This window comes from Bradyrhizobium sp. Ghvi (genome assembly GCF_900115265.1).
Lineage (GTDB): Bacteria > Pseudomonadota > Alphaproteobacteria > Rhizobiales > Xanthobacteraceae > Bradyrhizobium.
In genome coordinates this window covers 184,987-296,439 of record NZ_FOVU01000004.1, presented here as the reverse complement: position 1 = coordinate 296,439, position 111,453 = coordinate 184,987, and the positions used below count along the sequence as shown (strand labels likewise).

Genomic DNA, 111,453 nt, shown 5'->3' with positions numbered 1-111,453 from the left:
GAAGGCTGGTGGGGGAGGAAGGACTCGAACCTTCGAAGCCATGAGGCGGCTGATTTACAGTCAGCTCCCTTTGCCACTCGGGACACTCCCCCGCTCGACGGCAGCACAATCGGGCCGGACCTTGCCGGCGGACCGAAGACGGCCATGGAACGTGAAGGCCGCGACAGCCCGGATGGGGGCGCGACCGGGCGCGTTTATGGGCGAAGCGGTGGGGCAAAGTCAACCGAGGCGAACAGCTAAAATCACCCTCGAAGCCACCCAAATTGCCATATTCCGGGACCCGTGACACAAGCGAGCCCATGAAGGATCGAAAATTCGTCGCCAAGGGCCCTCGCAGCGGGTCTAAGCCCTTTAAGAAGCCCGGGAAATCGGCCGGCCGGCCGGCTTGGCGCGAGCGCGATTCGCACCCCGACGGCCCCGTCATCCTTTATGGCTGGCACACCGTCACCATGGCGCTCGCCAACCCGCAGCGCCGGATCCGCAAGTTGACGCTGACCGAGAACGCCGCACGGCGGCTGGCGGACGAGAACATCGCAACCCGGATTGCGCCGGAAATCGTCCGGCCACAGGAGATCGACCGGCTGCTGTCGCCCGATGCCGTGCATCAGGGCCTGTTGGCCGAGGCCGATCCCCTGCCCTCGCCCGACATCGAGACCTTGAAGCAGGAAGGCATGGTGCTGGTGCTCGACCAGATCACCGACCCGCACAATGTCGGCGCAATCCTCCGCTCGGCTGCGGCCTTCGCGGTGAAGGCGATCGTCACCACCGCGCGTCACAGCCCCGAAGCAACAGGCGTGCTCGCGAAAGCCGCCTCCGGCGCGCTGGAGCTGGTGCCTGTCGTGACGGTGCAGAACCTCGCGCGTGCCCTGACCGCCCTGAATGAGCGCGGCTTCCAGACGGTGGGCCTCGACAGCGAAGGCAGCGAGGACCTCTCGGACGTCGCGCTGCGCGAGCCGCTCGCGCTGGTGCTGGGCGCCGAAGGCAAGGGCCTCAGGCAATTGACGCGCGAGACTTGCAGCGTGGTGGCGCGGCTCGACATGCCCGGCGAGATCAAGAGCCTCAACGTCTCGAATGCCGCCGTACTCTCACTCTATGTCGGTGCGAGCCGGCTGGGGCTGATGAAGCGCTAAGCGTCACCGCGCATTTTCGACGATGCCATCATGCGCCTGTTTTGCCCGACGGGTCAAGTGTTACTGCTATTTTTCCGAAGGGCCGGGCTCGAACCATGAGCCGGGGCGCGACGATCCCACATCTTGGGCTCATTGCGCTTCAAGTCCTTGATTTCGCTGTCCCCGGCTACTGTGCATGGGGTTGTTTTGAAAAAAGTGAAGCGCCCGTCCGCAGCAAGCGGACCGGCGCTTCGTCAGCTCAACGGATCAGAGATCAGTAATAGCGGCGCAGCACGCGATGGCCGCCGTAATACGGCGCGTAGCGGTGGCTGTAGCCATAGCGCGGGCCATAGCCGTAATGCGTCCGCGGCAGATAGCCGTAGCGCGGGCCGTAGCCGTAGCGATAGGGACGGTAGTACGGGCGGTGATGATAGGCGTACGGCGCGACAGCCGCGCGATAACCGTAGCCGTAGCTATAATTCGCCGGCGCGACGACTGCGTCCTCCTGGTAGGTCGGATACGGCGCGAAAGCGCCGGGACCGGTGTAGGTCGGACCCTGGTTGACGTAGTAGTACTGCGTCGTCGGCTCGGCGAGGCGCTCATAGCCATACCCGTAGCCGACTCCGTAGCCATAACCGCCGCAGCCGGTGTTGCAGCCGGAATAGACCGGCGCGACCGGCTGGCACGGATTGAAGCCGCAGGCCATGGCCGGCGCGCTGCCCACGAACATCACGGCAGCGGCCGCGACCAGTCCCGAAATCATCTGACGCATTACTCTCTCCTGTTGATTTCCGTCTTGTTGGGTTTCGACGTTTCTTAACCCGGCGGCCTGCCGGGTATTTCTGTATGCGGTCGTGGCTGCCGCAGATGCTCGTTGATCTCAGGCGCGAGGATCACCGACGGCGGATTGACCGGCACATCCATTTGCGGCGGCAACGGCGCGGACGATGCGCCCCAGCTTCTCTGATAGCTCTCGGCCGGCTGCGGCAATTTGCGGTGAGCAGGCGGCTCGACCTCAAGGCGGCCATAGCCGGGCCGCAGGCCCATGCTGGGGTAATAGTGGCCGACGTCGCTGGGCTGCCGTTCCGCCACGTAGCGTCCGCCATAGATCGTCGGCTGCACCTGGACGTTCTTGCCCAGGCCCCAGACGCCTTCGACGACGCTGTAGGACGCATCGATGTTGTTGATGATGATGGGCACGCCAGGACGGCCGGGCACGACGATATCGAAACCGCCGCCGGCAAAGGCCGTCGCGGGGAGTCCGATCAGAAGGGCGGCAAGCGCGGCTGCGCGCATGGAAGTATCCCGGTTATCCGGAACACACCTACCGGATCGCAGCTCGGAGAGGGTTAAGGACACATCACCAAATTCCGGTAAGCCTAACGCGTAAGGATTGCGTCCCGCTCAAATGCCGCGCAAGGCGCTAGCGAGGCGTTAACGGCCGCCGCTGGCACCTGGAACTCCCTCGCTCACATCCGTTTGACTGAACAAGTCGGCAAAATGGTCCGTTTCATGGGAACGGCAGCCGCCTTCGGCATTTAGCCCCCGATCAACAACATGGGAGAGAACAATGACGAAGCTGACACTTCTCGGTGCAACCGCCATCGCCGCAACCATGTTGGCGGGCTCCGCCATGGCGCAAACGATGGCCGCTCCGGGGCGCTGCACGGGACAATTCCCCAACGCCAACTGCGCGAATGCCGGACCTCAGTATTCCGACCATGGCTACCGTCATCGCCGGGTGAGCTATCGCCACAGCAATGTCGACCGGAATGACGACTGGAACAGGACCCATACAGGCTTCTGGCCCACCGACGTTGCCGGCGATGTCGCGGGCGCTGCGATCGGGACTGCAGGTGCGATCGCAACCGCTCCGTTCCGCGCCCTGGACAACAGCTACGCCTATGACAACCGCGGCTGGGACAATCGCGGTTGGGACAATCGCAGCTACGCCCAGCGCAACGGCTTCGTCTGCACGCCCGGCTCGTGGTTCAAGGGCGAAGACGGCCGACGGCACATCTGCCAGTAAGGCGTTTAAGTGGCGTTCGCGCCAACAGGCGGCCGCAGGGCCGCCTGTTTCATGCGCACGCGGGTTCTGGCACTTTCCAACCAAGTCTGATATTGCGACGCGCGGGCGGGCAGCCCTGCGCGTGCCGGCCCCTGCCCGTTTCCTTGGGGCATCGCCGGCTTAGCTCAGCGGTAGAGCAGCGGTTTTGTAAACCGAAGGTCGGGGGTTCAATCCCCTCAGCCGGCACCAGCGCTTGATGCCCCAGCCCGGAGCGTTCTGCATACTCCCTATCGAAGATGCTCGATGGCGTGCCCTCCGCCTCGCGGCAAGTGCGCTGTGTTGGCCGCACTGTCCATGATACATGCGAGCTATCGCATCCGAAACGTCCCTCCAGCGAGCCCACTCATGATCAGCCGACGCACGGCTCTGGCCGCCATCACCGCGCTGGTGTCGCCCGTCACCGCACGCGGTGCGCCGGGCGAACAGTTCAACGTCACTTCCGGCCAAGACAGCCTACTCGTGTCGCGTTATGCGGCAGCGGCCCACGGGAAACGTGCTGCCGTAATCGCGCTGCACGGCGCCCGCGCCATCGAACTCAAGCCCCGTGCTTACGAACGCTATGCCGAAGCACTGGCGGCGCGTGGCATCGACACTTATTTCCCCCGCTACATGACGCCGGCCGACACGGCGGTGTTGGCGTCCGCCGCACATGAAGACCGTGTGGCCTATGAGAAGTCGCGGTACGAGGCCTGGGCCGATACGGTCGCTGCCACAGTGACGGCCGTGCTTGGCCGCTCCGAGAGTTCAGGTCGCCTCGGCCTGCTCGGCTTCTCGTTGGGCAGCTACATCGCCGCTGAGGCCGCTGCGCGCGACACTCGCATCGCAGCTCTCGCGGTGCTCTATGGCGGCATGCCCACGGCCATGGCCACGAAGGTCAAGCACCTGCCTCCGCTGATCGCATTGCATGGCGAGGCCGACAAGAACGTCTCGATCTCGGAAGGACGAGAGCTGGTTGCGCTCGGCAAGTCGGTCGGCGCCGAGACCGAATTCGTAGCCTATCCAGGCAAGGGCCATGGCTTTGACTTCTCCGACACCGACCCGATGACATCGGACGCGATCAATCGGGTCACACGGTTCTTTCAAGCGAAACTCGCGGCTTGACCCCAAGCGGCTCAATCCGGCTTCTGCCACTCCATGATGTGGAAGTACGGGACGCGGCGATGAATGGCGATCCTCGCGGGATCGCCTCCGCTAGGCTCCGGCTCGACGAACATGCGCAACAGGAGGCCCTGATCCAGTAACAGCGTCATGTATTTGCTGAGGGGGCGATGCCAGTTCTGGATCCGGATGCCGCGCCAGCTCAGCCATATCGGCCGCTCGTCCATGTAGTGGTCGATCGTAAAACGCGCGGAGCCCTCGCCGTCGCGCGTCCAGCCCGTCGGCTGGCCGGCGGTGTTGAAGCTGGTGAGATTGGCAATCAGCAGCGTACCGCCCGGCCGCAGCGCTCCCGCCATCTTCCGCAGCCTTCGACCCGCGCCCGCATCGGCGTATCGAGCACGAAGCGACGGACGTAATCTCCGTGCTCGCCCTGCTCGGCGATCCATGCAGACGCAGACGTGGCCCAGCCGTCACTGGCTTGATCGCTCATGGCGTCGCCTTCGGGAAGGATTGACCGCTTGCGGTGCGGGGACGGCTACTGACCACAGATTGGATCAGAGTTCAACATCAGGTAGCATGCCCATCGCATGTCCTCTTACACGGACCGCGAAAACGCCAACATCATCGCTGGAGCCGTCACGGCCGTCGTCGCGACGCTTTTTTCGTTGCGATCGCGATGGCGTTCTTGCTGCAATAGAATCTGCGAGATTCCGGCGGCACGAGGCCGCCGAACCTGGCAGGTCGCGCGGGCTCAGGCCGCGCGCACGGTCCGCAGGAATTTTCCGACTTCGTCCTTCAGGCGGGTGCTATCGGTCGCCAGCATCTTCGCGGTCGAGAGCACCTGGGAGGAGGCCGAACCGGTCTCGGCCGCACCGCGCTGCACGTCGGTGATGTTGGTGGAGACCTGCTGGGTGCCATGGGCGGCCTGCTGCACGTTGCGCGAGATCTCCTGGGTCGCGGCGCCCTGCTCCTCGACGGCTGCGGCAATGGTCGAGGACACTTCCGACAGCCGCTCGATGGTCGCGGAGATGTCGCGGATCGCCGTCACCGACTCCTGGGTGGCGTTCTGGATACCTGATATCTGCTGGCTGATCTCGCCGGTCGCCTTCGCGGTCTGCTCGGCCAGCGTCTTGACCTCCGAGGCGACGACGGCAAAGCCGCGGCCGGCCTCGCCTGCCCGTGCCGCCTCGATGGTGGCATTCAGCGCCAGGAGATTGGTCTGCCCGGCAATGGTGTTGATCAGCTCAACGACGTCGCCGATGCGCGTCGCCGCGACAGAGAGCTCGCTCACGCGTTCGGTGGTGGCGCGGGCCTGGCTGACGGCTTCGCTCGCCATCCGTGCGGATTCCTGCACCTGGCGGCTGATCTCGTTGACCGAGGACGACAATTCCTCCGTTGCGGTCGCAACCGACTGGACATTGCCGGTGGCCTCGCCCGAGGCGATCACGACCACAGAGGTCAGCTCCTGCGCACGCTGCGCAGTGGTGGCCAGCGTCGACGACGAGGCTTCGAGCTCGGTGGAGGCGGATCCGACAGTCTCAATGATCTCGCCGACCGCGCGCTCAAAGCCGTCGGCGAGATTGACCATGTCGCGGCGGCGCTGCTCGGCAGCTTGCTTCTCGGCTTCCGCCTGCGCGGCCTTGAGGCGTTCGACCTCGATCGCGTTGGTCTTGAACACTTCGACAGTCTTGGCCATCTCGCCGATTTCGTCGCGGCGGTCCTTCTCGGGCACTTCCGTCTTGAGGTCGTTGCGCGCCAGGCCCTCCATGGCGGCCTTGAGACGGGCGATCGGCTTCGACATCGCCACGAGGCCGATGAAGAGCGCAATCGCGATGCCGACGACCAGGCCGCCGGCGCTGACGCTCATCACGGTCCAGGTCGCGGATTTTGCCTCGCCCTCGATAGCTTCCTTGCGCGTGTTCACGGCCTGGGTCGTGTACGTTAATTTGGCAATGCGCTCGAGGGCCGCATCGATCAGCGGGTCACATTCCTTGTGAGCACGATCAGCAGCCTTGGCATTGTCCTCAGTGGTGCTTGCCGCCGCGCCGGCCTGGAGCACCGGATCGCAGCCCGCGAAGGCGGCCTTCAGCTGCTCGCCGAGGCTCCGTATATCGGCCGCACGTGCCAGGTCATCCCGTTCCGCAGCAGTCAGATATTGGCCGATTTCATCGCGGGTCTGGTTCGCGATTCTGAGGCGATTGGCGTTGCCCGCCTCGGTCGTCTCGGTGAATACCGCATAGAGCGCGGCGTGATAGGTCTCGACGCGGCGCTGGGCGCGTATGAGGTTGAGCGCGGCCGACTGCATCGCTGTGACTTGGCTATAACCGTCGACCGTCGCCGAGAGTTCGCGAATAGCAAAGGCGGCGACTGCGACCAGGGAAATACCCATCACGGTCACGATCAGCGCAACCTTCAACACGATCTTCAAATTATTCAAAAAGCTCATCATTAGCCGCCTTCAAAACACCCGGTTCCAATGTCGGAACTTCCCAGCGACCCATTGGAACCGAAGGAAATTAACATTTGATAATAAACGGCTTGGAAGAGGTTACGGAAAAATACCCAATCAACCCACGGTCGTAAGCCTCGCGTAAGCTTGAGCTTGCTTTGGAGGCATTGGGGCGAATTGCAAACGTCGATCAGGGCACCGGGCTTCAGGCCGGCGAGGACTCCTACCCATCGTCGGGCCGGGTATTGGCGCGCACCAGATCCTCGACGAAGGCGATCACCTCCGCCCGCTTGTCGGGCGGCAGGGAGAGAAAGGCCCGCACGAGCCGCAGGCCCTGTGCTTCGTCTGACGGTTCGACCTTGGAATCCATCCCTCTAATGTCGGGCGTCCGGGAAAAATATGCAATCCCTTGCGGACGGTCTGCTTGATTCGGCCGCCGGTGTTTGGTGGAATAGCCCAACAGGGTGGTGGACGATGAAATGGATCAGGGAGCGCGACGCACTGATCGCGCAGACACTAGCCTTCGTGCAATCGGTCTCCGGCAGGAAGGACGATTTTCGTCAATTGGATACCGCCGCGGCGGAAGTCGTCTCGGTCCAAGCCGTGACAGTCGCGTTCGAACCGCCGCAGGCCGATCCACCGCGGCAGGTTGTCCCGACGCCCCCACCCTCGGCTGTCTCCGCGCCATCGGCGAGCGATTTCCGCAGCGAGATGCAGGCCCGCATCGCCAGTTTCAGAAAACATCAGGAACGCTTTGAGCGCGAGCGCGAGGACTATTGTGCGGCAACTCTGACTAAGCTACGCGCCGCTATTCGCGACGCGGCCCCGACGTCGGCCCAGAAGTAGGGCCTGGCCGCCTACAGCCACGACCAGACCAGCCAGAGGTTGGCGGCGCAGGCACTAATCAGTGCCAGCGTCAATGGCAGGAGCATGTGCCCGCAACAGGTTTTCAGATCGGTCGTCATGGCCGGAAACATCCGCTGATTCCGCCAAACGAGTCCCAAAGTTTCTTTTTTTGGCGATTCAGGACTCGTTAAGGACTCAGGACCTGGATGTGCGTATGCCATCGATCACGGCCCCGTGATCAATCCGGAACCCCTTGCCCCATGAAATCGTTAATGCGCTTTCCGGGAGCGGGAAGCATGCCCTACGCCCTGTTCTGCAACGACAGCCAGATCAGCAAGGCATATCCGAGCGAAGCCGATGTCTGGAAGCTCGCGCAACGGAGCGGCTTGGTCGTTGATGTCGGCACCGATGAGGAGCGGCACGGCCCACGCCGGATGCTCGACAACGACTATGAGATCAGATCCTGCCGGGCAGCCCGAGGCGAGGATCCCGCCAAGAACAAGGCGGACGCCGAGCGCGACTCCACGATGGAGCTTCAGCTCAACTCGTGAGACGCGGCCAAAAGCCGGCAGCCCGGTCGCATGATGAGGCCTCAGGGCGTGGCGGTCGCCAGCGAGGCCTGCTCACCGGCCAGCGCCACGCAGGCCTTGCGACGGTGCAGTCCGCGGATCGCCCCCGTCACCTTGAGTACCTTCCCTGACGGACAGGAGGCGTCCTTCACGAAGGCGACCTCGTAAGGTGCCAACATCAGAGGCTCGGATTTGAGGATTGTTTGGGCAGAGCACGGCAGGGCGAGGAAGCACGAGACCACCACCACCGACGCCAACATACGCATGTTCATTATCCCACAGCCCGGCAATTCACCAATAATGCGCTCCGAGGCGCGAGTTCCGTAAATCGCAAAAATTATTTTTGCTTTACCCGATACCCGTGACACGCGTGAGAAGGACACGCCTCTGACTGTTGGCTTGCAAATGACGCGCCAGATGGTTCACGCGATGCAAACAGGGAAATCGGCAAACGAAAGGCCGGCGGGACGCCGGCCTTTGTTAGACGTTGATCGTGCTCTCGGTAGGCAGGTCAGTAGCGCGAAGCCGCCGGCCCGCCCCAGCCAAAGCGGTAGTTCACACCGACCTTGACGGTATGCTCGTCATCCCGGCCGCGAACGCCGACGATGTCGGTCGGACCGGATGTAAAGGTCGTGCTGCCGAAATTATAGTACTGGTACTCGGCCTTGGCCGACCAGTTCGGCGCGAACATGTATTCCAGGCCGGCACCGACCGTGTAGCCGTCCTTGCTGTTACCGGTCGCGGTAAAGGCCTGCGGGACGCCTGCGATGTTGACGCCGAGACCACCATTACGCCAAGCGTAGCCGCCCTTGGCATAGAGCAGCGTCGGGCCCCACGTGTAGCCGATGCGGCCCGTGACCGACCCGAGCTGGTCCGTGTTGGACGTCACCTGCGTGCCCAGCGGGAACGTGACACCGTTGTTGTTGGTCGGCAACCAGGAATACTGAGCCTCGATACCCAGTACCCAATTGGGCGCGAACTGGTAGTCGAAACCGCCCTGCACGCCACCCAGGAAGCGGGCGTCGCTCGACTGGAAGCTGCTGTCGCCGGCGAAGGCGCCGCCAACATGGCCGCCGATGTAGAAGCCGGTCCAGTTGTAGATCGCCTGCGGCGGTGTGTAGGCCGGAGCCTTGGTGTAGGTGCGCGGCTGGATGTCGGCCGCGGCCGCCGGTGCGGCCAGCGCAAGCAGAGCTGCTGCACCGAGCAAAATCGTCCTCATGATCATCCCCGTTCTTTCAAAATTGACCCTCGGGAAACAACGTGGCGTGAATTTGGTTGCTTCGCGGCGATGCCGGAACGTTGATCGTTCGTTACTGTGACGGCGCGGCAACAACGCGATTTTGTTCCGTCACGTCCGCCTGCCGCGAGCGATTTTCGTCCACGCAAGCCCTGCCGTAACGATTTGTCGCAAGCCAAACCACTCCGTTCAAAGCTCGCCAAAATGTGATCCAGCGGCTCCGGCAGTACCCGTCCTAGCACAGCGCGATGAAGGCGGGCTTTGCGCTAACGCGTCATCTTTTCCAGTTCTGGAAAGGGTGCATAAACCGCGCCGGCGCACAGCTCGCTGGCGCGATCGATGATGCGGTCACCCCGGCCGTTGACGAAGACGACGGCGCGCTCGCGCATCGTCTTGTAGCTGCCGTCGCTCTCCCGCGGCGTGTAGCGCAGGCAGCTGACATAGAACTGCCGCCCGCCGAGCTCTCGCAACACCGGATCGGCCATGCCGGCATCGCGCACGCCGACCGGATTATTCAAATAGGTGTGCATCAGGGCCAGGCTGTCGCCGCGAAAATTGTCGGGAAACGGCTGCGGGCCTCCGGCCTGGGTCCCTTCCATCAGGGATGGACGGTCACCATCGCTGCCGAAGCAGGCCGCCAGTATCAGCGGCAGAACCAGGATCGCCGCACGTTTCGCCAATTGCCCCAAGGACTGAATTCTCCGACCAGCCAGATTCGGAGAGTTCTAGCTCCACGGTTGTACAAAGGGAATTCGCAATGACGTGCCGGCCCGCCGCCAGCACCTTGCGCTCTCGCACACGGTACGACGGAACGGGCCGACCTGAACTCCGCACGGGGGCGGCGGGCAATGGGTGCCGCCCCGTGGGATCAGTCGTTAGCTACGCTTCTCGGTCGTCATCGGCTTGCTGAGGTCCGGCTGCGCTTTGAGCGACTTCTTGGCCGACAGGTGCTTGTGGTGATGGCGATGCGTCCGCACCGTCTTGTGCTCGTCGGGCGTGACCGCCGCATTGGCGTTCATCGCCTTGGTCTTGGTGTCGACCTTGGCGCCCGATTTGATGTCGGCCGTCTTGGCATCGGCCTTGACACCGGCGTCGGGTTTGGCGGCGGTGGTCGAGACCTTGTTTTGGGTCTGATCCGCCTTGATCACTGGCGCAGTCGTCGTGGTCTTGCCGGCTTCAGCGGCAAAGGCCGGGGCTGCGATGACGGAAGCTGCGAGCAAGGCTGCGGAAATGGTCTTCAACATGGTGGTCTCCTCTTGAAGGATCTTGAGGCGGCGCCCTCTCGCCAACTCTTCGATCATGGGGGAGAGCCTAGATGGCGTGCGCTGAACCCGTTCTGAAGCGCGCAGCCAGCTTCCGTTCATCTGGATGACAAGTTTGTCATCTTGCCGAGGGAGCGACGGCCGGGACCAACGGGAATGTTTGTGCCGGCCGGGTGTTCCGGTCTTTGGGCAATCGTGTAGGATCGCCACGTTCCATACGGGAGAACTTAGATGCGCAGACTATCCATGCTTCTGGTACCGGGCCTTGTCTCGGTGGCGCTGGCGGCCGGACCGGTGCTGACGAGCGCCTATGCCGCCGGCAGTGACGAGCCATCACCGCCGAAGTCGGACTCCTCCGCCAAGAAAGGGAAGAAGAAGAGCTCGTCCGTCAGCGATCCCAAATTCCTCGCGGCCTATCGCACGGCGTACACCACGATCTACGACAAGCACGATTATACGGACGCGATCGGCCAGCTGAAGCAGCTCAAGCGTGACGACGTCGCCGACGTTGCGAACCTGATCGGCTACTCCTATCGCAAGCTCGGCGACTACCAATCCTCGAAGATCTATTACGAGATCGCGCTGAAGGACGACCCGAACCACGTCCGCACCTGGCAGTATTATGGCCTCTGGCAGCTCGAGCAGGGCAACCGCGAACAGGCGCAATATCACCTCAACAAGATCGCCTCGCTCGCCGGTACCGACAGCTCCGAGTATCGCTCGCTGGCTGCCGCGCTCGATAAGCCGACCGGCGCTACGCTCGTCTACTGAAGACAGCGCATCTTTGCATGAAATGACGGGCGTGACCCTGGGGTTGTGCCCGTTCTGCTATCTCGGTTAGCCTTTGCGCATCCATCTCCTGGCAAACTGGTAGCGCAATGGACAATTGGCTGCGATCCGCGATCGACTACATCAGCTCCTGGATCGAATTCCAGCAGACAACCTTCCAACAGCCGGGCGTCTTGCTCGCCTTCGTCCATCGCGGCGAGGTCGTCGCCGAGCATGCATTTGGTCTCGCCAATCTCGACACCGGCGAGAAGCTGACGCCGCGCCACCGCTTCCGCATCGCCTCGCACTCGAAGAGTTTTACATCGGCCGGCGTCATGAAGCTGCGCGAGCAGCGCAAGCTCCGGCTCGACGATCCGATCGGCGAATATATCGGCGGCCTGCATCCGCGCGTCGCCGAGACGACGATTTCGCAGGTGCTCTCGCACAGCGCCGGCCTGACGCGAGACGGCGCCGATTCCGGTCAGTTCATCGACAGCCGTCCCTATCTCAATGCGAAAGAGCTGCTTGCGGAATTGAAGCTGCCGACTGCGATCGAACCCGGCACGCGCTTCAAATATTCCAACCACGGTTTTGCCCTGATGGGCCTCGTCATCGAAGCGGTGACCAAGGAGCCCTATTCCGCATGGATCAAGCGCGAGATCGTCGAACCGGCCGGCTTGCGCGAAACCGAGCCGAATGCGCCGCTTCCCAAAGGCGCGCTGTTCGCACGCGGCCACACGCGTAACCTGCCGCTCGGCAAGCGCTGCGTGATTCCTGGCGATAATCCCGCCCATGCGATGGCTTCCGCTGCCGGCTTTGTCGCAACCGCCGCTGACACCGCGCGCTTCTTCGCCCAGCTTGCACCCAACGCCAGGAAGAGCGTGCTGTCGGTCGCGAGCCGCCGCGAGATGACGCGGCATCAATGGCGCGTCCCGCAAAGCTTCGAGGCCTATTACGGCCTCGGCGTCAACGCCGGCAAGACGGACGGCTGGGACTGGTTGGGCCACGGCGGTGGCTTCCAAGGCTATATCTCGCGGACCTGCTCAATCCCCGCATGCGAGCTCGCGATCAGCATTCTCAGCAACTCCATCGACGGCGCCGCGCCGTTCTGGATGGACGGCGCGATGCAGATCCTGCGCGTCTTCAAGAGCCGCGGCGGACCAGACCGGCGCGTGCGCGACTGGACGGGCCGCTGGTGGACGATCTGGGGCGCGACTGACCTCGTGCCAGCGGGCAACCGCGTGCTCGTCGCCAACCCACAGTTCAACAATCCCTTCATGGACGCTGGCGAGATCGAGGTCACCGGCCGCGATACCGGCAAGCTCGCCTGCGCGGCCGGCTATTCCAGCCACGGCGAGCCGGTGCGGCGCGTCCGCGACAAGGGCGGCAAGATCAGCGACATCTGGATCGCCGGTGCCAACGTCAAGCCAGCGGCGGTCGTCGCGCGCGAGATCGCGCGGCGCTATCCGCCGCGGAAGCGCCGGCCTACTCCCGAATAAGCGCCTCCACCTCACTCCGCAGCGCCTGCCGCGAGCCATCGCGCGAATAGAACATGTGGCCGCCGGGATAGACGACGAATTTTACCCGCGACGTCGCAAACGCCGGCAGCTGGTCGAGCGCCCGCCTCGTTCCGAAATAAGGCGTCGCGAGATCAAATAGACCATGCGCGACCAGCACGTTCAGCTTCGCATCCGTGGCGAGGATCTGGCGCAGCTCCGACAACGATTGCGGCGGGTTGATGCCGCCGCCAAAGTCCCAATTGTGCTCGACGGAGCCGTTGAGGACCTCATAGGAGCCGTCGGGTCGCCAGTTGAGCTTTCGCGTGAGCACATCGACCGCGGCGCTCGTCAGCGGCGCCTGAAGCGCATCGCCTGAGGGATCGCCGAAGCGTGAGCTGCTCGAATCCGGATAGGGATCGAGACCACGCACCGAGCCGTCGTAGCGTCCGGTCACCATGCCGTTCTTGCGATCGAGTTCGCGGCGGAATTCGCCGACATCGAAGCGCCCGGCAAGCCTGCGGCTCACCACCGGATCGATACCGGTCAGCTCCGCGACCTTGTCGGCGAGGCGATTGGTCGCCTCCTTGTCCGCCTCGCCCTTGACGAGATCGGCCAGGAATTCGCCGCGTGCATAGGCCTCCACATCCGCGAGATCGGCGCGCTTGACCGGCCCCTTGGCTTCGCGCGCGACCGCGACATAGCTCGGCAGGGTCGCGACATATTGCAGGAGGCTGGTGCCCGTGAACTCGCGGAAATCCAGCAGCGGCGATACCAGGATCAATCCCCTGACGCCCACACCGTGCTGAAGCTGCAACTGGCGCACCACCTTCGGCCCACGAATGCCGCCATAGCTTTCGCCTGCGACGAATTTCGGCGACGTCAGGCGGTTGTGCTTCTCCAGCCAGCGGCGGACGACGAGCGCAATCGAATTGACATCGCCGTCGACCGAATAGAACCGTTTTCGCGCATCCTCGCCGCTCGCGATGACACGGCTGTAGCCGGTGCCGACGGGATCGATGAAGACGAGATCGGTGAAATCGAGCCAGGTCTCCGCGTTGGGCTTCACCTCGGGCGAAGCCGATGGCGACAGCCTCTCACCGTCGAGCGGCAGCCGCCACGGCCCGACCGCGCCAAACTGGAGCCACGCCGAAGAGGCGCCAGGTCCGCCGTTAAACAGGAACGTCACGGGGCGCGTGGCGCGATCGGCGTCCTCGAGCTCGTAGGACGTATAGGCGACATCGGCGAGCGGCTCGCCCTTGCCGTCGAACACCCGAATGGAGCCGGCGGTCGCGGCAAAGTTGAGCGTGCGGCCAGGCAGATCGAGAGTCTGCTTCGTGGTCGAGGCCGACGGCAGACCGTGCTGCTCGCCCGCCGAAGGCGAAGCCTGCGGACCGTTTTGCGCGCCCCCACCGCGCCCACCCTTTTGCCCGGCTGCAGCCGGGGTCTCTGAGCGCGACTGCGGCGGATCATCCGCGCGCGCAAATCCTGCGACCGCGAAAGCCAACACCGCAAGCGCCAGGGCCGTGCAACGCAGCGCCGGCAAGGTCGTGACCATGATCGTCCTCCCTGCCCGGCTATGAGAGCCGGTGAGGCCGAAAGACTAGCGCGGAATTGCGACGCTTTGGGGAATCATGGTGCCCGCAGGCGCTCCACGCGGCCAATCAGTCTCGAAATGAGCTGGTTTCGTCCCGAAGCCGGCGATTGTCCATTTGCCTTGTGGAGCTGTCATCCTCGACAATGCAGGCCCAGGTCGTATAGACGACCTCGGCGGAACTTTCTCGAGCCAGCGGCACCTGCCTGGAAGCCATGACCAAGCCATCGCGATATGACCGGATCGCCTTCGTCGCCAGCCCGAGCAACGAAGCGCAGACCGCCTTCCACCAGCTCACGTCGCAATATGGCAATTGCGACCCTGACGAGGCCGACGTCGTGGTCGCACTTGGCGGCGACGGGCTGATGCTTCAGACGCTTCACCACCACATGCGCTCGGGCAAGCCGATCTACGGCATGCACCGCGGCACGGTCGGCTTCCTCATGAACGAGTACTCGGCACATGATCTGCGCGCGCGGCTCGCTGCGGCACATGAATCCGAGATCAACCCGCTCTTGATGCGCGCGACCGACGTCAACGACCGCGTTCACCTGCACCACGCCATCAACGAGGTGTACCTGTTCCGGCAGACCTCTCAGGCGGCGCGTCTGCGGATCCTGATCGATGAGCGCGAGCGCATGCCCGAGCTGATCGCCGACGGGATCATTGTGGCGACGCCGGCGGGCTCGACGGCCTACAATCTGTCGGCGCAGGGCCCCATCCTGCCCATCAACGCGGCGCTACTGGCACTGACACCGATCAGCGCCTTCCGGCCACGACGCTGGCGCGGCGCCCTGCTGCCCAACACCGCCTATGTGGTGATCGAGGTGCTGGAAGACGACAAGCGCCCGGTCGCGGCCGTCGCCGACCACGAGGAGGTCCGCAGGGTCCGGCGCGTCGAGATCCTGTCCGACAAGAGCATCTCGATGCGCATGCTGTTCGACCCCGGCCACAGCCTGGAAGAGCGCATCCTTCGCGAGCAGTTCGGGTACTGAGCCATCCCACCGGGCCCCCGTCGCAACGCTTCATTAACCTCCGGCACGATATGGTTAACGACGGTTGACCGCTTTTGGCCCGGACGTCATGTTCCGTATCGACTTCAACAAGCTCCGCTTTCTCGTCTGCGACGATAATCCGCATATGCGCCGCATCCTGCGGACGCTGCTGCATTCGTTCGGCGCGCGTGAGGTCTATGAGGCCGAGGACGGCGCGACGGCGCTCGAAATGTACAGCCATTACGTGCCGGACATCGTCATCACCGACTGGGCGATGCCGATCTTCGACGGGCTCGAGCTTGCACAGATGATCCGGCAGCCGGAATCCAAGGGCAACCCTTACGCGCCGATCATCATGCTGACGGGGCATTCCGAGAAGCGCCGCGTCACCGTCGCACGCGATGCCGGCGTTACCGAATTCCTGGCCAAACCGATCTCGGCCAAGGGCCTCTACCAGCGGATTCTCAACGTGGTCGCCAGTCCCCGGCCCTTCATCAAGACGAAGACCTATTTCGGCCCCGACCGGCGCCGCAACACCAACTCCGCCTATATGGGTCCGGAGCGCCGCGTCGGCGAAAAGCACGAGGTGCTCCAGCAACCCTCGCTGCTCGACAAGGCGCGCTCCTCCATCTAGCGCAGGCGTCTCAAACGACGAGGCAGGCATCATGGCGAAGAACAGCGCAAAGGACATCGAGGTCAAGACCTTTGCCACGCACCACGTCATTACGCAGCCCAATCCGCTGCGCAAGGTGCTGCGCCGTGTCGAAAAAAAGGATATGGACGATCCGATCGGCCGCGCCGAGCAGGCACTGGCCGGTCTCTCCAGCGAGTTCAAGGACTGGATGACGACCGAGGTCAACCGGCTGTCGGCTGCCTATGCCGCCATCCGCAACGCCGGCTTCACCAAGCAACGGCGCGGCGAGCTGTTCCACGCCGCCCACGACATCAAGGGCGACGCTGCCACGTTTGGCTTTCCGGCCGCCGCGATCGTCGCCGAGAGCCTCTGCCGCATCATCGAGCATGCGCCGGACCTCGAGAAAGTCCCGGCCGAGCTATTCACGCACCACATCAACGCGATCATTGCCATCGTGCACGAAAACACCAGGCTCGACAGCATCAGCGTCTCCGCCGAGCTCAGCCGCCGTCTGCGCAAAGTCGCCGACGACTATCTCGCGGACGTCAACCGCGACCGCCCCGAACATCTCGAAGTGATCCTGGCACCGAGCATCGTGCCGGCGGAGTAGCACTCTCGCCATTACGAAGATTGTAGGGTGGATTTAGCGCAGCGTAACCCGCCGCTTCATCAGAGTTGATAGTAAAGAGGTGGGTTACGCCCACCGGCTAACCCAGCCTTCGGCATCTCGCTACGCCGCGATCAGATCGTCATATGCCGGGTCGATCGTGTCCTCCGCGACCAGTTCGTCGCAGAACAGCCTCGCCTCTTCGCGCGCGGATTCGGTGGCGAAGCGGCGGAGCAGAACCATCAGCGGCTCGGTGGCGCCCCGGTCGGTCTCGCAATGGGTGAGCACGCGCTCGACCATTCGCCGGCGCAAGCGCGCTGCGGTGTCGTCGGTATCGACAAAGCCCTGCTCGTGGCAGGCATCGAGCGCGACCTGAAACGCGGCAAACGTCGCCTCGGGCAACCCGGCGCGGCGAAGCAGCGCATGCAGGCTGTTGCCGCCGCGATCGTGCAGCAGTGCGGAGACGCGCGCCAGCGGCAGGTCGGCGAGTTCGGCGAGGGCCGCATCGAACAGGTCGAGATTGCTCGACAACAACGCGCGCAAGATCAGGCCCGCGGTGAGCTGGCCGGTGATACGCAGATGCTTCACCAGGCCCAGCATGTCGTCACCGCGCGAGCGCGCTGCGATGTTCATGGTGGAGCGATCGCGCGCCTCGATCGTCATGCGCTCGGCACGGTCGGCGCTGAGCCAGTTCCGGGTCACGACGAATTGCGCCAGCGTCTCCGAGAGCTTTGCAACCAGCGCGGCACGCGTTGCGGCTGGAATGTCATCCAGCACCAGCATCGCCTCGCGGATCGCAGCGAGATGGCCGTGACGCTCGACAATGCGATTCCAGGAGAACGGCGCGAGCTCTGCGTGGGGGTTTTCGATCAGCTCGAGTGAGGCGGCCGCGCAGCCGACTTCGGCGATGGCGGCACAGACCGAGACCGGCAACGCGATGCGTCGGGCGACCGCGCATTGCACCTCCTCGTTGCCGGTCGCGACGATGTCGACGAGATCGGCATCGATCAGCAGCGGTGAATGTTCGAGCACGGGCAGCGCCACGGTCGGCTGGTCCGCCGACAGCGCCCGCACGATCGACGCCGGCGCATCAAGGCTGCGTGCAAAGGCCTCGGCCATCGCCTGCCGCACCAGCGGCGAGGGATCGTCGAGCAGCATCAGCAGCGCGCCTTCGGCCGCGACACGGTCATCATGGGAAAGATCCGAGATCAGCCAGGCCCGGGCCAACGCCCGCGTTGCCTCCGCCCGCTCACCGGCGGGCGCCGTCCTGATCCAATTGATAAACTGCCGAACAATCATGCTGCTTCCGGCTTACACAACAAACGAAAATGGTGACGGCCCGTCACCTGCAACACAAAATAAACCACGACGCTTAACAAAGCGTTCACCATAACTGGCTGGTTTTATTGATGATTTGTTAAGGGCTGAGGGCCGCTGCAGCGGCGCTGACAGTGCGCTAGCTGGAGAAGGTGCCGCTGCGATCGCTGAAAAGATCGAGCGGCTGCGGCGGACGCACGTCGGGCGTCGCCGATGCAACTGACGTGAGCGAGGCGTTGTTGCCCCACAATTTCTGCACCGTCGTCGAGACCGGCTGAGTGGCGTCGCCTGGCTGATAGATCGAACGAAACGCGGGTGCAGTCGGCGGGTTGTCGACCCCTGTCCTCGACGATGTCGCGTTCACCGGCGCTACCGAACGCTGATCCGGGAAGGTCTGGAGATAGGCAGCGCCATTGACCATCGGCGCGACGGGCTGCACGCCGTTGGCCGCGGCCACCTGCGTGGTCGAGGGCGTGTCGCCATACATCGCCATCGCACTGCGCGTCGACCTTGCATTCGAGGCACTGGCGTAGCGGGCATTCAGCACCGAATAGACTTCGGAGACGCTGCGCGCACGACCATCCCTGGCATAGAAGATCGAGCGGTTGGCGGAGGCCGCGTTGGGAAACAGCCGCGCACCAACTGCTTGCGGGTTGTCCTCGGCGTTGGCGATCAGTTTCGCCGCGCCGCCGACGCCCATGAAATGGGCCATATAGAGTTCGCTGTCGGACGGCCTGCGGCCGAGCAAACCGGTGAGCTTGAAACTGTTGGACTGCGTCAGCGCCGCCGCCATACTGGAGGCGGCCTCGGGATCGTCGCGCAACTTCATGATCGACCGCTTCATGAAGGGATCATCGACGGCGTAACCGCCCGACGAGGTCCTGGTGATGGCATCGGCGTAGCTGCCGTATCCGAGCTGGGCCCCTGCCTCCTTCACCGTCCCGAGCCAGGTCTGGTCGATGAACTGATAGAGGCCGTGGGCCGACGAGGTGGTGGCGCCGGCTGACGGATCGAAATCCGATTCCATCTTGGCAGTGGTCAGCAAGTATTCGAAGCTGACGCCGGTCTGGCTCGAGGCCTGCTTGATCGCGCCTGCGACGCGGCGCGCGCCGTCCGTTGCGGCCATCTGCGAGGCACTGGAATTGTCGACCGACATGATGGCGTGACCGGCCCGCGCGGCGTTGGAGGCGCCGGCAATTCGGACGCCTGATCGTCCCACCGTGGGGCAATTATGGTTAACGCCGAGTTAATTCGGCGACTTCCGCCGTTCCGGGCGCGTGAAGCGCGAACCCGGAATCCATCGCAACGCATCACGCGCGGCTCAATGGATTCCGGGCTCGCTCCTACGGTGCGCCCCGAAATGACCGCGAGCTACTTCTTGTAAACCGCGTTCGGATCGAACAGCCTGTCGGCATCGACGAAGACCAGTTTCGCCCCTCCGCCATCGGCTTCGATCTTGCGATAGAAGCACGAACGGCGGCCGGTGTGGCAGGCAGCGCCGATCTGCTCGACGCGGATCCAGACGGCGTCCTGGTCGCAATCGGTACGGATCTCGACGACGCGCTGGGTCTGACCTGAGGTCTCACCTTTTCGCCACAAGGCATTGCGCGAGCGGCTGAAGTACCAGGCCTCGCCCGTGACAATGGTCTTGCGCAGCGCCTCCTCGTTCATGTGCGCGACCATGAGGACGTCGCCGGTCGCGACGTCGGTCGCGACGACCGTCACGAGGCCGGCGGGATCGAACTTGGGGAGGAAGACCAGGCCTTCCTCGATCTCATGGGAGTGAGCGGACACAGCAACTCTCGCCATTCATTCGCGAGGTCAGCGCTGCAGGCCTCGCACCAGGGACAGGAAACGGGCCTGCTCCGCCGGATTATCGCGGAACATGCCGGTGAATCGGCTGGTGAAGGTGGAGGCGCCATGCTTGGCGACGCCGCGCACCGACATGCAGGTGTGCTCGGCCTCGATCAGGACGGCGACGCCGCGCGGCTTCAGGATTTCGTCGATCGCAGCGGCGATCTGCGCCGTCAAATGCTCCTGAGTCTGGAGCCGGCGGGCGAAGATGTCGGTCAGGCGCGCAAGCTTGGACAGGCCGACGACGCGATCCACCGGCGTATAGGCGATGTGCGCCTTGCCATAGAACGGCATCATGTGATGCTCGCATTGCGAGGTGAACTCGATGTCCCGCACCAGCACGAAGTCGTCATAGCCGGCCGTCTCGCCAAAAGTGCGGTCGAGCACCTCGGCCGGACACTGGTGGTACCCCTGATAGAGTTCGTCGAAGGCCTCGACCACGCGGCGCGGCGTGTCGAGCAGCCCCTCGCGCTGGGGGTTCTCGCCGATATAGGCAAGCAACGTCCTCACCGCCGCCTCCGCCTCGGCACGCGCGGGGCGCGGCTGGTCGGCGCGGACGGCGGCGGCGAGGAATTCAGACGGGTCAAGCTCCGCCGGGCGGCTCTCAGGCTGCCGGTCGGAAGGCTTGTTCGGGCGGATGGATTTGATCGTCGCGTCCATGTCTACTCCGTTCGACGGCCATGCGGCCGGAGTGTCACCGGCAGACGGGGCGGACAAGCCGCCGGACGCCTGAAGAGAATAGTTTTGGCGAAAAAGGTCCTTGGGTCATGACGCCGGACGGCGCAGATCTGGATCGCCGCCGCCGCATCGCTGGACTGTTTTTCCGCCAGTTCCGATCCTATATAGGACCGTGAACGGCGCCCGCCAAGGCCGATTGGGCAGGTAAGTGTTGGACTCCATCACATGCTGAACGACATCTACAACAAGCGCATCATCGAGCTGGCTGGAAATATTCCGCGGCTCGGGCGGTTGCCGGACCCCGACGCCAGTGCCACCGCCCATTCCAAGCTGTGCGGTTCGACCGTGAAGATCGACCTCAAGATGGAGGGCGACACCGTCACCGACTTCGCCCATGACGTGAAGGCCTGCGCACTGGGACAGGCCTCTTCATCCATCATGGCAAGCCACGTGGTCGGCTCGACTGCGAGCGAACTCCGTGAGTTACGCGAAACCGTTCGCAAGATGCTCAAGGAGAATGGCGCGCCTCCTGAAGGCAAATGGGAAGAGATCAAATTCCTCGAGCCCGTCCGCGATTACAAGGCGCGCCACGCCTCGACGCTTTTGACCTTCGATGCCGTGGTCGATGCGATCGGCCAGATCGAGGCCAAGGCGAAGCAGCCGGCCGCCGCGCAGGGCTGAAGCTGCAGCAAGCTCTTACTTCTGCGGTGCCGCAGGTGGCGCCACCACGCCCCCGGTGGGAACCACGGCTTCCGCCGTCTTGGTCGACTTGGCAGGCTGAGCTGCCGGCTCCTCGGCGAACCTGGCCTGCGTCTTCGGTGCGAGTTCCGCCATTGCAGGCGCCGTGACGTCCACATGCGGCAGCACGTCGGCCACGAGGTCTGTCGTCACGAGATTGGTCAGTTTCAACTCGGCTGTGTCGAGTTCGTGCAGATCTTCCCAGGGCGGCACATTGAGCGCGAGCGACAGCAGGTCACCCGCACCGCCCATATCGAAGGTGTATTTGGCGAGCCGGCCGATGTCGCGTTCGACGATCATCAGATCCTGCGCAGTGTAGCTCGCTGCTTTGGCGTCGTCTGCCCGATCGCCCATCCAGATCTGATGGACGCGAACATGAGCCGCGTCCGGTACGTAGCGCTTCTTGCCAGCCAGCAGCAGGAACACGCACATGGATTCGCAATAGGCTTCCGAGGCGACCGCCGGACGGGCGCCCTGCCCGCTCTTCTGCGTGATGCCGACCGTGGTGAGAAGACCGAGGGTCCGGAAGCGCCGGCCAAGCGTGATCGCGTCATTGACGGAACCGCCGCTGGAGTCCAGGACGACGGTGGCGCCGCCAAGCTGGCGTCCCCGGGCAAAGTCGTCAAAATCCTTCGGAGTGTCGGCAGTGATGATGCCCACCGCGCTGACCCAGCCGCGGCAATTAGGTTCGCAGGCAACCCAGCTAAATTTCATCGGCAGCTTGCGCTCTTCAAGCGAGGCGCCAGCTTTGGCCGACGAGCCGAATGTCGCGACGGCGCCAGCCAACACGACCCCGCAAGCGGCGGTTCCCACCAGCAACCAGCCGCGAAGATTGAGCGACTTCAGAAGTTTCAAGCTGATCCCTTCCCCAAGCCCATTGGCGCGATTATCCCCACTTCGCGCTCGATGAGTCGATCATACAGTCGTATGTTTTCACGAGTGTCATAAAAATGGTATCCGGGGGAATACAGCCCGTCCATAGGGACTTGCTGCACTGCTCCCAAAAAGCACGGAAAATATGGCGCGAAAACAACAGCTGCTGTTCCCTGCGCCGGAACCGGGCAAGATCTGGCTCACGATCGCGGCACAGCGCACATGAAGCATTCAACCTGCGAGCATTGTTCCGCTTCCCTCAGTGAAGCGTTGCGACTGCCGCGCAGATTCGGCCGCGCGCTGATCTGGCTATACCGGCATTCGCTGTCGCCGCTGGTCGGATATAACTGCCGCCATCTGCCAACCTGCTCTGTCTATGGCGATGAGGCGATCGAGCGGTTTGGTCTTTGGGCCGGTGGCTGGATGACGCTCGCGCGCCTGTTGCGCTGCAATCCTTTCGGCACATCAGGGATCGACAATGTGCCTCTCTCCCCGCCGCAGGGTGCGCGTTGGTATTTGCCATGGCGCTATGCCCGCTGGCGCGGCGTCAATCCATCCTGAGTTTGCTGCGGTGCTTTGCGCATCGGTGCCCTGAGCGGAACCGGAACTCTGCCCTCGCATTATTGTGACACTCCCACGGGAGGAAACAACAATGCGCTGGAAAATCAGCCCTCACTTTCATTTCAGACTTGGTTCACATCTTAGCTTTAATCCGAGGGATCACGATCCCAGAACCGTCGACATGCTCGCGATCATCGCTCTGCTCGTGCTGGTCCTCGGCTCCGGCTGGTATCTGACAACAAGTCTTGCGACTCCGCCGAGCACGACGGCGTTCATCGTGCCCAGCCAGAGCGTGCACTGGTAGTCAGCGGAACCAGAAGAAACGTCCGGGCGGCGGCGGAATCGGCTCGGGCGGACGTGGTCGCTTCGGCCGCGCCGGCTTCGGCGGCGGCTCGGAGGACGACGTTGTCTCTGCAGCCGGGGCGGTCTCGCTTCCCGGGATTTTCACGGCCAGCAGCAGATTCGACTCATGGATCCGCCAGCGATAGCCGACGCCGAAATCGATCGGCTGGGCACGGGTGAATAATTCAGCGTAACGCTCCTGATAACGGCCCGGGAATTCGCCGATCGGTCCGAGATAGCGACCGAAGGGGAAGAGCCGCCATTGCCGCGGGTTGTAATTGGCGAGCGGAATGCCGGAATCGTCCTGGATGATGGTCGCGCTGTTGGCGAGCAGCCAGTCGCGGGCGACGCTGAAGTTGCCGGAATGCAGCAGGTAGGATGCGCTCTTGATCAGGCTGTTGCCGGGACCGAGCGTTTCGCAGAACTTCAGGAAGCCCGCCGCACGTGCGCCAGGATTCGAGAGGTCGGTCGAGAAATAATACAGCGTACGCGCCTCGCCGTCGCTGCCTGCAAAGGTGATGCGGACGCCGCGCGTGGCGTTCGGCCCCGGAATGTCGTTGCCCGTATGCATCCCGCCCTTGTCGTCGAGCGCGACCATCTCGACGTTGCGGATGGTTTTGCCGGAGCGCGCCAGGAAGACGTAGAGGATCGGTAAGGTGCCGCTGACCTGGTTGGCGTGCAGGTCGACCTTCATCTGCTTGGTGATGAAGAAGGAAAAGCTCAGGATCGAGCCGAGCGAGCGCTCGACATTGTAGAGCGCGACGTTGACCGAGCCGCGCGGCAGCCTGGTCAGATCGGGCACCGCACCGACAGGCTCCAGCGCTCCCAGCACGTAAGTGCTGGCCTTGGAATAAAAAGCGTTGGCGTAGAGGAAATCCGGGCCGCTGAAGAAGTAGAACATCGTCGGCCTGGGCGCGGCGAGATTGACGTCGGACCAGTCCCGAATCTTCGATATCTGCCGCTGCTCGAGCTGGGCGAAAGCGCCGTCGAAGAATTTAGCGTGATGCTGCCAGGATGGATCCTTGGTGAACGGCACCAGCGGTGAATCCACCGACGGCTGCATCCCTGCCAGGAAGCGCGCGGTGTCGTCAAACGTGACCTCGGCCGCACGTGCGGACGAGATGGCCGCAGCCAAAAGGGCAAGTGCGACGACCGCAAGTCTCTTGGGGCGAAACATGTCTATTCGCGATTATGTGAAGCGGCAGCGGCGATCGGCCGCCTACGGAAAACAGCATAAATCAACAAGCCCGAGAGCATGACGAGCATCCCCGACAGCGACTGCACGGGCCGCTCGGTCAAGAGGTAGTACATCATCGATGCGGTCACGAGCAGGAAAATGAGCGGCGTGAACGGATATCCCCAGGCGCGATACGGCCGCGGCAGATCGGGATCGGTGATGCGCAGCTTGATCACCCCGGCAACCGTGAAGAACGAGCAGAACAGCAGCGCGAACTGAATGAAGTCAAGCACCGCCTCGAAACTGCGCGTGAACAGCAAGAGATTGGCGACCGCGAGCTGAAACAGGATGGCGTAGGCCGGCGCGCCGCTCGCCGATTTCTTCGAGAACACGCGCAGCGCCGGAATGTCCTCCCCCATCGTCATCATCACGCGCGGCCCGATCCACATCATCGCGCTGATCGAGGAGACCAGGCCGACGCAGATCATCGCGCCGACGATCCGACCACCGAGATTGCCGAAGATGCTGCTGCCGGCCACGCTTGCGACATCGAGCTGGCCCGCCAGCGCGCTGATTGGCGTCGAGTGAAGAAATACCGCATTGAGCGCGACATACAGCACCAGCACGATCAGCGTGCCCGCAAGCAGCGCACGCGGCAGGCTCTGCTGCGGCGTGTTCATCTCGCCGATGATGTAGGTTGCGGCATTCCAGCCCGAGAACGAATACATCACGAAGACCAGTCCGATTGCGAAAGGCGCACTGACGATGTGGGCGAGATCGCCCGCCTGCGGCGCAAAGGAGATCGGCTGCGGGGTGCCGATGACGAATCCGGCGACGAGGAAAGCGACGATCAGCACGACCTTGAGGATGGTCGAGAACAGCTGGAACGTCGAGGAATGCCTGACGCCGGTCAATTGCACGATCGAGACCAGCCACACCACGCCGATCGCGAGCGGGATCGGCGGGAGATCGGGCATGACGGATTTGGCGTATTCGCCGAAAGCCATGGCCGCGAGTGCCACCGGTGCCGCGAAGCCGACCGTCGCCGAGACCCAGCCGGCGAGAAAACCGAACGCCGGATGATAGGCGCGGCCGAGGAAATTGTACTCTCCGCTCGAGCGCGGAAACATCGCGCCGAGCTCGCTGTAGGAGAACACGCCACACAGCGCGACGATGCCACCGATTGTCCACAGCGCAAGAATCGAGAAGCCGGAGGGAATGTCCTTGACCTGAAAGCCGAGGCTGGTGAAGACGCCGACCCCGATCATGTCGGCAACGACGATGGCGGTTGCGACCAGAACGGAAACCCCGGAGCCGCCCCCAGTCAGCCGCCCGGTCCAAGGCGCCGTTCCCGCATCTGATGCCGTCATCTGGGTCCTAAGCCTCAGGCGTCGCGCCTCGTGGGAGGCATCGTGCAGATTGCTGCAGTCAATTCAAGCAGGGTTAACAAGGGTTAAATGAGGCGGCCAAAATAGGTAATTAGCCACCCTAAACGCCCACGCTTGGGCGATAAATCCGTATTCGGCCGCCGAAATACGCGCATCCCTCCCACAATCGCGACACGATTGCGTGGTCTTTTTAATCGTTCCGGATGTGGGGGTTAGTTTCTCCGGACGCTTAACGTCGCCTAAACACCAGTCGGCTCAATTGTCTCAAAATTGCCGATGGTTCGTGACTTGGGGTCATGGGTGGATGGTCGGGGCCGTTCCGAAATTGAAAGCAGACATGCGTGCTGACCGGGCTGAGACGTCCCGGATGCGCGGCCGTGCGCTTCGGATCGCCCTGATCTCAGGCTTGGTGCCACTCTCGCTCACATTGGTTCAATGCGGCCAGTCGCCGAATCCGACAGCGCTTGCCGCGGGCTCTCAGGCCAATGTCCACGTCGTTGCCAAGACCAATCCCCAAACCTCCAATCCTCAAGCCAATAGACAAGTCGCAAGCGGCGACACTTTCGAAGATCGCTTTCCTGCCCCGCAATTCAAGGAGCGCTTCCCCTCGGCGGGCGAGAGTTTCCTGCAACGGCAGATGTCGGACTTCTCGCCCAAGCGCGCCGTGGAGCAACCGCCCCAACCGGAGCAGGCGTCCTACAAGGTCGCCTCCCTTGAGCCGCAGATCCCTTACAAGCGTCCACCGCGTGAGGACCTGACGACGCTCGTCAGCATGAAGTCCTCGGCCTTCCCCTATTTCGGCAACAACCCCGCCTCCGACGCGCCCTTCCTCAACATCTCCAAGGGCGACCGCCGCGGCCATCGCAGCTTCTCGGGGCGCGTGTTCTGGCAGGACGAGACTTACAATGACAGCCGCGTGCTGGTCCACGTCCCCGAGCATTTCGACGTGCGCAAGCCTGGCGTGATCGTGGTGTTCTTCCATGGCAATGGCGCGACGCTCGAGCGCGACGTGCGCGACCGCCAGCTCGTGCCGCAGCAGATCACTGCGTCCGGCGCCAATGCCGTGCTGCTTGCCCCCCAGATGGCCGTCGACGCGGCCGATTCCAGCGCCGGAAAATTCTGGCAGCCCGGTGGCCTCAAGCGCTTCATGGAGGAATCGGCGAACCATCTCGCCCGTCTCACCGGCGATCCCGACAGCGCGCGCGCCTTCGCCAGCATGCCGATCGTGATCGTCGGCTATAGCGGCGGCTTCCTGCCCACCGCCTGGAGTCTTGAGGTCGGCGGCATCAGCGATCGCGTCCGCGGCGTCGTGTTGCTCGATGCGGTCTATGGCGAGATGGACAAGTTCGCGTCCTGGATCGAAAGCCACCGCTCCGGCTTCTTCGTCAGCTCCTATACGCACTACACAGCAAGGCGCGACCGCGAACTGATGAGTATGCTCAGGCAAAAGGGCATCAGCGTCTCCGAGGAGATGGATGGCCCCTTGCGTCCCGGTAGCGTCGTGTTCGTCGAAACCGGCGATGGCATCACCCATCGCGATTACGTCAATCGCGCGTGGACGCAGTATCCGCTCAAGGACGTGCTGGTGAAGATGTCGGCAACGCCGGCGCTGGCACTCGCACGCGTCGCCAGTACCGCTTCGTCGGCATCGAGCCGATAATTTCAGCCCTCGTTCAGCTCTTCTTCAGCTCTTCTTCAGCTCTTGGGCAGCTTCGGAATGCTTTCGGCAAAGCCGTTGAAGCAGGCCAGACGCTCGTCCTCTTCCTTGAGGAAGCGGCAGTCGGCGACCCCCTTGGCCTTGGGCGCCTTGGGCTTCGGCGCCGGCGGAATGACCGCGTCGTAGCAGTTCAGACGGTCCTTGGTGCCGTCATCGATGTCGAGGCACGCCTGGAGCCGCACGGCAATCGATTGCGGCTTGCCTTTCGGTGCCGCCGCGGCCGGCTTGGCAGCGGCCTCCTTGGTCCCAGCCTTGGTCCCCTTGGGCTTCACCTGCACCAGCGGCTTGTCCCCCACCATCGGAGGCTTGTCGGTTTGCGCAAACGCGGAGGCTGAATAGAGCACCGCGGCAACCGCCAGAATCATCCTCATCTCAATCAACTCTCTTTGGTCCCCACAGCTGGCGTTCTAACGCTCTGACTCGCGGTTTGCCAAGCGCCTTGCGCGGACGAAAGGCGGGATTCAGGCCTTGGCGGCAGCCAGCGGACGGGGCCGGGTCACGATCACCAGGATCACCGCCAACACGACGAAACCGACCGCCACGAAGCCGAGCATATGCAGCTGCTCGCGGGCGAACAGGATCCCGCCAACGGCGGAGCCGACGGCCTGTCCGATATAGAGGACGGACGTATTGAGCGCGACGGTCGCCGATGCCAGGGACGGCGCGGCGGCGACCAATCGGACCTGCTGCATCGAATTGGTCGATGCAAAGCCAAGCCCCCAGACCGCGACCGCGACCGCCATCAGCACGAGCGTGCCGGCAACGAGCGCCCAGCCCGTCATCCCCGCAAGCAGGAGGCAAGTGAACAGCACGGAGGTTCGGTAAGGCCCCGCGGTGTCGACGATACGGGTCGCGATGACGAGGCCGAGAAAGCCGCAGACGCCGTAGAGCGCGAACACCAGGCCGATCGCATCGGGGCCGGCGCCGGTGAGCTTGTTGAGCAGCGGGCCCATATAGGTGAACACCACGAACTGCCCCGACATTTGCAGCATGGTGATCGCAAGCAGGAGCAGGATGATCCTGCTGCGGCCGACCTCGGCCCAGGTCTTCAGATCCACCGGGGCGCCCTTCAAACCTCCCGGCAGCCGCATCAGCAAGAACAGGAAGCTGACACAGCCGAGCGCACCGATCTCGACATAGGCGGCGCGCCAGCCATAGCGGCTGGCGATCAAGGTGATGAGCGGGAGCCCTGCGGCGGCCGCGAGCGACCAGCCCAGGAAAATGTAGGCAATCGTGCTGCCGCGCCGCTCGGCCGGCACGATCAGCGCCGCCGTGCCCGCGGCCTGCGGCGTGTATAGCGCGCCAACGGCGAGCATAACGAGGCGGATGGCGAGGAGGCTCGCATAGTCGGGCGCAAAGGCCGAAGCGAGATTGCCAAGGGCCAGCGCGGCGAGCGTCGTGGTGAGCAAAATCCGCCGTTCAATGCGGCTGGTCAGCCACGCCGTCAGCGGCGAACCGATGCACAACACGATCGCGCCAAAGGTGATGAGGAGCCCGGCAGCATGGATGCTGACATCGAGCCCGCTCGCCAATTCCGGCAGCATGCCCGCCGGCGCCAGCACCGAGCAGCCGGTGACAAGATTGCCGAGCATCAGGGCGGTAGGAGCGAAACGGCGGGCGGCGGGGGCATTTTCCATGCAAACGCATGTAGCGGCGGCTCGTGACAAGTTAAAGGGTACGGCGTCAAATAGTTGGCGCGCCGCCTCCGCTTTTGCGCGCCACTTTCTTGGAATTGCCGGATTGCGCAGGCCGAATCGCCTGATATATCGCTCGTTCCCGCTTACCTGCGCTCGTTCGCAGGAGTGAGCCTCAGGAGAAAAGCAATGTCCGACCAGCCCAAATCCGAATCCGGCTTTCAATATTCCCTCAGTAACCTGAAGCCCGTGAACCCCGCCGCCAAGATCACCCTCACCTTCCCCGACGGCGCCCAGCGCCAATATGACAAGGGCATCACAGGCCTCGAGATCGCCAAGGGCATCTCGCCGTCGCTGGCCAAGCGCACCGTTGCGATGGCGCTCGATGGCGTGCTCACTGATCTGAACGATCCGATCGAAGCCGACGCCAAGCTCAGGTTGGTCGCGCGCGACGAGCCGGAGGCACTCGAGCTGATCCGCCACGACTGCGCCCACGTGCTGGCGGAAGCCGTGCAGACGCTTTGGCCGGGCACGCAAGTGACCATCGGCCCGGTGATCGAGAACGGCTTCTATTACGACTTCTTCCGCAACGAGCCGTTCACGCCGGAAGACTTCGCCGCCATCGAAAAGAAGATGCGCGAGATCATCGCGCGCGACAAACCTTTCACGAAAGAGGTCTGGGATCGCGAGAAGACAAAACAGGTGTTCCGCGACAAAGGCGAGGCCTTCAAGGTCGAGCTGGTCGACGCCATCCCCGGCAACGAGCCGATCAAGATCTACTACCAGGGCGACTGGTTCGATCTCTGCCGCGGCCCGCACATGACATCGACGGGCAAGGTGGGCAACGCCTTCAAGCTGATGAAGGTGGCCGGCGCCTATTGGCGCGGCGATTCCAACAACCCAATGCTGACCCGCATCTACGGCACGGCCTTCGCCAAGCAGGAGGACCTCGATCTCTATCTGAAGCAGATCGAGGAAGCCGAGAAGCGCGACCATCGCAAGCTCGGGCGCGAGCTCGACCTCTTCCATTTCCAGGAGGAAGGTCCTGGTGTCGTGTTCTGGCATCCGAAGGGCTGGACCATCTTCCAGCAGCTGATCGCCTATATGCGCCGCCGCCTCACCGGCGATTACAGCGAAGTCAACGCGCCGCAAATCCTCGACAAGGTGCTGTGGGAGACCTCGGGCCACTGGGGGTGGTACCGTGAAAACATGTTCGCGGCCCAGTCCGCCGGCGACGAGGCCGAGGACAAGCGCTGGTTTGCGCTGAAGCCGATGAACTGCCCCGGTCACGTCCAGATCTTCAAGCACGGCCTGAAAAGCTACCGCGACCTGCCCTTGCGCCTCGCCGAGTTCGGGGTGGTGCATCGTTATGAGCCGTCGGGCGCCATGCACGGCCTGATGCGCGTGCGCGGCTTCACCCAGGACGATGCGCATATCTTCTGCACCGAGGACCAGCTGGCCGAGGAATGCCTGAAGATCAATGATCTGATCCTGTCGACCTATGCCGATTTCGGCTTCACCGGTGATCTCACCGTGAAGCTGTCGACGCGGCCGGAGAAACGCGTCGGCACGGATGCGATGTGGGATCACGCGGAGCGCGTAATGGCCACAGTGCTGCGCGAGATCCAGGCGCAGAACAATCACATCAAGACCGAGATCAACCCGGGCGAAGGCGCGTTCTACGGGCCGAAGTTCGAATATGTGCTCCGTGACGCCATCGGCCGCGACTGGCAGTGCGGCACCACGCAGGTCGACTTCAACCTGCCGGAGCGGTTCGGCGCCTTCTACATCGACCATGACGGCGGCAAGAAACCGCCCGTCATGGTGCACCGGGCAATTTGCGGCTCGATGGAGCGCTATATCGGCATCCTGATCGAGCACTATGCCGGCAACTTCCCGCTCTGGCTCTCGCCGGTGCAGGCGGTGGTCACAACCATCACCTCCGAAGGCGACGAATACGCCAAGGTGGTGCTGGAGCAGGCGCGGCGCGCGGGGCTTCGGGTCGAGATCGACCTGCGCAACGAGAAGATCAACTACAAGGTCCGCGAACACTCGCTGGCCAAGATCCCGGCGCTGCTCGTGGTCGGCAAGAAAGAGGCCGAGACGCATTCGGTCTCCGTCCGCCGGCTCGGCAGCGACGGCCAGAAGGTGATGACGACCGCGGAGGCCATCGCGGCGCTGGTCGACGAGGCGACCCCGCCGGATGTGCGGCGGGCACGCGGCGCGGTCTGATCCCCTGAAATCGATCTAAACTCGCTTCCGGTTGCGGGCGTGCATGCCTATCTGGGCATGGCACGCCCGACGACCAGCCGAAGAGACCATCACAATGCTTGACGCCATCGAACTCCTGAAGACCCGCCGCTCGGTCAAGCCGCGCGAGATGACCGGCCCCGGCCCCTCGCCGGCCGAGCTCGAAACCATTCTCACCATCGGCGCACGCGTACCCGATCACGGCAAGCTCGCGCCCTGGCGCTTCATCATTTTCGAGGGTGACGCCCGCCAGCGCGCCGGCGAGGTGATCGCCAAGGTCTTTGCCCGCAAGAATCCCGGCGCGCCCGCCGCCGATATCGAGACCGAGCGCAAGCGCCTCACCGATGCGCCGCTGGTGATCGGCATCGTCAGCTTCACCAAGCCACATCCGAAGGTGCCGGCGTGGGAGCAGGAATTGTCGGCAGGCGCCAGCGCCATGAACATCGTCACGGCTGCGACGGCTCTCGGTTATGGCGCGGCCTGGCTGACGGGCTGGTTCGCCTTCGACCGCGAAGTGCTTGATGGCCTCGGCCTCAAGGCGGACGAGAAACTCGCCGGCCTCGTCCACATCGGCAAGCCGACCAGGCCGAGCGAGGATCGTCCGCGGCCGGTCCTGTCTGACATCGTGACGCGTTTTTAATCGAAGACTTGTTGACGCTCCTGACGTCTTGCGGCTTTGTTCCCAGCGAGGGAGGAAGTCCGGATGAAGCGTCGTGAATTTCTGGTCGGGGCCGCGATGCTGGCCGGCACGATGGCACGGAGCCGCGCCGGCAACATCCCCGCCCCTTCCGCCGACGGGCTGAGACGCATCACCTCATTCTTCGAGAACGAGGTCACCACCGGTCGATTGCCGGGAGCGATCGTGCTGGTCCAGCAGCACGGCAAGCCTGTTTATTTCAAGATGTTCGGCGTACGCGACGTGAGGACGCGGCTGTCGATGACGCCGGACACGATCTTCGCGATCCACTCCATGACCAAGCCGATCACCAGCCTCGCTGCGATGATGCTGATCGACGAAGGCAAGCTCGCGCTCACCGATCCCGTCTCGAAATACGTCCCCCTCTTCGCCGGCACCAAGGTGGGACTCGAGGTCACCAAGCCCGACGGTTCGCTGGCGCTCGATCTGGTGCCGCCGATTCGTCCCGTGACGATCAGGGACCTGATGCGGCACACCTCCGGCATCAGCTACGACTATATCGGCGGCAAATGGGTCGAGCTCGCCTACAAGGAAGCCGACATCTTCGCCGGCCAGTTCGACAACCGCGAATTTGCCGACCGCATCGCCAAGCTGCCGTTGGCGCGGCAGCCAGGCACGTTGTGGCGTTACGGTCATTCCACCGATGTGCTCGGCAGTGTCATCGAGATCATCACCGGGCAGCCCCTGTATGAGGCGCTGAAGCAACGCATTCTCGATCCACTCGGCATGACTAGCACGAAATTCGTGCTGTCGACACCGGACGAGATCGAGCGCATGGCTCGGCCGCTGCCGAGCGACCAGATCCTGCTCGATGCCGAGCGCGAACGGCTCGCCCATCGGGAATGGCAATCCGGCGGCGGCGGCCTGCTCTCGACCATCACCGACTATCAGCGCTTTTCGCAGATGCTGCTCAACGGCGGCGAGTTCGAGGGCAAACGCTATCTCAGCCCGGCGGCCTTCAAGGACATGACGACCGATCAGATCGGACCGGGCTCCGGCGTCGGGCGCGACTATTTCTATTTCCCGGGCGATGGCTTTGGCTATGGCTATGGTCTCGCGGTACGCACCGATCCGGGCGACGCGAAACCGCCGCCGCCGGGATCGCTCGGCGAATTGAAATGGGACAGCGGCAGCGGCACGTATTTCGGCATCGATCCCAAGCTCGACATGGTCTACCTCCTGATGCAGCAGACCCAGAACGAGCGCGGCCGCATCACCCCGGCGTTCAAAGCGCTGGTCTACGATTGCTATCCCGAGGAGCTACGCCGCCCGTGAGGCCCGCTGGCCGAAATCGGCGAGCAGCTTTGCAATCTCCGCGGCAGGCCGCGCTGCGCTGAACAGGAATCCCTGCACCTCGTTGCAGCCTTCAGCGCGGAGCCAATCGAGCTGATCCTCGGTCTCCACGCCTTCCGCGGTCGTGGTGATATTGAGGCTGCGGCCGAGGCCGGAGATCGCGCGCACGATCGCGCCGCAATCGGGCCGCTCCGCCAGATCCTTGACGAAGGAGCGATCGATCTTGATCTTGTCGAACGGAAAGCTGCGCAGGTAGCTGAGGCTGGAATAGCCGGTGCCAAAGTCGTCCATCGAGATGCCGACGCCGAGCTCGCGTAGCTGATGCAGGATCGCGAGGTTCGCATCGGTCTCGGCGAGGAAGATCGACTCGGTAATCTCGAGCTCGAGCCGCCGCGCCGACAGCCCGGATTGCCCCAGCGCCGAGATCACGACCTGAACCAGATTGCGGCTGCGGAACTGCGCCGGCGACAGGTTGACCGCAACTTTCACGTCGGACGGCCACTTCACCGCTTCAGCGCAGGCCTCGCGCAGCACCCACTCGCCGAGCTGCGTGATCAGGCCGATGTCTTCGGCAACCGGGATGAACTCCGCCGGCGAGATCATGCCCTTGTCGGGATGACGCCAGCGCAACAGCGACTCGAAGCCGGAGATGCGATCGGAGGCGATCGATACCAGCGGCTGGTAGTGCAGCTCGAACTCGCCATTGGCAAAGGCGCGGCGCAGGTCGAGCTCCATGTCGCGGCGCTTCTGCGCCTGGAGGTCCATCTCGCGCTCGAAGAAATGATGCATGCCGCCGCCGTCGGATTTCGCCCGGTACAACGCCATGTCGGCGTTGCGCATCAACTCCTCTGATGTCACGCCGTCGCCCGGCGACAGCGCGATGCCGATGCTGGCGCCGATCACCATCTCCTGGCCCTCGATCTCATAAGGCGACTTCAGCATGTCGATGAGCAGGTTCGCGCAAGCGCTGGCCTCGTTCGGCGAGACGTCGGCCGCCAGAATGACAGCGAATTCGTCGCCGCCAAGCCGTGCCGCAAGATTGGCGCCGCGGACCGCAGTGGACAGGCGTTCTGCGACCTGCTTGAGCAGGCGATCGCCTGTGGGATGCCCGAAGGAATCGTTGATGTTCTTGAACAGGTCGAGGTCGATATAGAGCACGCCGACGCGCTTGCCGTCGGCCTGGTCGAGCGCCTGCTTCAAGCGCTCCCGGAAATATTCGCGGTTCGGCAGATCAGTGAGCCCGTCATGATGGGCCATGTGGGCGATCCGCGCCTCGGCCTTGCGGCGCTCGGTGATGTCGACCACCGCGACCAGATAGCCATCGCGATCGCCGAACGCGACGCGACGGCCGAATGTCAGCACCTCGATCTCGCTGCCGTCGGCGCGCAGGTGCCGCCAGTTACGCGAGGAATGATAGGCATCGCCGATGCGTTCGAGCGCCTCGGCGTGGCTGTCCCATTCGTCCTCGGGCCAGATCTCGTGCAACTTCATGCGCAGAAATACCGCGCGGCTATAGCCGTAATGCTGGACCGCGGCGTCGTTGACGCCAAGGAACTGCTTGGTCTCGGCGTCGAACACCCACATCGGCATCGGGTTGCTGTCGAACAGCAGGCGAAACGAGGCATCGCGCCGCTTCAGTGCGGTGACATCGGAGATTGTCAACGAGACCACGTCGGCGAATGCGGTGGCGCTGAGCCGGAGGCAGCGGCTGTCGTGCTCGATCTCGAGCTGCTCGCCGCGGCCGCCCGAGACCGCCTTGAGCAAGAACTCCACGATTTCGGGAGCGGCCAGCAACGTGCTGCCTTCGCCGATCCGCCGCCACAACAGGCCCGAGCTCTCGGCCTTCAGCAGCAGCGCCGCGCTCTTGTTATGATGCACAATCTGCAGATCGAACGGCTGGCCGGTAGCGTCGCGCAGCGTCGCCAGCGAGACCACCGCATCGTTAGTGGTAGCGAAAATCGCATCCAGCAGATTGTACTGCGCGCCGCGCTCGTTGACATAGACCCCCACGAGCCTGGCGCCCCAGCGGGAGGCCGTCGGCATTGCCAGCAGATCGTAAGTCCTGACCATGCCGTCGCGCACGCAATGTGCGCTGGCCTGGTACGGCTGTCCGTTGCGGAGCGCGCTCGCCACGGCTTCCGTCAGTGCAGTGGCGCAATCCGGCGACAGCTCCGCGACCGGAATGTCCCAACGCTCCTCGCCCAGCCATTTCTGCACGTAGCGTCCGCTGCGCGACAGCTCGAGCGTGCCCTCGCTCCTAAGCAGCGCGATGTGATCGGCCAGCCGTCCGAGACTGCCGAGCATGACGTCCTCATAGCGCGGCAGCAGGTCACCCGGCTTCAACGCCGCACGCCATTTGCGCTGAAGCACCGGGATGTCGTCAAACATTTCGGCGGCCGGTTTACCCAGCATCTTCTTCGCGGCACTCATTGCAGTCCCCAACGCACTTTCGCGCCGCATCCAAGGCAACCACACTTAATGCCTTGTAAAGAGCACACCGCCGCGGGTTCCGTTCGGCAATTATGACAGTTTTAAGTCGGGCGATGGTTAGCGCGTCTTAGAGACTATGACACTGCCTTGAAATGCGGTTTTGTCCCGGACGCGCTGCAGCGTTCTTAAGCTGCTACGCAAAGCCGGGTCCCAGGAAGCCACACGATACGCTGATGCATGGGCCCCGCTCTGCAGCGCACCGTCGAAGAGACGCTGCGCTGCGTCGGGGGCACGGACCTCTGTTTACGGTAGACATAACTGATCATCCTCGCGGCGCATCTCGCCCGAGCTTTGCTTCATCTCTTCGCCCTCTGATGAAAGAGGGCGCAGGGAAGACCGGGTGCTGGCTGGCACCCGCGGTCCACTGTGCGAAGGTTGCGCTACAAGAGGCTGCACAGCGGCATACAGGTGAAGCCGAAACATCCGGCCTTCCCTGCGCAGTGGTTTGACGGCTTATATCGTGATCTCCCCGGGGAGCGATGCACTATTGCCCCCGTCGCCTTGCAGATGGCTGATGCGTGCATCCGGTTGGATATCGCACATCACCACAAGACTTGGCGCACAGGCTCCGGGCGCCAGGACCACACGATTTTGCCGTACGCAGGAAACACACCGGTCGTGTGCGCGAGGCCCTCGCTCGCGGTTGCCCGCCCTGCGATTGCTCTTCGCGCCGATGTGACCTGCGCCCACCGCCGCCCGGCCCGCGTTCGTGACGATCGCGATACGTCCCTCTTCCATGGGCCGGGTTGCGCGACATATACGTCATTTCCGAATTTCGGTAAAGCGGAATATTTTGTCGAGACCGATTGACCGACCGCTCGTGTGTTTTGCCCGTCAGGCAGCGCAACGGCTTGATGCGCAGGGGTCGTTAGTCCCGACTAATCCTCGCTCGACGCCGCGAAGCGGTTGCTCAAGTAAGCCTGCGACAGCAGGAAGAACAGCGCGCGCTCGCCATGGTATTTGGCTGAGGGCCGCGAGCGCTCGAAGCCGTCGGCAAAAATCTTGCCGGACTGGTCGCAGACCTGCCACCGCCAACCGAACCGTTTGCGCCTGGTGAGGATCACTTCGAACATGCCGACGCGCTTGGTCCTCTTGCTCCTTCCGATCGCGAGCCTACCCAAGGCTGCGCCGGCGTCCCCCATTGGACGGACGCTCGACATATAACGCGTCAGGACGGAAAGCGAACGAAATTGATTGTCGGAAATATGTATCTTGCACCGGTTATTGCGTAGTCGCGACGCCCCACAATAGGCCGATGCCGCCGGTGATTTGCTGATTTTGCAAGCGCCGTTCGGCGGCGCTGACCGGGAGCCCTTGCAGCTCATTCATCAGGTGAGCGCCTACTTACCTCTCGTATTCCATTAGAGGTAACGGGAGGTGGCGTCTTCGTGCGCTGAACGAGAGTTGAGGCGAAGTCCCCAATGGGAACGAGCCGCGCTGCACTGGCGAGCCCAAGCAGCGCTAGCGCGCCACGACTTCGACTTCGCCGTCGACGCCGTTCACGACATTGAAACCGCGCTCGTAGACCTTGCCCTCGTTCTTGGCGATGGCGCGGTATTCGCCTTCGGAGAGCACGACGCGTGGAAAGGCGCCGATCGATTCCTTGATGACGTCGCCGCCCGGCGTCAGAACCGACCAGGCGGTGTTGGCGAGCGCCTCGCCGCCCTTGTCGCTGACGAGCTTGAGCGTGATCACGGCGGCACGGTGGGTGATGGTGACGTCGGTGAGCTTGCCGGCCTGGACACGGATGTCCGAGCGAACCACCGAATTGGCATCGCCGTAATTGGAGATGATGTAGTAGGTCCCCTCCGGGATCAGCACGACGTCGCCGGCGGCGACGTTCGGCACCAGCGCGGCGCGCTCACCCGATTCGAACTGGCTGCCCTTGTAGATCGCGAACGAGATCTGGTTCTGCGGGATGCGGCTGGTGCCGACGCGCCCCTCGATGCGCAGGCCCCCGGCCGGCAGCACGAAGGACTCGCGGTCGGTCTCGGCTTTCAGGCTGACGGTGCGCACCGCGCTGACAAGACCGAAGGCGACGTGCACGACGTAATTGCCGGGCGGCAGCACGATATTGGGCGTGGCGTTACGGTCCTCACGGATCAGCTTGAAGGTGCCGTTCTCATCGGGACGGTCGGCAAAAACCCGCCAGACCAGGCCACTGGTGATTGCAGGCGTGTCCTTGCCGTATTTGGCCGACAGCGACAGCACGGCCTGCCCGGGCGCGGCCGCGTTCAGGGGGGCCGCCGGCGGCACGGACGTCACCGCGGGCGGCATGCTGGGCGAATTCGGCTGGGTCAGGGTCGGCGGCAGGCTCGGACCGGCGCCGAGACCTGAGGGCGGCGCCAGGCTGACGGCGCCGCCGGGGTCAGGCACGGAAGCGGGCGGCACCGGCGGCGGACGATCCGAGAAAAGCTGCGCCTGAGCGGCATTTTGGCCCAAAGCAACGAGGCACATAGCCAAGACAAGCGCCGGCAGCAGCCTGCCGCTGCGCCGCCATCCGATGATGCCGTCACCCCCTGGAGTCATGCCCCCTGCTTTTCACCGAAAACGCGGCAAATTCAAGCCTCTAAAACCCTGGGAAATACGGCTTCGCGGCCGACCTTTGGAACCCGGTTGACGCTTGCGTGATTACATCAGAGGCAACCAGCCCTCGCCACACTCCTGCCCCCTGCGTCTCGAACGCTTGTAAACCAAGCTTGGCCATCGTTCTGGCGAAGCGGGAGCGCGGTGCCTACTCTGGAATGAGGGCTGGCCCGGAGTAGGAGAGTTTCGGTGCTGGATATCTTGAAAGGTCGTGGCGTGAACGGTGCGAATGGCGAGAAGGTCGGCCTCGGCAGCATCCGACGTCCCGTCCTCGGCCTTGCGCTGGGAGGCGGCGCGGCGCGCGGCTTTGCCCATATCGGCATCATGAGAACACTGCTGGCCAACGGCATCGTGCCCGATGTGGTGGTCGGCACCTCGATCGGCGCGGCAGTCGGGGGCGCCTATGCGGCCGACCGGCTCGACGCGCTGGAAGACTGGGCGCGCAGCCTACAAGGCGTGCGCAACATCCTCGGCTATCTCGATATCCGCCTCAACGGTTCGGGCCTGATCGGAGGCGAGAAGCTCGCAAACCGACTGGAGGAATCGATCGGTCAGACCCTGATCGAGGACCTCCCGATGAAATACGCCTCGGTCGCGACCGAGGTCCGCACCGGCCATGAGATCTGGCTGACGCGCGGCCGTCTGGTGGAGGCGATGCGCGCGTCCTACGCGCTGCCCGGCATCTTCTCGCCTGTGATGATCGGCGACCGCTGGCTGGTCGACGGCGCACTGGTGAACCCGGTGCCGGTTTCGGCGGCGCGGGCGCTCGGCGCCGAGATCGTCATCGCCGTCAACCTGTCCACCGACGTGTTCACGCATTCAACGACGATCCATGCGCACGGCGCGATGCCCGCGCCTGATGTACCCATCACCGAGGAGCCACCGGCCAAGCGGCGCTTTCCGCGCATCTTCTCGCCGGAGAAAACCGTCAAACGCGAATTCTTCGGCAGCGCCGGACGTCCCGGCATTTCGTCGGTGATGGTGGATGCCTTCAATATCATGCAGGACCGCATCACCCGCGCACGGCTCGCCGGTGATCCGCCGGACCTGCTGATCACACCGCGGGTCGGCCAGTTCGGCTGGTTCGATTTCCACCGCGCCGAGGACCTGATCGGGCACGGCGCGCGTGCCGCCGAACGTGCCCTGGAGTCGATCCAGGAAACAATCGACGTGCTGGCGCCGGCGCCGAAAGGCGCCGCGCCAAAGGCCGCGGAGTAGAGGCGGTCGGATAAAGGCGACGCTGAAGGCGGCTCAGGCCGTCTTGATGTAATCGCGCAGGGCTTCCTGCTCGGACTCGTATTCCTGGACGCGGCGCTTGACGATGTCGCCGATCGAGATCAGGCCGACGACCTTGTTGTTCTCGAGCACCGGAAGGTGGCGGAACTTGCCTGTGGTCATCATCTCCATGAGCTCGGCGACCGTATCGGTCTCCTTGCAGGTGACGACCTTGCGGGTCATGACCTGGCTTACCGGCTCTTCCAGCACGCCGGCACCGCGCTCGCCGAGCACGCGAACGATGTCGCGCTCCGACAGGATGCCCTCGAGCCGGCTCTGATTCATCACCAGCACCGCGCCGATCTTCTTCTCACCAAGCAGTTTGACCGCGGCGGCCAGCGTCGCGTCGGGCTCGACGCTCATGATCTGGTGGCCCTTGGTGTTGAGAATGGAACGTACCGTCATTGTCGCCTCCCTGAATCGGATCCGTCCGCTTTGCGCGGTCCGGACTTGTTCGCGAGTCTTCAACTAACAGTTTTGGCGCCGGTTTCACGCTCGTGCGCTTTGCGAAGCAAAGCCTCTACAGGCTTGTCGCTTCAAAACATTCTTCCCGGGAATGATGAATGAATTTGGGCTGCGCTGCAAGCGCCGCTTCAAATACCGTTTGAAATGTCCTGTGATGACGCATCCGCAGCATCATCGTTTCGCACGCGCGGCACGGGATCGAACAGCGCGAACAGCAACAGCCCTGCGAAGAAGCCGCCGATATGCGCCTGCCAGGCAACGCCTGCGCTATCGCCGTCGACGCCGATCCCGCTGGCACCGAAGATGAAGTTGACTGCGAACCACACGCCGAGGAAGCCGATGACCCGGCCGTCGCGCAGGGCATGTAACAGCGGCAGCGCCGGAACCTTCGCGGCGGTATCGGCATCCGAACGGCTGAACGACAGGAAGCTGCCGTGCACGAAGGCGAACCGGATGGCCGCCGCCATCGCGCCCGAGACCGAGGCGGAAGCGCCGATCATCGGCACCACCGCGTGCTCGTGGGTGACGAGATGGGCGAGCGCGCCGGCCGCCGCCGTCACCGCCAGGAATACGAAGAAGCGCAAGCCGCCAAATCGTCTCGCCAACGCGCTGCCGAACGGCAGCAGCCACAGCACATTGAAGGCGAGATGGGTGAGATTGGCATGCAGCAGCGAATAGGTGACGAAGGTCCAGACCTTGGCCCCGGTGCCGCCCTCGAATTGCAGATTAACCAGCGAGGAATCGTACCGCTTCGGGATGAATCCGAAGGCGTCGATGGTCCAGTTATCCAGCTCCGGCGGCAGCAGCACCCGCAGATGGATCAGCGCCAGGAGGACGACATAAGCCGTCAGTGGCCACGGCAGCGTCAGGATCGGCTCGCGGGGCGCCTCGTCGACGACGACCGGCTGATCCGATGGGGGTTGTGGCGGGGAATCCAAGGCGGTTTTGGCTTTCAGGCGATCGAAGCGACAAGCTTGCAGATAGTCGCCTTTGCCGGCCTTGCGCAAGTGCACAAAAAGAAAAGGCAGGGGGATGCGCGATTGCCCCGTGGTCATCTCGTGTCCCGGACGCGGTGCGGCACGAAGTGACGCGCCGCAGAGCCGGCCCAGCTTGGCTACAACCACCAATTGTGCAATCTTAGGAGTCTCGGATAAATCTCACGTCCTATGCAAACCGCCTTCTTCGTCTACATCCTCGCGAGCAAACGAAACGATACGTTGTATGTCGGCGTCACCAATGACCTTGCGCGCGCGCGAGCATTCGATGAAGCGATGGCGTCGTGCCTGGAAACTTAAGCTGATCGAAGATTCCAATCCCGATTGGCGCGACCTGACCGACGAATTGAATGCCTTAGCTGTCCCGGCTCTGCGCAGCAGCGTCAAGACGCTGCAGCGCGCCCGGGACACGAGGGAGGGTGTCTGAAAAAGGAAAAGGCAGGGCCCTGGGAAAGCCCTGCCTTTTCGTGTCAGCCTTTCCGGCACTGCGGAAGAACAAGGTGTATCCCCCTCCCCGCGGCCAGTGACCAAACTGTTTGACGCCCGTGTACAGGCCTCGCCGAGAACCTGGGAAAAGAGGCGAGGCTTGCGATCGCGATCACTCTAACAGGCGCGATGCGGAGCGAAAGCGCATAGTTAATTTAACGTTAACGACGCAAAGGCAGCGCGCGCGGTGCCGAAAACAGCCCTGCGGCATGGACGCTGCAATTCCCCTCCTGCACAACATCAATGGGATCTCGGGTGCGCTGAAGCGGGACAGGTCTGTCCCACGACGTTGCGCCGAGAATGAGCGTCAGTCATGAAACATCCATCGAGCCGCGCGTTCTTCGCGTATTGGGACAAGAAGCGCGGCAGCGCGCGGGCCCCCGATCGGGCCGATATCGACCCGGCCGCCGTGCGCGAGTTGCTGGGCGACATCTTCGTCCTGTCCTGCGACCCGAACACAGGCTTTCCGTTCCGCGTCGCCGGCACCCGCGTCTGCGCCCTCGCCGGATGCGATCTCAAGGACCAGGGCTTTGCCGCGTTGTTCACCGATGCTAGCCGCAGCGAGATCGAGGAAATCGCAACCGTCGTCGCCGACGAGACACTGGGTGCCATCGCCGGCATCACGGCGCGACGCGAGGACGGCAGCAAGGCCTATCTCGAGCTGCTGCTGCTGCCCTTCAACGCGCGCCCGCACACGCCGGTGAGCTTGACCGGCGTGCTCGCGCCGTTCGACGACGAATGCGGCGCGCTTTCAGCCTTCGCCGTCACCTCCTGGCGCTATCTGCACCAGCCGGAGAAATTGCTGCCGCGCGCGATCCGCAAACTGCAGATCGCACGCGGGCTGATGGTGTATGAGGGGCTGCGCTAGTCAGCCTCCCATTCAGCTCACGGCATCGCCAGATGCCAGGCGCCGTTCAGGAAACCGTCCCCGGTGATGTCCCCGGGCTTGGTGTCCTTGGCAAACGTGTAGAGCGGCTTGCCCTTGTGGGCCCATTGCTTGGAGCCGTCGTCACGGGTGATGATGGTGTAGCCTTCGCCGGCGGCATCGCTCGCCTCGGCCTTCAGCGCCGGCCAGTTTGTCGCACACGGGCCGTTGCAGGCCGACTTGCCATCCATGTCCTTGTCGAAAGTGTAGAGCGACATGCCCTTGGCATCGGTGAGCACGCTGCCCTTGTCGGTCTTGCCGGTCTTGGTAGGCGGCGCTGCGACCGCAGCAGTGGTGATCGCCAGCGAGGCTGCGAGCGTGAACGCGAGGCAGATCGAGGATGTCGTCATGGTGTCTCCTGTCATGCAATTGGCTTGCACGAGGTAGGACGCCGTATCACGCGCACTATTCCTCGAAGCCGGGCAAAGATATTTTCGGCTGCGCGCACGAACGCGACGGAATAAATTGGGGTGGTTGATACGGAACAGGAAAGATGAGCAAGCCGCATTGGCGCCATGCGCACGCCACCGACCTCGAGGCCGTCAGCGCGATCGCGACGCGGATTCACCCGGATCTCTCCGAACGCCCCGAAGTGCTCGCTGAAAAGATGCGGCTTTACCCGGACGGTTGCCGCGTGCTCGCCGCAGACAACGAGATCGCGGGCTACGGCCTTGCGCATCCCTGGATTCAATACCGCATCCCGCCGCTCGACGGTTTCCTCGAACGGCTGCCCGATGGTGCCGACTGCCTCTACGTGCACGACGTCGCCGTGCTGCCTGACTTCCGCGGCGGCGTGGCGCGCGCCTATCTCACGGAGATCGAACAGCTCGCACGATCATCGGGCATCACGACGCTTGCGCTGGTCTCAGTCTATGGCACGCGCGTGCTGTGGGAGCGTTTCGGCTTCCAGCCCGTCGCAGCTGACGGCGCACTGCGCGACAAGCTCTCGTCCTACGGCGCGAGCGCGACCTATATGCTGCGCGATCTCACTGCATAAGCCACTCGCCCACCGCCGCTCAACCGCGGTGCTTCTTCCTGCCCTTCTTTCCGGAGGCACCCGGCCATTCGGTGACCGACGGGGCATACTTGGCGTCACCGGATCTGTTTCCGAATGTCTTGTTCTTCTTTCCGAACGCCGGTTTGCCCGATTTCCCGCCCTCGTGGGATTTAACGTGCGGCTTGGCGTGCGGCTTGCCCTGATGCTTGGCGTCAGGCTTTCGCCGCGGCCTGTCGTGATGCTTCGGCTCACCGGCATTCCAGGGATCGTCGCTGCGGCGGACGACATGATCGCCGTCCCTTTCATCGCGCCGCGGAGCGTGTGAGCCCTTCTCCGCCGACGCCTTCGCTTGCAGCGTCCCCGTCATCGGCTCGATGCGGATACTATCTTCCTTGTCCGGACGCTTGACCTTGACGGCGAAGGACTCGGCGACGCGCTCGGAGATCTCGAACTCGGTGGTGGTGTCCATGATCTTGATCGCGCCGATGTCGCGCTTGTCGATGCCGCCGCGGCGGCAGATCATCGGCAGCAACCAGCGCGCCTCCGCATTCTTGCGGCGGCCGATGGCGGCGCGGAACCAGACGGTGGGCTCCGCCATGACATGCTTCGACGATGCCTTCCCCGGTTTGGCGCGGGTCTTATCGGACCGGTCGTCGCCACGCGGTGCGCGATCCTCGCGGTGACGGTTCTCCCGCCGTCCGCGATCCTCGCCGGGATCGACGATGTCTTCGGGCGACGGCAGCCGGGCGCGATAAAGTCGCGCAAGGGCCGCGGCGATCTCCTCGGCCGAACGCTCTGCCAGCAGGGCCTGCGCCAGCGACAGATCCTCTGATGTCGTCTCCTCGGTGAAAACAGGATCCTTCAACATGCGATCGTGATCGAGCTTGCGGATCTCATCGGCCTGCGGCGCCGAACCCCAGATGGCTTCAGTACCGGACAAATTCAGCAGCAGCTCAGCACGCCGCCGCCGGGCCGGCGGCACCAAGAGGACGCTGACACCCTTGCGGCCTGCACGTCCGGTACGGCCCGAACGATGCTGCATCACTTCGGGATCGTTCGGCAGATCGGCGTGAATGACGAGATCGAGGCTCGGCAGGTCGATGCCGCGCGCGGCCACGTCGGTCGCCACGCAGACGCGGGACCGCCCGTCGCGCAAAGCCTGGAGCGCATGGGTGCGCTCGTTCTGCGTCAACTCGCCCGACAGCGCGACGACGGAGAAACCACGTTCCAGCAGCGCCGCCTGCAAATGCCTGACGGCATCGCGCGTGTTGCAGAACACCAGCGTGCTCGGCGATTCATGGAATCGCAGGATGTTGACGACGGCATGCTCGACATCACCAGCCGCGATCCTGATGGCGCGGTACTCGATATCGGCGTGACCGCCTTCGTCGCCCGCGACCTCGATCCGGAACGCATCCTGCTGATACTGCTTGGCGAGCGCCACGATGCCGCGCGGGAACGTCGCCGAGAACAGCAGCGTGCGGCGCGTCTCCGGCGTGGTCTCGAGGATGAACTCCATGTCCTCGCGAAAGCCGAGATTGAGCATTTCGTCGGCCTCATCAAGGACGACAACCTTCAATTCCGAGATGTCGAGGCGGCCCCGCCGCAGATGATCGCAAAGGCGGCCGGGTGTGCCGACGACGATATGGGCGCCTGCCGCAAGCTCGCGCTGCTCGCGGCGCGGGTCCATGCCGCCGACGCAGGAGACGACGCGCGCCGCAGCATGCTCATAGAGCCAGGTGAGCTCGCGCTGGACCTGCAAGGCGAGTTCGCGGGTCGGAGCGACGATCAGCGCGAGCGGTGCGGCGGCCTGCCCGAACCGCTCGGCATCACCGAGCAGATCCTTGGCCATGGCCAAGCCGTAAGCAACGGTCTTGCCCGAGCCGGTCTGAGCCGACACCAGGAGGTCGCGGTCGATCGCCTCCGCGCCGAGCACGGCGAGCTGAACCGGGGTCGGAGAATCGTAATTGCGCTCAGCCAGGGCACGGGCGAGCGGCGGGGTCAGGGCCGGAAAAGACACGAGATGGGAAACCTTGGTTGGTCGGGGCGCGGAACGGAAAGCCGAGGCCCGACGCTGCACTCACAGCAATAGGCCCGGTCACACCCACGATGATCTTGATTTGGACGCTCTTTACGCCAGCAGCGGCCAAATCACCATGCCTTTGATGCATGGCATTGGTGACAGGGTGAACAGGCCCGGGAGGCTCGGCCAGCCGTTTTGGCGCGCTTTTGATCGGAAACGGCAGATTTTTGCAGTCATCTTACCTAGATTGCGCGAGATTGGACGTTATCGAGACGGATGTATGAGCACATCGGGCGAACGGCACTGCGGCGACTGCACGCTTTGCTGCAAGGTGATGGCCATCGAGGCGCTTACCAAGCCGCCGGGCACCTGGTGCGCGCATTGCAAGCCCGGCCGCGGCTGCGCGATCTATGCCGACCGGCCTGTCGAATGCCAAAGCTTCAGCTGCCTCTGGCTCGTCAATGATCTCCTGGAGGAACGCTGGAAGCCGAACCGCTCAAAGCTCGTTCTGACCACATCGGAGGACGGCATCGAAGTCCGCTGCGACCCGGGCTCGCCCAATGCTTGGCGCAAGGAGCCCTACGCCACCGACATCCGCGCCTGGGCCGCCGAGGGCGAGCGCAACGACATGACGGTCGTCGTCATCGTTGGCCAGCGCATGATCCTGATTACGGCGGAGCATGAATTCGATCTCGGCATCGTCGGGCCGGACGAACGCATCTTACGCGAGCTGGAGGGCACCAAGGTCGTCGGCGCGAGCGTGAAGAAGGCTGCCAAGGTGCGATTCTAGTCCCTTGACGTCACCAACAATCTGCTGACGCTGCCCGTAAGTCTCGTTCTGAGCCGCGCGACATAGTCTTTCGCTGCGCGGCTCAAGGCGCGGATGGCACGCCAGGCCTCGGTTGCCTGCAGCCACGCCCTCATCTCCGTGAACTTACCATACACCCAGGCGAACGCAGGAATCCGCATCAGCTTGTCACGCGTGAGATGAAACAGGCGCTCGACAAGCACCAGCTTCAGCAGCTCGCAGCCGATGAACGCCGCCACACCGCTCAGGAACTGGCCGGTCGCGACCAGGTACGCGGCCAGGGGCTTGATCGGCTCCAGAATGATCACCGGCACGGAAAACAGCGCGAGCGAGGGATAAGGCGGCAGCGATTTGATCCAGGCGCGCAGCCGCTTGAACTCGAAATGCCGCGCCAGCCACCGCGAGATCGGCAGCGCCACGGCCATGAACACCGCATCTATCAGGAAGTAGACGGCCGCCAGGACGTAGGTGATGGGTTCCAGGATTCGCTTCACGATACCTCTCCCGTGAACTGAAAGCCGGAACCTGGGCCTAAGTTTCACCATTGCGTGGATCAATCGCGGATTCCCTGTGGAACTTTCGGGACATTCGGTTCGGCCGCCCTCATATCTCGGCATAAACCTCCAGAAGATTGCCGTCGGGATCCCTGAAGAACAAAGTCCGATGCCCGAACGGCTGGTTTGTCGGCGGCGACAACAGCGCCACGCCCTGCCGTATCAGTTCGTCGGCGCAGGCATCGACCTCGGCTGCGGAGACCCTGAAGGCAAGTTGCAGCGTTGCGCTGCCCACCGGTATCGGCGCATCGGCCGCTGTCCGGCTTGGTCGCGCCAGCGCAAGCGTGTTGCTGCCTATCCCGTATTCGATCCAGTTCGGCGACAGTTCGCGCAGCAGCGGAAACGCCAGCACGTCCTCGTAGAAGCGCCGCATCGAGCCCATGTCGCGGACGAAGACGACGGTGTAGTCGATCGCGCGGATCGCGCTGAAGGGGGAGCCGGTGCGCGGGCTGGCTTCTGCTCTTTGTTCGTTTGTCATTTCACCTTCATTCCAGATGCCGGACTTAATGCAACAAGCCGCCGCTATAGCGCAGCTCATAAAGCGGTGTGCCATCATGCTGCGCGATCGTCTCAACACCATGAAAACGATCGAGTGCACCCTCACTCTCATTGCGATAGATCATGGCCGCCTGCTCGAACAGGCGCGGTCCCCGAAAGGGCTTATCGATGGGGATTGCCAGCAGCGCCTGCCGCAGGAATTTGTAAGTTGCGAGAAGAGTGTCCCGATCCGCGATGTCCGCGCGAACACCGCCGCTGTAGCTCATCGACCAGATGACTCGGTCATCCCGCGACACGCTCTCCTGGCCGACGAAGAAGCCCATCCCGAAATAGATATCGCGATAGGCGTAAGGCGGCGCGCGATGCTCGAGCTGCTTGGAGCCGGCGAGCAACGGCGTGGCCACGGTCGCACCGTCGTCGAGGCCCGCATAGGTGCGCCGCTTGGCCTCGACCAGAAATGCCGCGAGATCGTGAGTAATGGACGGCATCGCCTAGTTCACCAATTCCGGCCACGGCACGATCGTCGATTTCACCGTCTTCATCGCCATCGCGTCCTTCACCGCCTGCGCAACGCCCGCTTCCGTGAACGGATAGATCGTCTGCATCTTCAGCCAGGGATATTTGTTCGCCGTGCGGTAGAGCATGTCAACGCCGAGCGGCAGATCGTTGCCGGTGAAGCCCCAGGATCCCAGCACGTTGAGATCCTTGGTGCAGATGCGATGCCAGGAGGTGTCGATCGAACCGGCGTCGGTGAACTGCCCCATCTCGACATAGGTGCCGCCATCGCGCAGCATCTCGATGCCTTCGGGGCCGGCGGTCGGATGGCCTGAGCAGTCCATCACGAGATCGGCCCCGAAACCGCCGACGATCGCACGGACCCGCGCGATACGCTCCTGCGGCGATTTCAGCTCTTCGATGTTCACGGACGCCTCCGCACCGAACTCGCGCGCAAGCTTGAGGCGCGGCTCCTCCGGCGCACCGACGCAGATCACGCGCCCTGCCCCCATCTCTCTCGCCGCCGCGACCGCCAAAATGCCGATCGGGCCAGAGCCCTGGATCACGACCGTATCGCCCCAGCTGAAACCACCGGCCCGCGCGGCGCGGTTGAAGGCGCGGATGCACGAGGTCAGCGGCTCCGACAGCGCACCCAGCCGCAGCGACATGTCATCGGGCAATTTGTAGATCTTGGTGCCCGGCAGCATGTCGAGATCGACATAGACATATTCGGCCCAGCCGCCCCACATGTGCGGCGCCATGTCGAAGCCGAGATAGCGGCCGTAATAAACAGGCGTCAGGCATTTGTTGGCCACTAGCGGATAATGGACGCAGTAATAGCAGCGGCCGCAGGGCATCAGCGGCGGGATCATCACTTTCGATCCGACCTCGAGCGGCTTGCTCATGAAGTCTTCGGTGAATTCGTCGCCGCATTCGACGATGACGCCGCCGAGCTCATGCCCGAGCGTGAACGGCCAGGGCAGCGGCTTCGGCCAGTGACCTTTCAGGATATGCAAATCGGTCCCGCAGACGCCGCACGCGCCGATCTTGATCAGCGCACCTTTGCGACCGACCTTCGGCCAGGGCACGGTGCGGATGACGGGCTCCGAGCCTGGTCCTGCGTGGGTGCAGACGCGGATCTGGTCCATGGCTGTTTCCTCGGGGCTCGTTTGTTTTGAGGTGTTCTGCGAACCGGAGCAAAGCGTATGTGAGATGCGAGGCCGTGCCAAGATGCGATCGTTGGAGGCGGTTCGTGCTCCGCATGACGAGCCGGTCTATGACGGCAAGCAGCGTCACACCGCGGCGGAGCTTTGGCGTTCACAGGATGGGTCGGACCGTCACAAGAGCTGATTGGACACGAGTCGTGGTGCGCTTCATAGTGGTTGTGCTCACCTGCCATGATACCGGAACGAGAAATGGTCAATCGCCTCTTCACCCCGTCCGCAGACGACATCGCATTCACGACCGCCAGAGTGATCGCGACACAGATGCGGTCCTCTTCTGCGTTAGACGCTCGGATCGGGCGAACGATCTACGTCAAAGATGAAACCGTTCAACACGGAGGATCGTTCAAGTTTCGGGGCGCGATCCTTGGCGTGAGAAATGCAGCGCGGGGTGTGGTGGCAGCGGGAGCTGGCAACTTTCCTATTGCAGTCGGCCTGGCTGCTCGCGCGCTCAGGAAACCAGCATGCCTGATCATCCCCCACGATGTGCCGGACTTCAAGAGAGCGCAGGTGGAAGAGACCGGAGCCGAGATAAGAGTGATTGCGCGCTCGGATCTAGCGGCACACGCTCGATTGGAAGCTCAGAATCGAGGCTGGAGCAATTTGCACGCTTTCGAGAATACGGAGATGATCGCGGGGAGTTACACGTTGGGCCTGGAGATCGTGGCCGCCATCCAGGAAAAAAGCGCGGGCTCCGATGCGGTCGTCGTGGCCTGCGGCGGCGGCGGGTTGGCGGCAGGCGTCACGCTTGCCCTGCGATCTCGAACGATCGATGTCGCCATCTACATCGTCGAGCCGCAAACGCACCGGCGCTATGCAAAGGCCCGTGAAAGCGGGATGCCCGTCAGGATCAGTCCTTCTGGAGAAACAATCTGCGATGCGCTGCAATCGCGGCAGATCGGAACATTCGCATTCCAGGTGCTCGAAACGTCAAACGTCCAGGTTTGCGCCGTCGACGACGGTTGGGTGAGGAAGGCAAGCGGACTTCTGCGAGAGATGTATGGCATTCGGGCCGAGCCCAGCGGCGCCCTCGCGATGGCAGCAGTCCTGGCAGGAGCAGTTGGCCAAGCCAGCGATCGGATATGGGTCATTGCCTGCGGGGGCAACGTGCAGTTCCCCGATGATGAAGGCTGACAAGTTTGCATAAACGAGGCGATATGCGAGGAAACGTGCCTCGGGATGCTGCTTCCGCTCCATCCGGGCTAAGGCGCCGACCACAAACTCCAACGTCATCCTGAGGTGCTCCCCTTGCGATGCATCAGCATCGCAAGGGGAGCCTCGAAGGATGGGCCACAGGCGCGCTTGCAGTTCATCCTTCGAGGCGCGCAAGAGCGCGCACCTCAGGATGACGGCGGAGTATGTTGCGACATTGCATGGCTGCTGTTCAGGCACGCCCAAATATCTTGAGCCGCCCGCAGCGAACGTGTAAGGCCGCAAACGTCCCATCTCTGGTGCCCGCTTGAATCCCCTCCCCCAAAATCCCGCCGTCGCGTCCGGATCGTTCGCGGCGATGAAGTCCGTGCCCTATCGGCTTCAGTTCATCGCCTATGTGCTGGCGATGATGGCCGACAATATCGAGCATGTGATCAGCTATTGGGTGGTGTTTCAGAAATTCCACTCGCCGACGCTGGGCGGCTTTGCCGTACTGTCGCACTGGCTGCCGTTCCTGCTGTTCTCGGTCGCGGCCGGCGGCCTCGCCGACCGGTTCGATCCGCGTCGCATCATCCAATGTGGCATGCTGCTGTTCATCACGGCCTCGGCGGGATGGGGCTTCTTCTTCATCACCGACAGCATCCAGATGTGGCACGCGATGCTGCTGCTGGTGATCCACGGCTGCGCCGGCGTGCTGTGGCAGACGCCGAACCAGCTGCTGCTCTACGACCTCGTCGGTCCTGCCGATCTTCCAAGCGCCGTCCGCCTGAACGCGATGGCGCGCTATCTCGGCATTCTGGTCGGACCTGCGGTCGGCGGCCTGATCATGCTGACGCTCGGCACCTCGCACGGCATCATCTTCAACACGCTGTTCTATCTGCCGATGCTGCTCTGGCTGTTCTGGGCGCCCGTCCGCGACAAGAGTCTCGCCGTGCGACGCTTCGCGGTGCGCGGCTTTGCCGACATCCTGCTGACCATTGGCGCCATCGGCACCCAGCCGGTGCTGACGGCCATGACCTGGCTCGCCGGCCTCACCTCCTTGATGATCGGCAATGCCTATCACGCGCAGATGCCGGGCTTTGCCGGCGATCTCGGCCATGGCGATCCCGGTGTGTCCTACAGCGTTCTGCTTGCGGCCGACGCCGCCGGCGCGCTGCTTGCCGGTATCGCGCTGGAATCCTGGGGACGTCTCAAAGGCACGCCGCGCACCGCGATCACGCTCGCGATGCTCTGGAGCGTCGCGCTGCTGGGCTTCGCATCCGTGCGGATCTATCCGGTCGCGATCGTGCTGCTGTTCTGTGCCGGCTTCTTCGAATTGTCGTTCAACACCATGGCGCAGGCGCTGGTGCAGCTTAACGCGCCGTCCGACATCCGCGGCCGCGTCGTCGGCCTCTATAATATGGCCGGCCTCGGCATGCGGGCGTTCAGCGGCATCACCGTCGGCGTCCTCGGGGCGGCCATCGGCATCCACTGGTCGCTGGGGCTGTCGGCTGTAGTGCTGCTGGCACTGCTTTGCCTACTTTATGGGCGCGCAACCAGGAAAGCTTAGGGGCGGCCCGGCCGCCGATGTGGCTTTTTGAACGCATTGTGCCGGTACGTATTTGCTGCGCCAAATCATAACGCAACATTAACCCTATACACCTTAGGGTCGTGTCGGACTCCGCCCGGGCGGGGGGTCGGGTACTGAAAATGGCGTTGGCGAACAAAAAATTTCTTCCGGCCACCGAGGAACGTCGGCGTTTCCAGCGGGTGAAGGTGCACCTGCTCGGCCGCTACATGCTGCCGGACCGCCGTGAATTCCCCTGCCAGGTGATCAACATGTCGCCGGGCGGGCTCGCGCTGCTGGCGCCCGGCATCGGCAATGTCGGCGACCGCGTGGTCGCCTATCTCGACCATATCGGCCGGGTCGAGGGCAAGATCACCCGGATCATCGACAACGGCTTCGCGATGACGGTCGGGGCAACGCCGCGCAAGCGCGACAAGCTCGCGGCCCAGCTGACCTGGCTCGCCAACCGCGACATCCTCAATCTGCCGGAGGACCGCCGCCACGACCGTATCGTGCCGCGCAACCCGATCGCGGTGCTGACGCTCGAGGACGGCACCAAGATGACTTGCCGCATCATCGACCTCTCGCTATCGGGCGCCGCCATCGCCGCCGAGAACCGTCCGCCGTTGAAATCGATCGTTTTGCTCGGCCGGATCCAGGGCCGCGTGGTCCGAAACCTCGAAGACGGCTTCGCGCTCGAGTTCATGCACGAGCAGCCGATCGAGACACTCGAAGAGAGCGTTACCGCGCGGTAAAGCGAAAGCGCGCCAGAACCCCTGATATTCCAGCCTCAAAGGCGGCCTCCGCGACGCGGATGCCGCCTTTTTCGCGTCCGGCTGCGGCCTGGAAGCGGGTTAACGCAGGACCTTTCCAGCGCGCAAATGTCAGTTCCGCCAGCGTTCCCGCGTTAATCCCTACAATTTGAATCAATTGCAGTAGTCTCGAATTTTATTCGTATTTTGTTCAAGTATAGATCGAATTTGCCTCGCCTTTTACTTGCATTCGTCTTGAGTTGACTTGGTTGACTTAGCGGCAACTCAAAAGCTCCGTGCGACATGTGGTCCAACAAAAAAACGGGGGCCGCAATGTTGGACTTCAGGGGACAGGGGAAGGCACTGGCACTTGTTGCCATGCTCTTCGGGATCAGCGCAGCAGCGCAGGCCGGTGAAAGCCGTCTGCTCTACGCGAGCCTCGGCGATACCACGCGTGCGCCGATCGGCTGGGTCGAGTTTTGCGCGGAGAATGCCGCTCAGTGTCAGGGCGGACCGTCGCAGCCGCGCGACATCGTGATGTCGCAGACGGCGTGGCGCGACCTCGTCAAGGTCAATCGCTGGGTCAACGAGACGATCAAGCCTTTGACCGACCAGGAGCACTGGGGCGTGATCGAGAAATGGTCGCTGCCGACCGACGGCTATGGTGACTGTGAAGACTACGTGCTGTTGAAGCGCAAGATGCTGATGGATGCCGGTTGGCCGCGCGAGGCCCTGCTCATCACCGTGGTGCGCGACAAGAAGGGCGAAGGCCACGCGGTGCTCACGGTGAAGACCGACAAGGGCGAGTTCGTTCTCGACAATCAAAACGAGAGCGTCGTTGCCTGGACGGAGACCGGCTACCGCTTCGTCAAGCGCCAGTCGCAGAGCGATCCCAACGTCTGGGTCTCGCTCGGCGACACCAAGCCGGCGGTCTCCACCGCCAGCGCCAGAGATCAGTAGTTACGAGAGGACGAGTTACGCGACCCGGTCACATCCCCACCCCTCCCCGTCCCAGACCGGTTCGCGCGCGCCCAGCCATCCCCCAATGGCTGGGCGCAACCATTTTGAAGTATCGCGTCTCGGGCGCCGTGCAGGAAATGCCACAAGGTTGATTAGGAACCTTCATCGCGCTCGCGATTGATCCGGCATGAGACAACCATCACCCGGGATGCGCAGGGCATTACGTCAAGCCCAACTGTACGGCCACTTGCTCGTCCGAAATGACAGGCTGTATTACCCGGGAGGCAATCATCCCATCTGCTCGGTACAGCTTGCGCGGGAGATGGTCAGATCAGGATGGATGACGCAGCGAGACGGCGACTACGCCATTACCCCGGACGGGCAGCTCGCCGCTGAAGGCGAAATCAGTCACTGAGGCGAGACCGAGTCTCCGACTGCGATGTCCGGGCGCTTGCGATCCAGACGATCACGCGCCCAGCACATCCGCGAGCCGCAGCTCGTCGGCGGCCGGATCCTTCAGAAAGAGCTCGGCTTCGATCTCGTTCAGATGCGACAGCATCTGCGCGCGCGCGGCTTCTCTGTCGCGCTTGCGGATTGCGGTCACGATCTCGGCGTGATGATCGGTGCCGCAGGCGGGCGTGTCGTGACGGCGATAGAGCAGGATGATCAGAGAGGAGCGCGCGATCAGCTCCTTGAGGAATCCGAGATAGATGCTGTGCCCGCTCATCTCGGCCACGAGCCGGTGAAACTCGCCGGAAAGCCGGACCGAAGCGCGCGCATCGCCACGTAGCTCGGCCTCGCGCTCTTCCGTGAGATGCTGCTGCAGTCGCTCGATCCAGGCCGGCGAGACAGCATCGACAGCGTGATCGACGATGGTGGGCTCGATCAGCCGCCGAGCCTCGAACACCTCGCGGGCGTCGGCCGGTGTCGGGCGGGCGACGAAGGCGCCGCGATTCTTCTCGATGTTGACGATGCCCTCATGCGCGAGCTGTTGCAGGGCGGTCCGGACCAGCGTGCGGCTGGCGCCATAGATCTCCCCGATCTCATCCTCGCCGAGCTTGATGCCTGGCAGCAGGCGATGCTCGAGGATCGCCGCGGTCACGCCCTCCCTGATCCGGCTGACACGATCGCTCACATCGGGCGCATCGGATTTCGGGCGGGACCTGGCGGCCATAAGTTCGAAGGGCTGGTTTGAGGGCGCGATCGGCGTCGGTCTCGAATGTTAATCGACGACCTGTATCCAATCACAGGCGAAACTTTATACAATCTACGCCCATTTCGTGTGCACACGCCGGTCGGCCCGTGCGCCGCACAAGCGGCTGGATTCGATCTAACGATCTGACTCCGCTGCATAGTTTGTGGAATCTTGCTGTCAAAAGGTCGATTGGCACGGACCTTGCGGAGAGAGGCACAGCATCGCCTTCCTCGGACACGCCATGGCCTATCCTGCTGCCCTCGAACTGGTCGCCGTCACCAAGCGCTATGACACGACGCTGGCGGTCGACAACGTCAACCTGAAGATCCCCGCCGGCACCTATTGCTGTCTGCTCGGCCCGTCCGGCTGCGGCAAAACCTCGACCTTGCGCATGATCGCCGGCCATGAGGCGGTCAGCGAGGGCGACATCATCCTCGGCGCGCAGAACGTCACAGATCTCGAGCCAGCCAAGCGCGGCACGGCGATGATGTTCCAGTCCTACGCGCTGTTTCCGCACCTCTCCGTGCTCGACAATGTTGCGTTTGCCCTGAAAATGCGCGGCGTCGACCGCGCTGTCAGGCACAAGCGCGCCGGCGAGCTGCTGGAGCTGGTCGCAATGACCCCCTACGCCGCACGGCTTCCGGCGCAGCTCTCCGGCGGCCAGCAGCAGCGTGTCGCCCTCGCGCGCGCACTGATAACCGAGCCGCAGATCCTTCTGCTCGACGAACCGCTGTCGGCGCTCGATCCGTTCCTGCGGGTGAAGATGCGGGGCGAATTGAAGCGGCTGCAGCGCGAGCTGGGCATCAGCTTCATCCAGGTCACACACGGCCAGGAAGAGGCGATGGCGCTCGCCGACCACATCGTGGTGATGAACCAGGGCAGGATCGAGCAACAGGGTACAGCCCGCGACATCTTTCATCATCCCCGCACCGAATTCGTGGCGCGCTTCATCGGCGGCCACAACGTGCTCAGCGACGCCGGCAATCTCATCGCCGTGCGCGCCGATCAGCTCGGCATCGTGCCGTTCACTGACGGCGCGTTCGGCGCGCCGGCGCTGCTGACCCAGACCGAGTACCAGGGCTCCTATGTCGCCGTCTCGCTCACGCTCGAGGACGGCACCGCCTTGTTCTCCCACGTTCCCGAAGCCACGTTCGACGTTCACCCGTTCCGTGCGGGCGATCGCGTGCTGGCAACCTGGGATCCCGCCAAGGCGCAACGCCTGCAATAGCGCCGTCATCACAGAAAATGCGCAACACAGAGGAGTGACTGGAATGACCAAGACGACCAAGACTTCAGGCGTCAGCCGCCGCACGCTATTGAAGGGCACCGCGGGTCTGGCGGGCCTCGCCGCCGGCTCCGGCGCCATCACCGGCTTTCCTTATGTGATGTCGGCCGAACCGAAGGTGCTGCGCTATCTCGGCACTGCCGTGAACGAGGGCGACGACATCTCCAAGCAGTGCCTGAAGGACACCGGCATCAAGATCGAATACATCACCGCGACCACCGACGACGTCACCAAGCGCGTGATGACCCAGCCGAACTCGTTCGACGTGCTGGATACCGAATATTTCTCGCTGAAGAAGCTGGTGCCGTCGGGCAACATCCTCGCCCTCGACGCCAAGAAGATCAAAGAGTTCGACAACATCACGCCCGTCTTCACCAAGGGCCAGACGCCCGGGGGCAAGAAGATCGGCGGCCAGGGCACCGCGCCGTGGAAAGTGCTCTATCTCGAGGGCAAGGATTCCAAGAAGTTCGCGACGTCGGCGACCGAGTTCGTCACGCTGATCCCGACCGTCTACAACGCCGACACGCTCGGCATCCGCCCCGACCTGATCAAGCGCCCGATCAATTCGTGGTCCGAGTTGCTCAACCCCGAATTCAAGGGCAAGGCCTCGATCCTCAACATCCCCTCGATCGGCATCATGGACGCCGCGATGGTCGTGGAAGCCACCGGCAAGTACAAATATGCCGACAAGGGCAACATGACCAAGGAAGAGATCGATCTCACCATGAAGGTGATGACGGAGGCAAAGAAAGCCGGCCAGTTCCGCGCATTCTGGAAGGACTTCAACGAGAGCGTCAACCTGATGGCCTCGGGCGAGACCGTGATCCAGTCGATGTGGTCGCCGGCAGTGACGAAGGTGCGCTCGATGGGCATCGCCTGCACCTTCCAGCCGCTGAAGGAAGGCTATCGTTCCTGGGCCTCGGGCTTCTGCGTTTCCAAAGGCGTGTCGGGTCCGAAGCTCGACTGGGCCTATGAGTTCGTCAACTGGTTCCTGTCCGGTTATGCCGGCGCTTACCTCAACCGCCAGGGCTACTACTCGGCCGTGCTGTCGACCGCGAAGGCCAATATGGAGCCCTACGAGTGGGCCTATTGGATGGAAGGCAAGCCAGCCGAAAAGGACATCAAGGCGCCCGACGGCTCGCTGCTGGAGAAGGCCGGCGCCGTGCGTGACGGCGGCTCCTACGAAGACCGCATGGGCGCGGTCGCGTGCTGGAACGCCGTGATGGACGAGAACGACTACATGGTCCGCAAGTGGAACGAGTTCATCGCCGCGTGATGGATACCTCGGAAGACATCTTGCAACAGGCATCCCCGGACCTCGTCCGGGGATCGGACACGGCGCGCCCTGCGAAAGCGGCGCGCCTGTCGCCCTCCTTCGTCTCCTGGCTACAGGCCGGGCCGATGATGCTGGTCTTTCTCGCCTTCTTTCTCATTCCGCTCGTCTTCGTCGTCATCGTTTCGTTCTGGGACTACAACGAATACCAGTTGCTACCGGCCTTCTCCGGCCGCGGCTACACCGACACGTTCGAAGGCTGCATCGCGCAGCTTCCCGATCTCTGTACCATTGCCAAGACTTATCTGAAGACGCTCAAGCTGTGCTTCCTGGTCTGGGCCATCACGCTCTTCATCGGCTTCTGGGTCGCCTATTTCCTTGCCTTCCACGTCAAGTCCAAGACCTGGCAGATGGGACTGTCGCTGCTCTGCACGATTCCGTTCTGGACTTCCAACGTCATCCGCATGATCGCCTGGATCCCGCTACTCGGACGCAATGGTCTGGTGAACTCCGGCCTGATGAAGACGGGCCTGATCAGCCAGCCGTTGGAATGGCTGCTGTTCTCCGAATTCTCGGTGGTGCTGGCGCTGGTCCACCTCTTCACCTTCTTCATGGTCGTGCCGATCTTCAATTCGATGATCCGCATCGACAAGTCGCTGATCGAGGCGGCCTACGACGCCGGCGCCACCGGCCTCCAGACTCTGGTCAACGTCATCGTTCCGCTGGCAAAACCCGGCATCGTGATCGGCTCGATCTTCGTCATCACCATCGTGATGGGCGACTTCATCACCATCGGCGTGATGGGCGGCCAGCAGATCGCCGCCGCCGGCAAGATCATCGAGACGCGGGTGAACGCGCTGCAATTCCCGGCCGCGGCCGCGAATGCGGTGATCCTGCTCGTCATCACATTCCTGATCATCACCATGATGTCGCGCATCGTCGACATCAAGAAGGAGCTGTAGGCGATGAAGGAAGGACGCCCGCGCAGCTTTTATGTGCTCGCGATCTTCTTCGCGGCCTATGTGCTGTTTCTCTATGGCCCGATGATCGCGATCTACGTGCTGTCGTTCCAGGGGCCGCAGGGCGGCCTCACCTTCCCGATGAACGGCGTCTCGACCTACTGGCTGGCAAAACTGTTCCAGGGCACCGGCATCATCGATCTCGGCGCATCCTTCCGCCGCTCGCTGCTACTCGGCGTCATAGTCATGGCCGTCACCGTCGTGCTGTCGGTCGCCGCCGGCATGGCCTTCCGCAGGAAGTTCAGGGCGCAGAGCATCCTGTTCTACTCGGCAATCGCCAGCCTCATCGTCCCCTCGATCATCACCTCGCTCGGGATCTCGCTTGAATTCCGCATCATCGACGACCTGATCAAGGCGCACTGGAACGAGAATTTCGAAACCTCGATGGGGCTGCTCACGTCAGGTCTCGGCGCACATCTGACCTGGACGCTGCCGTTCGGCCTGCTGATCATGTTCGCGATCTTCAATCGCTTTGACCCCAGGCTGGAGGAAGCCGCCCGCGATCTCGGTGCGACGCCGTGGCAGGCCTTTCGCCATGTCGTGCTGCCGATCATCCTGCCCTCGGTGATCGGCATCGGCCTGTTCGGCTTCACCCTATCCTGGGACGAGCTCGCGCGCTCCAGCCAGGCGATCGGCGCGGTGAACACATTACCGCTCGATCTCCAGGGCCTCACCACGACCGTGACGAACCCTGACATCTATGCGCTCGGGACCATCATCTCCGCTGTCTCATTCGCGGTGATCACGCTTGCGCTCGGTACCATCCACATGCTCAACAAGCGGCAGGCGGCCAAGGGCTCGGACGCCGGCAAGGGACTCGTCTGATCACGATGCGACTTCACGTCGTCAATCCCAACACGACGGCCTCGATGACGGCGAAGATCGCCACGGCGGCGCGCGCCATCGCGCGGCCCGACACGGTGATCGATGCGCGCCAGCCCACGATGGGACCGGTCTCGATCGAAGGATTCTACGACGAGGCGTTCGCGGTCCCCGGCATGCTCGGCTGCATTCGTGAAGCCGACCGCGACGGCGCGGATGCCCACGTCATCGCCTGTTTCGACGATACCGGCCTCGACGCTGCACGTGCCGTGGCGAAGGTGCCGGTGATCGGCATCGGCGAAGCGGGCTTTCACATGGCGAGCCTGGTCGCAGCGCGGTTTGCGGTGGTGACGACGCTCGGTGTCTCCATCGTACCGATCGAGCATAACCTGCGGAAGTATGGCCTCGTCGACCGCTGCGCCCGCGTCCGCGCCGCCGAGGTCCCCGTGCTCGCGCTCGAGGAGCGCAACGCAGAGGCCCTTGGAAAGATCTCCACGGAAATCGCGGCCGCGATCCGCGACGACCGCGCCGAGGCCATCGTGCTCGGCTGCGCCGGCATGGCCGATCTTGCCGCCGAGCTCGCGGACAAGCATTGTCTGCCCGTCGTCGACGGCGTCGCGGCTGCGGTGACGCTCGCGGAAGGTCTGGTGCGGCTGGGCTTAACGACATCCCGGCTCGGCCCCTACGCGGTGCCGCGGACCAAGACCTATTCCGGTCCGTTTGCACCGTTTCAGCCGTAGGCCTGCGATCCGCGCTGGGCGGATCTCGAGCGTACCGCGATACTCTCCGCTCAAGCCGAGTTCGGCGCGGCTGTGGGAACTGTCGCCTTGGTTCAGCTCAGCTTTTCTCCCCGGCGGCCACCTTTTTGTCCCATTTGTTGCTGAACTGTAACGCTTTCGGGACGCCCCGGCCGCCTTGTTCCTTCGTTCTTGTGCTGCCGCTCTTCGCCACGCACCAAGTTTCAATTTGGGTCTTGTCAGCGATGATCGATCTCGCAGAGGACACACCGTCCAATCCCCTCCTCCGCCTCGGTGCCCAGCCGATCGCGCTGACGGCTGCGGCGCTGCTCCTGCTGATCGCGGGCGTCACCTCGATCGCGATCTGGCGCGCTTATACCGGCGCTATGCCGGAAACCGATCGGGTGGTGGCCTCACGGCAGCTTCAGGCCCGCGCCGCGCAGGCCTCCGAGCAGCTCGTGGAGAAGACGAAGGGGCTGGAGGCGACCCAGCAGGAATCGATCGATCAGCTTCAGGTCGTGCAGGACCAGCTTTTGACCATGAAACGGCTGCTCGCCTCGCAGCAGGCCGACACCAAGCGCCTGTCGGAGCAGGTCGCCAATCTGAACGAATCCATCGATGGGTTGCGGCAATCCTTTGCCTCCGCCCGCGCCACAGAGGCCGAGACACCCGCGGTTACCTCTAGGAAACCGGCGCGTCACCGCGTCCATGCCAGCGCCCGCAAACGCTCTCGCGGCTGATTGGATCCAGGGCCACCGGCTTTTATTTTCGCCAGATGTGAAATGGATCACATTCGCCCGTGTGATTCCGCGCGATGTTCGCCCATACCGGATGGCGTGAGCCGATTTCAATATCCGGGGCTGGCAAGGTCGTTGACGGTATACTGCGTCAACGGCCTTGTTTTTTAATGCCTCGGTATTTGGATGCCGCGCGCCGGGCACCCTATTGTCCGCAGCCGCTATTCACAGACCTGAGCGCGGCGGACACGCCAGCCCCATCGAGTCACCACGCGCTGGCGCACGGGATAGCACTGCGCACCATAGTCCTCGTAGCCGAGGCCGTAATAATAGGGGTCGCCGTAGTAAGGATAGCCGTAGCCATACGCGCCGTAATAGCCAGCGCCTGCAATGCCGACACCAATTGCGACGCCTGGCCAGAAACCGCCGCCGTGCCAGCCATGGCCCCAGCCGCCATGACCCCAGCCATGGAAGCCGCCGCCATGGAAGCCGCCGCCATGTCCGAAACCGCCTCGCGCCTGCGCCGCCTGGGGCGCTGCGAGACCGACCGCTGCAACGGTCAGTGCGGCCATCATCATCTTGCGTAACATCAACTCACCCCCGGCGTGGAAACGTCCACGATTCAAACAGGACCAAGCTAATGTCGTGCGCGCATTGAAGATAGGCGGGCAGACTCACTTCCGCGCGAGCGTCAGCAGCCGCGGCAGATGCTCTTCATCTTCTTGTCGAGCAGCCGGTTCTCGGCGTTCACCGTGGCGTCGGCGCCGGGGTTGGTACCGGCAGCGCCGGTGGTGACACCCGGCGCCCTATTGGCGCCGGAGGATTGCGCCGTGCCCAGGCTGTTGGTGCCAGGCGGCGGCGCCGGCGCATTGGCCACACCCGCAGCTGATCCAGTCGACCCGGCACCGCCTTGCGCGAAGGACATCGCCGGCATCGCGGCAAGACTGAAGACGACGATCAACGTCTTGATTGAAGTGCTTGCGGAAAACTTGCTCATCGGAATTCTCCTCGACCCATCAACGGCCGCGGCAAAGACGGGTTCCGGAACAAATCCCTTTCCATCAGCTTGAGATTCTATGGCGCGCCAGAAGCAGAAGGGCGAGAGCACGATGATGGATCGCGATCCGTTTGCAGAGGGCGAACGCGCAGCGCGCGAAAACATTCCAGCCGAAGCCAACCCGTATCCGAGCGGCAGCGACGAGCACGCGCTTTGGGCAGCCGGCCACGAGAAAGTCGCGGGCACAAGCGAGGCGCGGGAATCGGAAGGAAGCTGATGCTCCCCCAAGGTGGCGCGAGCCGGCCGTTACGCGGCGGCACCCATCTCCTTGTCGAGATCCTCGACCATGGTCACGAATATGTGCGAATCCTCTCGGGCTCCGCCGATCTGGAGGCGCCGCCACGATACCCGGCGCCGACCGCGGATGGGATTGTTGATCGTATCGGTGACGGGCTCGAGTTGCTGCTGCTGGGCTAGCAGCTGCCTGTCGCGCTGTTCGATCAGATCGGCGGTTTCCTTGGGAAACAGTTCGCGCGCGGTCTTGCCGACGATTTCGGCGCGCGACATGCCAATCTGCTTTTCAGCAGCCTTGTTGATGAACAGATAACGCAGGTTGCGCGCATCCTTGGCGATGATGCCTTCGGTCACGTTCTCGATGATGGTGGCGAGGAAACGCTCCATCCGCTCGAGCATTCGCTCGCGCTGACGTTGCTCGGTGACGTCCTCCTGCACCGAGACCCAGCCGCCGCCGTCCATCGGCCGTTCGTAGATCTTGATGGTGCGGCCGTCATTCAAGTTGATCTCATAGGACGTCGGCTCACGCTTGGCGATCCGTTCGAGCACAGCTCCGACGTATTTCGTGACGTCACCGCTGAACAATCCGCTCTTGACCCGGTGCTGAAGGATCTCCTCCAGCGTGGATCCGGCCTGGATCGTCTCGGGCAGATTGTAGATCCGCCGGTAGTTGCCATTCATCGCGACGACATCGGCCTTGCCGTCGAGCATGATCAGGCCCTGCGGCATGCTGTTGATTGCGGCCGAGAGCTGCCATTTCTTGGCCTGGTACTTGTCGTTGAACTTGTCTCGCTCCGCCATGGCGGCATCGCGCTGCTTGGTGATATCGAATTCAAGCTGCTCCAGCTCGAAGATCTGCGCGACCGCGTCGCGGAAATTCTGCACAGCGCGCGCCAGCCGGCCGATCTCGTCGTAGCGGGCGAGATGCGGCACCTGGCTCCTAATGTCGCCCGTCGTGATGCGATCTGTCGCTTGCGCAATATCGGAGAGAGGGTCCAACACCGATCCGCGCATCACGACGACATTGAGCGCGCCGAGCAGCAGCGCGGCGAGTCCGAGCATGAACAGGTAGGCGGCGGCGTAGCGGTTCTCGTCAGCGAGCTGATCCGCCTGACGGGCGCGCTCCCCATAGATGCGTTCGAGCGCCTCGACATCGCTGTTGAGCTTCCTGCGCAGGGTTCGGTTGGCATTACTGTCGCCCCATTCCCGCGCCGCGGCAGGACTGATCTCGAGGCCGCGCCGCACCACTTCCTGACGGAAATCGATGAACTGCGCGATGCGCTGGCGGAAAGTGGAGAATAGTTCGCCGTCGTCGTCACCGACGGTCCGCTCCATCGCCTTCACCGCCTCGGCGAGTTCGCCGTTGCGCCGTACCAGCCCGTCGGCGAACTGCTTCACGGCGCGACGATCGGCGGACATGTAGATGCCGCGCGACTCCATCACGATCGCGTAGATCAGCGCGTTGATGCGCCCGGCGCCGATCGCGGCCTCTGCGGAGGTTGCGTACATGTGACGATAGGTCGTCTGCAACCGGACCGTCTGGATCGACATCACGAGCAGAAAGGTGGTGACGATCGCGAGAAAGCCCGCGATGCTGTAGACCTTCTCCGCAACGCTCAGCGTGTCGGTGCCGCGCAAAAAGCGGACAAGTTTCTTCAAAAAGTTGGTTCCGGTGGCGAAGCCGGATCCCAGCGCCGTAGCTCCCATGGCGCCGCTCCTTCTGGTTGAGAACGCTCCATGGTAGGCACCGCCGCGCTAGCGGAGGATTAAATTACCAGCTGGTATTTTTACGGTTCGGAACCGTGCCGCGCGGGCGGGACGCCAGCGGCGGAGGGCCTCAGCCGATCCGCTTCAGGCCCTTCTTGAAGCGCGGACCATTGGCGACGTAAAACCTCGCCGCGCTCCCCATCCGCTGCACCTGTGCGTCGTCGAGCGTGCGGATCACGCGCGCCGGCGAGCCGATGATCAGCGAGCGTTCGGCAAACTCCTTGCCCTCGGTGATGACGGAGCCGGCGCCGACGATGCTGTTGCGGCCGATCCTTGCGCCGTTCATCACGATCGAGCCCATGCCGATCAGCGCGCCCTCCTCGATGGTGCAGCCGTGCAGGATCACATTGTGGCCGACGGTGCAATCCTTCCCGATCACGAGCGGGAAGCCGAGATCGGTATGGCAGGTCGAGCCGTCCTGCACGTTGGCGCCCTCGCCGATCTCGATCCACTCATTGTCGCCACGCAGCACCGCGCCGAACCAGACGCTGGCGCCCGGCTTCAGGCGCACGCGGCCGATCACGGTCGCGGTCTCCGCGATGAAATAGTTGCCGTCAGAGGGAAGATCGGGCGCCTGTCCGTCGAGCTCGTAGATCGCCATGGAGGTCTCCTGTCGCCTTAAGCCATAGCGAAACGACGGCGCGGAGGCAAAGGGCCGCCGCGCAGCCCTGGAAAGCGTCAGCCCAGAACGCCGGTCGCGCGCAGCGTCATCAGGAAGAAGGTGCCGCTCATCATGCTCCAGAAGCCGGCGATGACGGTCGCCATCATCACGAATTCGAGCCGGCGGGTTTCCAGCCGCATGCCCCGCAGCGTGTTCCGCATGATGATGAAGGGCGCCGCGAACACCAGGAACGGCACCGCCGCAAACGTCCGGGGAGCGATGCCCTCCTGCAACAGCCCGAAGCCGGCGGGCCGCTGCGAGAGCGCCTGGTATCCATTTGCGAGCGCGCCCGCGAGCGCGAAACCGATGCAGATCGAGAAGAAAGTATTGAGAGCTTCAGGTGTCATCGGAACAGTCCGCCCTTAACGCAACGCGAGGTCGTTTCCTGTGACAAATAGCGCCGGTTAACGCCACATTATCCTTAAGGGAAGGTTAACGATCCCGCCCGTCCCGCGCAGAGCCCCTCCCGTTCCCCTTCACCGGGAACCCTCCGCGAATTCGCCGCCACATGGCATATTCGCCGGTGATTCGTCGGCCACCGGCCGACTTCCGGTCATCTTGCGCGACGTCATGACGGTGTTTTCGGCAACCTCTCCCCGGTCTTCCAGCACAGGCGCAAAGACGCGCCCAGGTGCGCATATCGTCCCGCTCGCGCTCACCGGCATCTTCGCGGCGAGCGCGATCGCACTGGTCGCCTATCTGCTGTGGCCGACCTGGAGCACGGGCGGTGCCGACACGCCGGACAAGCTGCCCGTGAGCGTCGGCGGCACGCTGTTCAACCTGCCGCTTCAGGCGATCCGGATGAAGATCCAGCGGCACTCCGGACCGCAGGAGCGCGTCGATCTCGATTTCCTCTATCCCTCGCTGGAGCCGCCGAGCGGGCCGAGGCACGTCACCGCCGATACCGTCGACACGGCCATGCAGCCGATCGACCGCATCTTCCTCTCGATCGCGGCGCATCACGATGCGCTCTCGCCCGAGCAGCGGATGATGACGATCTATCCGCGCTATCTCGACCAGGCCGCCACGACGCCCGACGACGGCTTGACGATGCGCACCTTCCGCAGCGACACGCCCTATGGCAGCGAGGATCTGTACTCCGCGGCTAACCCCGCATTGACCGCGCGCTGCACGCGCGATGGATCGACGCCCGGCATGTGCCTGTCCGAGCGCCGCGTCGGCGCCGCCGACCTCACCTTCCGCTTTCCGCGCAGCTGGCTGTCGCAATGGCGCGATGTCGCGGAGGCGATGGACAGGCTGACGTCGCAGCTGCGAGGGCCGCACGGCTGAGATCAGCTGCGGCAAAAATCGAAAAACAACCCCATGCACAGTAGCCAAGGCTCTGTCGCGACTTCTGATTTTCCATATTTCGCATTTTTAGAATAAAAACTTGCTCCGTCGGGCAAAACAGGTGCAGGATGACATCCTGGGACGACCGATGTGAACGACGGCCGCGCCAGCGGTCCCCAAAACGCAAATTGAAGGGCGGCGATTGTCTTCGACAGACCCGACTGTTCGGTCAGAGGAGCAATTTCAAAAGACTCTGCGTGCATGGCGAGGCAATGATCTTGGGGTAGGCCATCCCAGATGTGCGCGTTCACGCGTCCTACTCACAGATTGTTTCCGATGGCATCCGCGCCGGCAGGCCTTGCGCCGGACCGACTGGTTGATACCCTTGCCGCCGAACAAAAGTCGGGGGCGATATGAGCGAGGTGACAGCAGATCTTCCTCCCGGCGCCCAGTTGCTCCGACGCGAATGGCTCGGCTTTGACGAGAGCGGGCAAGCGCTGATCCGCTTCCAGGCTTTGCCCGCCTTCACAAACAGGCATGGGACGATCCAGGGCGGCTTTCTGGCAGCAATGCTGGACTCCGCGACCGGGATCTGCGCGCTCGCAAGACTCTCGCCCGGCCTCACCGTGGTCACGAGGAGCCTCGACACGCGTTTCCTGAAACCTGCGGCGGTGGGACCGATCACAGCGCGGGCGCGTGTGATCGAGCAGACGGAGCGCGACATGGTCATGCGGGCCGAGCTCGTCGACGTGCAGGAGCTTACGGTCGCCGAGGCTACCGCGCAGCTGCGAATTCTTGCGAAGCGATAGAAACCTGGAGGCCGCCCGCCAGCTCAGGTGCTCGCCGTGTCGCACCCGTCCCAGCGATAGTCCGGCAGGTCCAGCCTGTCCGTGATGTCACGACCGACCATGAGTTTTGCTGCGCCCGGCCATGAGAAGGCCCTGACGACCTGATTTCGAAACCAAAGACCATACGAGGTCCTCGGCGCGAAGGCCGCGGCAAAGCGCTCCGCGCCGCGCTGCTTGGCGTCGATATAGCTCCGAAGGCGCGCCTCGTAGGCGTTGAAGGCGTCCCGGTAGCGCCCGGCAGCACGGGCGAGTTCACCCGCAAGCACATAGGCTGAGATCATGGCCAACGCCGAGCCCTGCCCGGCCACCAGCGACACGCAGAAGGCCGCATCGCCAATCAGGGCGATGCGGCCCTTTGACCAACGGTCCATCTTGATCTGGCTGACGCGGTCGAAATAGAGATCGTCGCAGCAATCGAGCGCATCGGCGATCTGTGGCCACTCCCATCGCGCGCCGCGATAGATGTCGCGCAGCCTTGACTTCTGATCGGCTAGCGTTGCGGGCCATCGGCCGGCGTCGTCGGCGAAGATGAAAACGAACAGCGTTCGGCCGCCATGCAGGGCAAAGCGTCCGATCATGCGGCCCGGCTCGGTGTGCATGAGATACGTATTCTCATCGCGCCGGTCGTAACCGTGAACCTCGAACGCGGCGACACCGTAGCCGAGATGACGTTCGAAAGCCGATTGCGGACCGAAAGCAAGACGCCGCACCTGTGAATGCAGGCCGTCGGCCCCGACCACGAGATCGAAGCAGCGCGCTCCACCACGCCGCAAGTGAACCTCGACGTGCTCGGTCTGCTCCTCGAGCGCGACGATCTCGTCGTCGAAGATGACTTCGGTGGAATCGCTCATTGCCTCGTAAAGCAGGCGCGACAGATCGCTCCGCACCAGCGTGATGAAACGGCTGCCCGTGAGCTCGTCGAACACGCGCGTGCCGAAACCGGCAACCCGCCGTCCGTCATCGTCGACGATGCGCAGTTCGCGCACATGGTAGCCGGCACGGTCAATCGCCGGCAGCAGCCCCATGCGTTCGGCGATGTCGTAACCCAGTCCCCAGAAATCGATGACATAGCCGCCGCGACGGAGCGCGGGCGCGCGCTCGACCAGCGTCGGCGCGTAACCGGCGCGCTCGAGCCAATAGGCCAAGGTCGGCCCTGCGATCCCCGCCCCGGAGATCAGCACAGTCTTCATGATCGGGATATGGGAGTCGCGGCGATCGATTGCACCGCCGCTCAATCACAAAAGGATGACGTCGGGAGTTCCGCGTCATCGAGTCAGCGAACTATTCCTGATCGACCAGATCGTCCTCGAGGATCGCCATCTGGAACTGGAACGAGCGATCATCATCCTCGTCGTCGACGAACAGCACGCCGATGAACTCCTCGCCGATATAGACCTCGGCGGAATCGTCCTTCTTCGGCCGCGGCACGACGCGGATCTTGGGATTGCCGAATACGCGCTTCAGGTACGCGTCGAGCTTTCTGACTTCTTTGACGTCCACGGCAAGTCTCCGATCGAAATTTGGTCGGCGGGTTTTAGGACGAGACGCGACGAACCGCCAGCATGAATTGCCAAAGAATTTGGGGACGACAAGGGCCCGAAAATCCGGCCCTTGAACGCGCGAGCTCAAAGTCCCATCGCGTTGATCATCTGGTCCATGGTGCGCGAGGGCTCAGCACAGCCGGCCTCGCCCACGATCTTGGCCGGCACGCCCGCGACGGTGACATTATGCGGTACGGGTTTGACCACGACCGAGCCGGCAGCGATGCGCGCGCAATGGCCGATCTCGATATTGCCGAGAATCTTGGCGCCGGCGCCGATCAGCACGCCATGACGAATCTTCGGATGGCGGTCCTCATTCTCCTTGCCGGTGCCGCCGAGCGTGACGCCGTGCAGGATCGAGACGTCGTCCTCGATGACCGCGGTCTCGCCGCAGACAAAGCCGGTGGCGTGGTCGAGGAAGATGCCGCGGCCGATGCGCGCGGCGGGATTGATGTCGGTCTGGAACACCGCGGAGGCACGGCTCTGGAGATAATAAGCGAAATCCTTGCGGCCCTTGAGGTAGAGCCAATGCGCGAGCCGATGGGTCTGGATGGCGTGAAAGCCCTTGAAGTAGAGCAAGGGATCGATGAAGCGCGAGGTCGCGGGATCGCGATCGTAGACGGCGACGAGATCGGCGCGGAAGGCGTTGCCCAAATCAGGATCGTCGCGCAGCGCCTCGTCATAGGTCTGCCGCACCAGATCGCCCGAGAGCGCCGAGTGATCGAGCCGGTCGGCGACGCGGTGGATCACCGAATCTTCGAGGCGGCTGTGATGCAGCACCGTCGAATAGATGAAGGTCGCAAGCTCCGGCTCGCGGTGGACGATGTCCTCGGCTTCGCCGCGAATCCGGTCCCAGATCGGATCGAGCGTTGCGAGCTTTCCTCCCGGATTGACCTGATGCACTGCCATGGGGTTGCTCTTTCGAATTGGCTGGTTTTGTTTGTCTGGGTTTTTTGTTTTGTCGCGTTGGTCCACTTCGCTCGAAAACGCTCTATAGCACAGTGTAGGCGACAAAGTCCTGACGGGCTTGCCTGAGAGTGAACAGCGCCTTGCCGCGCGGAAGCCTGCCAACACATTGAAACACAACAGGTTCTTCTGGCACCCCAGACAGCAAGGTCGGCTCAAAATGGTCAGAGTCTCGCCAAATTCAAGCCGGGCGGGGTCAAACTATTGGTGAATTTCGTCGCAACCAATATTGCGGGCATGGTCCGCACGAGAACGGAGCGGTTTTGAGCATCACCACCGATCAATTGCGCGCGCGCGCCGCGCCTACGTTTTGGCTGCGGCTGGCGGCGGTGGCGCTGCCTCTCCTCATGATCGCGCCCGCGTTCTGGAATGGCTATCCGCTGTTGCAATGGGATACCGGCGGCTATCTGGCGCGCTGGTACGAGGGCTATCTCGTCCCCAGCCGCTCCACCGTGTTCGGCATCTACCTGCACTATGGCGAAGGCTTCGGCTTCTGGATCAACCTCGCGGTTCAGTCGCTGACAACGCTGTGGCTCTTGCAACTGACGCTGCGCGTGCTCTCGATGATGCAGACCTTTCGCTTCGTCGCGATCACCCTGGTGCTGATCCTGGCGACTGCCCTGCCCTGGCTCGCGAGCATGCTGCTGACGGACATCTTCGCCGGGCTGTCGGTGCTGTCGCTGTTTCTCCTTGTTGTCGGCGGCAACCGTATCTCGGGGCTGGAGAGGGCCTCGCTGTTCGTCTTCACCGCCTTCTCCGCCGCGACCCACAGCGCCACGTTCGGCGTGCTGCTCGGGCTCTGCGTCGTCGGCTGGACCATGCGCCCGTTCCTTCGGCCTCGCCTTCCGATCGCCGGGCTCGCCCAGGCCAGCCTCACGATCGTCGTGGGCGCCCTGATGCTGATCTCGGCCGACCACGCGTTATCGGGCAAATGGGCCTGGACACCCGGCGGCTACGGCGTCGCTTTCGGCCGCATGATGCAGGACGGCATCGTCGCACGTTTTCTGAATGACCACTGCCCCCACGAGAACTTCAAACTCTGCCCCTATCGCAATGAGCTGCCCGCGACCGCGGACGAATTCCTGTGGGGCAAGAGCATGTTCAACACGCTCGGCCGCTTCGAGGGGCTCAATGACGAGATGGGCTACATCGTCGTGCATTCGCTCGCCGACTATCCTGCGTGGCAGGCCGGCGCGGCGCTGCGGGCGATGGGCCAGCAATTGCGTGATGTCGCGACCGGCGAAGGCTCGAGCGTCTGGATTCCGCACACCTACGGCATCATCGAACGCTACATCCCCGCACAAGTGGCGCCGATGCGCGCCGCGCGCCAGCAACATTGGGGTCTCAATTTCGACTACGTCAACTGGCTGCACGTCCCGGTCGCGCTTGTCTCGATGCTGGCGCTGGTCGCGCTGCTCGGGCATGCGCTCGCCAATCGCAGGCTCGACGACCTGACGCTGCTGGCGGCGACGGTGACGCTGGCTCTGCTCGGCAACGCCTTCATCTGCGGCGTGATCTCGGGGCCGCACGACCGCTACGGCGCGCGCATGGTGTGGGTTGCGACCTTCGTGGTACTGATGGCGATGTTTCGCTCGGCCGGCGACGACGAAACGGCTGACGAGCTCTCACCCCCGGCGTGACAGGAAGTCGAGCACGCCCGTTTTGTAGACCTTGTCGCCGACGGCGCGCATGTGGTCGCGACCGGGAATGTCGAGCACTTCCGAGCCCGGGATGATCGCACCTAACGCGCTGGCCGAGCCGGCGACGTCGTCGGCCGAGCCGACCGCGATCAGCACGGGCACCTCGATGCGCGCGGCCTCTTCCTTCGTCATCAGATCGCGCGTGCCGCGCAGGCAGGCTGCAAGCGCGCGCCGATCCGAGCGGGTCTGATCGGCGAAGGCACGAAACGTGCGGCCAACGGGATCGGTGACGTCGTCGAGCGAGGGCGCTTCCAGTGCTTTCGCCACGTTCTCGCCGGGTCCGGTGCCCTCGATCAAGCCGCCGATGCCGATGCCGCCGAGGATCGCCGAGCGCAGGCGCTGCGGCTCGTTGAGGCCGAGCCAGGCCGCCATCCGCCCGCCCATCGAATAGCCCATGATGTCCGCCTGCGGGATGGCGAGATGATCCATCAGCGCGAGCACGTCGCCGGCCATGGTCGGAATCGAGTATTGCGCGGGCTCGTAGAGTTTTGCGCTTTCGCCATGGCCGCGATTGTCCAGCGCAATGACGCGGCGGCCATTCTTGCGCAGCTCCGAGACCCAGGTCGGATAGACCCAGTTCACGTTCTTGCTCGAGGCAAAGCCGTGCACCAGGATGACCGGATCGCCCTCGCCTTCGTCGAGATAGGCCACTTCAACGGCGCCGTTGTGAAAGCTCGGCATCAGCAGTTCCGTAGATTTGAGGGAAGATTGATTTTAGGCCGTGGCGGCCGTGTTTGCCAGCGCGGCTTCTGCAGCCAACTGCGCCCGGCGAAGGCGCCGGGCCCGTTTGCGATCGCACCAGGCCTGGGTCAGACGCTCGGTGGTCGCCTTGATCGAAGACAACAGGCCGAACAGCGTCAGTGCCGCACCGAACAGCCACAGCGTGAGATCGAACGCGCCGCCGACCAGCAGCAATGCGCCGCGGCCGAGCAGCTTCATGATCGCGCGCGTCTTGCCGCCTTGCGCTTCGGCAAGCCGGGCCGCGCGCGCGACATCCTTCGGGCCCTCGGCGATGCGCAAGCTATCCATCGCGCCGCGCGTGCCTGATTTCTCGGCGACGCGCGTGACGTCCTTGCCGAGCCGGACCAGCGCACCGGCCTTCTCGACGCGGAATGCGGCCTTGATCGCGCTCACGGTCTCGCCCGGCCGCAACACCGAGCCCTTGGCAACCGCGTTCTGAAGCATCGGCGTGTCGACCACTTCACGCGCAGACCGGCCGGCCCACGCGGCAAGGCCTTCGCCGAGCCGCCCGACCTTGCGGGCATCCTTCACCAGCGTCAGCCCGGCACGGACCGGCGCCGCGCCGCCTGCGGACATATAGGTCACCGCTGTCACCGCGAGGCCCGCGGTTGCGAGACCGAGCACGAGGCGATCGGTGTCCTCGCCCATGGCGAGATGCTTGCCCTCGCGCACGACGTCCCTGATATCGCCGATCACAAAGAGATCTCCGGCGACGGTTCCGGAGAGGCTCGCGACATCGTCCGCATTGCCGGTAACGAGCCCGGTGGCAAAGCGCTTGGCGAAATGCGAGGTGGAATTCTCTGATTTGACTGCATCGCCGACCCGGCTCAGCAGATCGTCGGGCAGCGCGATGTTGCGGTCACGCGCAAGCGCGACGAAGCTGTCGGCGAGATCGGCATCGCCGGCCTTGAGCGCGGCTTCGATATTGTCCTGAACCAGGTGCTCGTCTCTGGCGAGAGCCGCATCGAGCTCGAGCTCGGACAGGGCCGCCGGATCGTCCTGCGCGGCAAGGACAGCGCCGGCCTCCCGGGCATGCGGCGCTACCTGCGCGAGCAAAAGGCTGCATGCAGCAATTCCTGCCAAAGCAGAGCTGATTCGCAGCCACTTCATGCTGAAAGCCTGGACATTCGCAGAATCATTTGCGCTCGATGGTTCGTCTTTCGTCGCAAGTTTGCGCGTCCACAGACATAGTATGCCAAAATTGCGACACAACGTCCTCGACGAAAGAAGGGCTTCTCTGAGGCGACAAGATTGTGTCGAATTTGCATGAGCAAATGAGCATGGGGCAATTGCGAACCTTTCGGTTCCGGCGGGCTAGCAATCACAAGCACCCATCAGTATGGTCCGCGCGTCGAAATTATGCCGCGTCACTGCTGATTGTGTCTGCCGCCATTGCCACTCCAGGATGAACTACGATGTCCGACCATGTCGTCCCGCACTTCCATAACGATGCCGGTGTTCCCGTCATCGAGATCGGCTCGCAAGAGTTCATGTGCGTCGGCGCCAATCCTCCGTTCGATCATCCCCACGTCTTCCTGGATCTCGGCAACGACAACGAGATCATCTGCCCGTACTGCTCGACGCTGTACCGCTTCGCCGCCGATTTGAAGGCGGGCGAGGCCCGTCCGCCGGAATGCGTCTTGAAGGACAAGGTGGCCTGACCGTTCCCTTCGGTCAGGGGTGGCCCTCCCGCGCACGATCGTCATTGCCGGTGCCGGAATCGGAGGACTGACGGCTGCGCTTGCGCTGGCGCAGCGCGGTTTCCGTATCGTCGTGCTGGAAAAGGCCGAGCGGCTCGAGGAAGTCGGCGCGGGCCTGCAACTCTCCCCCAATGCGAGCCGCGTGCTGGTCGAGCTCGGCCTCACTGAGCGGCTCAAGCTGCGCGCCGTCGTTCCGGAAGCAGTCTCGATCATGAGCGCGCGGGTCGGCGGCGAATTACTGCGCATGCCGCTCGGCGAGGCGGCGTCCGCACGCGCCGGTGCCCCCTATTGGGTGGTGCATCGCGCCGACCTGCAATCCGCACTCGCCGATGCGGTCGCAGACCATCCCGATATCGATTTGAAGTTGGGGGCGACCTTCGAGGATGTCGCGCCACACGCCAAGGGACTGACGGTGGTCCATCGCAGCGGCACGATCCGGCGCAGCGACCTCGCCAGCGCGCTGATCGGCGCCGATGGCGTCTGGTCGACGGTCCGCCAGCAGCTGTTCCCCGAGGTGCAACCGCGCTTCTCCGGCCTGATCGCCTGGCGCGGCACGCTCGATGCCAACCAACTGCCAAGGGAGTACACCGCGCGGCGGGTGCAGCTCTGGATGGGCCCAAACGCCCATCTCGTCGCCTATCCGATCGCGGGCGGCCGCCAGATCAATGTCGTGGCGGTGTTGCCGGGCAGCTGGAACAGGCCGGGCTGGAGCACATCAGGCGATCCCGCCGAGGTGATGGAGGCCTTCGCCCCGCCGCGCTGGCCACCGACCGCGCGGATGATGCTGGCCACCGTGGACAGCTGGCGCAAATGGGCGCTGTTCGGCGTGCCCGACGGCTGCCCCTGGAGCAAGGGTCCGATCGCGCTGCTCGGCGATGCCGTGCACGCCATGCTGCCGTTCGCCGCCCAAGGCGCCGGCATGGCGATCGAGGATGCCGCCGTGCTGGCGCAGCACCTGAGCCTGGAGGCCGCTGAGGACGCAGGCAGCATCGCGGCGGCGCTGAAGCAATATGGCCTGATGCGTCAGGCCCGCGTCAGGAAAGTGCAGCGGACCGCGCGGCAGCAGGGCCGCATCTACCATCTGGCCGGCCCGCTCGCGATCGCGCGCGATCTGACGATCCGCGCGCTGGGCCCGCAGCGCATGCTGGCGCGGCAGGACTGGATCTACGGCTGGCGTCCCTGACGTCGCGGCCTTCAGCGTTTCGGCGCGGGCTTGATGTCCGGCCGCTGCGGCGTGATCGCCGCCGGCTTCGCCTCAGGCGGCGTCTCCCGGCACCGGTTGCGGCGCCAGGCATCTTCCGCCAGCTGGGCCGAGCCGCGGACGGCGACGTAATCGTTGCGATAGGCGAGCTCGGACACGACGGCGCCGCCGGCTCCGGTCTCGGCCTTGTCCATCAGCCTCTGCAGATCCGCGGTGCGCGCGGCGAGCGACTTGCGCTCGGTCTCCAGCTGCTTGCAGTCGTACAATTCGTATTTGGCAGGATCGGCAAAGGCCGGCGCGACCGTCTCGCTCATGCTGGTGCAGCCGGACAGCGCGAAGCCGGCCGCGCCCAGCGCGGCAACCGCGCAACAGGCGCGCAGGGAAAGGGAAAGCGAAGCGGGCATGGGCAGAAAAATAGTCCCCCTGAATTGAGAATGCCTAAAGCAGGGCCAGGTGTCCGGATTGAGGCTTTGCCTTGTGCCGCCGGCTCGCTTAAGGAAGAAACCCCTGTCCGGCCGGAAGCGCCAGTTCCAGACCGCCGGACGGGACTTAAGTGTTTGATCTCGTTGGATCAAGCGGGCATGGCGGAATTGGTAGACGCAAGGGACTTAAAATCCCTCGGTGCGCAAGCGCTGTGCCGGTTCGACCCCGGCTGCCCGCACCACCGACGCCGACGACCACGTCCACAACATGATCCAGAAGCAGACGAGCGCGGCCGCCACCTGGACGAAACTGCCTTCGATCGACATCCCCGTGATCGAGACCAGCGTCGGAACGGCAATGCCGACGGTCAGCACGGCGGCGAGCGCCGCGGCCGGGAGATCGACGATCAGGACCGCGAAGTAGACTGCAAGCTCCAGGAAGGCATATTCCTTGAGGCGCGGCGAACAGAGATAAAGGCCTGACATCGCGAGCACCGTGAACCGCATCGCGGCCTGCGGATGATCGATCAGCCAGCGGTCGAGACGCGCCGGCAGCGATCCCGTCGTGTTGCGGATCGCGCGCAGCAGCGCAAAGCCGAGCGGCGCGAGCACGAAGGCGGTCGCCGCCAGCGCGTAGATCGCAAACACAAGCGGCTTGCTATCGGCAACACCGATACGATCCACGATGCTTTGCGCCAGCAGCAGCAGCGATGGATTGATTTCCTCGAGCTGGACCGAATGCTGGCCGGGGATCCCTCCCGTGATCGCGAGCAACCAGCTCGAGAACAGGTTCGGATAGAAGACAATCGAGACCAGAATCGGCAGCGCGAAGCCGAGACCCGCCACGCTCGTCAGGACAAGCTTCCGCCGCCGAGGCAGCGGCAGAAAATAGAGTGCGGCCAGCACCGGACAGAATACCAGCTTGAACGACATCACGAGGCCGAGGAGCGCCGCCCCCGCCACCCGGGAGATGTCATGGAGATCGTCGGACTCAGTGGCACGAAGCAGAAGGGCAAGTGCTGCGGCAGTCAGCGCGGCGCCGAGAATTGCGAAATTGCCCGATGCCAACACCCATTCGAAGCCGACGAACGCACCGAACACGGTGAGTCCCTTCAAGCCCACGTCGCGCAAGCCGCGCGTCCGGCCGATCCCCGGCAGCAACAGGCTGCAGAGCATGGCAAGGATGAGAAACACGCCGCGATGATGATGGACGAGAAAGCCGCCCGCACATAGCGGACGGAAGGCATCGAGCGTCACCGGCAGATAGGGATACGAGAGCTTGGTGCCCTTCAGATTCTTCACGAAATAGGGATCGAGCCCGTCAGCATGCGCATCGACCGCTGCGCAATTGACGCGAACGTCCCAGCCGTATCGGGTATCGAGCGCGGCATCGTTGGCGAGATTGGCGAACACCAGGAATGCCACCAGCGCGATCAGGCTGGCGAGCCAAACGTTCCGCTTGCCGGTGATGTCCGCCGAGGGTTCCGTCCACCGTGCTGTCTCCGTGATGTCCGACACGTCCGATCCTGCCTGTGCCTTGGGTTCCCGCAGGGCGCCTGACCGGCCTCCGGTCAGGCCACACTGGACAAGATGGGTTGCGGATTCATCTCTCCGGTGTGGCGCCCCCGATCTTATGGTGAATCCTCGGTTTCCGACCGACGCGGAAGAAAGCGAACCGCCCATGAAGCCGGCGCCGCAAGGCTGGTCCTTCGCCTGCCAGCCATCCCGAAACATGGGTTGTGCGATGCAGCATGGGCGTTAGATACCACCTCTGGAATCAGAGGTAAGCTCCTTGTCCGACGTCAATGCCGACGACTGGGTGTCCTCGGGACACCGCCCCATGGGTTTTCCCGAATTCGTTGTCGTGATCGCTTCCATCATGGCGCTGAACCCGCTCGCGATGGACATGATGCTGCCGGCGCTGCCAGACATCGGGCGGGCCTTCAGCATTCCCAACGCGAACCATCTTCAACTCGTGCTGTCGACATTCCTGATCGGCTTCGGCGCGGGCCAGTTCATCATGGGCCCGTTGTCGGACCGGTTCGGACGCCGGCCGGTGCTGCTCGGCGGCATGGCGGTCTATGCGGTGGCGGGCGTGCTGGCGATCGCTGCCCCCTCGTTCGAGACGCTGCTGCTCGCCCGCGCGCTCCAGGGCCTCGGCACCTCGGCGACGCGCGTCATCGCGACCTCGATCGTGCGGGACTGTTATGCAGGCCGCCGCATGGCGAGCGTGATGTCGCTGGCCATGATGATCTTCATCGCGGTGCCCGTGATCGCACCCTCGTTCGGACAGGCCGTGCTGCTGGTCACGCAATGGCGCGGCATCTTCGTCGTGCTGATGCTCTACGGCGTGCTTGCGCTGGCTTGGAGCGTGCTGCGACTGCCTGAAACGCTTGCCGAGTCCGAACGCAGGTCGCTCGCGCCGGCCGACGTGCTCTCGGCCTTCCGCCAGACCGTCACCAACCGCCAGACCCTAGGCTATGCGACGGCCGCCGGCGCCGTTCTAGGTGCGCTCTTCGCTTTTGTGTTCTCGGCCCAGCAGGTGTTCACCGGCATCTATCATCTCGGCCATTACTTCCCGCTCGCCTTCGCCGCGATCGCGGCCGGCACGGCCATCGCCGGCTTCCTCAACGCGAAGCTGGTGGGACGGCTCGGCATGCGCGTCATCTCGCACGGCGCGCTGACGCTCTATGCGCTCGTCGCCGGCGTGATGCTGCTGACCGAGATCCTCGGCGTGCTGCCGCTCCCGCTGTTCATGGTGCTGTCGGCGCTGATGATGTTCTCGTTCGGCATGATGGTCGCCAATTTCACCGCGCTCGCGATGGAGCCGCAGGGTCACATCGCCGGCACCGCCTCCTCGCTCTACGGCTCGATCACGACGCTGATCGGCATCGTGGTCGGCACCATGATCGGTCAGAGTTTTGACGGCACGCTGCTGCCGTTCTCGGTCGGCTTCTTCCTGTCGACGCTCGCCGCGCTCGCGATCGTGCTTGTCGTGGAGAAAGGCCGGCTGTTCAAGCCGCATCATCGCCCGATCGTGTGAGGAACTTCGCAAGCCCCTCGATGTTGTCCTGCAGCAATTCGAGAGGCGGCCCACAATGGAACCACAGCACCGCGACGAAGCTCACGAGCGGGATCCGCAGCAGACTGAACGGCCTGCATCGCCCGCCGAGCACGCCGATTTCAACTTGCCCTTTGCGAACGAAGGGCTCGAGCAAATCCGCGACAGCCACTGCTGAGGAGAAGCCCCTACTCCGGACTGCGCTTGTTGGCGCTGAAATCCTGCGCAGCACTTTTGGGCGCGCCGTTCGCCTGCGGCGGCACCATCAGCACGACGACATTCCGGCTCACGCCCGGTCGGCCCCAGAGCGATGCCTGCACGGTGAATTCCCGCCTGACAAAAAGTCCGGCGCGGGCTGACACCCATTCCATCCAGCGGCCGCAATAATCCTGGCCCTCGAAACACAGCGCGGCCCAGCCGCGGTCGAGCGTCGCCTTGCGCGGCAATCCCCAATGATATTGATGCTCGAACGGACGCGCATAATGCGGATGATCCGGGCTGTAGAAGGCGGTGGCGAAAGCGAGCGAATCGTCGCCGCTGACGGCGCCGAGCGGCTCACCTGTCAGCTCGTGCCATTGTCGGGTCAGCTCGCTTGCGGCTTGCACGTAGAAATTCCGCCCCTCTTCATAGCCGTGGATGTTGCGATGGACGGCGTGGATGGGGGCCGCGACCAGGACGGCGACAAGACCAACGCCCATGACGATGGCCGTGGCATTGACGGTGTAGAAGCGTTCGATCGGGTAGCGGGCGCCGCAGACGACGAGCACTACGAACAGAAACAGCCCCTGCAGGGCCCATAGCGACGGCAGGTCCGTGCCCATCGCGAGCGAAATCAGCACCGGCAGTGCGATCGTACCGATGGCGACGTAGAAGAGAAGTCGAAGCTCGGGGCTCATCGCGGCGAAGTCGGCCGGAACCTGTTTGAGCCGCTGGCCTGCGATGAACACCCAGATCACGCCCGCGACGCTGCTGGCCGCCACCAACCCCAGCAGAAAATTCTTCACGTCACCGAGGGAGCTCACCGCATTGCCGTTGGCGTGGTTCAGTGCGTAAGTGAAGGTCGAGGCGCCCGTGGTCGCAAGCCAGTAGATATGCGGCGACAGCGCTGCGAGCCCGGTGACGACCGAGATCCACGGCGAAGCGGAGGCAAAATAAGTGCGCCGCGCCGGGTGCGCGAGGGCGGCAAAGGCAAAGCTCGAGACCAGGAAGATCGAATAATACTTTCCGACCATCGCCAGCGCCGTGGTGCATCCGAGCGCGACCGCCCAGAACGCGGACCGCGTCTCGAACGCGCGCAGGAAACACCATGTGGCGAGCGGCCAGACCGCCAGCAGCACGGAGTTGGCGTTGAAGCGCTGGGCGTGAAATTGATAGGCCGGCGTCAGCATCAGGAGCAGCAGCACAAGGACTCGCTTGTGCCCTGTCACGAACTGACGCGTGACGCAATCGACGAAGACCAGCGCAAGCCCCGCATTGACCATCGCCATCAATTGCAGCGACCAGTCGCTGAGCGGGAAGACGGAGGTCCAGCTTGCCGCGATCCAGCCCATCAGCGGCGGATGCTTGGGATAGCCGAGGGCGAAATTTCGCCCCAGCGTCCAGGCCTCGAGCGTATCGGGATGCAGCCCGCTGCCGGCATAGGCGACGGCGAGATACAATGTCCAGATCGCAACGAAGCCGGCGATCAGAAGCGGTACGGCCCAGCCCGCCTCCACGCCGTCGAGCCAGCGCAGGAACGGACGGCGCCAGCGCGCCGGCGAGCGATCGGACCGTTCGGCCATCGCCTGGAATGCAAAATCGAGCCGCACAAGAATCAAACCAAAGTGGGAAAGTATCGCCTGAAGGCGAACCATCTATTTCAGATCAGAAACAAATAGCAATGATAGGAAACTGGAAGAGTTAAAGGCTCTCGATGGCCAAGACGGGACCGCAAACGACAGCGGCGCCGCTGATGACAGCGGCGCCGCGTTTTGTTCGGGCAAAGGTGCCGCAAGCACCCTTGGCTTCTCCCGAAATGTCTTATTCCGACTTGTCGACGTTCCAGAATACCGGGGTCGCCGGACCGTCGAGCACGCCGGACAGCGACTTCCGCCATGCGCTCGGCGCCAGGTACTGGCCGAGCGGGATGTAGATCACCTGGTCGTAGGCTTCCTTCTGGATCTCGGTCGCGATCTTCTTCTGATCGTCGAGCGAAGCGGCGCGGACGAAATCGTCCTTGAGCTTCTCGATCTTGGCGTCCTCTGCCCAGCCGAACCAGCCGCCTTTCTTGCCCTGGCCGCCGACCGAGAGGTTCGCGATCGGGTTGGACACGTCGGCGCTGACCCAGTTGGTGAAGAACATATTCCAGCCGCCTTCCTTGGGAGGCTTCTGGCTGGCGCGCCGGCTCACCACGGTCTGCCAGTCGGTCGCCTGGAGATCGACCTTGAAGCCGGCCTCGCGCAGTTGCTGGGCGGCGACGATCGGCTGGGCCTTGAGGGTCGTGACGTCGCCGGGGGCCATGATCACAACCGGGGTCCCGTCATATCCGGACTCGGCAAGTGCTTTCTTGGCTTCCGCCATGCCGTTGCCCTTCACCAGCGTCTCCGATCCGACGTCGGTTGCGAACGGGGTGTCGCAGATGAAGAAGGCCCCGCAGACCTTGTAGTATTTCGGGTTGCCGACGAGCGCATCGAGCACGTCCTTCTGACTCATCGCCAGTAGTGCGGCCCGGCGGATCTTCGGATTGTCGAAGGGCGGATGCAGGAAGTTCATGCGGCCGAGGGTCTGGAAGCCGAACTTGTTCAGCGTCTCGACCTTCAGATCGGGATTGCCCTCGAGGACCGGCAATAGATCCCAGGGTGGATTCTCCATGAAGTCGATGTCGCCCGATTGCAGCGCGTTCACCGCGGTCTGCGAATCCGGCATGGTGATCCACTCAACGCGATCGACCTTCACCACCTTGCCACCGGCCGTCCAGCTCACCGACTCCTTGCGCGGCACGTAATCGGTGTTCTTGACATAAACGGCCTTCACGCCGGGCTGGAATTCGCCCTGGACGAACTTGAACGGGCCGGAGCCGATCTGTTCGGGGATCTGCTTGTCCGGCGGCGTCTCGGCGAGACGCTTCGGCATCATGAAGGCGACGCGCGAGGACGGCTTGCCGATCGACTCCAGCACCAGCCCATAGGGCTCCTTCAGCTTCAGCGTGATGGTTTTTGGATCGGTCGCCTCGATGCTCGCAGTGAACTGCATCATCTGCTGGCCCATGCCGTCGACGGCGGCCCAGCGCTTCAAGGAGGCAACGCAGTCCTCCGCCGTCACCGGCGTGCCGTCATGCCATTTCAGGCCGTCGCGCAGCGTGAAGGTGTAGGTGAGCTTGTCGTCGGAGATCTTCCAGTCCGCCATCTGCGGCTGGATCTTGAAGTTCGCATCCGTCGCGATCAGCGTATCGTAGACCATGTAGCCATGGTCACGCGTGATGTAGGCGGTGGTAAAGATCGGATCGATGATGCGCAGATCCGAATGCATCACCGCGGTGATGGTCTTGCCGGCCGCAAACACCGGCGAGGCCATCGCCGTCGAAAGCGCGACGACCGACAGCGCAAGTATGGAGGCGAACGCGCGACGCCCCCGGCGCATCAAGCTCAACATAGAAAGTTTCTCCTGACGTGAAACTGTTCAAAGGCAGGTTATTGGTTGAGCATCAGGTTCGTTCTTTGTGCGAACTAACCTCATGCAATGCCTTTATCTTTCGAGACTTGCAGACAGTGTTGAGCGCGTCAATCCGGTTTCGGTGCAGCCCACGGCGTCGTACGTACGGGCTCCACAACGATCGGTTTGGCTCTACAACGCTCTCCGCTAGTCCTGCCGGCGCTGATGCAATGCGCGTTCCATCTTTCGAATCTTGGGAGACATCAAGATGAACCCAGCCAATCTTCCCTTCGATTCCGAAACCATGCTCGAGGGCCTGCGCACCTGGGTAGAATGCGAGAGCCCGACCTGGGACGCCGGTGCCGTCAACCGCATGCTCGATATCGCAGCGCGGGATATGGCCATCATGGGTGCGACCATCGAGCGCATTGCCGGCCGTCAGGGCTTCGGCGGTGTCATCCGCGCCCGCTTCCCGCATCCCAAACAAGGCGAGCCGGGCATTCTGATCGCCGGACATATGGATACCGTCCACCCCGTCGGCACCATCGAGAAGCTGAAATGGCGGCGCGAGGGCAACAGATGCTACGGCCCCGGCGTCTGCGACATGAAAGGCGGCAACTATCTCTCGCTGGAAGCGATCCGGCAGCTGGCGCGCGCGTCCTTCACTACGCCTCTGCCCATCACAGTGCTATTCACGCCCGACGAGGAAGTCGGCACGCCCTCGACCCGCGACATCATCGAGGCGGAAGCGGCGCGGAACAAATACGTGCTGGTGCCCGAGCCCGGCCGCGCCGACAATGGCGTCACCACCGGACGTTACGCCATCGCGCGATTCAATTTGGAAGCGACGGGACGGCCGAGTCACGCCGGCGCGACATTGTCGGCCGGGCGCTCGGCCATTCGCGAGATGGCACGGCAAATTCTCGCGATCGAGGCGCTGACGACGGAGGACTGCACCTTCTCGGTCGGCGTCGTGCATGGCGGCCAGTGGGTCAATTGCGTCGCCACGACGGCGACGGGCGAAGCGCTCTCCATGGCCAAGCGCCAAGCCGACCTCGATCGCGGCGTCGAGCGAATGCTGGCCCTCTCCGGCACCACCAACGACGTGACCTTCAAGGTCACGCGCGGCGTGACGCGGCCGGTGTGGGAGCCGGATGCCGGCACCCTGGCACTTTACGAAAAGGCGCGCGGCATCGCCAAATCTCTCGGCGCGGAATTACCGCATGCGAGTTCCGGCGGCGGCTCCGACGGCAACTTCACCGGCGCGATGGGCATCCCGACCCTCGACGGCCTGGGCGTGCGCGGTGGCAATGTCCACACGCTTGAAGAGTATATCGAGGTCGAGAGCCTGGTCGAACGCGGTCGCCTGATGGCGGGACTGTTGGCGACGCTGGAATGACTTGAGCTCGTCATTCCGGGGCGGTCCGAAAGGGCCGAACCCGGAATCTCGAGATTCTCGGGTGCGCAATTGCGCACCATAGTTCGCGTCTTCGACGCGCCCCGGAATGACAGCCGCAAGCACGCCCCATCATCACGACTGGCCGCACTGCAAAAACTGTGACCCTGATGGCACGGGAATTGCTGAAATGTTAGGCTGGTGGCAGAACGGGCCATGACCCCTACCGCCGATTTGACTCTCATCTGACGGATCCAACTTGCTCGGATATCTCCTTCGCCGAATCTTCGCCGCCGTGCCCGTGATGGGCGTCGTCGCCCTCTTCGTGTTCCTGTTGCTGCGGCTGACGCCGGGCGATCCCGCCGCGATCCTCGCCGGCGACAATGCGACGCCGGAACGGCTGGAGCGCATCCGCACCTCGCTCGGCCTCAACGAGCCCTTGATCGTCCAGTTCATCACCTGGGTGAACAAGCTGCTGCACGGAGACCTCGGGACCTCGCTGATCTCCAACCTGCCGGTCATGAAGATGATCGGCCAGCGCGTCGAGCCGTCGATCTCGATCGCGCTGTCGACCATCATTCTCGCCGTCATCGTCGCCGTGCCGCTCGGCGTCATTGCGGCCTGGAAGCACGGCACCTGGATCGACCGCTTCGTGATGGGTCTCTCCGTGCTCGGCTTCTCGGTGCCGGTGTTCGTGGTCGGCTATGTCCTGATCGAGGTGTTTGCGATCGACCTGCGCTGGTTACCCGTGCAGGGCTTCAAAAGCATCTCGGCCGGCTTCGGACCGTTCTTCGAGCGCATCATCCTGCCGACTTGCGCGCTCTCCTTCATCTATATCGCGCTGATCGCTCGCATGACGCGCGCGGCGATGCTCGACGTGCTCGGCGAAGACTATGTGCGAACCGCGCGCGCCAAGGGTATCAACGAGGTCGCGGTGATGATGCGGCACGCGCTGCGCAACGCGGCCGTGCCCGTGATCACCGTGATCGGCACCGGCTTTGCGCTGCTGATCTCCGGCGTCGTCGTCACCGAGAGCGTGTTCAACATTCCCGGCATCGGCCGCCTCACCGTGGATGCGGTGCTGGCGCGCGACTATCCGGTGATCCAGGCGATGATCCTGCTGACCTCGCTGATCTACGTCGTCGTCAACCTTCTGATCGACGTCGCCTACACGCTGCTCGACCCCCGTATCCGGTACTGAGGCCAAGGACAAGAACAACCATGACGGTCGATAGCCTTCCTCAGTCCTCCATTCCGATCACGTCGCCGCTGCGGCCGCGCCTCGGATTCCTCACCTCGACGCCGATCATCGCGGCAGCCACGATCCTGCTCACGTTGATCATCGTGATCTCGATCCTGGCGCCGCTGATCGCGCCGCACGATCCGATCCAGCTTGCGCCCTCGCAGCGCCTCAAGCCTTCGTCTGCGCAGTTCCTGCTCGGCACCGACCCCTATGGCCGTGACCTGTTGTCGCGCGTCATCTATGGCGGCCGCATCTCGCTCCTGATCGGCATCGGCTCGGCGATCTTCTCGATCGCCATCGGGCTCGCGATCGGTCTGGTCTCCGGTTTCTTCAAGCTGGTCGATGCCGTGATGATGCGCATCATGGACGGCCTGATGGCGATGCCGAGCATCCTGCTGGCGATCGCCGTGGTCTCGCTATCAGGCGCCAGCATCTGGACCGTACTGATCGCGATCACCATTCCTGAAGTCCCGCGCGTAGCGCGCCTCGTACGCTCGGTCGTGCTGTCCGCCCGCGAGGAGCCTTATGTGGAAGCGGCGATCTCGGTCGGATCGTCGCTGCCCAAGATCATGTGGCGGCATCTGATGCCGAACACGATCGCGCCGCTCATCGTCCAGGGCACCTACGTCTGTGCCTCCGCCATCCTCACCGAGGCCATCCTCTCCTTCCTCGGCGCAGGCATCTCGCCGGAGACGCCGACCTGGGGCAACATCATGGCCGAGGGCCGCCAGTATTTTCAGCTCAAGCCGACGCTGATCTTCTGGCCGGGCCTCTTGCTCTCGATCGCCATCCTCAGCATCAACCTAATCGGCGACGCCGCCCGCGACGCACTCGATCCCCGCATGAAGCAGCGGGAGGGCAAGTGACCACCGGGAGTTCGGTCATTCCGGGGCGCGACGCAGTCGCGAACCCGGAATCCATTTCACGACTTGTGTTGCGGCCCGATAGGTTCTCCGGTGCGCAATTGCGCACCGTAGTTCGCGCTGACGCGCGCCCCGGAATGACGAAAGAACTCGCATGACCGACACTATCCTCGACATCAACAACCTCGTCGTCTCCGTCGGCAAGAAGCCGGGCGGGCCAAAGATCATCGACGGCATCTCGATCCAGGTGCGCGAGGGCGAGACGCTGTGCCTCGTCGGCGAAAGCGGCTCGGGCAAGTCAGTGACCTCGCTCACCACCATGGGCCTCTTGCCGAAGGGCACGCTGGTTCCATCAGGTGGCAGCGTGAAGCTCGTCGGCGAGGAGATCCTCACCGCGACCGACCGGCGCCTGCGCCAGTTGCGGGCGACCAAGATGGCCATGATCTTCCAGGAGCCGATGACCGCGCTCAATCCGGTCGTGCCGGTGGGCCGCCAGATCGACGAGGTCTTGCGTGCCCACACCGATCACGATGCCAGGACGCGCAGGAAGCTTATCCTCGACATGATGGAGCAGGTCCACCTACCCCAGGTCGAGCGCATCTTCGCCTCCTACCCGCACCGCCTCTCCGGCGGCCAGCGCCAGCGCATCATGATCGCAATGGCGCTGGTGCTGGAGCCGAAGCTGCTGATCGCCGATGAGCCGACCACCGCGCTCGACGTCACCACGCAGAAGCAGATCCTGTCCCTGATCCGCGAGCTGCAGCGCGATCATGGCACCGCCGTGCTGTTCATCACCCATGACATGGGCGTGGTCGCCGAGATCGCCGACCGCGTCGCTGTCATGCGGCAGGGCCGCCTGGTCGAAACCGGCGCGCTCGAGGCCGTGCTGCGCAATCCCACGATGGAATATACCCGCAACCTGCTCGCCTCGGTGCCGAGCCTGGTGCCGCGGCCGCCGCGCGAGGAGAGCCGCGAGCCGATCGTGCTGGAGGCCAACGACCTCAGCAAGATCTACAAGGAGCGCGCGTTCTTCGGTAAAGGCCGCGAGGTCGTCGCCGCCGACAAGGTGACGCTGACGCTGCGCAAGGGCCGCACGCTCGGCATCGTCGGCGAAAGCGGCTCCGGCAAGTCGACGGTGGCGCGCTGCATCGTGCGCCTGATCGATCCGACCTCCGGCGGCGTGCGCCTGTCCGGCCGCGAGATCTCGGACATCTCGCGCCGCCTGCTGCAGCCGCACCGGCAGAAGATCCAGATCGTGTTCCAGGATCCGTACCGCTCGCTCAACCCGCGTGTCAGCGTCGGCGAGAGCATCGCGGAAGGCCCGATCAATTATGGCGTCTCGCATGCCGATGCGATGAAGCGGGCCCGCGAATTGCTCGAGCTGGTCGGCCTGCCCGCCGACGCGGTGTCGCGCTATCCGCACCAGTTCTCCGGCGGCCAGCGCCAGCGCATTGCGATCGCGCGTGCGCTCGCGCTCGATCCCGACGTGCTGGTGGCGGACGAAGCGGTCTCCGCACTCGACGTCTCCGTGCAGGCCCAGGTGCTGGAACTGCTCGACGAGATCCAGAAGCGGCTCGGCATCGCCATCCTGTTCATCAGCCACGATTTGCGTGTCGCCGCGCAGATTTGCGATGAGGTCGTGGTGATGCAGCACGGCCGCGTGGTCGAACAGGGGCCCGCGGCGGAGGTGTTGACACACCCGCAGGAAGCCTACACCCGGGCGTTGCTCGATGCGGCACCAGGGCGCAACTGGGATTTTGCGAACTTCCGGCCGGTGTCGGAAGGTGTGGGGGCGAGCGCGTAGGTCTTCCCCCTCGTCATTGCGAGCGCAGCGAAGCAAATCCAGACTTCCTCCGCGGAAAGACTCTGGATTTGCTTCGCTGCGCTCGCAATGACGGTGTGCGCGGCACGCATTCCCAAAACGTCTTGATCCCATGCATTGCGCGATTGCTTCCCGCCTTGCCCTCCCTGCAAGGCCATGGCTAATTTCGCGCACTCTTGATTGATCGGACTTGCATTGATGACACGCATCGCCGTCGGCGGCTTCCTGCACGAAACCAACACTTTCGCCCCGACAAAGGCGACCTTCGCCGACTTCCAGCATGGCGGCGGCTGGCCGGCGATGACTGTGGGGGCCGACGTCTTGAAGGTGATGCGACGCATCAATGTCGGGCTGGCCGGTTTCGTCGACAGCGCGGAAGCCAACGGGTGGGAACTCGTTCCGACCATCGCCTGCGGCGCGAGCCCTTCTGCGCATGTCACCGAGGACGCCTTCGAGCGCATCGTGAAGGTGATGGTCGACGGCATCGCGGCTGCCGGCCCGATCGACGCCGTTTATCTCGACCTGCACGGCGCCATGGTGACCGAGCATCTCGACGACGGCGAAGGCGAGATTTTGGCGCGCGTGCGCCGCGTCATCGGTAAGGACGTGCCGCTGGTCGCGAGCCTCGACCTGCACGCCAACGTTACGCCCACGATGATGGAACATGCGGACGCGCTGATCGCCTACCGCACCTATCCCCATGTCGACATGGCCGAGACCGGCCGCGCCTGCGCAAAGCACCTCGCCCTGCTGCTGAAGACGAAGCAGCGCCTGGCAAAGTCGTTCCGGCAATTGCCTTTCCTGATCGCGATCAGCTGGCAATGCACCAACGACTTCCCCACCAAGGGCATCTACGAGAAGCTCGCCGCGCTGGAGAGCGATGCGGTTCCGACGCTGTCCTTTGCGCCCGGCTTCCCCGCCGCCGATTTCCGCGACTGCGGGCCGAGCGTGTTCGCCTATGGCAAGACGCAAGACGACGCCGATCGCGCGGCGGAGGCGATCGTCAGGCTGATCGAAAGCCACGAGGACGATTTCGACGGCAAGATCTGGACGCCTGATGACGGTGTGCGCCACGCCATGGAACTTGCGAAGAGCGCGAGCAAGCCGATCATCATCGCCGACACCCAGGACAATCCCGGCGCCGGTGGCGATTCCGACACGACAGGCATGCTGCGCGCGCTGGTGCGCAACAAGGCGAGCGCTGCCACCGGCGCAATATATGATCCGGAATCGGCCAAGGCCGCGCATGCAGCCGGCGTCGGCGCCACCGTGACGCTGTCGCTTGGCGGCAAGTCAGGCATTCCCGGCGACGAGCCCTATCGTGAGACCTTCGTGGTCGAAAAACTCTCCGACGGACGTTTCATCGCGCCCGGCCCCTACTATGGCGGCCGCGAGATGGAGATGGGCCCATCGGCGGCCTTGCGCATCGGCGACGTCCGCGTTGTCGTCTCCTCGCATAAGGCGCAACTCGCCGACCAGGCGATGTACCGCTATGTCGGCATCGAGCCGACCCAGGAGAAGATTCTGGTCAACAAGAGCTCGGTGCATTTCCGCGCCGATTTCGAGCCGATCGCGGAAAAGCTGATGATCTGCGCCGCGCCCGGCGCGATGCCGGCCGACACCGCGTCCCTCCCCTGGACGCGCCTGCGTCCGGGTATCCGCATCAAGCCGAACGGCCCCGCTTTCGATCCTTCTTCACGCTAACCGGACAGGACACATGCCCACCATTGACCGCATCGACGGCTACGCCGACGAACTCACTGCCATCCGCCGCGACCTCCACGCTCATCCCGAGATCGGATTCGAGGAGGTGCGTACCTCCGGCATCGTCGCCGACAAGCTGACGAGCTGGGGCATCGAGGTGCATCGCGGTCTCGGCGGCACCGGCGTGATCGGCGTCATCAAGGGCAAGGGTTCCGGCAGCAAGCGCATCGGGCTGCGCGCCGACATGGACGCGCTGCCGATGGAAGAGAACACCAATCTGAAATGGAGCTCGAAGATTCCCGGCCGCTTCCACGGCTGCGGTCATGACGGCCACACCACCATGCTGCTCGGCACCGCGCGCTATCTCGCCGAGACCAGGAATTTCGACGGCACCGTGCACCTGATCTTCCAGCCGGCGGAGGAAGGCCTGGGGGGCGCCCGCGCCATGATCAAGGACGGCCTGTTCGAGAAATTTCCGTGCGACGAGCTCTATGGCCTGCACAACGCGCCCGACCTCAACCACGGCGAGATCGCGATCCTGCCCGGCCCGGCGATGGCCAGCGCCGACTTCTTCGACCTCCGCATCACCGGCTATGGCGCGCATGGCGCGATGCCCGAGCGCTCCAAGGACGCGGTCGTGATCGCGACCACGCTGGCGCAGGCGATCCAGACCGTCGTCAGCCGCAACGTCGAGCCGCTGCAGGCTGCGGTGGTGTCGATTACCCAGATCCATGCGGGCTCCGCCTACAACGTCATTCCCGGCGATGCGCATCTCTGCGGCACCATCCGCACCTTCTCGAAGGAAGTCCGCACCTTGGTCAGCGAACGCATCCGCACCATCTGCGCGGGCATTGCCAGCGCCTATGAGTGCGCGATCGATGTCGACATCCGCGACACATTCAACGTGCTGGTCAACCAGGTCGAGCAGTCCAAGGTGGTCGAAGAGGTCGCCCGCACCATCGTCGACCCCGCCAACGTGATCACCCGCACCCAGCCGAAAATGGGCAGCGAGGATTTTGCCGACATGCTGGAGACCATTCCCGGCGCCTATTTCTGGGTCGGTCACGACGGCTCGGTGCCGGTGCACAATCCCGGCTTCGTGCTCGACGACAAGATCCTGCCGATCGGCGCCAGCATGTTCGCACGGATCATCGAAACGCGCATGCCGGTAGGCTAGCAATGAAGAAGAGCGTCGAGGAGGCGGTCACCTCGCTGCACGACCTGTCCGCGGTCGATCTGATCGCGGGCTATCGCGCAAAGCAGTTCTCGCCGAGCGAGGTGCTGGAGGATCTGCTCGCGCATGTCGCTGCGTGGGAGCCGCACCTGAAGGCGCTCTATGCGTTCGATCCTGATGGCGCGCGCGAGGCCGCCGAGGCTTCGACGGCACGCTGGTCCGGCGGCGAACCGTCGGGCGCGCTCGACGGCGTGCCTGTCACGGTGAAGGACAATATCGCGACCAGGGGCGTGCCGGTGCCGCTGGGCGCCGCCAGCGTCAAGCTGGTGCCGGCGGAGAAGGACGCGCCGCCCGCCGCGCGGCTGCGCGAGTCAGGCGCGGTCATCTTTGCCAAGACTACCATGCCCGATTACGGCATGCTGTCGTCGGGACTGTCCTCGTTCCACGCGCTGGCGCGCAATCCATGGGACCTCACCAAGAATCCCGGCGGCTCCAGCGCGGGCGCCGGCGCCGCAGGAGCGGCCGGTTACGGCCCGCTGCATCTCGGCACCGACATCGGCGGCTCGGTACGCCTGCCGGCGGGTTGGTGCGGCCTCGTCGGCCTGAAGCCGAGCTTTGGCCGCGTGCCGGTCGACCCCACCTATGTCGGCCGCGTCGCCGGCCCGATGACCCGCACGGTCGACGATTGCGCGCTGATGATGAGCGTGATCGCAAAACCGGACCGCCGCGACGGCATGAGCCTGCCCGCCGAGCCGCTGAACTGGAAAGGCCTCGAGAAGTCCCCGCGCAAACTGCGCATCGGCCTGATGCTCGATGCCGGCTGCGGCATGGCACTGGAGAAGCCGGTGCGTGAGGTCGCCGTGAAGGCCGCGAAGGCTTTCGAGTCCGCAGGCAGCGTCGTCACCGAAGTCGATGGCATCCTCACGCGCGAGATGCTCGACGGTCTCGACAATTTCTGGCGCGCGCGGATGTGGGACGATCTGTCCAGGCTGACGCCGGCCGAACAGGCCAAGGTGTTGCCCTACATCTTCAAATGGGGCGCATCAGGCGCAAAGCTCTCCGGCGTCGACGTGATCCGCGGCTTCAACCAGACCATGGCGATCCGCGCGGCTGCATCGAAGCTTTTCTGCGAGATCGATTACGTGATCTCGCCGACCGCGCCGAACGTGAACTACCCGGCGGACTGGGCCTCGCCGACAAATGATCCCATGAAGCCGTTCGAGCACATCGCCTATACCGTGCCGTGGAATATGTCGGAAAACCCGGCGGTCTCGATCAATGGCGGCTTCGACGCCACGGGTTTTCCCATCGGTGTGCAGATCGTCGGCCGCCGCTTTGACGATATCGGCGTGCTCGGCATGGCCAAGGCGTTCGAGGGCCTGCGCGGCGCGCAAAGGCCGTGGCCGAAGCCGCCGGTGAAGTAACCACTCTTTCGTCACTCCGGGGCGCGCCTCTTGGCGCGAGCCCGGAATCCATACTCACGATGGTGGTTATGGATTCCGGGCTCGCGCTTCGCGCGCCCCGGAATGACGTGATAGAGAGAACGACAAGAAACAAGGAAGGAAACCACATGGCGTATGAGACCATTAAATACGAGGTCGCCGAGCAGATCCTCACCATCACGCTGAACCGGCCCGACAAGCTCAACGCCTTCAACGCGCAGATGCAGGCCGAATTGATCGACGCCTTCGACGCCGCCGACAAGGACGACAATGTGCGCGCCATCATCGTCACCGGCGCAGGCCGCGGTTTTTGCGCAGGCGCGGATCTGTCGTCGGGCGCCGATACGTTCGATCGCGACGCGCGGCGCGGGCCGGTGAAGCGCTTTGCCGACGGCAAGGTCGATTACAGCGATCCGCAGGTGCGCGATGGCGGCGGTCAGGTCACCTTGCGCATCTTCAAATGCCTGAAGCCCGTCATCGCGGCGGTGAACGGCCCTGCCGTCGGCATCGGCGTCACCATGCAGCTGGCGATGGACATCCGCATCGCATCCGAGGCCGCGCGCTTCGGCTTCGTGTTCTCCCAGCGCGGCATCGTGCCGGAGGCGGCCTCGAGCTGGTTCCTGCCGCGCATCGTCGGCATCTCGCAGGCGCTGGAATGGTGCTATTCCGGCCGCGTCTTCCCTGCGCAGGAAGCGCTCGCCGGCCGCCTCGTCAGCAGGGTCGTCGCTCCCGACGATCTCTTGCCGACCGCGCGCGCGCTGGCGAAGGAATTCGCCGCCAAGACCGCACCGGTCTCGATCGCGCTGATCCGACAGATGATGTGGCGCATGATGGGCGCCGACGATCCCATGGAGGCCCACAAGGTCGACAGCCGCGGCATCTACGCCCGCGGCCGCTCGGACGACGTGAAGGAAGGCGTGGTGTCGTTCCTGGAAAAGCGTCCGGCGCAGTTCAAGAACAAGGTATCGAGCGACATGCCGGACTATTTCCCGTGGTGGACGGAGCGGGAGTATAAATAGAGCTCTCGTAGGGTGGGTTAGCGAAGCGTAACCCACCACTTCCGTCACTGCGGAAATAGAAGAGGTGGGTTACGCCTTCGGCTAACCCCCCCTACAATTTAGCGGCCCTTTCATTCCATCACCAGCGCCACGCGCCCGATCGCCTTTCGGTCGATCAGCAGCCGCATCGCCTTCGCACAGTCCTGCAGCGGCAGGCGATGGGAGACGTTCGGGCGGAGCTTGCCTTCTTGCGCCCATGCGAGCAGCGCCTTCAGCCTGATCTCACCGAGCGCCGGATTCCTGCGTACGGCTTCGCCTGCACGGACGCCGAGCACGCTGGCGCCTTTGATCAGCAACAGATTGGTCTTGGCCGAACCGATGCCGCCGGTGAAGCCGATCACCAGGAGCCGTGCGCCCCAGGCGATGCAACGCATCGAGTCTTCGAAAACCTGGCCGCCGACGGGATCGAACACGACGTCGGCGCCGCGGCCGTCGGTGACGCGCTTGACGGCCTCGCGAAACGGCTCGCGGTCGTAGCGGACGAGATGATCGGCGCCGCGCGACTTCGCGATCGCCAGCTTCTCGTCGCTCGATGCGGTCGCGATCACGGTGGCGCCCAGCATCTTGCCGATCTCGACGGCTGCCAATCCCACGCCGCCGCCGGCGCCGTGGACCAGCAGCACCTCGCCCGGCTCGACCCGGCCGCGGTCGATCAGCGCGTGATAGGCGGTGCCGTGGCCGGCGAGATAGGTCGCAGCTTCCGCATAGTCGAAGGTCGACGGCTTCGGGGTGAGCTGCGACGGCGTCACCACTACCTCATCAGCGAAAGCACCGTGGCGCATTTTCACGATGACCTTGTCGCCGACGGCAACGCTCCCCGCCTCCGCGCCGACCTCGGTGACGTCTCCGGCGGCTTCCATGCCCGGCGTGAACGGCAGCTCCGGCTTGAGCTGATATTCGCCGGCTGTCATCAGCACATCAGGAAAGTTCAAGCCGGCGGCGCGGATCGCGACGCGCACTTCTCCCGGCTTCAGGGCGCGCGATGGAAATTCTTCCAGCCGCAACATTTCGGGCGCGCCGAGCGTGCGGCAGACGACAGCCCGCGCCATCAGGCCGCGCTTGCCTTGTTGCGCAGCAGCGCCTCGCGGATCAGCGGCAGGCGATCATTGCCGAAGTACATGTCGGTCTTGTTGATAAAAATGGTCGGCGAGCCGAAGCCGCCTCGCGCCACCACCTCTTCCGTGTTGGCCTTGAGCTGGTCCTTGATGCCCTGCTCCGAGATGCCGGCAAAGAATTTCTGCTCGTCGACGCCGGCCTTCTTGCAGATATCGGCCAGCACCGCGTCTTGCGAGATGTCCTTGTCGTCGCCCCAATAGGTCTCGAACACGGCAGTTGCGAACGGCACCATGTCCTTTCCCAGCCAGATGCAGCCCCGCATCGCCTTGACGCTGTTCACCGGAAACACCGTTGGCGGCATCTTGATCGCGAGGTCCGCCGAGCGCGCCCAATCCTGAAGATCCTTCTTCATGTAGCGCGCCTTCAGCGGCACGGGTTTCTCACGTTGCGCGTAGACGCTGGGATTGACCGTGTTGAAGATGCCGCCGACCAGGATCGGCCGCCAAATGATCCCGGCGCCGAGCTCCTTCGCCAGCGGCTGGATGTTGTGGAAGGCGAGATAGGTCCAGGGGCTCGAGCAGTCGAAGAAGAATTCGATCATGGCGTTTCCTTTGTTCTCGTCATTCCGGGGCCGGGCTCGTGATCGACGATTGCGGGAATGCGGTTGTTGGGGGAGATCGCCAGAAACTCAGGCGCGAACTGCTCGCCGGCGCGGATGTTGACGGGTTTCACGGTATAGGGAAGCCCGAGCTCCTCCAGCATGATCGAGATTTTCCAGCCGTTCGGCGTCGGCGCGTAATAGAGATCGATCACGACCTTGTCCTTTGGCCTTCCCTGCCCTCGCCGCTGGAATAGAGGGCGACTTTTGTTGTTCTGTACCTCGACGTTAAGACATGGCAGACAGAGGCGCAATCACAACCCGCCGGGAGGGACCCATGCTGTTTCCAACGACGATCGCCGGATCCTTGCCCAAGCCGGAATGGCTCGCCGAGCCCAACATGCTCTGGGCGCCCTGGAAGTCGCAAGGCGACGAGCTTCTCCGCGCCAAGCGGGATGCGACGCTGATCTGGCTCAAGATCCAGGAAGACGCCGGCATCGACATCCTCACCGAGGGCGAACAGGCCCGCCAGCATTTCGTGCACGGATTCCTGGAGAAGATCGAGGGCATCGACTTCGCCCACAAGGTCGAGATGGGCATCCGCAAGGACCGCTACAAGGCGATGGTGCCGCAGGTGGTCGCCCCGCTCCGGCTCAAGGATCGCGTCCACGCTTTCGAGGCGCGCGTCGCACGCACGCATACGAACAAGAAGCTGAAATTCACCCTGCCCGGCCCGATGACCATCATCGACACCATCGCGGACCGCTATTATGGCGACCGCGTCAAGATGGCCTTCGCCTTCGCCGAGCTTTTGAACGAGGAAGCCAAGGCGCTGCAAGCCGACGGCGTCGATCTCGTGCAGTTCGACGAGCCCGCCTTCAACGTCTACATGGACGAGGTCAACGATTGGGGCATCAAGGCGTTGGAGCGCGCCGCTCAGGGGCTGACCTGCACCACCGCCGTGCACATCTGCTACGGCTACGGCATCAAGGCCAACACCGATTGGAAGGAAACGTTGGGCAGCCAGTGGCGACAGTACGAGCAGATCTTCCCGGCGATCGACGCCAGCCCGATCCAGCAGGTCGCGATCGAGTGCCGCAATTCGAAGGTCCCGCTCGATCTGCTTGCGCTCCTGAAGAACAAGATCGTGCAGGCCGGCGTCATCGACGTCGCCAGCGATACGGTCGAGACCGCCGAGGACGTCGTTCAGGTGATCGACGCTGTCGCGAAATTCGTGCCCAAGAGCAACATCATCGCCACCACCAATTGCGGCATGGCGCCGATGCGGCGCGAAATCGCCGAAGCCAAGCTGATGGCACTCGGCGCCGGCGCCGCGCTGGCGCGCGAGAAGCTCGGGTGATCTAGCCTGACGCAGAGGGATGCAGCACCGGCCGGTAGCCGGCGCTCAGTGCGCGCAGCGTCGAAGGCGGTGTCAGCAGCATGGGCTCCGTGAGGTCGTGTGTATCGGCCACATAGCCGGCCGCCGACCACAGGAGCGCCCGACCCTGCACCACCAAAAAACTCTGTTCGCCCTGCTGCACCATGGCGCCATCGGGCAGTTCGACAAGCGACACCGGCAAGGCGTGCAGGCGCTTCCTGCCCCGATCCAGCCGCTCGCGATGGAGCACGGCATCCATCGCCTTGGCGCTGATCCCGGTCGCGTCATTCCCCCTCTCCCATGCAGCCCGAAACCGCTTGGCATCGTCGCGGCGGCAGAAGAAACAAGGGCGATGCCCCGCGGCAAAGGCGGTGGCCTCGTCGAGAAAGAACAGCTCGGTCCAGCTCCGCCGCGCCATCACTGGCCGGCGCCAGCCGCGGAATTCACACAGGCAGGTGATCCAGGCTGGCGTTGACCAGCGCTTGTTGAGCAACGTCTTGGTCGCGGGATCATGGATGATGCCGCGATTGCCTGTGAACATCCCGCGATGTGGGGTGGCGATGATGTCGCCCAGCGGAGTGACGCGGTTTTGCAGGGGCATGCTGGCGCGCCCGTTACGCCTTCATTCCGGGGCGGTCCGCAGGACCGAACCCGGAATCTCGAGATTCCGGACTCGATGCTTCGCATCGCCCCGGAATGACTCCCTCGGTCACGCCGCGCCGTCGCGCAGCGGCGGGTGGTAGGACAGCGCGGTGTCCCAGGGGAAGAAGATCCAGGTGTCCTGCGACACTTCCGTGATGAAGGTGTCGACCAGCGGACGGCCCTTCGGCTTGGCGTAGACGGTGGCGAAATGCGCATCAGGCAGCATCTCGCGCACCAGCTTGCCGGTCTTGCCGGTGTCGACGAGGTCGTCGACGATCAGCAGTCCCTTGCCGGTGCCATCGCCGAGTTTCATGACCTCTTCCGAAATGCCCTTCAATACTTTCAGGTCGCCCTGCTTGTCGTGGTCATAGCTTGCAATGCAAACCGTATCGATGATGCGAACCCCGAGCTCACGCGCCACGATCGCGGCCGGCACCAGGCCGCCGCGGGTGATCGCGATCACCGCCTGGAACGGACCGACCTCGTTGAGCCGCCAGGTCAGCGCGCGGCAATCCCGGTGGAATTGGTCCCACGAGACCGGAAAGGGCCGACCTGCCCGTTCCTCTGCGCTCAATTGCGGTATTTCACCAGCCATTATCGTCTCCTGCTTCGTCTGCCGGCAGCCAGGTTGCTAGCGGGTGATGTTCAATCCTGCCAGCATTTCCTTCACGGCCGCCATTGCAGCGGCGAGCTTGTCCGGATCGCGCGAGCGCACCACGAGGTTCGTGTTCGGCTTCTGCTCCTCGTCCATGAAGGGATAGCTGCCGATGATGGTGTCGGGATGCGCCGCGGCGATCGCCCGCAACGGACTGCCGATATCGCCTTCCCGCGCGTTGGCCCGGACCGATTCGGACAGCATGCGGACGCCGGATTTCAGCTTGGGTGAAACGATGTCCATCATCGCCTGCATGATCGAGGGCACACCGGCCATGACGATGACATTGCCGATCTTGAAGCCAGGCGCGAGGATGGTCGCGCTCTGGATCAGCTCGGCGCCATCGGGGATTCGCGCCATGCGCAGCCGGGCCTCGTTGAGGTCCTGCTCGCTCCAGCGCTCCCTGAAACGGGCAACCACTTCGGGATGGTGGTCGATGCCGACACCGAACGCCTTGGCAACGCTGTCGGCGGTGATGTCGTCATGGGTCGGCCCGATGCCACCTGTCGTGAAGACATAGGTGTAGCGTTGCCGCAGTGCATTCAACGCGGCGACGATGTCATCCTCCTCGTCGGAGACGATCCGGACTTCCTTCAAATCGATGCCTATATTGGTCAAATATTCGGCGATGAAGCCGATATTCTTGTCCTTGGTCCGGCCGGACAGGATTTCATCCCCGATGACCAGAATGCCCGCCGTGACGATCTCGCTCATTCCTTAAATCCCTCACCTCAAGTCCCGACTTTGCCGAGGTAACGCGTTGAAGTCACGCGGTTTTGCTGTCGAAATAAGCAGTCCTCAGCCATTTTTTCAGGCACCGCCCCAGCCATCTCAGGCAAATGCCCTCTCTCCATGCTTATCGAGGTGGCCCGCCCCTTGCTACCTCCTCGAAGTCATGCACTCTTGCCGCATGGCCAAGGACGTTGCGGTCTGCACCTGGACCTCATCGACCTGACCATTGGCGCAACGCCTGGGGAGAACAGTCGGCATCTATGGCAGTCGCGTTTGATGAAATGAATATTCCCGGCGGGGACCTTCGCCCTGCCTATCAGGAGCTGGCACGCTGGCTCAAGGAGACACCTTCCGAGGCGCTCGAATATCGCCGCCAGGAGGCCGAGCTCCTGTTCCGCCGCATCGGCATCACCTTCGCGGTCTATGGCGAGTCCGAATCCACCGAGCGCTTGATTCCGTTTGACGTGATCCCACGGATCATGTCCGGCAAGGAATGGACGGTGCTGGAGAAGGGGCTAAAGCAGCGCGTCAAGGCGCTGAACATGTTCCTGCGCGACATCTATCACGGCCGCGAGATCCTGCGCGCCGAGATCGTGCCCGATGATCTGATCTTCCAGAACCCGGTGTTCCGGCCCGAGATGAACGGCCAGCAGGTGCCGCACGACGTCTACGTGCACATCGCCGGCATCGACATCGTCCGGGTCGACGCCGAGGATTTCATCGTGCTGGAGGACAATGCGCGCACCCCCTCGGGCGTGTCCTACATGCTGGAAAACCGCGAGATCATGATGCGGCTGTTTCCGGACCTGTTCGCCCGCCACAGGGTGGCGCCGGTCGAGCGTTATCCGGACGAGTTGCTCGCCGCGCTCCGCTCGGTCGCGCCGCATAGCGCCTCGGGCGAACCGACGGTCGCGCTGCTCACGCCGGGCGTCTACAACTCGGCCTATTACGAGCACTCATTCCTCGCCGACAAGCTCGGCGTCGAGTTGGTCGAGGGCCGCGACCTCGTCGTCAAGAACAATGAAGTGTTCATGCGGACGACCGAGGGGCTGAAACGGGTCGACGTGATCTATCGCCGGGTCGACGACGATTTCATCGACCCCCTCACCTTCCGACCCGACTCCGTGCTCGGTGTGCCCGGACTGATGTCGGCCTACGCGGCAGGCAACATCACCCTCGCCAACGCCGTCGGCACCGGCATCGCCGACGACAAGGCGATCTACTCCTACATGCCCGACATCGTGAAATTCTATCTGGGCGAGGAGCCGATCCTGAAGAACGTGCCGACCTGGCGCTGCCGCGAGCCGAAGGATCTGGCTTACGTATTGGACAATTTGAGCGAACTCGTCGTCAAGGAGGTCCACGGCTCCGGCGGCTACGGCATGCTGATCGGCCCAGCCGCGACCAAGGCGACGATCGAAGCATTCCGCGAGAAGCTCAAGCGCGAGCCGGAAGGTTTCATAGCGCAGCCGACGCTGGCGCTCTCGACCTGCCCGACCTGTACGGCGAGCGGCCTCGCACCGCGCCATGTCGACCTGCGGCCCTTCGTGCTGACCGGGAGCAAAAGCACGACAATCGTGCCGGGCGGGCTCACCCGCGTGGCACTGAAGGAAGGCTCCCTGGTGGTCAATTCGAGCCAGGGCGGCGGCACCAAAGACACCTGGATCCTGGACGAGTAGAGAGATGCTGTCGCGTACCGCCGAAAACCTCTACTGGCTCGCCCGCTACGTCGAACGGGCCGAATATCTCGCACGCACCATCGATGCGACCTTGCGCGTCACCGCGCTTCCCGCCGCCTATATCGGCAAGACCAACGAATGGGACTCGGCGCTGCTCACTGCCGGGGTCGCGGAGAGCTTCTATCAGACCCACGAGGAAGCCAACGAGCACAACGTCGTCGACTACCTCTCGTTCTCGGCCGACAATCCGTCCTCGATCAGGAACTGCATCGAGGCGGCGCGGCTGAACTCGCGCTCGGTGCGGACCGCGTTGACCAGCGAGATGTGGGACACCATCAACTCTGCCTGGATCGAGTTGCAGGAGGTCTGGAGCAAGGGCACCTCGACGCGCGAGGAGCTGGCGAAGTTCCTGCGCTTTGTGCAAGAGACCTCGCTGCGCTTCGATGGCTCCGCCTACCGGACCATGCTGCGCAACGATGCGTACTGGTTCTCACGCCTCGGCCTGCATCTGGAGCGCGCCGACAACACCGCGCGCATTCTCGACGTCAAGTATCATGTGCTGCTGCCCGAGGAAGAGCACGTCGGTGGCCCGCTCGACTTCTATCAGTGGAGCTCGATCCTGCGATCGGTCTCGGCGCTGACGGCCTATCACTGGGTCTACCGTGAAACGCTGAAGCCGTGGCTGGTCGCGGATCTCTTGATCCTCAACGGCACGCTGCCGCGCTCGCTGGCAAGCTGCTACGACAACCTCGTACGCAACCTCGACCAGATCGGCGTCGCCTATGGTCGCCAGGGCCCGGCCCAGCGCCATGCCCGCGGCATTCGCAACCGGCTGGAACACAGCAACATGAACGACATTTTCCAGCACGGCGTGCATGAATTCATTCAGGAGTTCATTGCCGACAATTCCAGGCTGGGCGAAATCATCACGAAGCAGTATTTGATCTGACCTTCGGTCATTCCGGGATGGTCCGAAGGACCAGACCCGGAATCTCGAGATTCCGGGTTCGATGCTCGCGCATCGCCCCGGAATGACGGAGCAGTAAAACACATGCGCCTGCGAATCCTGCACACCACGACCTATCGCTACGAGCCGCCTGCAACGAGCGTGATCCAGATCCTGCGTATGACGCCGGGCAGCCATGATGGGCAATATGTGGCGGAGTGGCAGATCGACGTCTCGACCGACACCAAGCTCGACATGCACGAAGATGCGTTCGGCAACGTCACCCATGTGCTGTCCTGCGGACCCGTCACCGACATCAAGATCACCGCCGAGGGGCTGATCGAGACCCATGACACCGGCGGCGTGCTGCGCGGCACTGACGAGCGTTTTCCCGCCGGCATGTTCCTGCGTCCGACCGAACTCACCGCCGTCAATCCGGCGATGACGGCGGTCGCGCGCCAGCTCCGCAGCGAGGCCGAGAGCGACACGCTCGGCTTCCTGCACACGCTGATGTCCCAGATCAGCGATCACATGACCTTCGACGAGGATCCGACCAACAGCGGCACCTCGGCGGCCGAGGCTTTCACGCTTAAACGCGGCGTCTGCCAGGACTATGCCCACATCTTCATCGCCTGCGCCCGCTCCGGCGGCGTGCCGGCGCGCTTCGTCTCCGGCCATTTCCTGCGTTCCGACGGCACCGTGCATCAGGACGCCGGGCACGCCTGGGCGGAAGCCTATGTGCCTGATCTCGGCTGGGTCGGTTTCGATCCCGCCAACAGCATCTGCACCACCGACGCCCATGTCCGCGTTGCGATCGGGCTCGATTATCTCGGCGCGGCGCCCGTGCGCGGCACCCGCTATGGCGGCGGCGCCGAGACGCTGACGGTCGCGGTCAAGGTCGAGCAGGCCGGCCGCGGCGGCCAGTCGCAATCGCAGTCCCAGCGGCAGAGTTAGATTGCCATTCCGGGACGATGCGAAGCATCGAGCCATGGTGCGCAATTGCGGCACCTGAGAATCGATCGGGCCACAGAGTGGGAGGCGAAATGGATTCCGGGTTCGCGACTTCGTCGCGCCTGGGAATGACGACCTTTCGGGGGTTTCATGCCTCCCCAAAATTCGCTAGTACTTCGGCGCAAACGCGTTCGGGGACTGGAAATGACCTATTGCTGCGGAATCCTGGTTCGGGACGGTCTGGTGATGATCGCCGACACCCGCACCAATGCCGGCCTCGACAACGTCTCGACCTTCCGCAAGCTGCATATTTTCTCGAACCCTGGCGAGCGCATAATGGCGATCGCCAGCGCCGGCAATCTTGCCATCAGCCAATCGGTGCTCTCGACGCTGACCGAAGGCCTGGAAGACCCCGACACCGGCGAGGTCGAGACGCTGATGAACGCGCCGACCATGTTCCAGGCCGCCCAGCGCATCGGCCGGGCCATTCGAGCCGTGCACGCCACCGAAGGACCGGCGCTCAGATCCGAGGACGTGTCCTTCGATGTCTCCTTCCTGTTCGGCGGCCAGATCAAGGGCGCGCGGATGCGCCTGTTCATGATCTATACCGCCGGCAATTTCATCGAGTGCACCACCGACACGCCCTACCTGCAGATCGGCGAGCACAAATACGGCAAGCCGGTGCTCGACCGCGCCATGCATTACGACGTCGAGCTTTACGAGGCTCTGAAAACAGGCCTGATCTCGATGGACTCGACCATGCGCTCCAATCTCGGCGTCGGGCTGCCGATCGACGTGCTGGTGGTGCGCGCGGACGCCTGCGAAGCCGATCTCAACCACCGCATCGAGGCGGGCGAGCCTTATTTTCACGACCTGCGCTCGCGCTGGTCGGCGGCCTTGCGCGCCGCGCATCAGAACATTCCGCGCCCTCCCTACAAGAACGAAAAAGAATCCAAGACCTGACAACGCGAAGAAAAGGCAGGAAACGATGAGTGAAGCGAAAAAGATCGCGATAGTAACGGGCGCCGGCACCGGAGTCGGGCGCGCCGCCGCACTGGCGTTGATGAACACCGGCTTCACCGTGGTGCTTGCAGGCCGCCGTCTGGAGATGCTCGAGGAGACCGCGAAGCTCGGCCCCGCGGGCAAGAGCCTGTGCGTGACCGCCGACATGACCAAGCCGGATTCCATCGCCGCACTGTTCGACAAGGTGAAGGCGACCTATGGCCGGTTGGATGTGCTCTTCAACAATGCCGGCATGGGCGCGCCAGCGGTGAACTTCGAGGACCTCAGCCTCGAGCAGTGGCAGGCGGTGGTGAACACCAACCTCACCGGCCCGTTCCTGTGCACCCAGCACGCTTTCCGCATCATGAAGGACCAGACCCCGCGCGGCGGCCGTATCATCAACAACGGCTCGATCTCGGCGCATGCGCCGCGGCCGTTCTCGGCGGCCTACACCTCGACCAAGCACGCCATTACCGGCCTCACCAAGGCGAGCAACCTCGACGGCCGCATGTACGACATCGCGGTCGGCCAGGTCGACATCGGCAATGCCGCGACCCCGATGACCGACCGCATGGTCAACGGCCCCGGCGTGCTGCAGCCCGACGGCACCACCAAGCACGAGCCGCGCATGGACGCGAAAGCGGTCGGCGACGCCGTCGCCTACATGGCCGGCCTGCCGCTCGATGCCAACGTGCTGACGATGACCGTCATGGCGACGAAGATGCCGTTCGTCGGACGGGGTTGAGCCGCGCTCGTGCCCCGGACGCAGCGCGGCATGAAATGACGCGCTGCTGAGCCGGGGCCCCTGCCTCCGCGATCTCATTTTTGGTCTCTGGGTCCCGGCTCTGCGCCGCAACGCTGACGCGTTGCAGCTTGTCCGGGACACGAGATCTACCGCTACTCCAGGCTCTCCACCCGGCGCAGGCTGGGGAACAGCTTCATCCAGAGCAGCGCCACCGCCACCGTGCAGACGCCGCCGAGCACGGCCGCCGGCATGGCACCGAACAAGGCTGCCGTCAGGCCGCTCTCGAACTGGCCGAGCTGGTTCGAGGCGTTGATGAAGAGGAAATTCACCGCGCCGACGCGGCCGCGCATCTCGTCGGGCGTTGCGAGCTGCACCAGGGAGAAGCGGATCACGACGCTGATCGTGTCGGCCGCGCCCAGCACGGCGAGCGACAGCACCGACAGCCACATCCAATGCGACAGTGCGAATACGATCGTAGCGATCCCGAACACGATCACCGCCTGGAACATGCGCAGGCCGACATGCCGCGTGATGGCGTGGCGCGCCAGCACCATGGTCATCAAGAGCGCGCCGACCGCAGGCGCGGCGCGGAGCACGCCGAGCCCGACCGGGCCAGCCTGGAGAATATCGCGGGCGTAGATCGGCAAGAGCGCGGTGACGCCGCCGAACAGCACCGCGAACAGATCAAGCGAGATGGTGCCGAGGATCGCCGGGCTCCGGCGGATGAAGCGGACGCCGGCGAAGATGTTGTCCTCATCGGTCCCCTCCTTGGCGACCGCCTGCGGGCGCGGCTGGATGAAGCCGGTCAGGATCATCCCGAGTATCCAGAACAGCAGCATCACGGCGTAGGCGAGATGCGGCGCGATCGCATAGGCAAAGCCGCCGAGGGCCGGTCCCGTGATGGTCGCGACCTGCGCCGCGCCGCTTGACACGGCGGTGGCGCGCTGGAGCGAGCCCTGCGGCGCGATCAGCGGCAACAACGCCGCGGTGGTCGGGCTCTCGAAGGCGCCGGCAATGCCGAGCACGAAGGTGGCGACGAAGATATGCACCTCGCCGACCGCGCCGAACCAGGTGATCACAGCGAGGTAAAGCGCTGTCGCCGCTTCCACCAACTGGCAAAGCTGCACCACGCGCTTGCGCTCGAAGCGGTCGGCGGCGTGGCCGGCGACGAACACGAGCAACGCGGTGGGCGCAAATTGCACGAGGCCGACCATGCCGAGATCGAAAGCCGAGCCGGTGAGGTCGTAGATCTGCCAACCGATCGCCACGGCCGCGATCTGGCTGGAAAAGCGCGACAGGCTGCGCGAGAGCAGGAAGAACAGGAAAGCCCGATGGCGGAGGAGCTCACCGGCGCTGACCGGCGGACTAACGGATACTGGCTGATTTGACATCGCCTCTTCGGTCACGCTCGGCTGGTCGGCCCATGATATCGACGCGCCCCGCGTGGCGGACGCGGGTCTGGATGTCAACAGCACGCGCCGCCGGGACGCCTCCGGCATTGCGTTTGCAACGCACGTGCGACCATAATCATTGGGGGTTTGGGGACATCATGCTGCGGCTGCAATCGACACTCGGCGTTTTCGCATTGCTGCTGATCGCCTTCGCGCTCGCGGAGAATCGCCGTGCGGTTTCTCTGCGGCAGGCGCTGATCGGCCTCGTCGTCACCTTCGTCACCGCGATCGTGCTGCTGAAGGTGCCTCTGGTCGCGCATGGCTTCGGCGCCATCAACGACGCGGTCGGCGCCATCTCCGCAGCTTCGCGCGCCGGCTCCTCCTTCGTGTTCGGCTATGTCGGCGGCGGCCCCCTGCCCTTCGAGCTCAAGGTGCCAGGCGCGGATTTCATCCTGGCGTTTCAGGCGCTGCCGATCGTGCTGGTCATGAGCGTGCTGACGACGCTGCTGTTCTATTGGCGCGTGCTGCCGCCTGTCGTGCGCGGCATGGCCTGGCTGCTCGAGCGCACGTTGGGGGTCGGCGGCGCGGTCGGGCTCTCGACCGCCGCCAATATTTTCCTCGGCATGGTCGAAGCACCGCTGTTCGTGCGGCCGTATCTGTCACAGATGTCGCGCAGCGAATTGTTTCTGGTGATGACAGGCGGCATGGCCGGCATCGCCGGCACCGTGCTGGTGCTCTATGCGACGCTGCTTGCGCCGCTGATCACCGACGCGGCCGCACATTTCGTCATCGCCTCGGTGCTGGGCGCGCCGGCGGCGATCCTCGTCAGCCTGATCATGGTCCCCGAGACCTCCGACAAGCGCACCGGCGGTGCGCTGGAAGATCCCGAGATGCAAGTCTCCGGCACGATGGACGCGATCGTGAAGGGCACGGGCGCGGGACTCGAGCTGCTGCTCAATATCGTCGCGATGCTCCTGGTGCTGGTGGCGCTGGTCTATCTCGTCAACGCCATTCTCGGCCTGTTGCCCAACATCGGCGGCGCCGCGATCTCCTTGCAGCGTCTGCTCGGCCTCGTGATGGCGCCGGTGTGCTGGCTGATGGGCCTGCCCTGGGACCAGGCGATCACCGCGGGTAGCCTGATGGGCACCAAGACCGTGCTCAACGAGCTCGTCGCCTATGTCGACTTCTCGAAGTTGCCGCCCGATACACTCGATGCGCGTTCGCGGCTGATCATGCTCTACGCGATGTGCGGTTTCGCCAACTTCGCCAGCCTCGGCATCATGATCGGCGGCTTGGGCGTCATGGCGCCGGAGCGGCGCGAGGAGATCAACGCGCTAGGGCTGAAGTCGATCGTGTCGGGCACGCTGACGACGTGCCTGATGGGGGCGATCGTGGGGATGTTGACGTAACGGCGAAACCGTCATTCCGGGATGGTCCGAAGGACCAGACCCGGAATCTCGAGGTTCCGGGTTCGATGCTTCGCAACGCCCCGGAACGACAAGTGGCACCTACGCCTTCAGCTCCACCGTCCTGAATTCCGCCGGCAGGATCACCTCCAGCAGCTCCACATCATCAGAATAATCCAGGATCATGTGCTTGATCTTCGGCGGCTGGGTCCAGGCGCTGCCTTCTCTCATCATGGTTTCGCCCTGCCCATCCATGTAGGTCTTCACCCAACCCTTGAGCACGTAGACCATTTGGAAGTCGACGTCGTGGAAGTGCAGCTTCGAGACTTCGGCGGGATTGCAGGGCCCCTGCAGGCGGATCACGTGCGCTTGCGCGAGGCCGTGGGTCGCATCGGCAATGCCGAGGTCGCGGTACTTTGCGTAGGCGCGCAGACCGTCGGCTCTAAAATCTTCCTCGCGGTGATGGCTGATGGCGATGCGCTGCTTGGGGCGTGCGGGTTTCTTCGCCGATGACTTTGCCGGCGTGGTGCGCGCCTTCGCCCTCACCGCCTTGCGGGCCGAGGATCGCGCGGCCGACTTGGCGCCGCTGCGCTTCTTGACTGCGGTCTGGGCTGCGCTGCGCGATTTTGGTTTCTTGTTGGCTTTCCTGGCCATGGCCGGCCTCCCGATGTTGTTGTGACGAGAGGCTAGCACGGAAACGCGATGCCGTAGGGTGGATTAGCCGAAGGCGCAATCCACCAAGTTTCGTTTCCGCAGAGACAGACGGCGGCGGATTATGCTTCGCTATCCGCCCTACGACATCTCGCGTCAATTCAGCCGGAACACGCCGTCCACGGCGCGGAGCTCGGCCGGCTTGATCAGCTTGGAGTGCGCCACCGTCACCGAATGCAGCGGGCCGTCGAGCTTCTCCTGCCAGAAGGCGAGGAAGTCGGTCAGCGCCGGGAATTTCGGAAACATGTCGTAGTTCTGCCAGACGTAGGTCTGGAGCAGCGAGCGATGATCCGGCATCCGGTAGAGAATTTGGGCCGTCGTCAGCCCGTAGCCCAGCATCTGTTTCCGGAAGTCCTCGGAAACGCCCCCAACGCGCAGTCCCATGCCAAACCTCCTTTGCAGGAGCGCATACAGGGGGTGGCTTTATCGGTGCCCCGGGAGCCACCCGGAAACGATGCGCTCACATGAGAGAAATGTGACGCAAACTGACAATGCATCTCAAGCCCAAAAGTTTAACAAGCTGTTGAAATTCAATGCGTTAGCAGCAGAGGCGACCCCGTGCTAATACGGCTCCCAACGGCCACGAGGAGGCCCTCTCAGCCCCGTTAACGATGCCCTGGCGAAATTGGCAGACGGCGCTTCCGAGTGCTGATTTTTTTGCTACAAACCCTTGCTCCCGCAAAAATCCTGTCCTATTTCACTTTCGCCTGCGCTGGCACTCGCGAGCGCAGATTGCTAACAATGTTGAAATCCTCAACTCGTGCAAATGCTTAGGAGGACTGCATGAAATTCCGTCCGCTTCACGACCGCGTCGTGGTCAAGCGCATCGACGCAGAAGAGAAGACCGCTGGCGGCATCATCATTCCCGACACTGCCAAGGAAAAGCCCTCCCAGGGCGAAGTCGTCGCCGTCGGCCCGGGTGGCCGCGACGAGGCCGGCAAGCTGGTCCCGATCGACCTGAAGGTTGGTGACCGCGTGCTGTTCGGCAAGTGGTCCGGCACCGAGGTCAAGATCGACGGCCAGGATCTGCTGATCATGAAGGAGAGCGACGTGATGGGCGTTCTCGAAGTCAGCGAGTCCAAGAAGAAGGCGGCTTAAGAGCCCCTCTCCTCCCTCCAGTCAAATATCATCCAAGGAAAACTCCAGATGGCAGCCAAAGAAGTCAAATTCTCGGTTGAAGCGCGCGACAAGATGCTGCGCGGCGTCGACGTTCTCGCCAATGCGGTGAAGGTCACGCTCGGTCCGAAGGGCCGCAACGTCGTGCTCGACAAGTCGTTCGGCGCTCCCCGCATCACCAAGGACGGCGTCACCGTCGCCAAGGAGATCGAGCTCGACGACAAGTTCGAGAACATGGGCGCCCAGATGGTGCGCGAAGTCGCCTCCAAGTCCGCTGACGCGGCCGGCGACGGCACCACCACCGCCACCGTGCTGGCCCAGGCGATCGTGAAGGAAGGCGCCAAGTCGGTTGCCGCCGGCATGAACCCGATGGACCTCAAGCGCGGTATCGACCTCGCGGTCGAGGCCGTGGTTGCGGACCTGCAGAAGAACTCCAAGAAGGTCACCTCGAACGACGAGATCGCCCAGGTCGGCACCATCTCGGCGAACGGCGATGTGGAGATCGGCAAGTTCCTCTCCGACGCGGTGAAGAAGGTCGGCAACGAGGGTGTCATCACCGTCGAGGAAGCCAAGTCGCTCGAGACCGAGCTCGACGTCGTCGAGGGCATGCAGTTCGACCGCGGCTACATCTCGCCCTACTTCGTCACCAACGCCGACAAGATGCGCGTTGAGATGGACGACGCCTACATCCTCATCAACGAGAAGAAGCTCTCCTCGCTGAACGAGCTGCTGCCGCTGCTCGAGGCCGTGGTGCAGAGTGGCAAGCCGCTGGTGATCGTGGCCGAGGACGTCGAAGGCGAAGCGCTCGCGACCCTGGTCGTGAACCGTCTGCGCGGCGGCCTGAAGGTCGCGGCGGTCAAGGCTCCGGGCTTCGGCGATCGCCGCAAGGCCATGCTGCAGGACATCGCGATCCTGACCGGCGGCCAGGCGATCTCGGAAGATCTCGGCATCAAGCTCGAGAACGTCACGCTCAACATGCTCGGTCGCGCCAAGAAGGTGATGATCGACAAGGAGAACACCACGATCGTCAACGGCGCCGGCAAGAAGGCCGACATCGAGGCGCGCGTTGCCCAGATCAAGGCGCAGATCGAGGAAACCACCTCGGACTACGACCGTGAGAAGCTCCAGGAGCGTCTGGCCAAGCTCGCCGGCGGCGTCGCGGTGATCCGCGTCGGCGGCGCGACCGAGGTCGAGGTGAAGGAGCGCAAGGATCGCGTTGATGACGCGATGCACGCGACCCGCGCGGCTGTGGAAGAAGGCATCCTGCCGGGCGGCGGCGTCGCCCTGCTGCGGGCCTCCGAGCAGCTCAAGGGTCTGCGCACCAAGAACGACGACCAGAAGACCGGCGTCGAGATCGTGCGCAAGGCGCTGTCCTGGCCTGCTCGCCAGATCGCGATCAACGCCGGTGAAGACGGTTCGATCGTGGTCGGCAAAGTCCTGGACAACGAGCAGTACTCTTATGGCTTCGATGCGCAGACAGGCGAGTATACCAACCTTGTCTCCAAAGGCATCATCGACCCGACCAAGGTGGTCCGCATCGCGGTCCAGAACGCCTCCTCGGTGGCGGCGCTGCTGATCACCACGGAAGCCATGGTCGCCGAGCTGCCGAAGAAGGCCTCGGCTGGTCCAGCAATGCCTCCAGGCGCCGGAATGGGCGGTATGGACTTCTGATCCAGCTGTCAATGTGTCGATGATGACATGCAAAACCCTGGCACGAATGCCAGGGTTTTGTTTTGGCGAGCTTACGTCGTCCTTGCAAGCCGCGCCAAAGGCCCCCCTCGGCCTATCGGTGTGAACAGCGGTAGGGCCCAGACCTAATTTGCTTGTGACTTCTCCCTCGCCGGCGACGGGCCTCGGCCAAGGTAAAACGGTCCCAGCACCGCGATGGAAGTGGGGCCTGCCGCTCTGTGGACCCGCGGCGGCGATGCCGCCCGCAATCTGGTCGAATACTGCAATCATCCCGAAGGAACTGCGTGTTCAAAACTCCGCTGCAAGCACGGATGCCGGACGCCGCACGGGCATGACGGATCTCCCGCAGGCGGCTCTCTTTGGGACAAAACACCAATTGACAACGCTGAGTGAGTCTTGAGGGAGAATGGGAGGATACTGGAGCATGCGCCTCCCATAGATCATATCGAAGACGCGTCTTAATAAGAGCCCGCGCAGCGGCCGCAATAAATCCAGGGCTCGGAGAACGTGCTTATACTGAGCTTGCATCCACACTATACCGATGTGTAACCGAGCTAGCCCCGGGGATGAATTGGCACAAAGCGCGACCGGGTTCATTATGGGCCTTATGGCCATGTATACTCAGGTTTACGCCCAATTCACGGAGGCGCAGGAACGCACAGCCAAAGGCCGTGCAGCTGCACTACACTCCAGCTTGATCGCTGACCTCAGTCAGCTGAATTTTGCAGACGCGGATGACCGCCGAGCATTCCCTCCAACCCTACATAGCATATTGGCAAGGCACGGACTGTTCGGGCTCACCACGCCAGGAGAGCACGGCGGATTAGCTCTTCCCTTGCAGGAGGCCATCGACCTCATCTCCGCCACTGCATCCTTCGATGTCTCCGCTGCCTCTACCCTCGTCATCCATAACTTCCTCGCCTTGCCCTGCATCCAAGCGGCACCGCACATTCCCGAACAAAAGCATATCATTTGGGGGGCAACACGCGGCGATCTCTGCGCTTTCGCTTTGACGGAGCCTGCAGCCGGCTCGGCCCCGAGGCATATAGAGGCTTCCGCTCTCCTGCGCGAAGATATAGTTCGTATCTCTGGCCGCAAGATCTGGATTGGCCTCGCTGACTGGGCTCGCTGGATCGTTTGCTTTGCGCGCGCGTCGGGACCGGATGCGAAAGGTCGGCTCGTTGGTGTACTCGTTAACAGGCAAGCTCCAGGCCTCAAGGTCACGCACGAGCATCGCACACTCGGTCTACGTGGCATCATTCAGAATACCCTGGAGTTCCAGGATGTCGAGGTGCCGCGTTCTTACGTGCTCTCTCGCGATCAAGACGGCTGGGGTGCGGCGGCATCTAGCATGAACCGCGGCCGTGTCGGTGTGGCTGCTATGGGTCTTGGAGCCCTTGAGCGAGCTATCCAGGTCGCAGCTTCTTATGCAAGCCATCGTCGGCTCGGTAAACTGCGTATGATCGAGAACAGCTACATCGAGCAGTTATTTGGGCAGATGGTGCTGCGGCGGGAAATCGTGAAGGCGATGCTGGCTGCATCCTGCCGACTTGTTTCGGCGCAGGGCGCGCCAAACGTCCACCTTGCGTCGGCAACGAAGGTTTTGTCCTCGGAGTGGTGCGGCCTTGTCGCTGATCAATGCGTCCAGCTGTTAGGTGGTCGTGGTTACGATGAGGGAGCGCCTTTAGCCAAAATCTATCGAGACGCTCGCATCCTTCGCATCTTCGAAGGTCCGACTGAGGCGCTCCTATCACATCTCGGCCGCTGCCTTCTCTCTAAAGCCACACGTGACGAAATAGCCGATCTCTTTCGTTCAGTTGGAGCGGCATCAGTTCATGCTGCAGCAATTGAGGAGCTTTCTGGGCTTAATGAGACAGACGGTGCCGTGCTGATCTATGCGGGTTGGCTCACCACATTGGGACTGGCAAAAGCTGTCATGTCTGCTGGTTGCTTCTCTAGCTCAGATTGCGCCGCAGCAGCGGCCGACCTGGTCAGTTCCGAACTAGCAACTCTCCGTACTCGCGCGCCGGCACGTCAATCTGTCGAAGTCTGCAATCTGGCTAGTCGGACTCTGACCACCTTCCTCGAAGATGCGGCTTGTTCCATTCGTTCACCTGTCCTGACAGACGATTATCTTAGACTGGTGCAGTACGTCTAAGATCTGCCGAATGCGGGACGCTTTTTCCACCTGGTGGTCCCGCGCGCGAGGATGCAACTGCGGAAAGGTGAAGCATCCCTGCGCACTGCCACGGCTAAGGCCGGCAGGCTCTGCTATGAGGGCCTAATCTACTGCAACCGAGGAACCACCGTGGTCGGCGACAGCCTGCGCCCGCTCGTGGAGAAGACGTCTGATTGTCGCGCGGCGATCAGGATGGAAGGCGCATTGCCTCGCCTTAATTGTTACCGGATGCTGAGCCGTTGCCTCACGTAAATTGCTCCCCTGAATCGGGGACGAGCGGGGGCGCAGATGGGGCGGCTGAGCATGGCAAGGCGGAAGGAACTGACGGCGGCGGCAGGCGTGCGTTATCGGCATTCGGATCGCGCGAAGAAGGCACGAATATTAGATGAGTTCGTCGACATCACTGGGTTTCATCGCAAGCATGCGATGCGACTACTTCGAGGCCAGGAAGACGCACGCTCAGGCCGACGGCCGCGACGTCGGATCTATAATGAGGCAGAACACAAC

At 63.6% G+C, this 111,453-nt stretch carries 113 protein-coding genes, 3 tRNA genes and 3 pseudogenes; 62 read left to right on the top strand and 57 right to left on the bottom strand.

Translation table 11 applies throughout. The annotated features are described in order from the left end of the window. Positions 1-6: 6 nt before the first annotated feature. A tRNA-Tyr gene (locus BM374_RS16845) sits at positions 7-92 on the bottom strand. A 207-nt stretch (positions 93-299) separates the two neighbouring features. Between BM374_RS16845 and rlmB the strand changes: the two genes are divergently transcribed. Beyond that, positions 300-1,130: a 23S rRNA (guanosine(2251)-2'-O)-methyltransferase RlmB gene (rlmB, locus tag BM374_RS16840; protein ID WP_177248367.1), complete on the top strand. Its 831-nt coding sequence runs from the start codon at positions 300-302 to the stop codon at positions 1,128-1,130. Positions 1,131-1,383: 253 nt separating this feature from the next. On the opposite strand, the gene BM374_RS16835 is transcribed toward rlmB, so the two are convergent. Further along, positions 1,384-1,881 (bottom strand): hypothetical protein, encoded by a 498-nt coding sequence (locus BM374_RS16835; RefSeq protein WP_092294061.1) that lies wholly within the window; start codon positions 1,879-1,881, stop codon positions 1,384-1,386. A 44-nt stretch (positions 1,882-1,925) separates the two neighbouring features. After that, a complete protein-coding gene (locus tag BM374_RS16830; RefSeq protein ID WP_092294059.1) occupies positions 1,926-2,405 on the bottom strand; it encodes a hypothetical protein in 480 nt (159 codons plus the stop codon). Positions 2,406-2,679: 274 nt separating this feature from the next. On the opposite strand from BM374_RS16830, the gene BM374_RS16825 reads away from it, so the two are divergent. From BM374_RS16825 to BM374_RS16815, 3 genes are all read left to right on the top strand, one after another. Beyond that, positions 2,680-3,138: a hypothetical protein gene (locus tag BM374_RS16825; protein WP_092294056.1), complete on the top strand. Its 459-nt coding sequence runs from the start codon at positions 2,680-2,682 to the stop codon at positions 3,136-3,138. A gap of 153 nt (positions 3,139-3,291) precedes the next feature. Continuing rightward, positions 3,292-3,366, top strand: a tRNA-Thr gene (locus tag BM374_RS16820). Positions 3,367-3,522: 156 nt separating this feature from the next. Beyond that, the gene (locus BM374_RS16815) at positions 3,523-4,278 is read left to right on the top strand and encodes a dienelactone hydrolase family protein (RefSeq protein ID WP_244552616.1); all 756 of its coding nucleotides are present in this window, start codon (positions 3,523-3,525) and stop codon (positions 4,276-4,278) included. Between the two features lie 11 nt (positions 4,279-4,289). Here the strand turns inward: BM374_RS16815 and BM374_RS16810 are convergent, their stop codons facing one another. The 4 genes from BM374_RS16810 to BM374_RS38625 form a co-directional block, all read right to left on the bottom strand. Further along, complete coding sequence (locus BM374_RS16810) at positions 4,290-4,631, bottom strand: hypothetical protein (RefSeq protein WP_244552615.1); 342 nt, start codon at positions 4,629-4,631, stop codon at positions 4,290-4,292. After that, positions 4,595-4,765 (bottom strand): hypothetical protein, encoded by a 171-nt coding sequence (locus tag BM374_RS39400; RefSeq protein WP_244552614.1) that lies wholly within the window; start codon positions 4,763-4,765, stop codon positions 4,595-4,597. The genes BM374_RS16810 and BM374_RS39400 overlap by 37 nt, the downstream gene beginning before the upstream one ends. A gap of 261 nt (positions 4,766-5,026) precedes the next feature. Beyond that, positions 5,027-6,721 carry a methyl-accepting chemotaxis protein gene (locus BM374_RS16805; RefSeq protein WP_092294954.1) on the bottom strand — a complete coding sequence of 565 codons (1,695 nt, stop codon included), beginning with the start codon at positions 6,719-6,721 and terminating at the stop codon, positions 5,027-5,029. A gap of 226 nt (positions 6,722-6,947) precedes the next feature. Further along, positions 6,948-7,094, bottom strand: coding sequence for a hypothetical protein (locus tag BM374_RS38625; protein WP_177248366.1), 147 nt, complete (start codon positions 7,092-7,094; stop codon positions 6,948-6,950). A 104-nt stretch (positions 7,095-7,198) separates the two neighbouring features. On the opposite strand from BM374_RS38625, the gene BM374_RS16800 reads away from it, so the two are divergent. Next, positions 7,199-7,570: a hypothetical protein gene (locus BM374_RS16800; RefSeq protein WP_092294952.1), complete on the top strand. Its 372-nt coding sequence runs from the start codon at positions 7,199-7,201 to the stop codon at positions 7,568-7,570. 296 nt (positions 7,571-7,866) lie between these two features. Beyond that, positions 7,867-8,121 (top strand): hypothetical protein, encoded by a 255-nt coding sequence (locus BM374_RS16795; RefSeq protein ID WP_092294054.1) that lies wholly within the window; start codon positions 7,867-7,869, stop codon positions 8,119-8,121. Between the two features lie 41 nt (positions 8,122-8,162). On the opposite strand, the gene BM374_RS16790 is transcribed toward BM374_RS16795, so the two are convergent. The 4 genes from BM374_RS16790 to BM374_RS38620 all read right to left on the bottom strand — a co-directional run bounded on the left by BM374_RS16790 (position 8,163) and on the right by BM374_RS38620 (position 10,620). Beyond that, positions 8,163-8,405 carry a DUF6719 family protein gene (locus BM374_RS16790; RefSeq protein ID WP_092294950.1) on the bottom strand — a complete coding sequence of 81 codons (243 nt, stop codon included), beginning with the start codon at positions 8,403-8,405 and terminating at the stop codon, positions 8,163-8,165. A 245-nt stretch (positions 8,406-8,650) separates the two neighbouring features. Beyond that, entirely contained in the window at positions 8,651-9,358 is a 708-nt protein-coding gene (locus tag BM374_RS16785; RefSeq protein WP_177248365.1) for an outer membrane protein, read from the bottom strand. Positions 9,359-9,642: 284 nt separating this feature from the next. Beyond that, a complete protein-coding gene (locus BM374_RS16780) occupies positions 9,643-10,065 on the bottom strand; it encodes a hypothetical protein (protein ID WP_177248364.1) in 423 nt (140 codons plus the stop codon). 186 nt (positions 10,066-10,251) lie between these two features. After that, positions 10,252-10,620: a His-rich protein BRANT gene (locus tag BM374_RS38620; RefSeq protein WP_177248363.1), complete on the bottom strand. Its 369-nt coding sequence runs from the start codon at positions 10,618-10,620 to the stop codon at positions 10,252-10,254. A gap of 249 nt (positions 10,621-10,869) precedes the next feature. Here BM374_RS38620 and BM374_RS16770 point away from each other — a divergent pair, with 249 nt between their 5' ends. Beyond that, positions 10,870-11,409: a tetratricopeptide repeat protein gene (locus tag BM374_RS16770; RefSeq protein ID WP_092294048.1), complete on the top strand. Its 540-nt coding sequence runs from the start codon at positions 10,870-10,872 to the stop codon at positions 11,407-11,409. 107 nt (positions 11,410-11,516) lie between these two features. Then, positions 11,517-12,905: a serine hydrolase domain-containing protein gene (locus BM374_RS16765; protein ID WP_092294046.1), complete on the top strand. Its 1,389-nt coding sequence runs from the start codon at positions 11,517-11,519 to the stop codon at positions 12,903-12,905. Here BM374_RS16765 and BM374_RS16760 read toward each other — a convergent pair. Further along, the gene (locus tag BM374_RS16760) at positions 12,892-14,460 is read right to left on the bottom strand and encodes a S10 family peptidase (protein WP_092294044.1); all 1,569 of its coding nucleotides are present in this window, start codon (positions 14,458-14,460) and stop codon (positions 12,892-12,894) included. The genes BM374_RS16765 and BM374_RS16760 overlap by 14 nt on opposite strands. A gap of 251 nt (positions 14,461-14,711) precedes the next feature. Here BM374_RS16760 and BM374_RS16755 point away from each other — a divergent pair, with 251 nt between their 5' ends. The 3 genes from BM374_RS16755 to BM374_RS16745 all read left to right on the top strand — a co-directional run bounded on the left by BM374_RS16755 (position 14,712) and on the right by BM374_RS16745 (position 16,735). Next, on the top strand, positions 14,712-15,491 hold the full coding sequence (locus BM374_RS16755) for an NAD kinase (RefSeq protein ID WP_092294042.1): 780 nt from the start codon (positions 14,712-14,714) through the stop codon (positions 15,489-15,491). 88 nt (positions 15,492-15,579) lie between these two features. Further along, positions 15,580-16,125, top strand: a complete 546-nt coding sequence (locus BM374_RS16750; protein ID WP_008133731.1) for a response regulator — start codon at positions 15,580-15,582, stop codon at positions 16,123-16,125. A gap of 31 nt (positions 16,126-16,156) precedes the next feature. Next, on the top strand, positions 16,157-16,735 hold the full coding sequence (locus BM374_RS16745) for an Hpt domain-containing protein (protein ID WP_092294040.1): 579 nt from the start codon (positions 16,157-16,159) through the stop codon (positions 16,733-16,735). Between the two features lie 120 nt (positions 16,736-16,855). Here the strand turns inward: BM374_RS16745 and BM374_RS16740 are convergent, their stop codons facing one another. The 4 genes from BM374_RS16740 to folE form a co-directional block, all read right to left on the bottom strand. Next, the gene (locus BM374_RS16740; RefSeq protein ID WP_092294038.1) at positions 16,856-18,031 is read right to left on the bottom strand and encodes a DUF2336 domain-containing protein; all 1,176 of its coding nucleotides are present in this window, start codon (positions 18,029-18,031) and stop codon (positions 16,856-16,858) included. A gap of 157 nt (positions 18,032-18,188) precedes the next feature. Next, positions 18,189-19,205, bottom strand: coding sequence for a lytic transglycosylase domain-containing protein (locus BM374_RS16735; protein WP_177248403.1), 1,017 nt, complete (start codon positions 19,203-19,205; stop codon positions 18,189-18,191). Positions 19,206-19,420: 215 nt separating this feature from the next. After that, positions 19,421-19,843: a phosphoribosyl-AMP cyclohydrolase gene (gene hisI / locus BM374_RS16730; protein WP_092294034.1), complete on the bottom strand. Its 423-nt coding sequence runs from the start codon at positions 19,841-19,843 to the stop codon at positions 19,421-19,423. Between the two features lie 27 nt (positions 19,844-19,870). Further along, complete coding sequence (gene folE / locus BM374_RS16725; RefSeq protein ID WP_092294032.1) at positions 19,871-20,563, bottom strand: GTP cyclohydrolase I FolE; 693 nt, start codon at positions 20,561-20,563, stop codon at positions 19,871-19,873. Positions 20,564-20,806: 243 nt separating this feature from the next. Between folE and BM374_RS16720 the strand changes: the two genes are divergently transcribed. After that, positions 20,807-21,262 carry an iron-sulfur cluster assembly scaffold protein gene (locus BM374_RS16720; protein ID WP_092294030.1) on the top strand — a complete coding sequence of 152 codons (456 nt, stop codon included), beginning with the start codon at positions 20,807-20,809 and terminating at the stop codon, positions 21,260-21,262. Between the two features lie 15 nt (positions 21,263-21,277). On the opposite strand, the gene BM374_RS16715 is transcribed toward BM374_RS16720, so the two are convergent. Continuing rightward, positions 21,278-22,174 carry a COG3904 family protein gene (locus BM374_RS16715; RefSeq protein WP_177248362.1) on the bottom strand — a complete coding sequence of 299 codons (897 nt, stop codon included), beginning with the start codon at positions 22,172-22,174 and terminating at the stop codon, positions 21,278-21,280. 240 nt (positions 22,175-22,414) lie between these two features. On the opposite strand from BM374_RS16715, the gene yidD reads away from it, so the two are divergent. Together yidD and BM374_RS40120 are read left to right on the top strand one after the other, a co-directional pair. Next, a complete protein-coding gene (gene yidD, locus BM374_RS16710) occupies positions 22,415-22,753 on the top strand; it encodes a membrane protein insertion efficiency factor YidD (RefSeq protein ID WP_092294028.1) in 339 nt (112 codons plus the stop codon). A 91-nt stretch (positions 22,754-22,844) separates the two neighbouring features. Continuing rightward, the gene (locus tag BM374_RS40120; protein ID WP_092294026.1) at positions 22,845-23,057 is read left to right on the top strand and encodes a hypothetical protein; all 213 of its coding nucleotides are present in this window, start codon (positions 22,845-22,847) and stop codon (positions 23,055-23,057) included. Here the strand turns inward: BM374_RS40120 and BM374_RS16700 are convergent, their stop codons facing one another. Next, positions 23,058-24,272: a hypothetical protein gene (locus tag BM374_RS16700; RefSeq protein ID WP_092294024.1), complete on the bottom strand. Its 1,215-nt coding sequence runs from the start codon at positions 24,270-24,272 to the stop codon at positions 23,058-23,060. 2 nt (positions 24,273-24,274) lie between these two features. Next, the gene (locus BM374_RS16695; RefSeq protein ID WP_092294022.1) at positions 24,275-25,642 is read right to left on the bottom strand and encodes an APC family permease; all 1,368 of its coding nucleotides are present in this window, start codon (positions 25,640-25,642) and stop codon (positions 24,275-24,277) included. A 355-nt stretch (positions 25,643-25,997) separates the two neighbouring features. Between BM374_RS16695 and BM374_RS16690 the strand changes: the two genes are divergently transcribed. Continuing rightward, positions 25,998-27,320 (top strand): alpha/beta hydrolase, encoded by a 1,323-nt coding sequence (locus BM374_RS16690; RefSeq protein ID WP_244552613.1) that lies wholly within the window; start codon positions 25,998-26,000, stop codon positions 27,318-27,320. A 35-nt stretch (positions 27,321-27,355) separates the two neighbouring features. Here the strand turns inward: BM374_RS16690 and BM374_RS16685 are convergent, their stop codons facing one another. Together BM374_RS16685 and BM374_RS16680 are read right to left on the bottom strand one after the other, a co-directional pair. Then, entirely contained in the window at positions 27,356-27,748 is a 393-nt protein-coding gene (locus BM374_RS16685; RefSeq protein WP_092294017.1) for a hypothetical protein, read from the bottom strand. A gap of 90 nt (positions 27,749-27,838) precedes the next feature. After that, complete coding sequence (locus BM374_RS16680; protein ID WP_092294015.1) at positions 27,839-29,014, bottom strand: MFS transporter; 1,176 nt, start codon at positions 29,012-29,014, stop codon at positions 27,839-27,841. A gap of 186 nt (positions 29,015-29,200) precedes the next feature. Here BM374_RS16680 and thrS point away from each other — a divergent pair, with 186 nt between their 5' ends. From thrS to BM374_RS16665, 3 genes are all read left to right on the top strand, one after another. After that, the gene (gene thrS / locus BM374_RS16675; RefSeq protein WP_177248361.1) at positions 29,201-31,243 is read left to right on the top strand and encodes a threonine--tRNA ligase; all 2,043 of its coding nucleotides are present in this window, start codon (positions 29,201-29,203) and stop codon (positions 31,241-31,243) included. Positions 31,244-31,337: 94 nt separating this feature from the next. Then, a complete protein-coding gene (locus BM374_RS16670) occupies positions 31,338-31,901 on the top strand; it encodes a nitroreductase family protein (RefSeq protein WP_092294011.1) in 564 nt (187 codons plus the stop codon). 63 nt (positions 31,902-31,964) lie between these two features. Continuing rightward, positions 31,965-33,233, top strand: coding sequence for a serine hydrolase domain-containing protein (locus BM374_RS16665; protein ID WP_092294009.1), 1,269 nt, complete (start codon positions 31,965-31,967; stop codon positions 33,231-33,233). Here the strand turns inward: BM374_RS16665 and BM374_RS16660 are convergent. The 3 genes from BM374_RS16660 to BM374_RS16645 all read right to left on the bottom strand — a co-directional run bounded on the left by BM374_RS16660 (position 33,219) and on the right by BM374_RS16645 (position 38,270). Further along, positions 33,219-35,681 (bottom strand): putative bifunctional diguanylate cyclase/phosphodiesterase, encoded by a 2,463-nt coding sequence (locus BM374_RS16660; protein ID WP_177248360.1) that lies wholly within the window; start codon positions 35,679-35,681, stop codon positions 33,219-33,221. The genes BM374_RS16665 and BM374_RS16660 overlap by 15 nt on opposite strands. A gap of 938 nt (positions 35,682-36,619) precedes the next feature. After that, positions 36,620-36,814 (bottom strand): hypothetical protein, encoded by a 195-nt coding sequence (locus BM374_RS16650; protein ID WP_092294944.1) that lies wholly within the window; start codon positions 36,812-36,814, stop codon positions 36,620-36,622. Between the two features lie 388 nt (positions 36,815-37,202). Next, complete coding sequence (locus BM374_RS16645; protein WP_092294005.1) at positions 37,203-38,270, bottom strand: RgsD C-terminal domain-containing protein; 1,068 nt, start codon at positions 38,268-38,270, stop codon at positions 37,203-37,205. A 246-nt stretch (positions 38,271-38,516) separates the two neighbouring features. Between BM374_RS16645 and BM374_RS16640 the strand changes: the two genes are divergently transcribed. Further along, positions 38,517-39,545, top strand: a complete 1,029-nt coding sequence (locus tag BM374_RS16640; RefSeq protein ID WP_092294003.1) for a patatin-like phospholipase family protein — start codon at positions 38,517-38,519, stop codon at positions 39,543-39,545. Between the two features lie 33 nt (positions 39,546-39,578). Here BM374_RS16640 and BM374_RS16635 read toward each other — a convergent pair whose 3' ends face one another. After that, complete coding sequence (locus tag BM374_RS16635; protein WP_092294001.1) at positions 39,579-40,007, bottom strand: CBS domain-containing protein; 429 nt, start codon at positions 40,005-40,007, stop codon at positions 39,579-39,581. Positions 40,008-40,195: 188 nt separating this feature from the next. Continuing rightward, positions 40,196-41,122 carry a rhomboid family intramembrane serine protease gene (locus BM374_RS16630; protein WP_177248359.1) on the bottom strand — a complete coding sequence of 309 codons (927 nt, stop codon included), beginning with the start codon at positions 41,120-41,122 and terminating at the stop codon, positions 40,196-40,198. Between the two features lie 111 nt (positions 41,123-41,233). Here BM374_RS16630 and BM374_RS38615 point away from each other — a divergent pair. Both BM374_RS38615 and BM374_RS16625 read left to right on the top strand, forming a co-directional pair. Further along, a pseudogene (locus tag BM374_RS38615) lies at positions 41,234-41,414 on the top strand (GIY-YIG nuclease family protein); the annotation flags it as partial. Positions 41,415-41,861: 447 nt separating this feature from the next. Continuing rightward, positions 41,862-42,416, top strand: a complete 555-nt coding sequence (locus BM374_RS16625) for a PAS domain-containing protein (RefSeq protein ID WP_092293999.1) — start codon at positions 41,862-41,864, stop codon at positions 42,414-42,416. A 17-nt stretch (positions 42,417-42,433) separates the two neighbouring features. Here the strand turns inward: BM374_RS16625 and BM374_RS16620 are convergent, their stop codons facing one another. Continuing rightward, entirely contained in the window at positions 42,434-42,823 is a 390-nt protein-coding gene (locus BM374_RS16620; protein ID WP_092293997.1) for a COG4315 family predicted lipoprotein, read from the bottom strand. Between the two features lie 143 nt (positions 42,824-42,966). Between BM374_RS16620 and BM374_RS16615 the strand changes: the two genes are divergently transcribed. Next, a complete protein-coding gene (locus BM374_RS16615; RefSeq protein ID WP_092293995.1) occupies positions 42,967-43,470 on the top strand; it encodes a GNAT family N-acetyltransferase in 504 nt (167 codons plus the stop codon). A 19-nt stretch (positions 43,471-43,489) separates the two neighbouring features. Here BM374_RS16615 and BM374_RS16610 read toward each other — a convergent pair whose 3' ends face one another. Continuing rightward, positions 43,490-45,490: a DEAD/DEAH box helicase gene (locus BM374_RS16610; protein WP_092293993.1), complete on the bottom strand. Its 2,001-nt coding sequence runs from the start codon at positions 45,488-45,490 to the stop codon at positions 43,490-43,492. A gap of 283 nt (positions 45,491-45,773) precedes the next feature. Between BM374_RS16610 and BM374_RS16605 the strand changes: the two genes are divergently transcribed. Further along, positions 45,774-46,283, top strand: a complete 510-nt coding sequence (locus BM374_RS16605) for a hypothetical protein (RefSeq protein ID WP_092293991.1) — start codon at positions 45,774-45,776, stop codon at positions 46,281-46,283. On the opposite strand, the gene BM374_RS37915 is transcribed toward BM374_RS16605, so the two are convergent. The 4 genes from BM374_RS37915 to BM374_RS16590 all read right to left on the bottom strand — a co-directional run bounded on the left by BM374_RS37915 (position 46,280) and on the right by BM374_RS16590 (position 48,996). Then, positions 46,280-46,795, bottom strand: a complete 516-nt coding sequence (locus tag BM374_RS37915; RefSeq protein WP_143270201.1) for a hypothetical protein — start codon at positions 46,793-46,795, stop codon at positions 46,280-46,282. The two genes, BM374_RS16605 and BM374_RS37915, sit on opposite strands and share 4 nt — an antisense overlap. A gap of 109 nt (positions 46,796-46,904) precedes the next feature. Beyond that, the gene (locus BM374_RS37910) at positions 46,905-47,333 is read right to left on the bottom strand and encodes a VOC family protein (RefSeq protein ID WP_143270200.1); all 429 of its coding nucleotides are present in this window, start codon (positions 47,331-47,333) and stop codon (positions 46,905-46,907) included. A gap of 25 nt (positions 47,334-47,358) precedes the next feature. Next, a complete protein-coding gene (locus tag BM374_RS16595; RefSeq protein WP_092293989.1) occupies positions 47,359-47,841 on the bottom strand; it encodes a DUF5680 domain-containing protein in 483 nt (160 codons plus the stop codon). A gap of 3 nt (positions 47,842-47,844) precedes the next feature. Then, the gene (locus BM374_RS16590; RefSeq protein WP_092293987.1) at positions 47,845-48,996 is read right to left on the bottom strand and encodes a zinc-binding dehydrogenase; all 1,152 of its coding nucleotides are present in this window, start codon (positions 48,994-48,996) and stop codon (positions 47,845-47,847) included. A 267-nt stretch (positions 48,997-49,263) separates the two neighbouring features. Here BM374_RS16590 and BM374_RS16585 point away from each other — a divergent pair, with 267 nt between their 5' ends. The 4 genes from BM374_RS16585 to BM374_RS16570 all read left to right on the top strand — a co-directional run bounded on the left by BM374_RS16585 (position 49,264) and on the right by BM374_RS16570 (position 53,481). Further along, complete coding sequence (locus BM374_RS16585) at positions 49,264-50,205, top strand: pyridoxal-phosphate dependent enzyme (RefSeq protein ID WP_177248358.1); 942 nt, start codon at positions 49,264-49,266, stop codon at positions 50,203-50,205. 325 nt (positions 50,206-50,530) lie between these two features. After that, positions 50,531-51,772, top strand: a complete 1,242-nt coding sequence (locus BM374_RS16580) for an MFS transporter (protein ID WP_283807083.1) — start codon at positions 50,531-50,533, stop codon at positions 51,770-51,772. A 140-nt stretch (positions 51,773-51,912) separates the two neighbouring features. Continuing rightward, a complete protein-coding gene (locus BM374_RS16575; RefSeq protein WP_092293981.1) occupies positions 51,913-52,524 on the top strand; it encodes a PilZ domain-containing protein in 612 nt (203 codons plus the stop codon). Between the two features lie 330 nt (positions 52,525-52,854). Then, the gene (locus BM374_RS16570) at positions 52,855-53,481 is read left to right on the top strand and encodes a transglutaminase-like cysteine peptidase (protein ID WP_177248357.1); all 627 of its coding nucleotides are present in this window, start codon (positions 52,855-52,857) and stop codon (positions 53,479-53,481) included. Positions 53,482-53,947: 466 nt separating this feature from the next. Here the strand turns inward: BM374_RS16570 and BM374_RS16560 are convergent, their stop codons facing one another. Continuing rightward, positions 53,948-54,655 (bottom strand): GntR family transcriptional regulator, encoded by a 708-nt coding sequence (locus BM374_RS16560; RefSeq protein WP_092293975.1) that lies wholly within the window; start codon positions 54,653-54,655, stop codon positions 53,948-53,950. A gap of 262 nt (positions 54,656-54,917) precedes the next feature. On the opposite strand from BM374_RS16560, the gene BM374_RS16555 reads away from it, so the two are divergent. The 6 genes from BM374_RS16555 to BM374_RS16530 all read left to right on the top strand — a co-directional run bounded on the left by BM374_RS16555 (position 54,918) and on the right by BM374_RS16530 (position 60,552). Further along, positions 54,918-55,904 (top strand): ABC transporter ATP-binding protein, encoded by a 987-nt coding sequence (locus BM374_RS16555; protein WP_092293973.1) that lies wholly within the window; start codon positions 54,918-54,920, stop codon positions 55,902-55,904. A 43-nt stretch (positions 55,905-55,947) separates the two neighbouring features. Continuing rightward, positions 55,948-57,237, top strand: coding sequence for an ABC transporter substrate-binding protein (locus tag BM374_RS16550; RefSeq protein ID WP_092293970.1), 1,290 nt, complete (start codon positions 55,948-55,950; stop codon positions 57,235-57,237). After that, the gene (locus BM374_RS16545; protein WP_092293968.1) at positions 57,237-58,196 is read left to right on the top strand and encodes an ABC transporter permease; all 960 of its coding nucleotides are present in this window, start codon (positions 57,237-57,239) and stop codon (positions 58,194-58,196) included. Before BM374_RS16550 ends, BM374_RS16545 begins: the two co-directional genes overlap by 1 nt. Positions 58,197-58,199: 3 nt before the next feature. After that, a complete protein-coding gene (locus BM374_RS16540) occupies positions 58,200-59,078 on the top strand; it encodes an ABC transporter permease (protein ID WP_092293966.1) in 879 nt (292 codons plus the stop codon). A gap of 5 nt (positions 59,079-59,083) precedes the next feature. After that, positions 59,084-59,815, top strand: coding sequence for an aspartate/glutamate racemase family protein (locus BM374_RS16535; protein WP_092293964.1), 732 nt, complete (start codon positions 59,084-59,086; stop codon positions 59,813-59,815). A 242-nt stretch (positions 59,816-60,057) separates the two neighbouring features. Continuing rightward, positions 60,058-60,552 (top strand): hypothetical protein, encoded by a 495-nt coding sequence (locus BM374_RS16530; RefSeq protein ID WP_092293962.1) that lies wholly within the window; start codon positions 60,058-60,060, stop codon positions 60,550-60,552. A gap of 218 nt (positions 60,553-60,770) precedes the next feature. Here the strand turns inward: BM374_RS16530 and BM374_RS16525 are convergent, their stop codons facing one another. Further along, complete coding sequence (locus BM374_RS16525) at positions 60,771-61,139, bottom strand: hypothetical protein (protein WP_092293960.1); 369 nt, start codon at positions 61,137-61,139, stop codon at positions 60,771-60,773. Between the two features lie 101 nt (positions 61,140-61,240). Further along, a complete protein-coding gene (locus tag BM374_RS16520) occupies positions 61,241-61,546 on the bottom strand; it encodes a hypothetical protein (protein ID WP_092293958.1) in 306 nt (101 codons plus the stop codon). Between the two features lie 79 nt (positions 61,547-61,625). Here BM374_RS16520 and BM374_RS16515 point away from each other — a divergent pair, with 79 nt between their 5' ends. Further along, a complete protein-coding gene (locus tag BM374_RS16515; RefSeq protein WP_092293956.1) occupies positions 61,626-61,823 on the top strand; it encodes a hypothetical protein in 198 nt (65 codons plus the stop codon). Between the two features lie 29 nt (positions 61,824-61,852). Here BM374_RS16515 and BM374_RS16510 read toward each other — a convergent pair whose 3' ends face one another. The 3 genes from BM374_RS16510 to BM374_RS16500 all read right to left on the bottom strand — a co-directional run bounded on the left by BM374_RS16510 (position 61,853) and on the right by BM374_RS16500 (position 64,615). Next, entirely contained in the window at positions 61,853-63,547 is a 1,695-nt protein-coding gene (locus BM374_RS16510) for a PAS-domain containing protein (protein WP_092293954.1), read from the bottom strand. A 130-nt stretch (positions 63,548-63,677) separates the two neighbouring features. Beyond that, on the bottom strand, positions 63,678-64,208 hold the full coding sequence (locus BM374_RS16505) for a gamma carbonic anhydrase family protein (protein WP_092293951.1): 531 nt from the start codon (positions 64,206-64,208) through the stop codon (positions 63,678-63,680). 77 nt (positions 64,209-64,285) lie between these two features. Then, positions 64,286-64,615, bottom strand: coding sequence for a DUF6949 family protein (locus BM374_RS16500; RefSeq protein WP_092293949.1), 330 nt, complete (start codon positions 64,613-64,615; stop codon positions 64,286-64,288). A 223-nt stretch (positions 64,616-64,838) separates the two neighbouring features. Between BM374_RS16500 and BM374_RS16495 the strand changes: the two genes are divergently transcribed. Next, positions 64,839-65,558, top strand: coding sequence for a hypothetical protein (locus tag BM374_RS16495; RefSeq protein WP_092294942.1), 720 nt, complete (start codon positions 64,839-64,841; stop codon positions 65,556-65,558). A gap of 2 nt (positions 65,559-65,560) precedes the next feature. On the opposite strand, the gene BM374_RS37905 is transcribed toward BM374_RS16495, so the two are convergent. After that, positions 65,561-65,869 carry a hypothetical protein gene (locus BM374_RS37905; RefSeq protein WP_143270199.1) on the bottom strand — a complete coding sequence of 103 codons (309 nt, stop codon included), beginning with the start codon at positions 65,867-65,869 and terminating at the stop codon, positions 65,561-65,563. A 102-nt stretch (positions 65,870-65,971) separates the two neighbouring features. Here BM374_RS37905 and BM374_RS16490 point away from each other — a divergent pair, with 102 nt between their 5' ends. After that, complete coding sequence (locus BM374_RS16490; protein ID WP_092293947.1) at positions 65,972-66,367, top strand: PaaI family thioesterase; 396 nt, start codon at positions 65,972-65,974, stop codon at positions 66,365-66,367. A 23-nt stretch (positions 66,368-66,390) separates the two neighbouring features. Here the strand turns inward: BM374_RS16490 and BM374_RS16485 are convergent, their stop codons facing one another. The 3 genes from BM374_RS16485 to cysE form a co-directional block, all read right to left on the bottom strand. Then, positions 66,391-67,596, bottom strand: a complete 1,206-nt coding sequence (locus tag BM374_RS16485; protein WP_092294940.1) for an FAD-binding domain — start codon at positions 67,594-67,596, stop codon at positions 66,391-66,393. 91 nt (positions 67,597-67,687) lie between these two features. Then, positions 67,688-67,906, bottom strand: coding sequence for a DUF3126 family protein (locus BM374_RS16480; protein ID WP_007602550.1), 219 nt, complete (start codon positions 67,904-67,906; stop codon positions 67,688-67,690). Positions 67,907-68,031: 125 nt separating this feature from the next. Then, entirely contained in the window at positions 68,032-68,856 is an 825-nt protein-coding gene (cysE, locus tag BM374_RS16475; RefSeq protein WP_092293945.1) for a serine O-acetyltransferase, read from the bottom strand. Between the two features lie 320 nt (positions 68,857-69,176). Between cysE and BM374_RS16470 the strand changes: the two genes are divergently transcribed. Beyond that, positions 69,177-70,553 (top strand): hypothetical protein, encoded by a 1,377-nt coding sequence (locus BM374_RS16470; RefSeq protein ID WP_177248356.1) that lies wholly within the window; start codon positions 69,177-69,179, stop codon positions 70,551-70,553. On the opposite strand, the gene BM374_RS16465 is transcribed toward BM374_RS16470, so the two are convergent. Both BM374_RS16465 and BM374_RS16460 read right to left on the bottom strand, forming a co-directional pair. After that, on the bottom strand, positions 70,539-71,294 hold the full coding sequence (locus BM374_RS16465) for an alpha/beta fold hydrolase (protein WP_092293943.1): 756 nt from the start codon (positions 71,292-71,294) through the stop codon (positions 70,539-70,541). The genes BM374_RS16470 and BM374_RS16465 overlap by 15 nt on opposite strands. Positions 71,295-71,327: 33 nt before the next feature. Then, positions 71,328-72,464: a hypothetical protein gene (locus BM374_RS16460; protein WP_092293941.1), complete on the bottom strand. Its 1,137-nt coding sequence runs from the start codon at positions 72,462-72,464 to the stop codon at positions 71,328-71,330. A gap of 305 nt (positions 72,465-72,769) precedes the next feature. Here BM374_RS16460 and BM374_RS16455 point away from each other — a divergent pair, with 305 nt between their 5' ends. Continuing rightward, entirely contained in the window at positions 72,770-73,015 is a 246-nt protein-coding gene (locus tag BM374_RS16455; protein ID WP_007602543.1) for a zinc-finger domain-containing protein, read from the top strand. A 19-nt stretch (positions 73,016-73,034) separates the two neighbouring features. After that, positions 73,035-74,237 (top strand): FAD-dependent monooxygenase, encoded by a 1,203-nt coding sequence (locus BM374_RS16450; protein WP_092293939.1) that lies wholly within the window; start codon positions 73,035-73,037, stop codon positions 74,235-74,237. Positions 74,238-74,248: 11 nt separating this feature from the next. On the opposite strand, the gene BM374_RS16445 is transcribed toward BM374_RS16450, so the two are convergent. Further along, a complete protein-coding gene (locus BM374_RS16445; RefSeq protein WP_092293937.1) occupies positions 74,249-74,659 on the bottom strand; it encodes a twin-arginine translocation pathway signal in 411 nt (136 codons plus the stop codon). Positions 74,660-74,830: 171 nt separating this feature from the next. On the opposite strand from BM374_RS16445, the gene BM374_RS16440 reads away from it, so the two are divergent. The 4 genes from BM374_RS16440 (at position 74,831) to BM374_RS16430 (ending at position 77,720) form a co-directional block, all read left to right on the top strand. Then, a tRNA-Leu gene (locus BM374_RS16440) sits at positions 74,831-74,919 on the top strand. Further along, entirely contained in the window at positions 74,877-75,101 is a 225-nt protein-coding gene (locus BM374_RS38610) for a hypothetical protein (RefSeq protein WP_177248355.1), read from the top strand. Before BM374_RS16440 ends, BM374_RS38610 begins: the two co-directional genes overlap by 43 nt. Positions 75,102-75,196: 95 nt before the next feature. Beyond that, positions 75,197-75,910 (top strand): hypothetical protein, encoded by a 714-nt coding sequence (locus tag BM374_RS38605; RefSeq protein WP_177248354.1) that lies wholly within the window; start codon positions 75,197-75,199, stop codon positions 75,908-75,910. A gap of 559 nt (positions 75,911-76,469) precedes the next feature. Beyond that, positions 76,470-77,720 (top strand): multidrug effflux MFS transporter, encoded by a 1,251-nt coding sequence (locus BM374_RS16430; RefSeq protein ID WP_092293935.1) that lies wholly within the window; start codon positions 76,470-76,472, stop codon positions 77,718-77,720. Here BM374_RS16430 and BM374_RS38600 read toward each other — a convergent pair. From BM374_RS38600 to BM374_RS16420, 3 genes are all read right to left on the bottom strand, one after another. Next, the gene (locus BM374_RS38600; protein ID WP_177248353.1) at positions 77,692-77,910 is read right to left on the bottom strand and encodes a hypothetical protein; all 219 of its coding nucleotides are present in this window, start codon (positions 77,908-77,910) and stop codon (positions 77,692-77,694) included. The two genes, BM374_RS16430 and BM374_RS38600, sit on opposite strands and share 29 nt — an antisense overlap. Before the next feature lie 16 nt (positions 77,911-77,926). Further along, complete coding sequence (locus BM374_RS16425; protein ID WP_244552611.1) at positions 77,927-79,519, bottom strand: glycosyltransferase family 39 protein; 1,593 nt, start codon at positions 79,517-79,519, stop codon at positions 77,927-77,929. Positions 79,520-79,757: 238 nt separating this feature from the next. After that, positions 79,758-81,368, bottom strand: coding sequence for an ABC transporter substrate-binding protein (locus BM374_RS16420; protein ID WP_092293931.1), 1,611 nt, complete (start codon positions 81,366-81,368; stop codon positions 79,758-79,760). A gap of 268 nt (positions 81,369-81,636) precedes the next feature. Here BM374_RS16420 and BM374_RS16415 point away from each other — a divergent pair, with 268 nt between their 5' ends. The 8 genes from BM374_RS16415 to BM374_RS16380 all read left to right on the top strand — a co-directional run bounded on the left by BM374_RS16415 (position 81,637) and on the right by BM374_RS16380 (position 92,031). Next, positions 81,637-82,767 carry a M20/M25/M40 family metallo-hydrolase gene (locus tag BM374_RS16415; protein WP_092294936.1) on the top strand — a complete coding sequence of 377 codons (1,131 nt, stop codon included), beginning with the start codon at positions 81,637-81,639 and terminating at the stop codon, positions 82,765-82,767. A 256-nt stretch (positions 82,768-83,023) separates the two neighbouring features. Further along, on the top strand, positions 83,024-83,965 hold the full coding sequence (locus tag BM374_RS16410; RefSeq protein WP_177248352.1) for an ABC transporter permease: 942 nt from the start codon (positions 83,024-83,026) through the stop codon (positions 83,963-83,965). A 20-nt stretch (positions 83,966-83,985) separates the two neighbouring features. Then, positions 83,986-84,873 carry an ABC transporter permease gene (locus BM374_RS16405; protein ID WP_092293929.1) on the top strand — a complete coding sequence of 296 codons (888 nt, stop codon included), beginning with the start codon at positions 83,986-83,988 and terminating at the stop codon, positions 84,871-84,873. Positions 84,874-85,024: 151 nt separating this feature from the next. Then, a complete protein-coding gene (locus BM374_RS16400) occupies positions 85,025-86,674 on the top strand; it encodes an ABC transporter ATP-binding protein (RefSeq protein ID WP_092293927.1) in 1,650 nt (549 codons plus the stop codon). Positions 86,675-86,890: 216 nt separating this feature from the next. Next, entirely contained in the window at positions 86,891-88,396 is a 1,506-nt protein-coding gene (locus tag BM374_RS16395) for a M81 family metallopeptidase (protein WP_092293925.1), read from the top strand. Between the two features lie 13 nt (positions 88,397-88,409). After that, positions 88,410-89,573 (top strand): M20 aminoacylase family protein, encoded by a 1,164-nt coding sequence (locus BM374_RS16390; RefSeq protein ID WP_092293923.1) that lies wholly within the window; start codon positions 88,410-88,412, stop codon positions 89,571-89,573. Positions 89,574-89,575: 2 nt separating this feature from the next. Next, entirely contained in the window at positions 89,576-90,994 is a 1,419-nt protein-coding gene (locus BM374_RS16385; protein WP_092293921.1) for an amidase, read from the top strand. Positions 90,995-91,140: 146 nt separating this feature from the next. After that, positions 91,141-92,031, top strand: a complete 891-nt coding sequence (locus BM374_RS16380) for a crotonase/enoyl-CoA hydratase family protein (RefSeq protein WP_092293919.1) — start codon at positions 91,141-91,143, stop codon at positions 92,029-92,031. Positions 92,032-92,141: 110 nt separating this feature from the next. On the opposite strand, the gene BM374_RS16375 is transcribed toward BM374_RS16380, so the two are convergent. From BM374_RS16375 to BM374_RS16365, 3 genes and pseudogenes are all read right to left on the bottom strand, one after another. Next, positions 92,142-93,119, bottom strand: coding sequence for an NADPH:quinone oxidoreductase family protein (locus BM374_RS16375; protein ID WP_092293917.1), 978 nt, complete (start codon positions 93,117-93,119; stop codon positions 92,142-92,144). Next, positions 93,119-93,727 carry a 2-hydroxychromene-2-carboxylate isomerase gene (locus tag BM374_RS16370; RefSeq protein ID WP_092293915.1) on the bottom strand — a complete coding sequence of 203 codons (609 nt, stop codon included), beginning with the start codon at positions 93,725-93,727 and terminating at the stop codon, positions 93,119-93,121. Before BM374_RS16370 ends, BM374_RS16375 begins: the two co-directional genes overlap by 1 nt. Before the next feature lie 23 nt (positions 93,728-93,750). Next, a pseudogene (locus tag BM374_RS16365) lies at positions 93,751-93,939 on the bottom strand (glutathione S-transferase N-terminal domain-containing protein); the annotation flags it as partial. 122 nt (positions 93,940-94,061) lie between these two features. Here BM374_RS16365 and BM374_RS16360 point away from each other — a divergent pair. After that, complete coding sequence (locus tag BM374_RS16360) at positions 94,062-95,084, top strand: methionine synthase (RefSeq protein WP_092293913.1); 1,023 nt, start codon at positions 94,062-94,064, stop codon at positions 95,082-95,084. 1 nt (position 95,085) lies between these two features. Here the strand turns inward: BM374_RS16360 and BM374_RS16355 are convergent, their stop codons facing one another. From BM374_RS16355 to BM374_RS16345, 3 genes are all read right to left on the bottom strand, one after another. Continuing rightward, positions 95,086-95,703 carry a hypothetical protein gene (locus BM374_RS16355; RefSeq protein ID WP_092293912.1) on the bottom strand — a complete coding sequence of 206 codons (618 nt, stop codon included), beginning with the start codon at positions 95,701-95,703 and terminating at the stop codon, positions 95,086-95,088. A 108-nt stretch (positions 95,704-95,811) separates the two neighbouring features. Continuing rightward, positions 95,812-96,339, bottom strand: coding sequence for a xanthine phosphoribosyltransferase (gpt, locus tag BM374_RS16350; protein WP_092293910.1), 528 nt, complete (start codon positions 96,337-96,339; stop codon positions 95,812-95,814). A 36-nt stretch (positions 96,340-96,375) separates the two neighbouring features. Next, positions 96,376-97,113 carry a competence/damage-inducible protein A gene (locus BM374_RS16345; protein ID WP_092293908.1) on the bottom strand — a complete coding sequence of 246 codons (738 nt, stop codon included), beginning with the start codon at positions 97,111-97,113 and terminating at the stop codon, positions 96,376-96,378. A 278-nt stretch (positions 97,114-97,391) separates the two neighbouring features. Between BM374_RS16345 and BM374_RS16340 the strand changes: the two genes are divergently transcribed. From BM374_RS16340 to BM374_RS16320, 5 genes are all read left to right on the top strand, one after another. Then, a complete protein-coding gene (locus BM374_RS16340) occupies positions 97,392-98,810 on the top strand; it encodes a circularly permuted type 2 ATP-grasp protein (RefSeq protein ID WP_092293906.1) in 1,419 nt (472 codons plus the stop codon). Positions 98,811-98,814: 4 nt separating this feature from the next. Further along, on the top strand, positions 98,815-99,759 hold the full coding sequence (locus tag BM374_RS16335; protein WP_092293904.1) for an alpha-E domain-containing protein: 945 nt from the start codon (positions 98,815-98,817) through the stop codon (positions 99,757-99,759). Between the two features lie 102 nt (positions 99,760-99,861). Beyond that, entirely contained in the window at positions 99,862-100,710 is an 849-nt protein-coding gene (locus BM374_RS16330; protein ID WP_092293903.1) for a transglutaminase family protein, read from the top strand. 201 nt (positions 100,711-100,911) lie between these two features. Next, the gene (locus BM374_RS16325) at positions 100,912-101,670 is read left to right on the top strand and encodes a proteasome-type protease (RefSeq protein WP_092293901.1); all 759 of its coding nucleotides are present in this window, start codon (positions 100,912-100,914) and stop codon (positions 101,668-101,670) included. A gap of 25 nt (positions 101,671-101,695) precedes the next feature. Further along, on the top strand, positions 101,696-102,454 hold the full coding sequence (locus BM374_RS16320; protein WP_092293899.1) for an SDR family oxidoreductase: 759 nt from the start codon (positions 101,696-101,698) through the stop codon (positions 102,452-102,454). Positions 102,455-102,606: 152 nt separating this feature from the next. Here BM374_RS16320 and BM374_RS16315 read toward each other — a convergent pair whose 3' ends face one another. Next, a complete protein-coding gene (locus BM374_RS16315) occupies positions 102,607-103,845 on the bottom strand; it encodes an MFS transporter (protein ID WP_177248351.1) in 1,239 nt (412 codons plus the stop codon). Positions 103,846-104,003: 158 nt separating this feature from the next. Between BM374_RS16315 and BM374_RS16310 the strand changes: the two genes are divergently transcribed. Next, complete coding sequence (locus BM374_RS16310) at positions 104,004-105,254, top strand: NupC/NupG family nucleoside CNT transporter (protein ID WP_092293896.1); 1,251 nt, start codon at positions 104,004-104,006, stop codon at positions 105,252-105,254. A gap of 99 nt (positions 105,255-105,353) precedes the next feature. Here BM374_RS16310 and BM374_RS16305 read toward each other — a convergent pair whose 3' ends face one another. Beyond that, positions 105,354-105,905, bottom strand: coding sequence for a cupin domain-containing protein (locus tag BM374_RS16305; RefSeq protein ID WP_092293894.1), 552 nt, complete (start codon positions 105,903-105,905; stop codon positions 105,354-105,356). Between the two features lie 153 nt (positions 105,906-106,058). Beyond that, complete coding sequence (locus BM374_RS16300; RefSeq protein ID WP_092293892.1) at positions 106,059-106,346, bottom strand: usg protein; 288 nt, start codon at positions 106,344-106,346, stop codon at positions 106,059-106,061. Between the two features lie 399 nt (positions 106,347-106,745). Between BM374_RS16300 and BM374_RS16295 the strand changes: the two genes are divergently transcribed. From BM374_RS16295 to BM374_RS37900, 4 genes and pseudogenes are all read left to right on the top strand, one after another. Next, positions 106,746-107,060 (top strand): co-chaperone GroES, encoded by a 315-nt coding sequence (locus BM374_RS16295; RefSeq protein WP_092293891.1) that lies wholly within the window; start codon positions 106,746-106,748, stop codon positions 107,058-107,060. A 48-nt stretch (positions 107,061-107,108) separates the two neighbouring features. Beyond that, positions 107,109-108,749, top strand: a complete 1,641-nt coding sequence (gene groL, locus BM374_RS16290) for a chaperonin GroEL (RefSeq protein ID WP_092293889.1) — start codon at positions 107,109-107,111, stop codon at positions 108,747-108,749. A 559-nt stretch (positions 108,750-109,308) separates the two neighbouring features. Next, positions 109,309-110,925, top strand: a complete 1,617-nt coding sequence (locus BM374_RS16280; protein WP_092293885.1) for an acyl-CoA dehydrogenase family protein — start codon at positions 109,309-109,311, stop codon at positions 110,923-110,925. A 309-nt stretch (positions 110,926-111,234) separates the two neighbouring features. Next, positions 111,235-111,453 (top strand): annotated as a pseudogene (locus BM374_RS37900) (ISNCY family transposase); the annotation flags it as partial.

Excerpts from the sequence above, each read along its gene's own strand:
- BM374_RS16280 (WP_092293885.1), top strand. The coding sequence starts at position 109,309 with ATGTGTAACCGAGCTAGCCCCGGGGATGAATTGGCACAAAGCGCGACC.
- BM374_RS16745 (WP_092294040.1), top strand. The coding sequence starts at position 16,157 with ATGGCGAAGAACAGCGCAAAGGACATCGAGGTCAAGACCTTTGCCACG.
- BM374_RS16385 (WP_092293921.1), top strand. The coding sequence starts at position 89,576 with ATGAAGAAGAGCGTCGAGGAGGCGGTCACCTCGCTGCACGACCTGTCC.
- BM374_RS16335 (WP_092293904.1), top strand. The coding sequence starts at position 98,815 with ATGCTGTCGCGTACCGCCGAAAACCTCTACTGGCTCGCCCGCTACGTC.
- BM374_RS16785 (WP_177248365.1), bottom strand. The coding sequence starts at position 9,358 with ATGAGGACGATTTTGCTCGGTGCAGCAGCTCTGCTTGCGCTGGCCGCA.
- BM374_RS16590 (WP_092293987.1), bottom strand. The coding sequence starts at position 48,996 with ATGGACCAGATCCGCGTCTGCACCCACGCAGGACCAGGCTCGGAGCCC.
- BM374_RS16425 (WP_244552611.1), bottom strand. The coding sequence starts at position 79,519 with ATGGCCGAACGGTCCGATCGCTCGCCGGCGCGCTGGCGCCGTCCGTTC.
- cysE (WP_092293945.1), bottom strand. The coding sequence starts at position 68,856 with ATGGCAGTGCATCAGGTCAATCCGGGAGGAAAGCTCGCAACGCTCGAT.
- BM374_RS16650 (WP_092294944.1), bottom strand. The coding sequence starts at position 36,814 with ATGTTCGAAGTGATCCTCACCAGGCGCAAACGGTTCGGTTGGCGGTGG.
- BM374_RS16515 (WP_092293956.1), top strand. The coding sequence starts at position 61,626 with ATGGCGCGCCAGAAGCAGAAGGGCGAGAGCACGATGATGGATCGCGAT.
- groL (WP_092293889.1), top strand. The coding sequence starts at position 107,109 with ATGGCAGCCAAAGAAGTCAAATTCTCGGTTGAAGCGCGCGACAAGATG.
- BM374_RS16415 (WP_092294936.1), top strand. The coding sequence starts at position 81,637 with ATGAACCCAGCCAATCTTCCCTTCGATTCCGAAACCATGCTCGAGGGC.
- BM374_RS16530 (WP_092293962.1), top strand. The coding sequence starts at position 60,058 with ATGATCGATCTCGCAGAGGACACACCGTCCAATCCCCTCCTCCGCCTC.
- BM374_RS16340 (WP_092293906.1), top strand. The coding sequence starts at position 97,392 with ATGGCAGTCGCGTTTGATGAAATGAATATTCCCGGCGGGGACCTTCGC.
- BM374_RS16620 (WP_092293997.1), bottom strand. The coding sequence starts at position 42,823 with ATGACGACATCCTCGATCTGCCTCGCGTTCACGCTCGCAGCCTCGCTG.
- BM374_RS16585 (WP_177248358.1), top strand. The coding sequence starts at position 49,264 with ATGGTCAATCGCCTCTTCACCCCGTCCGCAGACGACATCGCATTCACG.
- BM374_RS16560 (WP_092293975.1), bottom strand. The coding sequence starts at position 54,655 with ATGGCCGCCAGGTCCCGCCCGAAATCCGATGCGCCCGATGTGAGCGAT.
- BM374_RS16670 (WP_092294011.1), top strand. The coding sequence starts at position 31,338 with ATGCTTGACGCCATCGAACTCCTGAAGACCCGCCGCTCGGTCAAGCCG.
- BM374_RS16540 (WP_092293966.1), top strand. The coding sequence starts at position 58,200 with ATGAAGGAAGGACGCCCGCGCAGCTTTTATGTGCTCGCGATCTTCTTC.
- BM374_RS16790 (WP_092294950.1), bottom strand. The coding sequence starts at position 8,405 with ATGCGTATGTTGGCGTCGGTGGTGGTGGTCTCGTGCTTCCTCGCCCTG.
- BM374_RS16445 (WP_092293937.1), bottom strand. The coding sequence starts at position 74,659 with ATGCCCGCTTCGCTTTCCCTTTCCCTGCGCGCCTGTTGCGCGGTTGCC.
- BM374_RS38605 (WP_177248354.1), top strand. The coding sequence starts at position 75,197 with ATGATCGATCAGCCAGCGGTCGAGACGCGCCGGCAGCGATCCCGTCGT.
- BM374_RS16805 (WP_092294954.1), bottom strand. The coding sequence starts at position 6,721 with ATGAGCTTTTTGAATAATTTGAAGATCGTGTTGAAGGTTGCGCTGATC.
- yidD (WP_092294028.1), top strand. The coding sequence starts at position 22,415 with ATGAAGCATTCAACCTGCGAGCATTGTTCCGCTTCCCTCAGTGAAGCG.
- BM374_RS16645 (WP_092294005.1), bottom strand. The coding sequence starts at position 38,270 with ATGACTCCAGGGGGTGACGGCATCATCGGATGGCGGCGCAGCGGCAGG.
- BM374_RS16800 (WP_092294952.1), top strand. The coding sequence starts at position 7,199 with ATGAAATGGATCAGGGAGCGCGACGCACTGATCGCGCAGACACTAGCC.
- BM374_RS16520 (WP_092293958.1), bottom strand. The coding sequence starts at position 61,546 with ATGAGCAAGTTTTCCGCAAGCACTTCAATCAAGACGTTGATCGTCGTC.
- BM374_RS16625 (WP_092293999.1), top strand. The coding sequence starts at position 41,862 with ATGAAACATCCATCGAGCCGCGCGTTCTTCGCGTATTGGGACAAGAAG.
- BM374_RS16320 (WP_092293899.1), top strand. The coding sequence starts at position 101,696 with ATGAGTGAAGCGAAAAAGATCGCGATAGTAACGGGCGCCGGCACCGGA.
- BM374_RS16330 (WP_092293903.1), top strand. The coding sequence starts at position 99,862 with ATGCGCCTGCGAATCCTGCACACCACGACCTATCGCTACGAGCCGCCT.
- BM374_RS16395 (WP_092293925.1), top strand. The coding sequence starts at position 86,891 with ATGACACGCATCGCCGTCGGCGGCTTCCTGCACGAAACCAACACTTTC.
- BM374_RS16295 (WP_092293891.1), top strand. The coding sequence starts at position 106,746 with ATGAAATTCCGTCCGCTTCACGACCGCGTCGTGGTCAAGCGCATCGAC.
- BM374_RS16505 (WP_092293951.1), bottom strand. The coding sequence starts at position 64,208 with ATGGCGATCTACGAGCTCGACGGACAGGCGCCCGATCTTCCCTCTGAC.
- BM374_RS16735 (WP_177248403.1), bottom strand. The coding sequence starts at position 19,205 with ATGTCGGTCGACAATTCCAGTGCCTCGCAGATGGCCGCAACGGACGGC.
- BM374_RS16495 (WP_092294942.1), top strand. The coding sequence starts at position 64,839 with ATGACGGTGTTTTCGGCAACCTCTCCCCGGTCTTCCAGCACAGGCGCA.
- BM374_RS38625 (WP_177248366.1), bottom strand. The coding sequence starts at position 7,094 with ATGGATTCCAAGGTCGAACCGTCAGACGAAGCACAGGGCCTGCGGCTC.
- BM374_RS16660 (WP_177248360.1), bottom strand. The coding sequence starts at position 35,681 with ATGAGTGCCGCGAAGAAGATGCTGGGTAAACCGGCCGCCGAAATGTTT.
- BM374_RS16345 (WP_092293908.1), bottom strand. The coding sequence starts at position 97,113 with ATGAGCGAGATCGTCACGGCGGGCATTCTGGTCATCGGGGATGAAATC.
- BM374_RS16490 (WP_092293947.1), top strand. The coding sequence starts at position 65,972 with ATGAGCGAGGTGACAGCAGATCTTCCTCCCGGCGCCCAGTTGCTCCGA.
- BM374_RS16765 (WP_092294046.1), top strand. The coding sequence starts at position 11,517 with ATGGACAATTGGCTGCGATCCGCGATCGACTACATCAGCTCCTGGATC.
- BM374_RS16405 (WP_092293929.1), top strand. The coding sequence starts at position 83,986 with ATGACGGTCGATAGCCTTCCTCAGTCCTCCATTCCGATCACGTCGCCG.
- BM374_RS16420 (WP_092293931.1), bottom strand. The coding sequence starts at position 81,368 with ATGTTGAGCTTGATGCGCCGGGGGCGTCGCGCGTTCGCCTCCATACTT.
- BM374_RS16615 (WP_092293995.1), top strand. The coding sequence starts at position 42,967 with ATGAGCAAGCCGCATTGGCGCCATGCGCACGCCACCGACCTCGAGGCC.
- gpt (WP_092293910.1), bottom strand. The coding sequence starts at position 96,339 with ATGGCTGGTGAAATACCGCAATTGAGCGCAGAGGAACGGGCAGGTCGG.
- BM374_RS16400 (WP_092293927.1), top strand. The coding sequence starts at position 85,025 with ATGACCGACACTATCCTCGACATCAACAACCTCGTCGTCTCCGTCGGC.
- BM374_RS16795 (WP_092294054.1), top strand. The coding sequence starts at position 7,867 with ATGCCCTACGCCCTGTTCTGCAACGACAGCCAGATCAGCAAGGCATAT.
- BM374_RS16375 (WP_092293917.1), bottom strand. The coding sequence starts at position 93,119 with ATGGCGCGGGCTGTCGTCTGCCGCACGCTCGGCGCGCCCGAAATGTTG.
- BM374_RS39400 (WP_244552614.1), bottom strand. The coding sequence starts at position 4,765 with ATGAGCGATCAAGCCAGTGACGGCTGGGCCACGTCTGCGTCTGCATGG.
- BM374_RS16740 (WP_092294038.1), bottom strand. The coding sequence starts at position 18,031 with ATGATTGTTCGGCAGTTTATCAATTGGATCAGGACGGCGCCCGCCGGT.
- BM374_RS16525 (WP_092293960.1), bottom strand. The coding sequence starts at position 61,139 with ATGTTACGCAAGATGATGATGGCCGCACTGACCGTTGCAGCGGTCGGT.
- BM374_RS37910 (WP_143270200.1), bottom strand. The coding sequence starts at position 47,333 with ATGACAAACGAACAAAGAGCAGAAGCCAGCCCGCGCACCGGCTCCCCC.
- BM374_RS38620 (WP_177248363.1), bottom strand. The coding sequence starts at position 10,620 with ATGTTGAAGACCATTTCCGCAGCCTTGCTCGCAGCTTCCGTCATCGCA.
- BM374_RS16325 (WP_092293901.1), top strand. The coding sequence starts at position 100,912 with ATGACCTATTGCTGCGGAATCCTGGTTCGGGACGGTCTGGTGATGATC.
- BM374_RS16455 (WP_007602543.1), top strand. The coding sequence starts at position 72,770 with ATGTCCGACCATGTCGTCCCGCACTTCCATAACGATGCCGGTGTTCCC.
- BM374_RS16690 (WP_244552613.1), top strand. The coding sequence starts at position 25,998 with ATGCGTGCTGACCGGGCTGAGACGTCCCGGATGCGCGGCCGTGCGCTT.
- BM374_RS16535 (WP_092293964.1), top strand. The coding sequence starts at position 59,084 with ATGCGACTTCACGTCGTCAATCCCAACACGACGGCCTCGATGACGGCG.
- BM374_RS16355 (WP_092293912.1), bottom strand. The coding sequence starts at position 95,703 with ATGCCCCTGCAAAACCGCGTCACTCCGCTGGGCGACATCATCGCCACC.
- BM374_RS16635 (WP_092294001.1), bottom strand. The coding sequence starts at position 40,007 with ATGACGGTACGTTCCATTCTCAACACCAAGGGCCACCAGATCATGAGC.
- BM374_RS40120 (WP_092294026.1), top strand. The coding sequence starts at position 22,845 with ATGCGCTGGAAAATCAGCCCTCACTTTCATTTCAGACTTGGTTCACAT.
- BM374_RS16700 (WP_092294024.1), bottom strand. The coding sequence starts at position 24,272 with ATGTTTCGCCCCAAGAGACTTGCGGTCGTCGCACTTGCCCTTTTGGCT.
- rlmB (WP_177248367.1), top strand. The coding sequence starts at position 300 with ATGAAGGATCGAAAATTCGTCGCCAAGGGCCCTCGCAGCGGGTCTAAG.
- BM374_RS16750 (WP_008133731.1), top strand. The coding sequence starts at position 15,580 with ATGTTCCGTATCGACTTCAACAAGCTCCGCTTTCTCGTCTGCGACGAT.
- BM374_RS16810 (WP_244552615.1), bottom strand. The coding sequence starts at position 4,631 with ATGGCGGGAGCGCTGCGGCCGGGCGGTACGCTGCTGATTGCCAATCTC.
- BM374_RS16500 (WP_092293949.1), bottom strand. The coding sequence starts at position 64,615 with ATGACACCTGAAGCTCTCAATACTTTCTTCTCGATCTGCATCGGTTTC.
- BM374_RS16630 (WP_177248359.1), bottom strand. The coding sequence starts at position 41,122 with ATGACCACGGGGCAATCGCGCATCCCCCTGCCTTTTCTTTTTGTGCAC.
- folE (WP_092294032.1), bottom strand. The coding sequence starts at position 20,563 with ATGGACGCGACGATCAAATCCATCCGCCCGAACAAGCCTTCCGACCGG.
- BM374_RS16545 (WP_092293968.1), top strand. The coding sequence starts at position 57,237 with ATGGATACCTCGGAAGACATCTTGCAACAGGCATCCCCGGACCTCGTC.
- BM374_RS16825 (WP_092294056.1), top strand. The coding sequence starts at position 2,680 with ATGACGAAGCTGACACTTCTCGGTGCAACCGCCATCGCCGCAACCATG.
- BM374_RS16685 (WP_092294017.1), bottom strand. The coding sequence starts at position 27,748 with ATGAGGATGATTCTGGCGGTTGCCGCGGTGCTCTATTCAGCCTCCGCG.
- BM374_RS16390 (WP_092293923.1), top strand. The coding sequence starts at position 88,410 with ATGCCCACCATTGACCGCATCGACGGCTACGCCGACGAACTCACTGCC.
- BM374_RS16605 (WP_092293991.1), top strand. The coding sequence starts at position 45,774 with ATGAGCACATCGGGCGAACGGCACTGCGGCGACTGCACGCTTTGCTGC.
- BM374_RS16465 (WP_092293943.1), bottom strand. The coding sequence starts at position 71,294 with ATGCCGAGCTTTCACAACGGCGCCGTTGAAGTGGCCTATCTCGACGAA.
- BM374_RS16680 (WP_092294015.1), bottom strand. The coding sequence starts at position 29,014 with ATGGAAAATGCCCCCGCCGCCCGCCGTTTCGCTCCTACCGCCCTGATG.
- BM374_RS16595 (WP_092293989.1), bottom strand. The coding sequence starts at position 47,841 with ATGCCGTCCATTACTCACGATCTCGCGGCATTTCTGGTCGAGGCCAAG.
- BM374_RS16310 (WP_092293896.1), top strand. The coding sequence starts at position 104,004 with ATGCTGCGGCTGCAATCGACACTCGGCGTTTTCGCATTGCTGCTGATC.
- BM374_RS16575 (WP_092293981.1), top strand. The coding sequence starts at position 51,913 with ATGGCGTTGGCGAACAAAAAATTTCTTCCGGCCACCGAGGAACGTCGG.
- BM374_RS16305 (WP_092293894.1), bottom strand. The coding sequence starts at position 105,905 with ATGGCCAGGAAAGCCAACAAGAAACCAAAATCGCGCAGCGCAGCCCAG.
- BM374_RS16550 (WP_092293970.1), top strand. The coding sequence starts at position 55,948 with ATGACCAAGACGACCAAGACTTCAGGCGTCAGCCGCCGCACGCTATTG.
- BM374_RS16695 (WP_092294022.1), bottom strand. The coding sequence starts at position 25,642 with ATGACGGCATCAGATGCGGGAACGGCGCCTTGGACCGGGCGGCTGACT.
- BM374_RS16830 (WP_092294059.1), bottom strand. The coding sequence starts at position 2,405 with ATGCGCGCAGCCGCGCTTGCCGCCCTTCTGATCGGACTCCCCGCGACG.
- BM374_RS16460 (WP_092293941.1), bottom strand. The coding sequence starts at position 72,464 with ATGAAGTGGCTGCGAATCAGCTCTGCTTTGGCAGGAATTGCTGCATGC.
- BM374_RS16755 (WP_092294042.1), top strand. The coding sequence starts at position 14,712 with ATGACCAAGCCATCGCGATATGACCGGATCGCCTTCGTCGCCAGCCCG.
- thrS (WP_177248361.1), top strand. The coding sequence starts at position 29,201 with ATGTCCGACCAGCCCAAATCCGAATCCGGCTTTCAATATTCCCTCAGT.
- BM374_RS16815 (WP_244552616.1), top strand. The coding sequence starts at position 3,523 with ATGATCAGCCGACGCACGGCTCTGGCCGCCATCACCGCGCTGGTGTCG.
- BM374_RS16835 (WP_092294061.1), bottom strand. The coding sequence starts at position 1,881 with ATGCGTCAGATGATTTCGGGACTGGTCGCGGCCGCTGCCGTGATGTTC.
- BM374_RS16370 (WP_092293915.1), bottom strand. The coding sequence starts at position 93,727 with ATGATCGAATTCTTCTTCGACTGCTCGAGCCCCTGGACCTATCTCGCC.
- BM374_RS16300 (WP_092293892.1), bottom strand. The coding sequence starts at position 106,346 with ATGGGACTGCGCGTTGGGGGCGTTTCCGAGGACTTCCGGAAACAGATG.
- BM374_RS16485 (WP_092294940.1), bottom strand. The coding sequence starts at position 67,596 with ATGAAGACTGTGCTGATCTCCGGGGCGGGGATCGCAGGGCCGACCTTG.
- BM374_RS16720 (WP_092294030.1), top strand. The coding sequence starts at position 20,807 with ATGCTGAACGACATCTACAACAAGCGCATCATCGAGCTGGCTGGAAAT.
- BM374_RS16315 (WP_177248351.1), bottom strand. The coding sequence starts at position 103,845 with ATGTCAAATCAGCCAGTATCCGTTAGTCCGCCGGTCAGCGCCGGTGAG.
- BM374_RS16360 (WP_092293913.1), top strand. The coding sequence starts at position 94,062 with ATGCTGTTTCCAACGACGATCGCCGGATCCTTGCCCAAGCCGGAATGG.
- BM374_RS16380 (WP_092293919.1), top strand. The coding sequence starts at position 91,141 with ATGGCGTATGAGACCATTAAATACGAGGTCGCCGAGCAGATCCTCACC.
- BM374_RS16760 (WP_092294044.1), bottom strand. The coding sequence starts at position 14,460 with ATGGTCACGACCTTGCCGGCGCTGCGTTGCACGGCCCTGGCGCTTGCG.
- BM374_RS16665 (WP_092294009.1), top strand. The coding sequence starts at position 31,965 with ATGAAGCGTCGTGAATTTCTGGTCGGGGCCGCGATGCTGGCCGGCACG.
- BM374_RS16555 (WP_092293973.1), top strand. The coding sequence starts at position 54,918 with ATGGCCTATCCTGCTGCCCTCGAACTGGTCGCCGTCACCAAGCGCTAT.
- BM374_RS16770 (WP_092294048.1), top strand. The coding sequence starts at position 10,870 with ATGCGCAGACTATCCATGCTTCTGGTACCGGGCCTTGTCTCGGTGGCG.
- BM374_RS16570 (WP_177248357.1), top strand. The coding sequence starts at position 52,855 with ATGTTGGACTTCAGGGGACAGGGGAAGGCACTGGCACTTGTTGCCATG.
- BM374_RS16510 (WP_092293954.1), bottom strand. The coding sequence starts at position 63,547 with ATGGGAGCTACGGCGCTGGGATCCGGCTTCGCCACCGGAACCAACTTT.